Source organism: Bradyrhizobium sp. HKCCYLS2038 (assembly GCF_051167655.1).
Taxonomy (GTDB): Bacteria; Pseudomonadota; Alphaproteobacteria; order Rhizobiales; family Xanthobacteraceae; genus Bradyrhizobium.
Window position 1 is genome coordinate 452,546 of the sequence record NZ_JBNPTM010000004.1, and the last position, 115,343, is coordinate 567,888.

The following is a 115,343-nucleotide window of genomic DNA, read 5'->3' on the forward strand; positions in this document are numbered from 1 at the left end:
CAGCGCGCCTTCCTGCGCCGCGCCGTTGCGCTGTTTGGCGAGGCCCCGCCCGTACAATGATGACGTCAGCCGCGGATTGATCTTCAGCGCCGCATCGAAATCGGCGATCGCGTTCTTGGCCGCGCCGCTCTTCAGGTTCACCAGGCCGCGGCTGTCCAGCGCATCGACGAAATTCGGTCGCAGCCGCAGCGCCTCGTTGCAATCGCGCAACGCCGACTGCAGATCGCCGACCACGGTCCGCGCCCAGCAGCGGTTGTTGAGCGCCTCGACGTCCTTTGGATTGATCCGGATGGTCTCGTCGAAATCGCGGATCGCAGACGCATAGGCGCCCTTGCTGGCATAGACTTGGCCGCGCCGATACAGCGAGCCGGCGTCCTCCGGATTCTTGGCGAGCTTCTCGGTCAGGCCCTTGATCACCGGATCGTCGGCAAACGGATCAGAAGGCGCGACCGGAGCAGGAGGCGTCGGGGCAGGAGGCGGTGGCGCGGGCGGCGTCGGAGCGGGAGGCGCGAGGTTCGCGACCGGCGGCACCGGCGTGGGTTCAGACGTCGGCGCCGGCGGTGCAGGCAACACGGGCGGAGCCGGCGGTTCGATCTTCTGCACTGGCGGCGGCGGTGCTGGCGGCGGCGGTGCCGGCACGGGCACAGGCGGCGCCGCCGCGACCTTCGGCGTGGGAACCGGCGTCGGGACCGGCGCGGGAGCCGGCGCGGTGCTGATCTCGGCCGGAGGATTCGGCCGTGCGCCGCCCACGCCCGGAACGAAGGAGAAATCCTCCGCCAGCGAGGACGAGATCCACGGCACCTGCTCGCTGCGCGAGGCCCGCGTCACACCGACGCGGGTGCGGTTCAGCGTCTCCTCGGCGGTCAGGTCGGGCACCCGGATCTCCTTGAGGAGCTCCTGCACGAACAGGCTGCGGTCGCGGCCGGTATCGGACACCACCGAGGACAGCGCGGCGGAATACATCACCAACGTACCGCTCGGCGCGATCACCGGGGCCAGTCCGGACGACGCGGTCCGGAACCTTCGCTCATAGGGATTGCGGCGGGAGGCATCGAGCAGAGCGATCTTCACGCCGGCCCCGCGGCTGTTGATCTCCTGCAGCACCTGCTCGAGGCTGATGCCGTCACGCCGCACGTCGGCCTCCTGCCAGATCTGCGCGTCGACCGGGACCATGTAGCTGGTGCGGCTCGACTGGATGCCGAAGCCGGAGAAGAACAGCAGCGCCACCGAGCCGGGTTTGATCTTGCCATACAGCCGCTCGAGGCCGCGGCGCATCGCATCGCCGGTGGCGTTCTCGAGGGTGTCGACGCTGAAGCCGTCGCGCTTCAATTCGTCGGTCAGATCGCGCGCGTCGTTGATCGGCTCCTTGAGCGGCGCTTCGGCATCCGGATACTTGGCGTTGCCGATCACGAGGGCGAAGCGGTCACCGGCCGCTCGGGCGGGACCAGAGAACGCCACGGCGAACATCAAACCGAGCAGCAACAGCAGGCGAATCGTCATCACGATGGCGGTCCAGCGGTCCAGCAACAGGCGCCGTCCAGCTTGCGCCGCGGCGACCTTATCCCACGCGTCAGGCATTATCAAATCGCCGTGACGATCCGTCAACCGCTTGGGACGGTTGAAGAATCGTCACGACCGGCAGACTTTTCGTCGTCCTTCGATCGCCGCGAGAGGAACAATACGGTGACCCCGAGGCGAACGACGGTGAGCCGCCTCACACTGTGTCGATCCGTCAAGCGATCCGGTTCGCTTCGCCGTGATTGACCGCGGCGCGCGGCGATGGCTCGATGCCGGCCCCAACGGCATCAGCAACGAGAAAGACCACCATGGGGAACGCCACCGAGATCTACGCGCTGCGCTATGCGACGATGTCGCCGCGCACGCCGAGCATGAACTTCCTGCAGCCGGACCCGCACGACACGGTGGCGCAGGACCTCGACTATTTCGTCTGGCTGATCCGCTGCGACGGGCGCGACATCCTCGTCGACACCGGCTTCAACGCCGCCGAAGCCGAGATCCGCCATCGCAAGCTGACGCGCAATCCGGTCGATTCGCTCGCCGCCTTCGGCGTCGACGCCGCCGGCATCCGCGACGTCATCGTGACGCACCTGCATTACGACCATGCCGGCAATCTCGACCGCTTCCCGGGAGCGCGGTTCCATCTGCAGGAGCGCGAGATGGCCTATGCGACGGGACGCTGCATGTGCACCGGCATGCTGCGCTACCCGTTCTCGGTCGAGCACGTCACCACGATGGTGCGCCACGTCTATGGCGAGCGCGTCACCTTCCATTCCGGCGACGGCGAGGTGGTCCCCGGCGTGACCGTGCACCGCGTCGGCGGCCATTCCGACGGGCTGCAGGTGGTGCGGGTCGAGACCGCCCGCGGCCCCGTCGTGCTCGCCTCCGACGCCGCACATTACTACGCCAATTTGCAGCGCAAGAGCCCGTTTCCGATCGTCTACAACATCGGCGACATGGCGCAGGGCTGGGAGATCATCGAGCGCCTCGCCGGCCATCCGGATCGGTTCATTCCGGGGCACGATCCGCTGGTGACGGAGCTCTATCCACGCGTCAGCGAGGCGGCGGACGCCTACGCGCTGCACGTGGCGCCGAAGCGCTCGTTTGCGACGTGACGGCGCCTTGAGTCAGCAGGCCAGATGAGTCCGCCCGCTTGGCCACGCCCACCATCCCGTAGGGTGGGCAAAGGCGCGTGGCGCGGTGTTGCGGCGCGTAAAGTCATCGACGCGCCGTGCCCACCACCGGCACCACGGATGTGAATGGTGGGCACGGCGCGCGATAGATCGGGGCTAGAACTAACAACATCGGGCGCGCCTTTGCCTACCCTAAGGCACCGTCAGTGCCGCAATTCACCCGCCGCCGTCGTCCCGGGCAAGCTACGACGCGCGGCAGCGCGGCGTGGCGCCGACCCGGGACCCATACTCCGCGGCGGTCGTGGCGAGCGAGCTGAGGACTACTAGTCTGCCTCAAACTGCGTCCTGTGGTTATGGGTCCCGGCTCAAGGCCGGGACGACAGCGGTGGTTGCCGATACCGCTTGGCGACATCAACGTTCGGCGGCCATCGCGAAAGCGAAGCTGAGTGCTCACCGCAGCTCCACCACCGCCTTCTTCGACAGGTGCTCGCCGAGAAACTTGGCGTCCCAGTTGGTCAGGCGGACGCAGCCGTGGGATTCCGATTTGCCGACCTTGGAGGGTTCGGCGGTGCCGTGAATGCCGTAGCCGTTGCCGACCGACAGGCCAATCCAATACGCACCGACGGGATTGTTGGGGCCGGGCTTGATGTCGAACGGCTTGCGCGCCTTGACGCCCTTGAACTTGTAGTCCGGGTTGTAGCGGTAGTTCGGATCGGCATCGATCGAATCCACCTTGAAGCTGCCGACCGGCGTCGGCTTGTCGTCGCTGCCGACGGTGGCCGGAAACACCGCGACCGGCTTGCCGTCCTTGGCGAAGGCCTGCACCGTCTCGCTCGCCTTGTCGATGTCGAGCCTGGTGATCTCGGGCACCTTCTCGTCGGGCTTCATGACATTGGCGACGGCGATCTGCTCGCCGTCCTTGTCGAACTTGCTGTTGGGATTGAGCGCGGCGAGCAGCGCCTCGCTCATGTGGAACTTCTCCGCCAGCCCCTCGCGCGGCGAGGTGTAGCCGAGCCGCGGCAGGTCCTTCATGTCCTCCATGCGCCGCGGCAGCTTGTCGAGGAACGGGCCCTTCACATCGTCCTTCGTGATCTTGTAGCTGACGATCGCCGGCGCCTGGTCCTGGCGGAGCGCGTCCCACAGTTCCGGCGTCAGCTTCGATCCGCTGGCGAGGCCCTTGGCGGTCGCGAACGCGGCCAGCGCCTTGCGCGCATTGTCGCCGAAGCGGCCGTCGATCTCGCCGGGCGAGACATGGGCGCGATCGAGCAGCACCTGGGCGCGGATCGCCACTGGGTCCATCTTCTCCTCGGACGGTGGGCGCTTGCGCATTTCAGCGTTGTTGACGGCATCCGCCGTGAGCTCCGCCGCAGTGACCGGCGTTGCGAGCGCCGCGGCGAGCAGAAGCGGTATCGAGAGCCTGATCATGATGGGTGATTCCGGGTCGCGAAGGTCAGATTCGCCGCAGACAACGTGGCAGTGGGGCAGAAGTTCGGCCGGGCCCCTATCGCCGGTGAACGTCGCGAAGGCCTGGCGCGACTACGGAGGGAGACGATGGGTCTGCTGGCCCGGTGGCTGCGCGTCTGCTATTTCCGGACGACGCCATGACAACGACGATTAGCAACGCGAGGATCGGTTTCGCATGGGACATTCCGGACTGGCCCCGACGGCGCGGCGGCTGGCGCTGCTCGCCGCAAGCCTCACGGTGCTGGCGCAGGCCGCATCCGCGGCCGACACGCCCGATGCCCCCAAGGGCGCCGCCGTCAATGTGCTGAAGGCCACCAAGGCCTGCTTCGACAACACGGTCGAAGTGTCCGGCATGGTGCTGGCGCGCGACGAGACTTCGGTGCGGCCCGACCGGCCCGGCCTGAAGGTCGCCGAGATCATGGTCGATGCCGGCGACACCGTCACGGCCGGCCAGAATCTGGCGCGGCTGACGGCGCCGGAAGGCGGCTCGATCATGATCCAGGCGCCGGCCGCCGGCACCATCCTGACATCCACCGCCACCATCGGCGCCTTCGCCTCCGGCCGCGGCGAGGCGTTGTTCTCGATCATCGCCCGCAACGAATATGATCTGGTCGGCCTGGTGCCATCAGCGCAGCTGAACAAGCTCGCGGTCAACCAGGCCGCGCGCATCCGCATCGTCGGCGCCGGCGAGGTCGACGGCAAGATCCGCCGGATCGCGCCGACGGTGGAGCCGAACAGCCAGCTCGGCCAGGCCTTCATCGCCATCACCGGCACCGGCCGCCTGCTGGTCAATGCGTTCGGCCGCGCCGCGATCAAGATCGGCCAGAGCTGCGGCGTCGCGGTGCCGCTGACCGCGATCCTCTACGATGCCGACGGCACCGTGGTGCAGGTGGTCAAGGCGCAGCGGGTCGAGACCAAGCGGGTCGAGATCGGCCTGATGGCCGGCGGCCAGGTCGAGGTCCGCGAGGGCCTCGCCGAAGGCGACGTCGTGGTCAGCCGCGCCGGCGCGCTGCTGCGCGAGGGCGATCCGGTGCGGCCGGTCATGGCGAGCAACGACCCGGCGGCAAAGTAAGTAGATAGAGCGTCGCTCGCGGCGGCCTGGCCTGGGACACGGCCGCGCCCGACCTGCAACGGCCGTGGCGCGGCGACGCGGTCCTCAGGCGGCGCGCACCGTGCCAAGGAAGCGGACTACCTCCTGCTTCAGCCGGTGGCTGTCGCGCGACAGCGACCTCGCCGCGGCGAGCACCTCCGACGACGCCGTGCCGGTGCGCGACGCATCCTTCTGCACGTCGGTGATGTTGGACGAGACCTGGTGGGTGCCCTGGGCGGCCTGCTGCACGTTGCGGGAGATTTCCTGGGTCGCGGCGCCCTGCTCCTCGACTGCGGCGGCGATCGTGGACGAAATCTCCGACAGCCGCTCGATGGTGCCGGTGATGGTACGGATCGCGCCGACCGAGTCCTGGGTCGCCGCCTGGATGCCTGCGATCTGCTGGCCGATCTCGCCGGTCGCCTTCGAGGTCTGCTCGGCGAGCGCCTTCACCTCGGTGGCTACGACGGCAAAACCGCGCCCCGCCTCGCCGGCGCGCGCCGCCTCGATGGTGGCGTTGAGCGCCAGCAGATTGGTCTGGCCGGCGATGCTGCTGATGAGCTCGACGACGTCGCCGATCCGCGCGGCCGCATGCGACAATTCGCTGACGCGGTCATTGGTGCTGCGCGCCTGATGGACGGCCTCGTTGGACATGCGCGCCGATTCCTGCACCTGGCGGCTGATCTCGTTGACCGAGGATGACAGCTGCTCGCTCGCCGACGCCACCGACTGCACGTTGGCGGTGGCCTGCTCTGACGAGGCCGCAACCGAGACCGTCAATTGCTGGGAGCGGCTCGCGGTATCGTTGAGCGTGCTGGCCGACGCCTCGAGCTGCGATGACGCCGCCGACACCGTGTCGACGATCTCGCCGACAGCAGCCTCGAACTCGCCCGCCAGCCGCTGCATGTCGGCGCGGCGCTGGGCGGCCACGCGGCGATCGTTCTCAGCGGCAGCATCGCGGTCCTCGGCGAGCTTGGCCTGCATCGCCTGCACACCGCGCGTGAGCTGGCCGAGCTCGTCGTCGCGGATCACGGCAATCGCATTGTCGAACGTGCCGCGGCCGATCCTCTCCATGACCTGATTGAGCATGTTGATCGGACCGGTGACGGCACGGATCGCCGAGCGCCCCATCACCGCGCCGGTCAACAGCCCGGCAGCGATCAAGAGCAGCGCGAGCGCGAGCACGATGTTGTAGCGATGCTCAGCCGTGTCGTGCAGGCTCTTCGCCTCGGTCAGCTGGATGTTGATGAGCGTGTCGAGATGCGTTTTGGCCGCGGCGATGATCGGCCCGCCGGTCGTGATGACCAGCGATGCCGCCGCCTCGGACTTGCCGTCTGCGACCAGCGCGAGCGCCGGCCGGATGACCTTTCCGACCAGCTCCCTGCGCGCCTGCTGATATTTGTCGGCGGCGATCTTCTCCTCGGGCGTGAGATAGGTCGCGATGTAGTCGGACCAGATCTTGTCGATCGTGGTGATGTTCGCCTCGATGCGGCTGCCGATGCCGGCGGTGCTTTGGCCGGCACGGGCAAGATGCCCGGCCTCGAGCAGCGCCGCGATGTTGTCGCGCAAGCGTTCGTTGATCTCCGACAGCTGACCGAGGCAGACCACGCGATCGTCGTACATCGATCCCATCGCCGCGTTGCTGTCACGCGTCGCGAGGATGCCGGCGGCGCCGATCACCAGCATGGCGATGAGCAGCGCGATCACCAGCGTCATCAGCCGGGCGCGGATCGTACCGTTGACGAGCGAGAAGGCGGAGGAGGTCGCGGGACGAGAGCTGGCCGCATCATTGCGGCGCTCGGTAGGGAGTGCGGGCATGTAAATCTGACTCTGCAATTGCTGTGGAGCAGGTGTTCGACCAAGCGACATCGGCTGGCCTGCGCTCACGACAGCGGCGGGAAGATGAGTTCGATCAGGTGTGCCGTGCTGCGCCCGTGCAAATTTGCGCGGAACTCGAAATGACTCGTTAATCGGGAGCGCAGCTGGACCTCGACGCGACGCCACACATCGCGTGTAGCCGGCCCTGCAGCAATCACCGCATGTATACAATAATGTGCTTTTAGAACGGCTTAAGCCCGGTACAATGCTTTGGACGGAGGTGCTGGGCGCACTGAGCCCGTAAGATACCGGATGCGTCGACAAAAATGTCGAACGTGCCGCCCGACTGTAGCGCGATACGGTCGAAGGGAATCAATCAGCTGCCCGCGTTGGCCACGTCGGTGCCGAGGCGGATGTCCTCGACCAGCGAGGATGACACCGTCGGCACCTGACCGCCGTCGGAATTGCGCGCGATCGCGTTGCGGGTCTTGTTGAAGACGGCCTCGGCGCTCGGCGTCTTGCCGAGCTGGCCGAGCAGCTCTGTCACCAGCACGCTGTTGGGCTGCGCGGCCGGATCGTCCACCACCTTGCCGGGGGTCGCCGAGGACAGGATCAGCGCATTGGCCGGCGCGCTGATCGGCGCCAGACCATGCGAGTAGGAGCGGAAACGGCGCTCATAGGGATTGCGGCGGGAGGCGTCGATCACGACGAGCTTGGCGCGAGCGCCCTTCTCGCTGACGGCGTCGAGCACCTTCTCGATGCTGGTGCCCTCGCGGCGCACATCGGACTCGCGCCAGATCTTGGCATCGACCGGAATCATGTAGCTGTCGCGGCCGGCCTGAATCGCATAGCCGCCGAAGAACAGCATGACCACCGAGTCCGGCTTGATCCTGGATTTCAGCCGCTCGAGCGCACGGCTCATGTCGTCGCGGCTCGCATCCTCGACGACGTCGACGTCGAAGCCATCACGGCGCAGCGCGCCGGTGAGCGCACGGGCGTCGTTGATCGGCTGGGCGAGCGGCGCGTTGGCGTCGGGATAGTGGCCGTTGCCGATGACCAGCGCGAGGCGCGTGCCATTGCCGGTCGACACGACATTCTGCTCGGCCGCCGCGGTCTGCGGCGCTTCGATGAAACGCTTGTTCAAGGCAGCATGCGCGCCGATCGCGAGCGACACCGTGCCCATCAGCACGGCGGCGATCACGGCCGAACGGCGGGAGAGAGAAGGCTGCCCTGCGGTCATCACGTCAATCCTGGTCCGAGCCGATCCGTCGTGGCCAAGGCTGTGAACCCGTGGGGGTCCGCACCCTTTGGTCGCGCCGACGCCTCTGAGGTTTGAGGGGTTGCGAGACGATGTGTCGTCACATTGCGCGGAATTTGCGGCACCGCAACGAAGAAAGGCTTAACCCGAACGCGCCGGCGGAGCAACATCCAAACACCATTGACATTTCAAGCACTTGGAATTTAAGGCGAATTTAACCATGATCCGGACCTCCAAAGCGTCGCGGCAGGACCGCGGGGCCGCCACATTGCAGCCAAATCCACAGAAGCCGCCGTGATCCGGGTCACGTTGTCTTTGGCCACGCCCCATGTCAGTTTGCCTCATGCCTGCGCGTGACGAGCCGTTTGCGGGGCATTTCGAGCAGCAGTCGCCCCGCCAACCCGCGAGTCCCACGTTGAATTTGCAGTATTTCGCCGGCGCCGCCTGTCGCGCGTTGACGGCCCGGAAGGACGGTCCCTCGCTCTACGAGGTCTGTGATCCCATCCTGCGCCAGCCCGGCAGCGGCGATCCGCATCTCGCCAAGTTCTACCGGACCGCGCTCGGCAATCCGGCGCTGCGCACCCTGCTGCGCCGCGCCGGCCTGCCCGAGCTGAACGATCCGGCTCGCCTCAATGCGCTGCGTCAGGCGCTGGTTCTCGCCCGCGACAATCCGACGCCGGACTGGGACGCGGTCGGCGGACCGATCGCGGAGCTGGTCGACAGCGTCACCCTGCATCACCCGGCCCCGCCGCGGCGGACCGGGACGGTGGCGATGCCGGCCAACGGCGAGATCGACCGCGTGATCCGCGCTTGCGGCGCCGACCTGCTCGGCTCCTATGCGCGCAACGGCTTCATTCCGACCTATGCGGCATTCAACCTGATCGGTGACCCCGACATGGGCGGCCGCGAGGTGCTCATGGCCCTGCGGGGCCTCGACGCGCGCGGCTACAAGAACTCGACGCTGCTGTTCAATCTCGCCCGCGTCTTCATCGCCCGCTCGCCCGCCGCCGCGGTGATCAATCCGCCATGGCTGGGGATCGCCGAGCCGATGTGGGAGCCGGTGCAGATCCGCCACCGCTCGGCCTATTACGACGCGTTCTTCACCGAGGCGCTGCTGAGCTACATGGAGACCGGCCTCGCCTCGTCCGGGCAGACGGCGGATGCGCGCACGGCCATCGCCGCGATGGTGGAGTTCTGTCTCAAGACCAGCCGCGAGGAGGTGCGTGGCGCCGACGGCAAGAGCTACAATGTCGTCACCGCGCTGGCGCCGCCGCCGCATCCGCGCTTCTCGCGCTTCTTCACCCAGATCAAGCAGGACCTTGGCTTCGGCGTCTACGTGCCCGATTGCGACACCACCGCCTGCTCGTTCTCGGCGGCGACGCAGGCCGGCTCCGACGATCCGATCCTGAGCCAGCCGCTGGTCGACTTCTATGCCGGCTATCAGGTGCGCGCCGGGAGCAACGAGCCGCGGGTGACCGTGCCGATCAACGAAAACATCGACTACGAAGGCGGTGTCGCCACCTGGATCGACAGCATGGCGGGCGAGCGGCCCTACGGCAACGATCTCGATCCGACCTTGAACCTCGACGTGCTCGAAGTCTCGTTCCGCAATCTCGCGCGCTGGCAGATCCTGGAGACCGCGGACCGGCTCGCCTTCATCCGCCGCATCATCGGCTTCCAGCTGAAGCTTGTCAGCAGCGGCGCCTTCGCCGATCCGCGCGCGCACATCTACTATCTGCCGGAGCTGTATTGCGCCTATTTCGGGCGCTGCTATCACGCCTTCATGGCGCTGCCGCCGGCCGCACGCCAGGCGATCGATCCGGACGGCGCGTTCGAGACGATCCGGTTGCGCGTGCTCGCCTATGTCGAGGACGAACTGATCGGGCGCGAGATGAACCCGTTCGACGCCGCTCTGGCGCTGATCGCGCTCGGCCATCTCGGCGGCAATGATGCGAGTTTCGCACCTGCGGTGCATTGCATCATCGCCAGCTTCGGCGAAGGCGGCCGGCGCCATCCGTACCGCGCCTATGAGTGGAACAAGATGAAGACCCCGACCCGCATCCTCGTCGGCGGCCCCGAGGTGACCTCCGCCTTCGTGCTGATGGGTCTCGCGCTGGCCCGGCGAGTTGCGACGAGGTGAGGGAAAAAGCCGTCACCGCAACGACGGTCGACTCCCCTCCCCTCTTGCGGGAGGGGATTTCACTGCCGTCGCGGCAATAGCTTGCGCCTTACTGTCAGCAGCCCATCGCGCGAAGTTGAGCGGCCCGGGCCATCCCGGCGCTGGCACAGCCAGCCGATCCGCCGCACAATTACGGGCATTGCCCATCCCAAGGATGACCCACGCCGTTCATGTCGATGAAACCCGCCCTGCTCGCCCTTCTTCTGCTGCTGCCAACCGTCGCTTCCGCTGCCGAAATCACCGGAATCGCCAAGGTCCGCGAGGCCGACAACGTCGTGATCGGCACGACGCGGGTGCGGCTCGGCGGCGTCGATGCGCCGTCCGTCGACCAGTTATGCCTGAACAAGAACGGCGAGCGCTGGACCTGCGGGGTGGCTGCACGCGACGAACTGATCAAGCATGCCGACGGCAAGAGCTGGGTCTGTCATCCGCGCTCGATCGATCGCCGCGGACGCCAGGTGGCGCGCTGCGACGTCGATGGCGAGGACATCCAGAAATGGCTGGTGCGCAGCGGCTGGGCGCTGGCCTACCGCACAGTGTCGCATGACTACGAGCCGGACGAGGCCGAGGCGCGCGCCGCCAAGGCCGGCATGTGGCAGGGCGCGTTCATCGCGCCATGGGACTGGCGCGTGCGCAACAAGAAGACCACGATCCTCGGCGCCACCAAGCCGCCGGACGGCGCGCGCGCCATCCTGCTCGCCTCCGCCTCCGGCCCGGTCGCGCCGTCGCCGGACTGCACCATCAAGGGCAACGTCAACGGCGCCGGCGAGTGCATCTATCACACCCCCAAGAGCCGCTGGTACGCACAGATCAAGATGCACGTCGCCAAGGGGACGCGCTGGTTCTGCTCTGTCGAGGATGCCGAAGCCGCGGGCTGTCGGGAAACACGGCGCTAGCTGCCGCCCGGCATGCCAGCCCCCCGGGATCTCCGGCTTTTCTTAAGCCGCCGAGCCACGTAAAACCGCTTCAGGCTCGCGGCGTGCCCGGGCCTGCCACCATCCATCGCTAGACCACATCGCCTGAGGATACCGACAATGACCGTTCGCGCGGGCCGGGAGTTTCTGGCCATCCCCGGACCCACCACGATGCCCGACGAGGTGCTGCAGGCGATGCACCGCCCGGCGCTCGACATCTACTCCAAGCAGATGGTGGAGCTGACCGACGGCATCCTGGCCGATCTCGGCCGGCTGTTCGCGACCAAGGGCAAGACCTACATCTACATCGCCAACGGTCACGGCGCCTGGGAGGCCGTGCTCTCCAACGTGCTGTCGCGCGGCGACAAGGTGCTGGTGCTGGAGAGCGGCCGCTTCGCGATCGGCTGGGGCCATGCGGCGAAGGCCATGGGTGCCGAGGTCGAGGTGCTCCGTGGCGACTGGCGCCGCGCGGTGCGCCCGGCCGAGGTCGAGGCGCGGCTGCGCGCCGACAAGGAGCATACGATCAAGGCGATCGTGGTGGCGCAGATCGATACGGCCTCGGGCGTGGTCAACGACGTCGAGGCGATCGGCCGCGCCGTCAAGGCCTCGGGCCACCCTGCCCTCTACATGGTCGACACCGTCGCCTCGCTCGGCTGCATGCCATTCGAGATGGATGCGTGGCACATCGACGTCGCGATGTCCGGCTCGCAGAAGGGCCTGATGACGCCGCCCGGCCTCGGCTTCGTCGCGGCGAACGACCGCGCGCTGAAGGCGCATGAGCGCGCCAACATGCGTACGCCCTATTGGGACTGGAGCGAGCGCGAAGGCACCGAGCACTATCGCAAATATGGCGGCACCGCGCCGGTGCACCTGTTGTTCGCGCTGCGCCAGGCGATGGACATGCTGTTCGCCGAAGGATCGCCGCATGCGTTCCGCCGCCACCAGTTGCTCGGCGAAGCCGTGCGCCGTGCGGTCGCGAAGTGGAGCGAGGGCCAGGTGATCGGCTTCAACATCGAGGAGCCGATGGAGCGCTCCAACACGGTGACGACGGTGCTGGTCGGCGGCGGCTATGATCCGGCGGTGCTGCAGACCTACTGCAAGGAGCAGTGCGGCGTGGTGCTCGGCACCGGCATCGGCGATCTCCAGGGCAAGGCGTTCCGCATCGCCCATATGGGCCATGTCAACGCACCGATGGTGCTGGGCACGCTCGGCGTGATCGAAATGGCGCTGGTGGCGTTGAAGATCCCGCACGGCCGCGGCGGCCTTGATGCCGCGATCCAATGGCTCGGCGAGAGCGTGACCCCGTAAAGGACGACATGACCGATAGCAGCACCAAGACGCCGGTGGCGCCACGCCGCCCGTATTCGTTCACGCGCCACGGCATCACCGTCCAGGACGACTACGCCTGGCTCAAGGATGCGCGCTGGCAGGAGGTGCTGCACGATCCCTCGCTGCTCGACGCTGATATCCGCGCCTATCTCGAGGCGGAGAACGGCTATGCGGAGAGCGTGCTCGGTCACACCGCGCCGCTGCAGAAAAAGATCGTTGCGGAGATGCGCGGCCGCATCAAGGAGGATGATTCCTCGGTGCCGTCGCCTGATGGTCCCTACGCCTATTTCCGCAAGTACCGCGAGGGCGGCCAGCACGAGCTGTTCTGCCGCACGCCGCGCAACGGCGGCGCCGAGACGATCGGCCTCGACGGCGATGCGCTGGCGCGCGGCCATGAGTACTTCAAGTTCGGCGGCAGCCGGCACTCGCACGATCACAAGCTCGTGGCGTGGAGTGCCGACACCAAGGGCTCGGAATACTTCACCATCCGCGTCCGCGACTGGGATGGCGGCGATGATCTCGCCGATATCGTCGAGGAGACCGACGGCGGCGTGGTGTGGTCGCGCGACTGCAAGAGCTTCTTCTACGTCAAGCTGGACGACAACCACCGCCCGATGCAGGTGTGGCGCCACAAGCTCGGGACGAAGCAGGCCGACGACGTGCTGGTGTATGAGGAAAAGGACACCGGCTGGTTCACGCATGTCCACGAATCGACCTCGGGCCGGTTCTGCGTCATCGCCGGCGGCGATCATGAGACGTCCGAGCAGCGGCTGATCGATCTCGACGCGCCCGAGGCTCCGCCGCGGCTGGTCGCCGCGCGCGAAAACGGCGTGCAATATTCGATCGCCGATCGCGGTGACGAACTCTACATCCTCACCAATGCCGATGGCGCGATCGACTTCAAGATCGTGACGGCACCGCTGGCCTCGCCGGAGCGCGCCAATTGGCGCGATCTCATTGCGCATCGCGCCGGCATCTATGTGCTCGACCACGATCTCTATTCAGGTCACCTGGTGCGGCTGGAGCGCGCCAACGCCCTGCCGTCGATCGTCATCCGCGATCTCAAGTCGGGCGAGGAGCATGCGATCGCCTTCGCCGAGGGCGCCTACTCGCTCGACGCGATGGGCTCCTACGAGTTCGACACGACCAACCTGCGCTTCGCCTATTCGTCGATGACGACGCCGTCGGAGGTGTGGGACTACGACATGGTGACGCGCGCGAAGACCTTGCGCAAGCGCCAGGAGATTCCGAGCGGCCACAACCCGGCCGACTACGTCACCACGCGGATCATGGCCAAGGCCGACGACGGCGCCGAGGTGCCGGTGTCGCTGCTGCACCGGCGCGATTTCGAGGCCGACGGCGCGGCGCCGCTGCTGCTCTACGGCTACGGTTCCTATGGCCACGCGATGCCGGCGTCGTTCTCGGCCAACCGGCTGTCGCTGGTCGACCGCGGCTTCGTCTACGCCATCGCGCACATCCGCGGCGGCACCGACAAGGGCTGGGGCTGGTACCTTGACGGCAAGCGCGAGAAGAAGACCAACAGCTTTGACGATTTCGCGGCCTGCGCGCGGGCGCTGATCGCCGCCAACTACACCAGCGCCAAGCGCATCGTCGGCCATGGCGGCAGCGCCGGCGGCATGCTGATGGGCGCGGTCGCCAACCGCTCCGGCGAACTGTTCGCCGGCATCGTCGCCGAGGTGCCGTTCGTCGACGTGCTCAACACCATGCTCGACGACACCCTGCCGCTGACGCCGCCGGAATGGCCCGAATGGGGCAACCCGATCGAGAGCGAAAAGGACTTTCGTACCATCCTGTCCTACTCGCCCTACGACAACGTCGCCGCCAAGGACTATCCCGCGATCCTCGCGATGGCCGGCCTTACCGATCCGCGCGTTACCTATTGGGAGCCGGCGAAGTGGGTCGCGCGGCTGCGCGCGACGATGACCGGTGGCGGCCCGGTGGTGCTGCGCACCAACATGGGCGCCGGCCACGGCGGCGCCTCCGGCCGCTTCAACAGATTGGACGAGATCGCGATCGTGTATGCGTTTGCGCTGTGGGCGGTGGGGCTGGCGGATCGGAACGCTTAGTCGCGACCGGTTGCGCCCGGAGTGGGCCCGGCCATCGCAACACACTCCGCTGTCATCCCGGGCAAGTCACGGCAACGCGCCAGCGTTGTCGGGACGCAGACCCGGGATCCATAACCACCGTCTTCCGTTGTCGAAGCACGCTGGAGCGGCGTTCTTTGTAGCCACAGCGTCCTGTGGCTATGGGTCCCGGGTCGGCGCTTTGGCATCGCGATGCGACGCCAAAGCTTGCCCGGGACGACAGCGGTGTGTGTAGTCACTACCTGTTGTTCTTCGCCCGCCATGCGGCAAAGTCGGCCGGGGTCTGCGGGTCGGTCGCCGGATAGAGGCCGAGGATGGAGCGGCCCTGCGCGACCTGCTCGGCAACGAAATCTTCGAACGCGGTCATCTCATAAGTCTCGTCCGCGATCTCGTCGGCGATCCCGGCGGGGATGACGATGACGCCGTCGGAATCGCCGAGGATGACGTCGCCCGGAAACACCGGCGCGTCGCCGCAGGCGATCGGGCCGTTGATCTCGATGGCATGATGCAGGGTGAGATTAGTGGGCGCGCTCGGGCGCTGGTGGAAGGCAGGAATGCCGAGCTTGGCAATGTCGGCCGCATCACGGAAGCCGCCATCGGTGACGACGCCGGCAACGCCGCGCTGCTGCAGGCGGCTGACGAGAATCGCGCCGGCCGAGGCGGCACGCGCGTCCTTGCGACTGTCCATCACCAGCACCGCGCCGGGCGGACAGTCTTCCACCGCCTTGCGCTGCGGATGGCCACGATCGCGAAACACCTCGATGGTGTTGAGGTCCTCGCGCGCCGGGATGTAGCGCAGGGTGAAGGCCTCGCCGACCATGGTCGGCTGCTCCGGGCTCAAGGGATGGACGTTCTGGATGCACTGAATGCGTAGGCCGCGCTTGAACAGCGCGGTGGCGACGGTCGCCGTGGAGACGGTCTTGAGCTTGTTGCGGGTGGCGGTGCTGAGTCTGGTCATGTCTCTGATCTTGCTCGCTGCGCTCCCCTCCCCCTTGCGGGGAGGGGTTGGGGGTGGGGGTCCACATCGGCGGTATCGCTTGGGGCTACCCCCTCCCCGACCCTCCCCCGCAAGGGGGGAGGGAGCGCACCGCGGTCGGGGCGAGAACTCTGCCTCTCGCCGCCACGAACTAATAGATCGCCGGCTCCTTGACCGGCGCGCCGAAATCGGTCTCGAGGAAGTCGAAGTCGCAGCCGTCATTCGCCTGCTTGATGTGGCGGGCGAACATCCAGCCATAGCCGCGCTCGAAGCGCGGCGCCGGCGGCGTCCAGGCGGCGCGGCGGCGGGCCAGCTCGTCGTCGGGCACATCGAGATTGATAGTCCGCGCGGCGACGTTGAGGGTGATGAGATCGCCCGTGCGCACCAGCGCCAGCGGTCCGCCGATATACGACTCCGGCGAGACGTGCAGAATGCAGGCGCCGTATGAGGTGCCGCTCATGCGCGCATCGGACAGTCGCACCATGTCGCGGACGCCCTGCTTCACGAGCTTGGTCGGGATCGGCAGCATGCCCCATTCCGGCATGCCCGGCCCGCCCTGCGGTCCGGCATTGCGGAGGATCAGCACGTGGTCGGCGGTCACGTCGAGATCGGGATCGTCGACCGCCTTCTTCATCGACGGATAGTCGTCGAACACCAGCGCCGGTCCGGTGTGCTTCAGGAAGCGCGGTTCGCACGCGGAGGGCTTGATGACGCAGCCGTCGGGCGCGAGGTTGCCCTTGAGCACGGCGAGCGCGCCTTCGCGGTAGATCGGGTTCGACTGCGGCCGGATCACGTCGTCATTGTAAACGCCGGCACCCTTGATGTTGTCGCCGAGCGTGCGACCATTGACGGTGACGCAGTCGAGGTGGAGATGCTCCGTCATCCGGCTCATCAGCCCAGGCAGGCCGCCGGCGTAGTAGAAGTCCTCCATCAGATAGACGTCGCCGCTCGGCCGGACGTTGGCGAGCACCGGCACCTTGCGGCTGGCGGTCTCGAAATCGTCGAGGCCGATGTCGGCGCCGGCGCGGCGCGCCTGGGCGATCACGTGGATGATGGCGTTGGTCGAGCACCCCATCGCCATGGCGACCGCGATCGCATTTTCGAATGCAGGCCGAGTCTGGATCTTCGACGGCGTCAGGTCCTCCCACACCATCTCGACGATGCGGCGGCCGCATTCCGAGCTCATGCGGATGTGCTCGGCATCAGCCGCCGGGATCGACGACGCGCCCGGCAAGGTCATGCCGATCGCTTCCGCAATCGCCGTCATCGTCGACGCCGTGCCCATGGTCATGCAGGTGCCGTGGCTGCGGGCGATGCCCGCCTCCATCGCATTCCAGTCAGCGTCCGACAGCTTGCCGGCCCGGCGCTCGTCCCAGTATTTCCAGGCATCGGAGCCCGAGCCGAGCGTCTTGCCCTTCCAGTTGCCGCGCAGCATCGGGCCTGCCGGGAGATAGATCGCCGGCAGGTTCATGCTGGTGGCGCCGAGCAGCAAAGCCGGCGTGGTCTTGTCGCAGCCGCCCATCAGCACCACGCCGTCGACAGGATGGCCGCGCAAGAGCTCCTCGACGTCCATCGCCAGCATGTTGCGATAGAGCATCGTGGTCGGCTTCAACAGCGACTCCGACAGCGACAGCGCCGGCAGCTCGATCGGGAAGCCGCCGGCCATCAGCACGCCGCGCTTGACGTCATCGACGCGCTGCTTGAAGTGCATGTGGCAGGGCTGCGCATCCGACCAGGTGTTGACGATGGCGATGACCGGGCGGCCTTTCCATTCCTCCTGGGCATAGCCCATCTGCATCACGCGCGAGCGATGGCCGAACGAGCGGAGATCGTCGGGCGCGAACCAGCGCGCGCTACGCAGCTGATTGGGTTGCTTGCGTTCGCTCATGATTGGGTTCCCCAGGTCAGCACGGTCTTGCGCTCGATGGTCCGGAAGATCAGGTTCTCGACCACGAGACCGATCAGAATCACGGTCAGAAGGCCGGCGAACACCGCGGGGATCTCGAGCAGGTTGCGGTTCTCGAAGATGAACCAGCCGAGGCCGCCTTGGCCAGAGGACACGCCGAATACCAGCTCCGCGGCGATCAGGGTGCGCCAGGCGAAGGCCCAGCCGATCTTGAGCCCGGTGAGGATGGCGCCGAACGCCGCGGGAATCAGGATGCGGATCACGTAGGAGAAGCCGGTGAGGCCATAGTTGCGGCCGACCATGCGCAGCGTGTTGGAGACGCTCTTGAAGCCCGAGTGGGTGTTGAGCGCGACCGGCCACAGCACCGAATGGATCAGCACGAAGACGAGGCTGCCGCTGCCCAGCCCGAACCAGATCAAGGCGAGCGGCAACAGCGCGATCGCCGGCAGCGGGTTGAACATCGCCGTGATGGTCTCGAGGAAGTCGGTGCCGATCCGGGTCGAGATCGCCAGCACGGTCAGGATGGCGGCCAGCGTAATGCCCGCGGCGTAGCCCATGAACAGCACCTTCAGCGAGGTCCAGGCGCGCATCGGGATGGTGCCGTCGCGCACCTTCTCCCACAACGCTGCGATCGTGTCGGAGAAGGTCGGGAACAGCAAGGGATTGTCGAGATAGCTGCCATAGGCCTGCCAGATCGCCGCGAGCACGACGATGATCAGGCTCTTGCGCACGAAGCCGTCGTTCCACAGCAGCTCGGGCACACTCAGTTTGCGCTCGACATCGGCCGGCGTTGCGCTGGCCGTCGACGTATCGCGCAGGATGATCTTGGCGTCAGCCATGGTGGCGGCCCTCAATGTGCCGTTACAGGATCAGAAAACAGCAGATCATGGATCTGCTTCTCCAGGCGCGCCGCGCTGCCGTCCTCGGCCGAGACCTTGTCGACGTCGATCACCTCGGCCTTGACCCGGCCGGGATGCGGCGACAGCAGCAGGATGCGGTTGCCGATCTTGATCGCTTCCGCAATCGAATGCGTCACGAACAACACGGTGAACTTGGTCTCGCTCCAGAGCTGCAAGAGTTCGTCCTGGCAGGTCCGCCGCGTCAGCGCATCCAATGCCGCGAACGGCTCGTCCATCAGCAGGATGTCCGGCTCCATCGCCATGCCCCTGGCGATCGCCACGCGCTGCTTCATGCCGCCGGACAGCGTGTGGGGAAAGGCATCGACGACGCGGGTCAGCCCGACCTTCTCGATGTAGGCGCGCGCCCTGCTCTCGGCCTCCTTGCGCGGCATGCGCCGTGCCGTCAGCAACGGGAACATGACGTTGGCGAGCACGGTCTTCCACGGCAGCAGCTGATCGAACTCCTGGAAGATCATCATCCGGTCGGCGCCCGGACCAGTGATCTCGCGGCCGTTGATCTGCATCCGCCCTTCGCTCGGTTTGATGTAGCCGCCGACCGCCTTCAGCAGGGTCGACTTGCCGCAGCCGGAGGGGCCCAGCAGTACGAAGCGATCGGAGCGGTCGACGGAGAAGCCGACGCGCTCGGTCGCGGTGACGACGGCGCTGGAAGTCTTGTAGCGCAGGGTCACGCCGTCGACGTCGAGGAGCGCGGACATCAGTTGCCCTTCAGGTCGTGCGCGACGGGCAGATAGTAGTCGGTCCAGGCTTTCGGCTGGGTCTTGATGGTGCCGATCTTGGCGAGATGCGCCGCGAACTTCATGGTGCCCTGCGGCTCCAGATTCCATTCCATCATGCCGGGCTCCTTGAGCCAGGCGAGCAGGTCCTCGACCGAGGTCTTGTCGCCGGTGATCTCCTTGTAGATCTCAACCGCCGTCTTGGTGTCGCTGCGGATCAGGTCCTGCGCCTCCTTGGTGGCGTCGCGCACCGCCTGGATGATCTTCGGATTCGCGTCCGCGAACTTCGTGGTGGTGAAGAACTGCGCCTGACTGAGCGGCCCGCCCATCACGTCCGGCGAGTTCATCACGACATGCGCGCCGGGAACGTTCTTCAGTTCGAGGAACGTATAGGGCGGGATCGAGAAGTGGGTGTGTACCTCGTGCTGCGGATTGCTCAGCGCGGTGTAGGCGTCGGGATGGCCGAGTTGCACGGTATTGGCGTCGAGCTTGTTCCACTGATCGGCGCCGAACGCCTCGGCCGCCGCGATCTGCAGCACGATCGCCTGGGTCGAGACCTTCACGGTCGGCACCGCGATCTTGTCGGTCGGACCAAAATCCTTGATCGACTTGATGTTGGGATCGCGGCTGATCAGCGTCATCGGCTGCGCCGAGGTCGCGACGATGCCCTTCACGCCGCCGCGGGTGCGGTCCCACAGAAGGAGAAGGTTGCCGGTTCCGGTGTTGAGGATGTCGACGCTGCCTGCCAGCAGCGCATCGGTCTGCGCACCACCGCCGGAGAAGGTCAGCCATTTCGTGGTGACGCCGGGCACGCCGAGCGCCGCAGCATGCTTCTCGATCAGCTTCTGCTTCTCGATGATGTGGCTCGGCATGTAGAAGATGCCGGGCTGGCGGGACAGCGAGATCTCGGTCTTCTGCTGCGCCTGCGCAGCACTCCAGGGCGCCGCGATCAGCATCGTGGCCAGCAGGCCGGCGGCCCGTACGGCCGAGCGCCCGAACTTCTCGAACATGGGACATCCTCCTCGCGCCGGCTCCTTCTTGACGGCCGGCGACCAGATGCACTAATGCATTAGTGCATCTCTGACAAGCGCAGATCTTGCGCCTGCGACATTCGAGCCGGACGTCCGACCTCCATGGCCCTGCCCGCGACGCCTCCTGCGCTTTCCGCTGCCGAGCGGCTCGATCCGAGCCGGCGCGCGGCGCCGCAGGTGTTCGAGCGGCTGCGCGATCAGATCATCGCGCTGGCCCTGCCGCCGGGCGCGCCGCTGTCGCGCGTCGCCCTGCAGGCCGAGTTCGGCCTGAGCTCGACGCCGATCCGGGATGCGCTGATGCGGCTCGCCGAGGAGGGTCTGGTCGAGATCTTTCCGCAGCATGCGACGCTGGTCAGCCGCATCGACGTCGGCAGGGCACAGCAGGCCCAGTTCCTGCGCCAGGCGCTGGAGCTGGAGATCGTGCGCCTGCTGGCCGCCGAGCCTGCGCAGTCCCTTGCCGATGAACTCAACGGGCTGGTCGCTCAGCAGCGACGTTTCGCCAGGGAGGGCGACCTTGCCGCCTTCATGCTGGCCGACAACGCTTTCCACGAGCGCCTCTACACCGCCGCGGACAAGCACGAGCTGTGGACATTGGTGCGCAGCCGCAGCGGCCACATCGACCGGCTGCGCCGGCTGCACCTGCCGTCACCCGGCAAGGCGCAGACCATCCTGCGCCACCACAAGCAGATCGTGGAAGCGATCGCCGCGGGCCGGCCCGACGAGGCGCAGGCGCATCTGCGCGAGCACCTCACGGGAACGCTGAGCGACCTCGCCACCATCCGCGACCGCTGGCCGGACTATCTCAGCGGCTAGAGTCGGGCACAAAGCGACGTCAGGCCGCCCGGCGCCGCCCCGCGCTGCGGTTGGCGCGGCGTTCCGGACCCCGGTAGTTCGGATCGTCCACCACACGACGATCGAGCGCGCCGCTGCGCAGCCTGACGAAGAACTCCTGAACCTCCGCGGCAAGGCTCTCGGCCACGCGCGAGACGTTGTTGGATGCGCCGCGAACGCTGTCGGCCGACTGGCTGGTCTCCTCGATTGCCGCGCTGACGGTGGAGATGTTGGAGGCCAGCGTCTTGCTCCCCGACGCCGCCATCTGGACGTTGTGCGAGATCTCGCGTGTCGCGGCGCCCTGCTCCTCCACCGCGCTGGCGATGGCGGTGGTCACGTCGGCCATCTGGCGCATCGCCGTCGAGACCTCCTTGACCGAGGAGACCGCATTGCTGGTCGAGCTCTGGATGCCCTGCACGTGCTGGCTGATCTCCTGCGTCGCCTTGGCGGTCTGCTCGGCCAGCGACTTCACCTCCTGTGCGACGACGGCAAAGCCGCGGCCGGCCTCGCCCGCGCGCGCCGCCTCGATGGTCGCATTGAGCGCCAGCAGGTTGGTCTGCGCGGCGATGGCCTGGATCAGGTCGACGACGGTGGAGATGCTCTGCGCCGCCTGTGCCAGTCCCTCGATCTCGGTCTCGGATCGTGCCGTGGTGGCGTTGGCGTTGCGCACCGTCACGTTTGACAGCTCGATCTGCCGACCAATCTCGACGATCGAGCTCGTCAGCTGCTCCGCGGCCGCGGCCACCGTTTGCACGTTGACGGCCGTCTTCTCGGATGCGCCCGCCGCGGAAGCGGCCTGCTCGGTCGCATGGCCGGCGATGCCGGTGAGGGATTCGGCCGTGTTGCGCATCACGCCGACATTGTCGTCAACTTCCGACAACAGCTCGGTCGACTTGATGCGGAAGGCTTCGACCGCCTCTTCCATGTTGCGGTTCGTGGCCTCGCGCGCTTCCGCCTCGCGGACATAATTTGCCGATGCCTGCTGCTGCGCGATCACGTTGTCGCGGAAACCCGCCACCGCCCTGGAGACGTCGCCGATCTCATCGCCACGCGATGCGGTCTTGAACGCCACCGTGGTGTCGCCGTCCGACAAGCGGGCGGAATCGGCCACCAGCTCCCGAATCGGCTTGGTGATCGAGCGGGCCACCAGGATCGCGATACTGAGCGACAGCGCGAGGCCGATCGCCAGCAGCGACCATTCGGTGATCATCAGGCCGTCCATGAGCGCAGTCACGGCCGCAGAATCCTTCACGAGCGTGTCCAGCTGGTTGGTCTTGAGTCCGTCCCCCACCGTGCCGTCCGCCCGCCGCTTGCCGTCCAGCAGATCGAGCAGCTTGTTGGCGCGCGGCGCGGCTTCGGTCGCCAACAGGAACGTCGCGGTATTCCACTGCGGTGACTGGCGGAGCGCGAAGATGCGGTCGGGAAGCCGGGCAAACGCCTCGCTCGCCTGTGCGACCTTGTCGAAGGCGGCCTTCTGCGACGGGGTCAGCAGACTGGCCTGGGAGGTCAGGCTCGCCACGGCATTCTTGTAGTTGGTGTAGGGGCCGGTGAACTTGTCGCGGTCCGACGGATCACCGGACGCGACATAGAGCCTGAGCTGCGACCCGGCCGCGGCGAGGTTGCCGCGCACATCGGCCATCGTCTTCAACAGGCGCTTGCGCTCGGGCGTTGCCTCCAGGCCGCTTTCCTCCTCGATCATCTTGGTGACCTCGGCGAACATGGTCGCGATCAGCGGCGATGCCTCGGCGCCGAGCAGCTTCGTCGCGGGATACGCATCCGGCGTGAAGGCCGCACTCTCGGCCTTGTCCTGGGCCGCCCTGAACTCGCCGAGCAGCGGCTTGGCCTCCGCCCACAACGCCCGGTTCGCCGGAACGCCGAAGCCTGCGGCAAGCTTGTCGAACTCAGCGATCGCCTTGTCGAAATCCGCCCACAGCGCCGCACGGCGCTCCTTCATCTCGGGATCTCCTGTGAGCAGGTAGCCGCGCAAGGCCGCGAGCGTGGCATGGAGGTTGGCGACCAGCTGCGTGCTGCTGATCGCGACCGGCGATCTCAACCCCACGATCTTGCGAAAGTGCTGCGAAGCATCCGACACCGCATAGGCCGAATAGCCCACGGCACAAGCGAGCAGCAGGCAAACCAGGCCAAATCCGGCAAGCAGCCGGCTCTGGATCTTCGCGTTCGACATGAAACCAAACATTGCTTTCCCCACCACGTCCCGAGATCCGCCTCATCGATCTTTCGAGACACGGGGCCGATCTGCGATAGTCCCGCCCCCCGCTCGCATGCTCCATGCGGTGCGCTCTATGAAATCGAACGCATGCCCCTCATGCAACCAGTCCGGGAACAATGATGACTTTTCCCTCGGTCGCATTAATCGAATGTGAAGCGTTGTCGCCGTACAACTACGGCGCGAGTGCCTTAAATCCAGGCAGCGGCGCAGTTTGAGCAGGGCATCCACGTCCATCCCGAGATCAATGGCCAGATCCCGCTGATATGTCTGCTGCGCCCCGACGTCCCCAGCCGCACATGTGACTTGTTCTGCGAGGCGCTTGCGGAGCGCCACAAATTCGGCAAAACCTCTACAACTGACCGTTGGTCTTGCTGCCAGCCATTCGGGAGATGCAGCGTGGCGAAGATTCTGGTCGTGGACGACGATCCAGTCATGCAGATGACGATCCAGCGCCTGCTCGAGCAGGGAAGCCATGCCGTGTCGGTGGCCAGTGACGGCCAGAAGGCGCTCGCCCGGTTTGCCGAAGAGAAGTTCGACCTGGTCGTCATGGACATTTTCATGCCGGGCATGGATGGCCTGGAGACGATGCGCCTGATGCTGAAGCAGGCGCCGGACACGCCGATCCTGATGACGTCGGGCCGTTCGCACACCCCCAATGCGATGGCCGAGCCCGACTATCTTACCATGGCGACGAAGCTGGGGGCGGTGTCGGCCTTGCCGAAGCCGTTCAAACCGGCAAGTCTGCTGGCGATGGTTTCCGATTGCCTGGAGCGCGCAGGCAAGACCGCTGCTCCGTCCCGGCCAGGCCCCGATGCTATTTCGAACCCCTGACAGCAAGATCGGCCAGGAGCCTGCGCTGAGCGGTTCCACCGGCGCAAGCGAGGCGCGGGGTCTCGGCCGGCGCGTCACGCTGACGACACGCCTGGCGATTGCGATGATCCTGCTGGTCGCGGTCGCCGTGTTCGCCGTCGGCTGGCTCGGCTATCACAGCCTGGAGCGCGCGCTGCTGCCGCGCGCGCTCGACCGCATCGAGTCGCACTCGCGCCTGATGGCGACGGAACTCGAGAACTATGTCGGCGGCGCCCGCAACGATCTCAACGGCTATCGCGCCGAGCCCAATCTCGCGACCCTCATTCGCACATCGCAGTCGGGCGGGCTGGACCCGCGTGAAGGCCTGTCGGCACAGTCCTGGCGCGAGCGGGTCGCGACGCGCTATTTCGCCGAGCTGCAGGCCAAGCAGACCTATGCCATGGTCCGCCTGGTCGGGATCGAGAACGATTATCGCGAGCTCATCCGTGTCGACCGGCTCGGCCCGGGCGGCAGCGTTCGCATTGTTCCCGAAAGCGAGCTGATCACACGCGGCGAACGCCCCTACATCAAGGAGACGCTGCGCCTCGCACCCGGCGAGATCCGGATCTCGCCGGTCGTTCTCGACGGCAACACCACGGATCCGAAAACGGGCGTCCCGATGCTCTGCGTCGGCACCCCGGTGCTCGCGGCGGACGGCAAGCCGTTCGCCATCCTGATGATCGATCTCGACATGCGGCCGATCTTCGCGCATCTGCGCAACGCGGCCCGGCCGGGCGCGCATCTGTATGTCGTGAATGCCCGCGGCGACTATCTCTTCCATCCTGAATCCGATCGCGAGTTCGCCTCCAAGCGCGGCGGATCGACACGGTGGCAGGACGATTTCCCGACGCTGGCCAGCGCGACCGGTTCCACGGAGGGGTTCGCGCGGATCATGCACGACGAGGCGGAAGGTCCCGGGGGGGTCGCCTTCGCGCCGACGATGCTCGCCGGGCAGGAATGGGTGGCGGTGATCGAGACCATCCCGAACACGGCCTTCATGGCCCCGGCCCTCGCCATCCGCAAGACGGCGATCGAGGTCGGCCTGATCGCCATGCTGTGCGCGGCCGCGCTCGCTTTCGTGGTCGCGCGATCCCTGACCCGCCCGATCAATCAGCTGACGCAGGCCGTCGAAGGCGTCGGACGCGGCGAGCCGGTGAAGATTCCCCTCGAGGCGATCGGCGAGACCGGAGTGCTGGCGCGGGCCTTCGCGCGCGTGATCGAGGAGGTGCGCACCAAGACGGCCGAGCTCGAGCGCGAGGTCCAGGAGCATTACCTGACCGAGGCGGCGCGCGATCATTTCGCTGCGCGCGAGCGGCTCTACAGCGCCGCGGTCGAATCCTCCAGCGACGCGATCGTGACGCTGTCGCTGGATGGAACCGTCACCGCCTGGAATCCGGCCGCCGAAACCATGCTGGGCTACTCCGCCGAAGAGGCCGTCGGCCGCCCGAGCGATTTCGTGGTTCCGCCCGACCGGATGTCCGAGGCACAGGACATCCTGGTCCGCGTCGCGCGCGGCGAGCGGATCCAGCATTTCGAGACAGTGCGCATCCGCAAGGACGGCGAGCCCATCCTGGTTTCGCTCAGCGTGTCGCCGATCAAATCACCGACCGGCCAGATCATCGGCGCGTCCAAGATCGCACGCGACATCACCGAGAGCCGCAGGACCGAGCAGGCGCTGCGGCAGCAGACCGAAGAGCGCCGGCGCATCTTCGAGAGCTCTCAGGATCTCATCCTGATCACCGACCGTACCGGAGTCCTGGTGCAGGTGTCGCCGAGCGTGGAGGCCATTCTCGGCTACGCGCCGGCCGAAATGATCGGCCGCAGCTGCGCCGACTTCATTCATCCCGACGATCTGGCCAAGTCGCGCGAAGAGCTGCGAGCCTCGCGCCAGGGGCTCCGCGCGCTCTACTCCGACAGCCGCTACATCCACAAGGACGGCCGCGTGGTGACGCTGGCCTGGACGTCGAGCTGGTCCGAGCCGGTGCAGCGCCACTTCTTCATCGGGCGCGACATGACGGAGAGCCGGCTGGCGCAGGAAACCCTGCGCGAGAGCGAGCAGCTGGCCCGCAACATCATCGAGACCGCGCTCGATGCCTTCATCCAGATCGACGACAAGGGCCGCATCCTCAACTGGAATTCCCAATCAGAAAAGATCTTCGGCTGGCCGCGCGCGGAGATCCTCGACAAGGACGTCTTCGACCTGATCACCGTCGGCGAAGAGGGCGAGGAGCTGCGCGCCGCGCTCGGCCGCATTCTGCTGACCGGCCAGGCCAGCGCGTTGGGCGGACGACGGCGCGAGGTCATGGTGAGACGCCGGGACGGCCGCGAGTTCAAGGCCGAGGTGAGCGTCACCGCGCTGAAGACCCGCAACGGGTTCGTCTTCAACGGCTTCTTCCGCGACCTGACCGACAAGGTGGCCGCAGAAGAGCGCATCAGGCAATCCGAGAAGATGGAGGCGATCGGCCAGCTCACCGGCGGCATCGCTCACGACTTCAACAATATCCTGACCGTGATCACCGGCACGATCGAGATCCTCGCCGCCGCCGTCGCCAAGGAGCCGCAGCTCGCCGCGATCACCAGGATGATCGACGAGGCCGCCGGGCGCGGCGCCGACCTCACCCAGCATTTGCTGGCGTTCGCGCGCCGGCAGCCGCTGCAGCCGCGCGAGGTCGACGTCAACACGCTGGTCATCGATACGGCGAAACTGCTGCGTCCGACGCTGGGCGAGCAGGTCGAGATCGAATCGGTGTTCCGCGAGGAGACCTGCGCAGCCCATGTCGATCCCAACCAGCTTGCCACCGCCATCATCAACCTGGCACTGAACGCCCGCGACGCGATGCCGAACGGCGGCAAGCTCATCCTGGAGACCGGCTGGGCCGATCTCGATGAGAACTACGCGAGCCTGTACGACGACGTCCGCCCGGGGCGCTACGCGATGATCGCGGTCAGCGACAGCGGCAGCGGCATTCCGGCGGCCATCATCGACAAGGTGTTCAATCCGTTCTTCACCTCGAAAGGGCCGGGCAAGGGAACGGGCCTCGGACTATCGATGGTCTACGGCTTCGTGAAGCAGTCGGCCGGGCACATTCGAATCTACAGCGAGGAGGGACACGGCACCACCATACGCATGTATCTGCCGCCCGGAAGCGAGGGCGCGATCGCGCCGTCGTCAGGCGCTGCGCCAGCGGTCAAGGGCGGTCATGAGACGATCCTGGTGGTGGAGGACGACCGGCTGGTCCGGGGCTATGTTCTCGCCCAGCTGCACGCGCTGGGCTATGCGACCCTCGAGGCGGCGAACGCCGCTGAAGCGCTGTCGATCGTCAATGAGGGCCAGCCGTTCGATCTCCTGTTCACCGACATCATCATGCCGGGCACGATGAACGGACGTCAGCTTGCTTCGGAGATTCAGCGCCTCCGCCCGGGACAGCGCGTGCTGTTCACCTCCGGATACACCGAGAACGCCATCGTCCATCACGGCCGGCTCGACGAGGGACTGCTGCTGCTGGCAAAGCCATATCGCAAATCCGAACTCGCCAAGATGATCCGCACGGCGCTCGCCGCGGATTGAGGCCGTTTCCAGAACCGCTTCAAGACTGCGGGTCGCCCCGCACCGACCGTCGGCGCAGCCGTCAGTTGGTGCGCGAGGCCGTCATGACGATGCGAATCAGATCGGCGGCGTTGCGTGCGCCGAGCTTCTTCATGATGTTGGCGCGGTGATCCTCGATCGTGCGCGGGCTGATGCCGAGCGTGCGCCCGGCCTCCTTGTTCGACGCTCCGGCCGTGAACTGTTCCAGCACCTCGCGCTCGCGCCGCGTGAGCGGCTCCCGTCCGGGAAAATGCAGCGAGCCGATCTTCGGCGAGGCGTTTTCCTTCTGTCGCCGCGCGAACGCGCCGATGGCCTCGTTCAGGCGCGCTACGATCTCGCTGCCGCGGAAGGGCTTCTCGATGAAGTCGAGGGCGCCGTACTTGATGGCATTCACGGCCATCGGAATATCGCCCTGGCCCGAGATCATGAAAATAGGCGCCGGGTAGTCCTCACCATGCAATTCCCTGAGAATGTCGAGGCCGGATTTTCCGGGAATGTGAACATCGAGCAGGATACAGGCCGGTGTCCGGCTGCGCGCGACGGCCAGCAACGCGGCGCCATCGGCAAAACAGATCACCTCGTAGCCACCCGACGACAGGACCATCGAAAGTGTGTCACGCACGGCCGGATCGTCATCGACGACGAAAATCTCACCGCGGGAATTTGTTTGTTCGGCCATGGGCGATTGCTCTTGCAAAGGAGAAGAAACAATGAAGCACGCGTCTTATGATACCATATTCGGCGGGCGTTTTGAGCACCCGTATTTGTACGGCTTATGACCTTAGCCCACAAGTAGTAGCGGCAGCAGATCAGCGAACCGCCATGACGAGAACACGAACTCGACACGATCTCAAGGCGTTCCTTCCGGCGTTTTGCTGCCTTGCAAAACACATCGGTACGAATTGGTCATGATCGGAGTCAAATTCGCGGCCAGGGCGGCCGTTCGCCATCGAAGCGCATCAGAGCTGCGCGTCACATTTCGATCAATCACCACAATCTCTGCACGACATTCAACACAAAGAAGCCGGCGCAGCGCCGCCTCTAGCCCTTGTTCAGCTCGACGAATGGCGCCGCAGCTGTGTAACCCGGCGGGAAGGGCTCTAGTCCCAGCGCCGACCGTACGGCAAGTTCAAGACCGATGCTTCGCAGCAACACCGTCGGCGGCGACTCCGCCCCAGGTGTGTACAACGGGAAGCCCCAACGCGGTCTTGCCCAGGTTCGCCAGGAAGATCCGGAGTGCGGCCAGGTCGACCGGCTTCGGCAGACTCTGCAGGTCGATCCCCAGGGAACGCGCATAAAGCCGGGCGGCGATTCGCTTAGCCGCATCCATGCCGCTGATGACGATCACCGAGCCTGCAAAGCGGCTGTCGGCGATGGCCTTGAGGACCTCGGTCCCGTCTCCATCCTCGAGCAGGAGATCGAGGGTCACGCAATCGAAACGCTTCTTGCCGATTTCGCGGATTGCGTCGCTGCAGCTGGCGGCGATCGTGACGACGTGACCGGCCTGCTTCGCCGCCAACGAGATCAGGGTCCTTTGCGCAGCGTCGTCATCGACGACGAGCAGCTGAAGTGCCCGCCGCTCTTGCTCCGCGGCCTCCGGCCGGCTGCCTGCAAGTTCTGAACTCATGACCGACATGGGTCGTTCCCGGCAAAATTGACTGACATCGTTGTCATACACGTCCGTTCCTGCGCTCACGTAAAGCGGTGCCGCGAAAAGCGGTGGCCGACCTTAGGATTTGCGCAGGAACCTGGATGCCGCTCGCCCGAACGACCGGGTCGCCGCAATCCGCCGAACGCAAACGAACTGCCGCAGCCAAGCATTAGCCTACCGTCGCTTCCTGACCGGAAGACACGCTTCCACGCTTCTTCTTGTTCTTGCCCTTGATGAACTGAATATCCATCTCCGCCCCGTTGACGCGGACCAGCTCACAACGCCGATACGCGAGCCCCGTGGACGACAACAGCAGGAAGAATTCCTTCAAGTTCAGGCCCTGGATCGATCCCTCGACAGTCAGGACCGCGTCATTGTCCGAGATGGCATTGAGCTGGCAGTCGCGCCGCCAGGTTCCGTCGATGCCCATGATGCAGACATCGTAGCCCCTGCTGAAGGTGACGCGCTCGGTGCCCTTGTTCTCTTCAGACATCTTCGTGTCCCGCTGTTCTGTGACGTCGGCGGCTCAATGTCCCGCCGCCGCGACCTTGCTCATGCCGGGGACTGGAGGCTTGGCCGTGGACGCGATACCGCTCGGACGATAGAGCCCTCGCCGGTCCGCGAGCGGCTTGAACGCGTCGGTGAGGCCGACCACGGTTTCCGCTGCACCGAGAACGAGGAATCCATCCGGCTCCATCAATTTGGCGATCCGTCCGAAGATGTTGATCTTCGTATCCTGATCGAAATAGATCAGAACGTTGCGGCAGAAGACCACGTCGAATGTTCCGAGCTGCGAGAAGTCGTGCAGCAGATTGAGCTGCCGATGCTGGACCATGCCGCGAACGTCGGAGTTGAGCTGCCAGAGCTCGCCGGCCTGCTTGAAGTTTTTGACCAGAAGCTGGATCGGCAGTCCGCGCTGCACCTCGAACTGGCTGTAGAGACCCGCCTTGGACTTCTCCAGCACTTCCTGGGACAGATCGGTAGCAACGATCTCGACCCGCCATCCGCTGAGCGCAGCGCTCATCTCCTTGAGCGACATGGCCAGCGAGTACGGCTCCTGGCCGGTCGAACACGCGGCGCACCAGATGCGTATCGACTTGCGACTGGCGCGCGCCTTCAACAGCTCCGGCATGATCACGTCGCGGAAATGATCGAACGGCACCTTGTCGCGGAAGAAGAACGTCTCGTTGGTCGTCATCGCCTCGACGACCTGACTGACCAGCGTGCTCGAGCCGTCCTTCAGCTTCTGGACGAGATCGCTGATGCTGGCGAGGCCGGCTTTGCGCGCGAGCGGCAGCAGGCGGCTTTCGATCAGGTATTGCTTGTCGGCAGACAGATCGAGACCTGACTTGTCTCGAAGCATCTTGCGCAGAAATTCATAATCTGGCTGGTTCACGGGCGGCCTCTTCTGGGCAATCGAGGGATCAGGCGGATTCGGCTGACAGAGCCTGGATCAGGCCGACTTCCTGGAACTTCGCAGCGACAATTTCTTTGTCGAACGGCTTCATGATGTACTCGTTGGCGCCGGCGTTCAGCGCGCGCGAGATGTGGTCGATGTCGTTTTCCGTCGTACAGAACACCACCTTCGGACCTTCGCCGCCTGGCAGCCGGCGCAATCGTCCGAGGAAGTCGTAGCCGTCCATCACCGGCATGTTCCAGTCGAGCAGAATAGCTTCGGGCAGGCTCTTGGTGCACAGCTCGAGCGCCTTCTCACCATCTTCAGCCTCGACGACCGAAAAACCCAACTCCTCCAGGATACGGCGTGCGATCTTTCGCACCACGCTGGAATCATCCACGACCAGACAGCTGCTCATTTTCATCTCCCTTATGGGACTGTTGAAGGGCTAGGCGGCGATTGCGGCTTTGGGCAGGATCTCGAGCACGCGATCGACGTCGAGGACGACCATCAGCTGGCCATCGAGGCGATGCACGCCGCCTGCGAATTTCGCCATGCGCGGATCGAGATTGACGGGATTGTCCTCCCGGCCCGCCTCGGGCAACCGCAGCACTTCGCCGATCTGGTCGATCAAGAGGCCATAGGACTCGCCGCGCAGGTCGACGCCGACGGCCATCGGCGGCTTGCCGTCGTCGGCCCGGGCAAGCCCGAGCCGTGCGCGCATGTCGACGACGGTGACGATGCGGCCGCGCAAGTTCAAGACGCCCGCGATCTCGGCCGATGACAGCGGCACCCGCGTCACCCGCTCCGGCATGAACACGTCCTGCACCCGCGAGATCGGCAGCCCGAACAGCTGGCCGCCGATCATGGCGGTGACGAACTCGGAGGCCGCACCCTCGGTGGTTTCGATCTTGCTGCTCATCGCGCGCTACTCCTGCCGCTGCTATTAAGCAGCCCGTCGGTTGGCTTCAGCACGGGCCCGCTCCTCGATCTGCTCCTTCATCGCCGCGATCAGACCGGGACGGTCGAACTTGGCGATATAGTCGTAGAGCCCCGCCTGGCGGCCGCGCTCGATCGCCGCCGGCGACACCAGCGACGACACCGCGATGACCGGCAGCTGATTCAGGTTCTGGTCGGAGCGGATCGCCTCGGCGAACTCGAAGCCGTTCATCTCCGGCATCTCGATGTCGGTGACGACGATGTCGAAGGTGTGCCCCGAGCGCAGCGTCGCGAGGCCCTCGAGCGCCGAGGCCGCAGTGCGTACCTTGTAGCCGGCCGACTTCAGCACCGGCGCCAGCATGTTGCGGAAGAACGGCGAGTCGTCGACCAGGAGCACCGATTGCGTCTGCGCCTCGGTCGCCATCTCCTTGCGGATGAACCAGTCGGCGAACGCCATCGGCAGGAAGTGGCCGACATCGATGACTTCTGTCGCCTGGCCCTTGATCACGGCCGAGCCGAGGATACCGTCCTTGGCGCCGGAGACCTGGATGTGGAGACGCTCCTCGACGATGTCGATGATCTCGTCGACCACGAGGCCCATCGCGCGGGTCTCGTCGGCGAACACCAGGATCGGCTGCGATCCCGTGGTCTGCACCGACACGCCCTGCATCTGCACCAGCGGCATCAGCTGATCGCGATACTGCACCATGTAACGGTCGTTGGAGATCTCGATCTTGTCGGCCGCGATCTCTTCGAGACGTGTGACCAGCGCCAGCGGCACCGCCTTGGGCTGCGCCGTGCCGGCGCGGAACACCAGCAGCGAGGTGAGCTGCTCGCCGCCGACGATGTGATGCGATGCATGCTCGTCGGCCACCGCCTGAGAGGCCGAGCCGGCGGCGCCAAGCGCCTTGGCGATCCCGTTCGGATCGATGATCATGATGACGGCGCCGTCGCCCAGGATGGTGTTGCCCGAAAACATGTCGATGTGCCGCAGCTTGGTCGACATCGGCTTGACCACGATTTCCTCGGTGTGGAACACGCAGTCCACCACGATGCCGAAGGTCTGGTTGCCGACCTGGGTCACGACGATGAAGCCGTTCTCCGGATCGGTCGACGAGCCGTCGTCGATCTTCAAGAGCTTCTTCAGGTGCATCAGCGGCAGCAGCTTGTTGCGCAGACGCAGGACAGCGGTGTCCTTGATGCGCTCGATGCGATGCTCGGAGTTGGCGCGCGCGCGCACCAGCTCGACGACCGCCAATTGCGGGATCGCGAAGCGGTCGCCGCCGGCCTCGACGATCAGCGCCGAGACGATCGCCAGCGTCAGCGGGATCTTGATGGTGACCGAGGTGCCCTCGCCGGCGACCGACTTGATGTCGATGGTGCCGCCGATCTGGTCGATGTTGGTGCGCACCACGTCCATACCGACGCCGCGGCCCGACACCGAGGTAATCGCCGCGGCGGTCGAGAAGCCCGGCGCGAAGATGAACTTGTGGATCTGCGCTTCCGTCATCTTCTCGAGCTCGGCCTCGGTGACGAGACCGTTCGAGATGGCCTTGGCCTTGATGCGCTCGGTGTTGAGGCCGCGACCGTTGTCGGCGATGCAGATGATGATGTGACCGCCTTCATGATAGGCGGAGAGGCGGATCGTGCCCTGGTCCGGCTTGTTGGCGGCGGCGCGCTCGGCCATCGTCTCGAGACCATGGTCGGCGGAGTTGCGCACCATGTGGGTGAGCGGATCCTTGATCAGGTCGAGCACCTGGCGGTCGAGCTCGGTGTCGGCGCCGTGCATCTCGAGCTCGATCTGCTTGCCGAGTTCGGTCGCGAGATCGCGGACGATGCGCGGCAGCTTCTGCCAGGCATTGCCGATCGGCTGCATGCGCGTCTTCATGACGCCCTCCTGCAGCTCGGCGGTGACGTTGGAGAGCCGCTGCAGCGGCACCTTGAACTCGGTGTCCTCGTTGCGGCGGGCGATCTCGAGCAGCTGGTTGCGCGTCAGCACGAGCTCCGAGACCATTGTCATCAGATGTTCGAGCGTGTCGACGTTGACGCGGATCGACTGGTTGGCGACCTTGTCGTTCTCGTGCACCTCGCCGTCGGCATTGGCCTTCGGCCGCGCGGCCTTCTTCGGCGCCTCGGCCTTGGCTTCTGCCTTGGGCGGCTCGGCCTTCGCAGGCGCTGCAGCCTTCGGCTCGGGCGCCTTCTCGTGCGCGGGCGGCGTTTCGATCGCGGTCTCGCGGAAGGCGCGCTCCAGCTCGTCCAGCGAGACTTCGCCTGGACGCAGCGGACGCTCCAAGGTCTGATCGATCAGGCTGCCCTGCGTCACCGGCGCGGGCGCCGGCGGTGCGGCGGGCGCGGTCGCTCCGGCGGCCATCGCGGCCATGCCGCGCTCGACCATCGCCTCGAGCTCGCTGATGAGATCGCGGTCCTCGCCCTCGGGCTCGGCCTCGTTGGCTTCGAGCTGTCCGAGCAGGTCCTTGATGCGGTCGATGGTGGTCAGGATCAGCGTCACGGCCTCGCCGGTCACCGGCATGCCGTCGCGGAATTTGCCCATCAGTGTCTCGGCGGCGTGCGCCAGCGCTTCGAGCCGCGGCAGGCCGAGGAAGCCGCAGGTCCCCTTGATGGTGTGCACCAGGCGGAAGATGTTATCGAGGATCTTGGCGTTGTTCGGCTCCTGCTCGAACCGCACCAACTGATTGTCGACGGTATCCAGGCTCTCGCTGGTCTCCGTCAGGAACTCACGCAACAGATCATCCATGAAACCGGCCTTCCAAGAATTGGCGCTGCGATCGCAGTACGACCGCTGATCCTGTCATAGCGACGGTCGATCCGGTGCCGTCGTCAAGCAACCCGGACTCAATCCCGCCGTCGCTTGGTTCGGCTCAACGGACTTTCCTCAGTGCCATCGTTAGGCGGTGCTTTTCTCCGTCCCGTTAATTTTAATGTCCGTGCAAATACGGAACCGGAACGACTGCCGCTTCAACGAGATGTAGCTGGGCCGGTGCGGCCGGGTCTCAAGGCACGGCCTCGGCGGGAGCGATCGCGGGGCTTTCGCACGCGATCAATCCCCGGATCTCCTTCAGCGCCTTGTACAGAGCGCCAGCCGCGACGTGACGGTCGACAGCTTCGGTCAGACGCGCACCATCTGGCGTGGCACTGCGCAATTCATCGATGCACGCGAGATAGGACGCGCGATAACGACTCGCGTCGCTCTTGAGATACATGGTCTGGACGCAGAGATAGAGGCGCTTCGCCGGCGTATCCGCCGTCTCGGGGCTCACCGTATCGCGCTCACGAAGGATCGGCACATCGCCCTCGACGATGAAGCGCGCACGCGTATTCGAATTGATGATGACGCTGTCGCCGATCACGATGCGTTCGAACGGCTTCAATTCGACGCGCAGGGGCATGACCCATGTCTCCTCTCAGGACCCTCCGCGCGGGAGCTTCCTCTTGGGAGCGGCATCGCAGGGGACTGCGCTCTCGTCGACCCGACGTCGCTCTTGCGCCTGCTTCACGCCTCGTTCGCGCGATCCATCGATATCGAACGAGCCCGGCGCGTATCCCGGATAGTCGAGGCGGAAGCGGCGGGGCCAGCCCCGCCGCCTCCGATGTTTGAGAGACTGCCGCGTCTTAGCGCAGCAGCTGCAGCACGCTCGCCTGCGACTGGTTGGCCAGCGACAGGGCGGACACCGCGATCGACTGGCGGGTCGACAGCGCCTGGCTGTTGGCCGCTTCCTCGTTGGTATCGGCCAGCGTCAGGTTCGACGAACCGGTCTGCAGCACGTTGATCAGGTTCTTGTTGAAGTCCTGACGGACCTGCACGACCGACAGGTTCGAACCGAGCGTCGATGCCTCGTTCCGCAGCGTGGAGCTCGATGCGTTGAGGACGCCGATCACCTTGTTCGCCGAGTTGTTGTCGAGGAAGTCGGTGCCCGAGGTCAACGTCGAGAGGCCGAGACCTGCCGAGTTGAACGTGACACCGGTGATCGACAGCGTCGACTTGCCGGTTTCGTTGAAGGTCAGCTTCAGCGTGTCACCGTTCAGCAGGTTGATGCCGTTGAACGATGCGTCAGCCGCAGTCGTGTTGATCTGCGCCAGCACGTTGTTGTACTGCGAGACCAGGCTCGCGCGCTGCGTCTGCGCGGTCGAGTCAGCCACCGGAGCCGCCGCAGTCAGGCCGTTGAAGGACTGGCTGGACGCCGCCGCCGTACCACCGATCGCACCGATCGTGGCCGAAGCCGCGTCGTTCGTCGTGGTGATGTTGATCTTGCCGGTGGACGAGTCGATCGTCGCCTGCAAGTTGTTGGCTGCGAGCTTCGTGTTGAGGTCGGTCAGCGACTTGACCTGCCCTGTCCCCAGACCGAAGGTGATACTCGTGGCCGTGCCACCTCCTGTGGCACCGATCGTGAGTGTCTGCCCCGACAAGCCGTCGCCGACAGCACTCAGCCCGAGCTTGGCCAAGGTGCCGCTGCTGCCCGAGAGCGTCAATCCTGCCGCCGGAGGCGTCAAGGTGATCTGGCCGCTGCTGACGGTCGCGGTGACGCCGGCCTGCGTCTGGATCGCCGACAACAGGTTCGACACGGTGTCACCGATGCCGATGCTGGTGCCGGTCGAGGACGTGCCGGTGACGAAGGTGAAGGTGGTGCCGTTGACGACGAGCGTTTCACCCGACGTGATGCCGGTGGCGAGGTTGTTCGACGAAGTCGCCGACGTACCGGACAGCTTGGTCGAGCCGGTGATGTTGCCCGCGCCGGAGGACGCGTCGTTCTGCACGGCCGTGCCGGTCACCGCGGTCGAGCTGGAGCCCAGCAGGTCGCTCGCAGTCGCGCCGGTCAGAGCCGCCGACGTCACGTTCGACTTGGTGGAGTAGCCGACCGCGCTCTGCAGCACCTGGTTGGCGATCGACTTGGCGCTGTCGACGAGCTTCTGCAGCGAGGTGATGCCGGTGTTGGCGGCCTGCAGCACCTGCACGCCGTTGCCGATACCATCGAGCAGATTGGAGATGTCGGAAGCGCGGTTGTCGAGCCCCTGGGCGGTGAAGAAGTTGGTCGGATTGTCGAGAGCCGAGTTGACCTTCTTGCCGGTGGAGAGGTTGTTCTGCGTGGTGGCGAGGAGCTGAGCCGTCGACTGCAGCGAGAGGAGGTTCTGGCGAACCGACGCAGAGAGTACGATACCTGACATTGTCATTCCCTTCTGGATGAACACGAGTAAACATCGCCGCACCGTTCTGTCGGCGATGGGCCAGACTGGTCCGCGGAATCCTACCCGTTCGTTAAATTGCAGCCGCAGCTGCCCTGCGCGCCGGGCGCGGCCGCCATTAATCCTAATTGGCCGCTAATCTGTTCGATTAAATACAGATGAATTCGCCTGATCGGCGCCGCTCGGCGGTCAAAACCGCGCTCGGCCGCGCAGCAACGGTGCCTCTGTTAAAGCGGCACTAACCAAGACTTGCACCGGAGATGCGCCGGCGGTCAGTCACGCTCCGCGCGAGGAAGGACGATCTCGACGCTCGCAGCCCCGCCGTGCGACGGCTCCAGCGCAAGGCGACCGTTGGATCGCGTGACGAAGTCCTGGACCATCCGGATGTCTGGAAACATCTGCGCCACCGACAGCGAAGGGGCGCCATTTGCAGTGGCCGTCACGACGATCCGCACATCGCAGGATCCATCGACGAGATCGTCGCCTGACGTTGCGGCGCAGTCGCTCGTGGCCCTGATGTCGATCCGTCCCCCTTGGTCCATCGCATTGCGCGCAGTGATCGCGAGGCAGAGCAGCGCGGCCATCAACTGACCGGGATCCGCGAATGCGGAGGGAACGCCGGCTGCCACCGATGTGGTGACCTCGATCTCGGTGCCGAGCGTCGGCCGAAGCAGCCGACCGACGTCGGTCAGCAGTTCGTTCAGCTCGACTGTGCTCGGCCGCGGTGGCCGTCCGCGCGCAAACGACAGCAGCTGCGACGTCAGCCGCGCCCCGCGTGTCGCCGCTTCGTCGATCAGGCGCGCGACAGCGGCGAGCTCGGGCCGGTCCTCCACGGCCTCGGCGAGAATGTCGATGGTGCCGGTGATCACGGTAAGGATGTTGTTGAAGTCATGCAGCAGCCCGCCGGCGACCTGTCCGACGATGGCGAGGCCAGGGTTGGCCTCCGCCTGGTCCGGCGCCGCGTCCTTCACAACCTCATTCTGCGTCGATAATTGGGGCCGCTGATGAATCGGGAGCGCCATGAGTGGTCAATTACCTTGTTAGCAGACGAGCGATGACGCAGACGAGCAAGGCGGACGATCGGCGGCGATGACACGACGCCGGCGCGACGTGCGTCGGCACGCTGCCCGGCCTCGTTGCTGATCATCCGGACGCGCTCCGTTCGGACGCTGCTCAGCTGGGAGGACCTGCCTGGCGACCACGATCATCCTTCGTCATCAAGCCTTCGCAGCGAGCCCGCTGGCCACCGCATTCAGTTCTTAAGGTACGCATCCGGCGGAAAACGATCCGTCAACGAATCAACGCGCTTCCGATTGATTTTGGCTTCAGGATGACCGCTGTCAATTGCGCCGCCGGGCGGCTGGTCTCGCCGTTGCGCGACTTCGCGAGAGGCGACACCTTCCGGGGCCTATCGCCTTCGCAGCGTACAACGGCTCCTCCGAAACCGGCTTCCGCAAGGCAAAAGCATCGAGATGGGTGAAACACCTCATCTGTATACAGCCTGCGCTCAATCCTTTGCGGACGCGAGAGCGGCGACAATTCGTTTTGCGTCTGCACATCAACGAGCACAGCAGAGGGTTGCACGTTAGGAGCAAAGATGTCCTGGTTGTTTTTTCTTGTCAGCGGATATGACGCGGTTCTATGGAACCATGAGTGCATTGAGATCCGCGAGGCAGGTTACTGCGATGCAGGAGATGGCTTTGGACCCCAGCTTGCGTTCTCCCAACGGCTTCCTGTCGTCGATGGCCGACGATGATTTCGAGCTGCTCCGACCTTACCTGCGGACAGTGGATCTGGTTCAGGACTCGGTTCTCGCCGAGGTGGGTGAAAAGCTGTCCCGGGTCTACTTCCCTCATCGCGGTGTGATCTCCCTGGTCGTGAACCTGGCGCGCGGCGAGCGCGTGCAGGTCGCGATGATCGGACGGGACAGTTTCTTCGACAGCATGTCGCTGCTCGGGGGCGATCCACTGGCGCTGAACAGCGCCGCTGTGATCGTACCGGGCGCGGCGTCGGTGATCGATATCGACCGGGTGCGTTCAGCCGCCGAGCAGAGCGCGACGTTTCGCGCATTGGTGTTGAAACATGCGCTGGCGATCTATCTGCAGAGCCAGCAAACCGCCGGTTGTAACGCCGCCCATACCGTCGAGTCCCGGCTGGCGCGCTGCCTGCTACAGACGCATGATCTTTCGGGCGGCAACAAGCTCTACATCACCCAAGAGTCCCTGGCTCAGATGATCGGCGCCCGCCGCAACAGCGTGTCCCTCGTGGCGAGCACGTTGCAGCAGGCGGACTTCATTCATTACAGCCGCGGGCACATCGAGATCATCGATCTCGATGGGCTGAAGAAGACGGCCTGCGAATGCTACGGGACCGTCAAGGCGCAATACGACCGCCTGGTCAAGCCGCGTGGCGTATCCTGACGGAGCGCGTGCGCGGCGGCCTGCCGAGCAGCCGGATCGAGTTCCGTACAACTACGGTCAAGGACACCAAGCAGCCCATCGGCCCGGACCGAATTAACGCGCTGTTCAACGGGCACTGATAATTGTCGCAGTGCTGACGAGCGCGAGTTGCAAAAAAGCGTCGAATAATCTTCGTGCTGAAATATCTCGCCCGTGTTCGGCTTTTGACGAAACGCGCGGAGTAATGACATGGCCTTCGATCTGTCGATGCCGATTCTGGTGGTCGACGACTACGCCACTATGATCCGGATCATCCGCAACCTGCTGAAGCAGCTCGGGTTCGAGAACGTCGACGATGCCAGCGACGGATCCGCCGCGCTCGCCAAGATGCAGGCGAAGAAGTACGGCCTCGTGATCTCGGACTGGAACATGGAACCGATGACGGGTTACGACCTGCTGCGCGAGGTGCGCGCGAGCCCGGAGCTGTCCAAGACCCCCTTCATCATGATCACGGCCGAGTCCAAGACAGAGAACGTGATCGCTGCAAAGAAGGCCGGCGTGAGCAATTACATCGTCAAGCCGTTCAACGCCGCGACCCTCAAGACCAAAATGGAAGCCGTGTTCGGCCCGGCCGAATAGAATTCTCGCCCTTCGTCGCATCGTGCGGCCGGACCGAGTTCCGGCCGCCTTTTTGCCGTCCGACGCCGCCGCGCATCAGGCCACGGCCGCCTCCGTTCCGCAGATCGACCGGGTCACTCCGTAGTTGTACGGAAACGAAAATTTACGAGGGGGTCAGAGCCGGCCCGCTAGACAAGTGCCTGTTGCCGATAACCGCGCCCACAGTGGCAAGGGACAGCAGATTGATGCGCAACGAGCTCCTCGTAGTCGAAGATGCCGACGTGCATCAGTCGATCCTCAGAATGATCGCGGCCCAGGCCGGCTTCAACACGACAGGCGCGAGCTCGGTGGATGCCGCTGCCGCGATCCTGCGGGAGAGGCAATTCGATTGCGTCACGCTGGACCTTTCTCTCGGCGAGCGGTCCGGCACCGAGGTGCTGCAACTGCTGGCGGCGAACAAGTACCGCGGCCCGCTGCTCATCATCAGCGCCTCGGAAGACCAGGCGCTCGACGCGTCGGCACGCATCGGCAGCTTCCTCGATCTGAACGTGTATCCCCCGTTTCACAAGCCGATCAATCTGCCTCTGCTGCGGCAGACGCTGAAGCAGATCGCGGGTGATACCGAGCGCCGAAAACAGATACAGGCGGCGAGCTGGTAACGGATGATGACCAAGAACAAGCGTTTCCTGGGTGCGCCTGCCGCGATCGCTCTCATCCTGATCTGCATCATCGCCGGGAGCAATCTGTTCTTCCTCACCAATCTGCGCGAGAACGCGCTGGTGCACGCGGAGGAGGATCTGAGCCGGCACAGCCTCACTTTGGCCGAGAATGCCGATCGGTCGGTGAAATCAGTCGACCTGGTGCTGTCGAGCGTGCGCGACTTTCTCGCTCGCGGCGGCGCCATCGACGCGCCCACCTATCGCCGGATCGCATCGGATCATCAGACGCACCTGCTGCTCAAGGAGAAGATCGCCGGGCTGCCGCAGATCGATGCGGTGACGCTGATCGACGCGCAGGGCAAGCTCCTGAACTTCTCCCGCTACTGGCCGATTCCCGACGTCAACATTTCCGACCGGGACTACTTCAAGGCGCTGAAGGGGGATCCGGCGCTGCAGACCTACGTCAGCGCGCCGGTGCAGAACCGCGGCGACGGCACCTGGAACATCTACTTCGCCCGGCGGCTGGACGACTCCGCGGGCGAGTTCATGGGCATGATGCTCGGCGCCATGTCGGTCCCCTATCTCGAGAATTTCTTCGGATCGACGTCCCTCGGTCTCGAGGCCGCGGTGTCGCTGATCCGTGAGGACGGCACGCTTCTCGCGCATTTCCCGCCGACCAGCGACATCGGCAAGCCGACCTCCGGCTTCGGCCAGCGCGCGCTCGCTGCCGGAGGGGTGCTGCGTGAAATGTCTGGCCGGACCGGTGACATGCGCATCCGCGCGGCAAAGATGCTGCCGAACTATCCCGCGATGCTGGTCGTGTCCGTGCCCGAGCAGCACGTCCTGAAGGCCTGGCGCGCCATGGCGACGCTGCTGGTCATCGTTTCGCTGGTCAGCGCCATGGCGGTGGTCGCGGCCGCGGTCCTGATCTCCCGCTGGTGGCAGCGCCACGAGCACCTGATCGAGGCGGCCAACGCGGCGAACGCAGCCAAATCGACCTTCGTCGCGATGATGAGCCACGAGATCCGCACGCCGATGAACGCGGTTCTCGGCCTCGCCACGACGCTGCTGGAGACCAATCTCGACCCCGACCAGCGCCGCTCGGTGGTCGCCATCCACAACGCCGGCGACAACCTGCTCGAGATCCTCAACGACATTCTGGACTTCTCCAAGCTCGAATCCGGTCAACTGTCGCTCGAGGACATCGCGTTCTCCGCCGAGGCGCTGGTGCACAACACGCTCAGCATCATCGGTCCACGGGCCTCCGCCAAGGATCTCAAGCTGCGGAATATGAGCGATCCGACCGTGCCCCCGGCACTGATCGGCGACGCCGGACGCATTCGCCAGATCCTGCTCAATCTGGTCTCCAACGCCGTCAAGTTCACCGCCTCGGGCGAGGTCGTGATCACGACCCGCTGCATCGCCAAGGACGACGAGAAGGCAACCGTCGAATGGACGGTGACCGATACCGGCATCGGCATCGCGGCCGACAAGATCGGGGCGCTGTTCGCCAATTTCGTCCAGGCCGACAATTCGATCAGCCGCCGCTTCGGCGGCTCGGGACTGGGGCTTGCAATCTGCAAGCGGCTGACCGAGCAGATGGGCGGCGAGATCAACGTCACCTCGACCCTGGGACGCGGCTCGACCTTCTCGTTCCGCCTGACGCTGCCGATTGCCGAAACCGTCGCCGCCCCTGAGCAGAACGACGACAGCATCTATGCGGCGCTGCAGAACCGGATCGCCGCCTTCGGCCGTCCTCTGCGTGTCCTCGTCGTCGACGATAATCCGACCAACCGGCTGGTCGCCACCAAGATGCTCAAGGATTTCGAGATCCAGACGGACACCGCCTGCGATGGCGCCGAGGCGGTCACCGCCGCCAGCCGCTTCAACTACGATCTGATCCTGATGGACGTTCGCATGCCGGAGATGGACGGCTTCCAGGCGACCCGAACGATTCGCGCCCGTGGCGAGCGCCGCTCCAACGTTCCGATCATCGCGTTCACGGCGAATGCGTTCATGGAGGACATTCGCGCGTGCCGGGAGGCAGGCATGAACGACTTCGTCGTCAAGCCCGCACGCAAGAAGGCGCTGGTCGAAGCGATCCTGCGCGTGCTGCCGCTGCCGACGGTGGAAGCGATCGCGTCCGACATCGCTCCGTTGGCGCCGGCCGAACAGGACGCCAAACCCGTCGAGCTCTCCGCTGACACCGAGGTTGATCCCGAACCCGCACTCGACCGCGAGGCCTATTCGGAACTGGCGGGAGAGATCGGCGATGCCGCCGCCCGGGAGATCCGCGAGGTCTTCATCAGCGAAACCGACGCAAGATTGAAGCTGTTCCGGAAATTGTCGCTCGACGGCGAGCGCATCAAGATCGGCCGCGAGGCGCATTCGCTGAAGAGCGCCGCCGGCACGTTCGGCTACAGGCGACTTGCGAGCTACGCGCTCGCACTGGAGAAGAGCGCGCCGCGCTTGTCCCCGAGGGACTACTTCGAGCTGCTCGACAATATCGATGCGGCCTATGCGGCAGCGCGCGCCCAAGAGCTGCAAGACTCGCACTGAGAGCAGCGCGCCGGCTGAGATTCGGCGCGGGCACGAACGAAGACATTGCTCCTGAACGCCGTCAGAACGAAGCGCGTTGTACAGCGCTCGCCTCTCCGCTCATTCGCATCGTCGCAAGCGAGCAGCCGTATTTTACCAAGGCCGAGACGGAAAAAATCGTAATCCCTTACAATAGGTTGACGCCGTACTTCTACGGCTCAAAATTTTCACAATCAACTAATCATGAGCTGCGAGACTGCGGATACATAGGAGATGTGTCCCATGTTTACGTTTGAAACCGCCGACCAGAAGGAAGTCAGGCGTTTCCGAATTGCGCAGTTCAACGGCCGGACCGCGACCGTGAAGTCCGGAGGAGCGACCATCACCGGCCACGTCCGCTCGGTCATGGAGAAGGAATCGAGCGTTCCGCCGCGTTGGACCATCACCATCGTACCGACTCCGCCCAAGGCACAGGCCCCGCTTCGCCCGACCTCGCGCGTACGTCCTTTCGCCGAGGACTATTTCTGATCTCTGCGACGGTCGCTGTCGAGCTCCCCCCGATCTCCAAGCGCTCTCTCCGCCCCCGCGTCGCCGGTCGATGGCTTCATCGACTGCGTCGCGGTTCGGCGTTGTGACCGGACCATGCCGCGAGTCAGCCGTCTGGAACGCCTCACGTCACCCGGACGAAGGCGGCCCACGCAATACAGCGGCGTCAGGCGATCTGATTGAGGAGCGCCGCTCGAACGAGTTCAGCGGTGTTGCGCGCGCCGAGCTTGCGCATCGCTTCGGCACGATGGCTCTCGAAGGTGCGCGGGCTTATGCCCATGCGCAACGCCCCTTCCTTGTTCGAGTGGCCGTCACTGATCAGCTTGAGCACCTCGCGCTCTCGCGGCGTCAGCGCCTTGTTGGCCCGACCTGACAGCGCTGAGGAGGCGCCGCGCGCCACGGCGTCGTCAGGCGACGCAGACACCCGCGAAACCGCGCCGAGTTGCGCCTGCGCCCCCGAAATCTGGCTGACCAGGGCACAGACGCGCTCGGTCTGCAGGAGCGCATTGTCGACGATCATCTGCACGTGGCGACGTTCGCCGGGCGTCCTCGCAATCTCGTCGCTGCGCTGCTTGATCTCGCCCATGTAGAGCATGAGCGCGGTGAGCGAGCCGTTGAGCTGGCGCGTCAGCGTGCCGACAGCATCGGATCCCTCGGCTGGATCCTTGGTGAGCGGCAGAACCGGGCCGGATCGCGACGACATCAGGGGACCGTCATTAACCTTCTGATCGCCGGAATAGGGAGCGGCGCGATCGTTTGAAAGGCTGTTGCTGAGGTGTGCCATGCCGCATGGTGCCGTATCACAGACTCGAACATGGTTAACACGAGGACCCGTAACAATACGGACCCGAGTGCAACTCGCGCATTCGTCGATATTTTCTCTCATAAGTTGCAGTTTGATGTCTTAACGCGTCGCAGATTGGAGCGGTCCGGTCAGGCGCTGCGGGACGAGGCTCCTGGCTCAAAGCACCCTCTGGTGCTTTTATTTACCGAAATTAATCGGGCACCAACTGTTTCATGGTTCCATACGCCTTGTTCTCGTCCGTATGGAGACGAGCCGTTTCGGATTGAGCTCACCCGCAGGCATCATGGGACCGGTCGACCGGATCTGGGAATTCCTGCAGCGGCTCTCGCCGCTGACGCGAAGTTGTTTGCTCAGCGAGCTCGAACGGCTCGAGCTGAGTGGCATCGACATGCCTGGATCGGCCGACCTCCAGGCGCGGCTGCGCGCAGAGATCCGCAACACTGCTGCCGGCAACCATCGCGTGGCCAATCCATCGCGCTACTTCTTCATGCCGGTCGAAAACCTGCTGATCGACGGATCGCCGGAGCACGCCAATGAAGGCCGGATCGCCCGCGGTTCGCTGACGCCGATCTGGGAATGGATTTCGCGCGACCTGCTGCCGACCATGGCACGTGACTACAACGCGCAAATGCGCGACCTGATCGCCTCGGACAAGCAGCGCGAGATCCGGCAGACCGCAAGCGCATTTCAGACCAAGGTGACCAAGTCGCTCGAAGGCACGCTGGCGCGGGCTGATGGCATCGAGCAGGTCCGGAGCAAGCTGAAGGCGTATACGGCATCGCCGTCCGTGTTCGACGACGTCGTCAAGCTGATGAAGGTGCTTCGCGCCCGCGACGAGCTCGCGAAGTTTGCCGACTCGCTGCCGGACCGCATCGTTGAGTTCGACGACCCGCAGGTCAAGAAGATGGCGCTGCTGCTCGACGGCCTCCGCAAGAAGCAGCCGGACGCCGTGCCGTTCGCGCTGACTCTCGTCTCCAAGCGGCTGAAGGAGCCGTGGCAGGTGATGCGGCTGGCGACGAAGGCGGCACGCAGCAAAAACGTCGCCGACGTCATCGCCGCGCCCTATGCGGTGACCGTGCCGATGGTGCTCGACCAGTTGGAAGACAAGCGACTCGCGCTCCGGCTGGCCTTGAAGAACAATCGCGTGACGACGGCCAAGGAAATCCTGACCAGCATCTACGACATCGAATACGCCATCCAGGTCCGTATCGACCGGATCGAGGAATCGGAGTGGGGCACCCGGCTGAGCGCGATCCTGGCCAATACCGACAAGATGGTGCAGGCCGAGGTCAAGCGTTTCCCCGACGAGGTCGGCCACGTCCTCGGCTCGAACCGGCTGCGCGGCCATCGTTCGCTCGGCGATCGCTTGAGCTACTTTGCCTACAAGGGGCGCGACGCGATCAAGACCGCGCTGCGCTCGGCCACCGGCTGACGCCAGCACGACTTAGGACGCAACAGCCTCCGGCTTTCGCACGACACTCGTCCTTTGAACTCTGGCGCGCGGCTGATGCCAGGTGCTTCGTCCGTGCAGCAAGGTGGCGTCGACTCGCGCCGTTTCATTCGTCCGCTCAGATTGACATGGCTTGGCACCGCGCCATGATGCGCCGGGGATAACACGAGCGATGAAATCGCGGAGGCCGATGTGAGAGCGAGCAGGATCTTGCTGGTTGTGCTGGCGGCGATTTGCGCCGCGCTGACGAGCTCAGGCGGCATGGCACAGAGCGCGCCGGATCCCGCGGCGACGCCGACCGCCGACAACGCCATGCTGTTGACCGTCTTCCTCAAGCATGACCAATCCCGACCGCTCAGCGAGCTGAACGCGCAGCTCGAACGTCAGGGCTTCTACAAGGCGTTTCCGCCGGCGGGAGTCGAGGTGGTGAGCTGGTACGTCATGATGGGAATAGGCCAGGTCGTGACGCTGCGCCTCCCCGCCTCGCGCCTGCGCGAGGTCAACCGCATTTTCGAGACCTCGGCATGGGGAGCCTATCGCACCGAGTTCTATCCGACCTATGACTACAAGGCGGTCGGGTTGGGCAATCACGACAAGGCCATGCAATAGACGCGCGCGTCTCGATGCAAGCGCTCGCCCGCAACTATCCCGCAACTATCCCTTGGCCATGCGCTCGCGGGCCGATTTGAAGCCTGCGACGAAGCGGGCCAGCGTGTCCGACGTCTTGCCGCGCGGCAGCATCACTTCGACCAGCGAGAACTGCCCGCGACGCAGCACCGCGCGCTCCAGCGCCGCGATCAGTTCGGCCCGCGTCGTGACGCGCTCGCCGACGCCGCCGATCGAATTCGCGATCGCCGCGTAGTGCCAATCATCGAGATTGTTGAAGCGCGATTCCGGCTGGAACACGCGCAGCATCTCCCAGCTGCAATTGTTGAACAGCACCACGATCGGATCGAGGCCATAGCGCCGGCAGTTGCCGAGCTCCCAGCCGGTCATCTGGAACGCACCATCGCCGACGAGGATCAGCGGACGAAGTCCGGTCGCGGCCACGCCGATTCCCGCGGGGACGCCGAACCCCATTCCGGCATAGTAGCCCGGCGCCGCTAGAGCCGTGTTGTCGATCTCCATCGCGGTGAACAGGCAGTCGCCGATGTCGGCCGTCATCGGCATCCGCCCGTGACGATCGAACATGTCGTTGATCGCGGTCGCGATGTCGGAAGGAGCAATCGGCTCGCCGTCCGCGAGCAAACCGCGCGGATAGGTCGAGCGCTGCCGCACGACGTCGGATGAGGCGGCCCGCGGCGTGGCGCGGTCGTCGAGCGCGTCGATGAGATCACCGAGCGGCATGTCGCGATAGACATGATGGCCGATCTGCACCTCGCGGCTGGCGGCGAGGATCATGCGCCGCGGATCAGGCGCCCGGTTCGACAGGGCGAAATTGGTGTCCGACAGGATGACGCCGAGCATCAGCACGAGGTCGGCCTCTTCGACCAGCTGCGTAATCGCCGGATTCCCTGCGGCGCCGAGATAGGTTCCGGCGACGACGTCATCGGCCTTGTCGAGCAGTCCGCGCCCCATGAACGTCGTGACCAGCGGCAGCCCCAGCTTGCGTGCCAGCGCCGCAATCCTGTCCTCGACCCCGTAGCGTCGGATCTCGACGTCGACCACGATCACCGGCCGGCTGGCGCGTTCGATGCGGCCGAGAATCTCCTCGACACACTCGCTCAGCGCCTCCTGATTGGCCTGCCTGGGCGGCAGCTTCACCACCGGCTCGACCTCCACGTCCACCATGTCGCGCGGGAATTCGAGATAGACCGGCAGCGACATCTCCTTGGCGCTGCGCAGGACGCGCGCAATCTGCGCCGGCGCCGTGGCCGGATCGCTGAGAACCGCCTGGTCGCAGGTGATCTCCTTGAACACCGCCAACTGCGTATCGACGGTGCGGGCCTGATGATGCAGCAGGAAGCCAGAGACGCGCTCGCGGGCGCCCGGCGCGCCGGCGATGACCACCACCGGCGACCGCTCGGCATAGGCGCCCGCGACGGAGTTCACCAAATTGAACGCGCCGGCTCCATAGGTCACCACGGCGACGCCGAGGCCGCCATGGTAGCGTGCCGCAGCGTCGGCCGCGAAGCCGACTGCCGGCTCGTGACTCAGCGTGACGCTTGGCAGAATGTTGCTTTCCTCGATCACCTTGAACAGCGGCAGGACGAAGTCGCCGGGAATGCCGAAGATTTCACGGGCGCCATGGTCTTTCAGCGCGGCAAGCAGCACTTGGGCGAGAGCGGGCATCCGGAGTCCTCGTGCGCGTGGCATTCACGCTGGTGCTACACGAGGACGGGCACGCTGCCAATGTCGGGCGCGCGAGGGGCCTCGGGCGCCGGCGATCAGCGGGCGAGATGTGTCGACGGCGCCTGGGTGCTGCTCACCATGAACCCCGACGGCTGGCCCGTCGGAGCAACGCCGCGAGGGATGCTCAGGGACATTGAGACTGTGACCGCCAGACCGACGATCATTGCCAGTTTCATCCTGACCGTCCTGCGGTCGGTGATCGGCAGGAACACGAAGAACAGCAGCGCGGCCAACAGGACGCCATCGACAACATAGATCATTTCCACCTCCATCATGCCGCGGAGGATGGCGCAGATGAGACATCTCGACTGTGGTTCGTGTCACATAAGCTCGACCAGGCACCACCGCCGGCACCAGCGACGAACCGCAGCAGACGAGCCGATGGCATTGCCGCTCAGGGCTTCTGGCACTCGGAGTAGAAGGTGCCGTTGACGGCCACCAGACGCTCGAGGCATTGCCGCTTGTCGGTCACCTGGCCGCCGACAGAGAAATCGAACGCGCGCCCCTTCACGACGAGCGCGTAGCGGCCCGCGGGGAACTGCAGATCCGGATCGCGCGGCGTGATCTCGAACATCTGCGGATCGCTCTTCAGCGGAGCCGCGCGGCAGGGAATCGAGATGTTGCGAATGACCCACGCCTCGTCCTCGTTCGACACGACCGGCTTGCCTGAGGGATCAAAGCTGGTCGCCTGCCGGACCCTGGCGACGATCCGGACTTCGACCGTCTCGAACAGGTCGGCCGCCGACTCACGCTGGAACACAATGAACTTCACGCGTCCGTCCGGCAGACGCGTGTCACTGGGTTTGGTGATCGCCGCGGAGATCGCAACGCGCGCGTCCGGCACCCGCCCTGCCAGCTGCTGCAGTTCGAACAGCTGCGCCGAGCTTTCGGCGTACACGCCATAGGCGGTCGGCAGTCGTGGATCTCTCGCCGGAACAGCCGGTGTCGCGGCTGGCGCCGGCGGCTCCGGGAGCGGCGAAGGCGAGGCGATCACTGGCGCCGGAGGCGGAGCCAATGTTCGTGAATCGAACAATCTCGCGCGCAAGCCCGCGACGTCGATGTCGGCGCGCCGGATCGACACGATTCCGAACACGATGAGGGCCATGAGCAGCGCCACGGCCGCAAAGCGGGCCGGTATCGACGACGACAGGCGACGGACCGCAGCGGAGAATAGCGCCGCGCGATGTCCGTTCGTCCCGGTCGACGGCGACGCATTGGACGCTCGTGCGTCGAGCGCATGTTCGATCACAGCCACCGGGAAACGTGATTCGGCTGGTAGCCGCGGCACGGGCACCGCGGGCGGCGGCGGCAGGCTGTGTTGCACCGCCGCGGTCATGTGCGCCTCGACCCCGGAGATGGCGACCTCGAGGGCCTGCATCAATCGCGCTTTTTCCCCCGGATCATCCTCCGACAATTGCTGCAGCTTGTGCCGCGCGAGCTCATAGACGGCGCTGCGCAATTGCTCGGGATCGCCCTTCACCGCGTCGATCGTACGCGCCAGCACAAGCGCGAACTCGACCTCAGGATGAGTCCTTGCCGTATTATTAACCTGAGAGGGTAACCGGTCCGACGTCATGAGGCTGAATGCCGAATTGTGAGCTTCACATTGAATGTTATTCGACGCGATGTTCAGGAAGCATCTGATTGATTACCGAGCTTGACGAGGACTGTTTCCGAGCGGTTTCGCTGAGGATAGCCCAGGAACGTAACACTTTCCCGCGTTAACATTTCAAGCGCCGCGCTGCACGAGACGTTTGCAGCAGTTGCTGAACAATCTGGCTACACAATTCTGCCGCGCCGTGGCATAGTCACGTGCATTGACCGAGCGCTTCTCGTGTCGCGCGTACCGACCCTCAACCGTCACGCCGGTGTCTGAAGTGTTCGATAAAATTGATTTTGCATGACGTCATCTATCATTGGACTTCAAATGCGGGATAACAACATGCCACGTACTGAACTACACCATTTCGACGACACTCCCGAAGATTGTGGAACCACCAATGCCGACTTCTACCTCAGGGAGCGAATTGCTCTCTTGATCGACGAGAACGAGAGGCTCAGGCGCATTGCTGCCGAGCTTGCCCACCAGACCGGCCGTGTGCGCTGGCCGAGCCTCGGTCCCAGCTGACGGATCCCATTCGGTTCACTCTGCGTACAGAGCCAGGTGCTGGCGGAACTCGTTCCGTGGCATCGACTTGATCAGCGTAGCAGAGCCAGGCGATCAGGCGCGATGTCGGCGACCACGCCGACCAGCAGGGCACGACCAGCCGGCGAGCCGCTCCGATAGGCGTCGGAGATATTCGATGGGAGCGCTGCCGGCTGCGTCTTGGACGACCGCAGCAGCGCGGTCGTCGCATCTGCGCGGATCAGATCGACGAGTTCGCGGTCATCCAGCCTTCTCAGTTGCGCCGCCTGCCGCAGGCGTTCGGCCGTGAGACTCCCTGAGGCAGACGACGTGAAATAGACCATCTTCATCGCCTGCGTGCTTCGCGAGGCGTCCGCACCCGCTCGCTCCAGAAGCGCGGTGCGCGCCAGCCACAGCCTCGGCTGCAAAGGTTGCTGGGCGAGCGTGCGGGCTATGAGTTGCTGGGCATGCTCGATGCGAAAGATCGATCCGGCAGGATTGTCGTTGTCGGCCGGAGGACCCTGTAACGCGGCGTCCACCGCGTTCAGCGCCAGCGCGGCACCGGGCACCGTATCGAGCGCCGTCAATATCTCGTATGGCAGCAAACCCCGCCGCGGCAGCGCGACGACCTCGCGGCTCGCGAGGCCGAGCCAGATTTCTCCGATCGCAACGCAGGACACGGCTGCCATGGCGACGACCGGTCCGATGCGCAGCATCCGGCCGCGGACCGTCCGCCACATGAAGCGCTTCGCATGGTGGGCGACGACCGGCATGACGAGCTAACTCGATCGGCCGACGTAGCGGATGTCGACATCATGACCGTGAATGACGAGCACGGCCAGCCGTCCGGTCGCATAGGCACCGAGGTCGATGTTGATCCGATGCTCCCTGATATCCGGCTCTCGCACCGGTGTGTGACCGTGCACGATGACCTTGCCGAAATCCTCGGTGCTGCTGAGAAACGGCTCGCGGATCCACATCATGTCCTCTTCGCTCTGCTCCGAGAGCGCGACACTCGGGCGGACACCGGCGTGGACGAAGAAGAAATCGCCGCAGGTGAAGGACGGTCTCAGTGAGGCTAGGAAGTTGACATGCGCTGATGGCAGCGCCTGTGCCAGCGACCTGCGCAAGAGATCCGCATCGACATTCGATCGGGTTACCATGATGTCGTAGGACATCAGCGTCGTCGTGCCACCGAGCCGCAGCCAGTCGTGAATCAGATCGTCGCGACGGAGAACGTCAGAGAGGATCGCCTCGTGATTGCCGCGGACGAACGCGCTCGGGTGACGGCGCGCGCGTGAGATCAGCAGATCGAGCGTGCGGCGCGAATCCGGACCGCGATCGATGTAGTCGCCGAGGAAAACGTGGATGACACGCTCGGGACGTGAGCGCGCGATATCCTCGTCGATCAGGTCGAACGTGTCGGCCAGCAGATCGGCGCAGCCATGGACGTCGCCGATCGCGTAGAGGGCGACGCCATCCGGGATCCGCGCACGCTGATCGACGCGCGACAACAGCCTGCTAAACATGCGAGCCCACCGCCGGGCCGGTCATCTCGACGCGCCGCGACCGCCGATCAGCGGTACCATCCCGTATAGGCACCCCAGTAGCCAACGCCGCCATAGGGGCCGTAGGCGCCGTAGAGCGCCATGCAGGAATAGCGGTCCGGACATCCCCAGCGACGGTGGCGGATGCGCTGCGGGTAGACATCGACTTCGGTGACGGTCTTCACGTAGCGGTGCTCGCGCGGCGGGATCGTGGCGTCGGCCGCAGAGACCGCCGTGATTCCGCTCGTGCCGAGCAGCAAGCCGACGACGAGACCGGCTGCACCGCGAGCGAGCGTCCGGCGAATGGCGGCACCTGATGGCATCGACGTCTCCTTGATGGGCAGGCCTGCTGGCCGCCGATTCATAACACGAGGAATAACGGAAATCTAACTTTGGGGGATGCGGCGTGTTGGACCGTCACCTTTCGAAGCAGATTGCGAGGATCGCCCGCGACCGGACTTGACCCGCTTGGCGGCCATCTTGCCTCCGGACCCAAGCTTGGTGTTCTCGGAGGGAGCCTTTTCCGACCGCTCGGCCGCGGGCGACGCATTGCTGGCCACCGCCTTGTTGCGCCGTTCCCAGGACGGCAGCACACGCCCGGGCCAGAACCGGCGCGACGGCGGCCGCGGCGGCTCGGCCGCCAGCAGGCTGCGCATCTTCGGCACGCAGATCCGCTCGGCGTCATAGTTCTCGATCACATGGCGCCTCGCCGCCTCGCGCATCGGCTGCATCCGATCGCGATCCTTCAGCACCGCGGACACCCGGTCGGCGATCTCGTCGACGGCATGGAACGGGACCAGCATGCCGTTCTCGCCCGGCTGCACCACCTCGCGCAGCGGCGCGGTGTCGGAGCCGATGACGACACAGCCAGCACTCATGGCTTCCAGCAGCGACCACGACAGCACGAACGGATAGGTCAGATAGACATGCGCAGAGGAAACCTGCAGCGCCGACAAGAACGTGTCGTAGGGCACGCGGCCGAGAAAATGGACACGCGAGAGATCGATCTGATTCCTGACCTCGTTCAGAAAGATCGTCTTCCAGCTGGTACCCACGGCCGGCGGCATACCATACGACACGCTGTCGCCGCCGATGATGACGACCTGCGCCTTCGGCCGGCGGAACAGGATCTTCGGCAAGGCCCGCATGAAGATGTGATAGCCGCGCAACGGTTCCAGGTTACGTGCAACGAAGGTGACGACCTCGTTGCCGCGATTGAGCTCGCGCCCGTCGGGCAGTCGCAGCCGCGCCAGCGGATTGGGCTTCACGAAGGCCGTATCGATGCCCTCGTGCACGATCTCGATCTTGTTCTGATACTGCGCCGGAAAGGTCGAGTGCTGCCACGACATCGGCGATACGCCGATATCGCAATCCTCCAGCGCCAGCAGGGTGGTCGCGTTCTTCAGATGCAGTCCGATGTGACCGTCGAGGCCAGGCACCGGAAACTCGGGATCGAAGCCGATGTCGCGACCCTGCGCGCCATAGAAGAACTCGCAATACAGGATGATGCGCGCCTTCGGGAACATCGTCCGCAATGGCAGCGTCTCGCCCCACCCCGGATGCGCGAGAATGACGTCGGGCGTGAAACCCGAGGCCGAAAGGCTCGACAGGCTGTACAGCACCTGCTCGGCGCGCCGGCATTCCAGATCGAATCGCCTGGCGAACGGATGAGTCGCAGTCACATCCGCATCGGACAGCGCGTATTTGAGAAGCCGGACTGACGGAATCTGCTGCGCATTCGCGGCTCCAATCGCCACCAGCTCGTTGCCCGGCTCCTTGGCCAGCGCCGCTGCGAGATTGCGATACTGCGCAGGAAAATTGTTATGGACGAACAACACTTTCATCGGGTCATCGCCGCGCTGGCTGGCCCGATCCGAACGCGAATTCCTCGTGGTCCTGCAATCACCTGGAAAAACGAACGCCCAAATATTTTCGCCCCGAGCTTCACTATATCGAACATTTCGGGGCGCGAAGTGTGAAGTATGTGATATTGTCCATCACACTAGAGCAGCATGATGGATTTGTCATGCCTGTTCGGATGCTGGGTCAACCGAGGCGCGCACAGCAGGCGGGAGCTAAAAAATGAATCGCGGCACAGACCTTGATCAGCATAAAGTCGTACAGCTCGACCGTGGCCTGTTCTTCGTCAGCTATAAGAGCGCTGAGGACGCGACCTCTCCCCCCCGGGTGATGGTGTCGCCGGCCCCCGGACACGAGCGCCGAGTCGAGCTGGTGCTGCATCCGGACGCCGACGAGCCCGTGCTCTGGCAACCCAATTCCTCCATGGTCGTACGGGTCGAGGCCCCGGCCACGCTTCTGGTCCAGGTGCTGCCGATGCGCCATGGCGGCTCGCGCGCCGCAGCCGTCCGGATCGAGCCGATCACGCCGGGCAGCCCACCGACCTTGACTCGCACCGCGATGGCCTATGCGTCCCCAGCCGTCTCCTCCCCGGCTCCGGCACTCACCCAGGATGTCGGTCCTGGCCTGCACGTGCTGGCCCATGTGGCCGGCATCGGCGACGTCATGGTCGGCCAGAATGCGTGGATCGCGGGTCCCACGGCCCCGTCGCGCGTGGAGGGGATCATGCTCGACTGGCCGGACATGCCGCCCGGTGTCGACATTCGCTACGCCGTCCAGTTCGCCAATGCTTCGGCCGGCAACAGCAAGATGGTCCCACTCGGAACCTTTGCCGGAACCCGCGGCCGCGCGCTGCCGATCACGGGCATCGTCCTCGAGATGACCGGCACGAGCGATCTGCAGTTCGTTGCCGAAGCCGTATTCCTGAGCGCGCCGACCCTGCGGGCGACCGGCCGTCGCGTCGTTCTCTCCGGTCCCACCGGACGCGAGCCGCTGGTCGGGCTCCGCATCAACGTTGAAGGCCCGCAGCAGGCAGAGGTGGCGATGTCGGTCCAAGCCGAGCCCGCCAAGCCGAGCCGCAAGGAGGCATCGTCGGGGCGCGTCCGCGTGTTCCGCAGCAGACCGCGGCAGGACGCCGCCGCCGGCACGGGATCGGCCCGTTCGTCTCATCCGTGATAGGCTGGGCTTCGGCCTGACGGCCAGAGGTTTTCGTCATGGACGGGGCCATATCCGAGCTGGCCAGGCCGGCTCGTCATCATCTGCGTCTGGAACGCCTGGCTGCGAAGGCGCTCGCGGCGGAGGATTTCGTCGCGTCGTTCAAATTTGCCGACCGCCGTTGCCGGATCGATCCGCCGCCACAGGCGCATTGCTTCGTGCTGCGCGCTGAGGCCGCTTGGCGCCTTGGCCAGCGCGATTCTGCCCTTGCCGACCTGGCAAGGGCGCTTCAGATCGCGCCGCACGACATCGGCGCCAATCGGCGGCTGCTGGCCTGGGCCGATGACGACGGCAGGCGCCAGGCCGCGAGCGAGATCCTGCTCTCCGACACCGGCAATGCCAGCCTGCGGACGGCCATGGCCATCCTGCGCGATGCCGGCGAAACCTGCTGGGCAGCGGTGTCGATCTATGACGCTGACATCGTCGGCTGGGTGGCTTGGGCCGGCGACGCCGAGATCGAGGCCCGCCTCGAGACCGCAGACGGCTCGCTGACCAGCCTGCTGGACGCCGACCCGTTCCATCCGCTCGCGACCGGCAAGATTCAGGCGACCGCATTGAAACTGCGTCGCCCTTTGTCCGAGACCGCGCAAACGCTGACGCTTCGGCACAACGGGCGCATCTTTCGCACCTATCGCCTGTCACCGGCCGCGACCCGACCGCTGCGGGCGCCCTCTCCCGCTTCCCCCACCGAGCGCGGGGACGGCGGCATGACGACGGTGATCGTGCCGGTCTTTGGCGACACGGATGCCACCATCGCCTGTCTCGACAGTCTCTGCCGTGCGCGCGCGGCGGCCGCTCAGGGCGGCAGCGGCGCGTCGTTCCAGATCCTGGCTGTCGACGACGGCAGCCCCGAGCCAGCGCTGAAAGCTCACCTCCAGGCCCTGGCGGCGCTCCAGCAGATCTCGCTGCTCGTCAACCCGACCAACCAGGGCTTCATCGGCGCCGTCAATCGCGCCCTGAGCAAGGTCCAGGACGGCGACGTGGTGCTGCTGAATGCCGATACCGTGGTGCCGCCGGGCTTCGTCGAACGGTTGGCTGCTGCCGCTCATTCCGCCGCCGACATCGGCACGGTGACGCCGCTCTCAAACAACGGCGAATTCTTCTCGTTTCCTAATCCAGATGTTTCCAATCCAATGCCCGGCGAGGCCGAGATCGTCGCCCGGGACACAGCCGCGGCGCAGGTGAACACGGGCGAGATCGTCGACATGCCGAGCGGCATCGGCTTCTGCCTCTACATCAAGCGCGCCGTCCTCGATCGCATCGGCTCGTTGTCGGAGAGCTTTCGCCGCGGCTATCTCGAGGACGTTGATTTCTGCCTGCGCGCCCGCGCCGCCGGCTTCCGCAACGTGTGCGCTCCATCGGTATATGTCGCGCATCACGGCTCGCTCTCGTTTCAGATGAGCAAGCGTGCGCTCGTGCTGCATAATTTCGACATTCTCGATCGCCGCTTTCCGGACTATCGCAACGAATGTCGCGCCATCGAAACTGCCGATCCGCTGCGCCCCTGCCGCGCCGCGCTGGAGTCGGAGCTTGCCGTGAAGGAACGTAGCCCGGCGCTGATCGTCGCCGGGCGCGGCGCATTGCGATCGATCGCCGAGGCGCGGGCGCGTCAGCTCATCAACAGCGGAGAGCATGCCATCCTTCTTCTTCCTCAACGCGCGAAGCTCACCTTTTGTCTCGCGGCGGCCGACGGTGACGTGCCGCAATCGCTGCTGCTGCGTTTCGATTCGCCCAGCGCGATTGCCGAAGCCGAAGGCGAGATCGCACGCTTGCGTCCTTCCCGCATCGAAGCGATCGACCCGGCATTGCCCCCGGCATTGACCGACATAGCGCGCCGTCTTGGCGTCGCCTTGCACCGCTGGATCACGACGGCCGATGTGCCGCTCATGGAAGGGCGCGCCAACGAGCGCTGTCTGGCACCGACCGCGGCTGCGCTGCATTATGCCAATCGTCGCGCAACGCAGCGCCCAACAACAAGTTTGCTGGAGGGCCGCATCACTCAGCAACTCGGCTGGCCCATGCATCCGCTGGCGCTGGCCGACGCCGAGCCGGAGCGTCCGCGCTCGCTGGTCGTGATCCCGACCGGACCGTCGAGTCAGGCCTGGCAGGCGATCCGCGCTGTCGCGCATCAGATCCGGATGTCGGGCAAGCCGGTGCCGATCGTGGTCGCGGGCGAGACGCTCGACGATCGCCGGCTGATGTCATTCCCAAACATTTTTGTCACAGGTCCCGTCGCGATTGAGGAGTTGCCGGACCTGCTCGCCCCGCATAATCCTGGCTGGATCCTGACGGACTTCGAAGCGCCCTTGTTCGGCCACCCGCTGATCGAGGCGGCCAGACTGGCACCCCGCCCGGTGGCGTATCGGAGCTGGACCGGCGAAACGCTCGTCGCGCGCGCAGGAGACCTTGCCCTTCCCGGCACGGCGGACGACGAAGCTCTAGCTGCAGCGGTCACCCGCTGGATCGCGACATCATGACGACCATGCGCAGGCAAAACACTTCCGCGCGGCCACCGGCCGCGACCAAGGGCGAGGAGTTGACAGAAACCAGCCGTCTTGCACTGCTCGAGGACGGAACATTGGCCGGGTTCATCGTCGATCCGAGGGATCTCGAGCGCCGCTTCACGGTCGAAATCCTGCTCGACGGCGTCGTGACGGCCACCGCCTATGCCGACAATTTCGTCCCGGAGCTCGCCGGACGCGGGCTCCACGATGGCGCCTTCGGCTTCGCGGTCGACATTCCCGCCGCCAAGCTCGCGGCAGCCAGCCGCCTCGAAGCGAGAGTTGCGAATCTCGGCACCGCCGTCGGTCACGCCATCGACCTCTCCTCGGTCGAGGACGGCTTCGGCGACCCTCGTCCGAATGCGCGGCTGCGCTGGCATGGCGGCTTGCGCGTCGCAGGATGGATCGACAGCCAGACCGAAAGCAGCCTCGAGATCCTGGTCGATGGCGAGGCCGTGGCACAGGTTCGCGCGGCGATCTGGTCGCGCATCGACGATCCGGCTGAGCCCACGCGCGGACGCAACGTCCGCGCCTTCGATCTGCATCTGCCGGAACGCTTCGCCGACGGCCGCGTCCATCAGCTCACGATGCGCAAGGACTCGCGCGAGCCGCTTGCCGCCAGCACGATGTTCGTGGCCTTTCCCGACGGCCTCGCCGGCATGATGGCGCGCATCGGCGAGCTGCCGTCGGAGCGCCTGCGCGGCGAGCTGTATGATCAGATCATACCGTCGTCATTGCCGCTCGCGAGCTACGTGTCATGGCGTGACCGATTTCCGATGCCTGAGCCCGCGGCGAGCCAGCTCCAATTGTCCGTGATCATCGTCGGCCAATCCGGTGCCGAGCGCACCATCGATTCGCTGGAGGCACAGAGCTACCCGAGCTGGACCGCAGGCATTCTCGAGGCGCCGCCGCCGGCGCTCGACGCCGACGCATTCGAGGAGTTCCTCGACGAGGTCGCAGCCGATTCGGACGCCATCGTCGTGCTGGCGGGAGGAGCCTTGCTCGCTCCCGACGCGCTCGCGCGCATCGCCGCCGCCTTCGACCAGCATCCGGAGTCCGTCGCGCTCTATGGCGACGTCGACCTCGTGGCCGGCGACGGCGGGCTGTGGCCGATGGCTTTTCCGGCCTTCGACTACGAGCGCATGCTGGAGCAGGGCTATTGTGCGCACCTGTTTGCCTTGCGCACCAACACCGCGCGGGTCGCGCTCGTGGTCCGGCCGGAGAATCTCTACCGCCTCTTCAACGCCGCGTTCGACGTGCCCGGCCCCGCAGCGGCCCTCGTGCTGCATCTGCCGGGCTCGCTCGGCACGGTCGAGCGCTTCGATGTCGCGACCGCCAGCCAATATCTTGCTGCCGCGACCCGGCTGCACCTCGAAACACGCGGCCTGCCGGCGACGGTAGCTGTGAGCGACGGCGATCTGTTTCCGGCCGTACGGGTCCGGCGCGAGATCGAGCGGCAGCGCACGACCATCGTGATCCCAACCCGCGACAGATTGCCGCTGCTGCGCGCCTGCCTCGACAGCATCGCGCCAGCGGTGGCGCGGTCGAAGGCGGAGATTCTGGTCATCGACAACGACAGCTCCGATCCGGAGACGCTGGCGTTTCTCGCCGCGTTGCCCGGGCGCGGCATTGCCACAGTGAAGGTCGCTGGCCCCTTCAATTTCGCCCGGCTCAACAATCGTGCTGCTGCGGCGGTCGACAGCGACGTCCTGTGCCTGCTCAACAACGACGTCGAAGCCGCCGACGATGGCTGGCTCGAGGAAATGCTGACGCGCCTCGCCGAGCCGGATGTCGGCGCTGTCGGAGCCGTCCTGACCTGGCCCGGTGGTGTGATCCAGCACGGCGGCATCGTGCTCGGCCCGAATTTCAGCGCCGCTCACGCGTTCACCGACCGCATGGCTGAGGATGCTGGATACCTCGATCTGATGCGGGTGACTCACGAATGCAGCGCCGTCACCGCTGCGTGCCTGGTCACGCGGCGCACCGACTACCTCGCGGTCGGCGGCATGGACGAGGTTCGCTTTCCGGTGACCTACAACGACGTCGACTATTGCCTGCGGCTGCGCGAAGCCGGAAAGCGGATCGTGCTGACGCCGCATGCCCGGCTGGTGCACGCCGAATCGGCCAGCCGCGGCAAGGACCGGCGTGCCGACCGGCGCGGCCGCTACGAGCGCGAGCTCGACATGCTGCGGGCGCGCTGGGGCGAACATCTCATCGCCGATCCGTTCTACAGCCCGCTGATGTCACGCAACGGCGTGCCTTATGGCGCGCTCGCCTGGCCGCCCGGCGATCGCGAGCCGCGCCTGAACGAACCGCCAATCGCACGTGATCTGCCGGCCGGCATCTGAGCTGCGGGTCGATGCAGCTGAACGTTCAACAGGCCATCCAAACGAAACAGGCGACGCTCGAGAGCGCCGCCTGTTTGCATTCGTTCAGGGCCGAAGCCGAAGCAGCTTACGCCGCGGCGGTATCGTCCGCGGCGCCGGGCACCAGCACCTGGGCACGCGCAGCCAGCATCACGCGGGTGGCAACCGGCACCTGCCGGTGCGACTTGGCCCGCGGATAGGGCAGTTCGTTGATCGGCTTGCCGTTGGGATAGAGTGCTTCGTGCTCGGCCCAATTGTCGAAATGCAGCCGGTCGATGTTGTCGACGAACGTCTCCGCCGGCGTGTTCTCGGCCAGGATCAGCGAGTGATCCTCGACCTCGACGTGATAATAGGTGAAGGTCGTCGGCACGACAGTCTCGCGCACGATCGAGGTCCCATTGACGAGCGCGCCGGCGTGAATCAACGCACCTTCGACCAGGATTGCGTGGTCAGGCGACACCAGGAGATCGCGCACCGGCACGTTGTCGCCGAGCGCGCCGGCCTTGATGCGGATCGGCAACACGCGCAACTTGTCAGCAAACCGCAGCGACACGGTCTGTACGCCCAGCCAGTCGACTGTGGCGACGTGACCATCATGCGTGAGCACCTGATCTCCGCGCTTAAGCGTCTCGACGGCGACCTCGCCGTCGGGAGTCCCGATCAACGTACCGGCCATGAAGCAGAGCGAAGTCGTGGTACCCGTGACGGTCAGCGTGCCATGGTTGCCGTTGAGATTGCCGCCATACGATTTATCCGTCAGGAAGAAGAGATTGCCGGCCTTATCTTCAATGATAATGCCGGTTTTGCCGGCAAGGGTCGCGGTACCGACGAAGTCATACTTCGCAGATGTACCGAGCGAGCCGCTGTCGATGCTCGGGATGCGAAGGGTCTCATTCGCGCTGACAGTCCCCCCATCGGGATCGCGAACCTTGACGCCAGCAGCAACGGGATTCACGCCCGGCGAACCCGGATCGGCATCGATCAACTTGTAGGTGACGCCATCGAAGCTGACTGAATAGGCGTAATTGAAAGTCTCGGTCGTCGCAGCCATCAAACGCTCCCTACTGAAATCAATTGCTACGATTTGTTATCAATGTGATAAAAGCCTAGCAATTAACACACGTGCGCCATAAACGATCTGGTAATACTTTGAGACAAACTGCAAAATCAGCGGCCACCAATTACCTTGTATGGACCTGACTTATTGCACCGACAGCCCAGAACCGTCGATCGCCGGCACACTCGGCGCACGACGCTGGCGTGACGTGCTGCATCCGATCTTCGACGTCGCCGAGGACGACGCCGCGGGGCCTGGCGATGAGTTCAGGATCTGGTCAACACCACGCGGCGCGCTCAGCGTGTGCCAATGCGGACCCGCAGAGTTGCTGCGCATTCCGCGCCTGATCGGCGGGCGAGGGTTTGATCACATCGCACTCTGTCTGGTGCGCGCGGGCACGCTGGGCTTCGAAACGCGGGGCGATCTGCAACTGTGCCGGCCCGGAAGCATCGTGGTATACAGTCTCCATCATCCGTTTCGTCTGACCTGGCAGGACAGAGAAACGGCGCCGTCGCACATCACGTTATGGCTGGCACAGACGAGACTCGGCAGCACGTCCCATGATCGCGTTCATGGCCGCGTGCTCGCTGCAAGCGCGGGGGTGGCCGTGTTCTGCGCCGCACTGCAGACGGTCGCGGAGCAAGTGCAGCGTACCGGCCGGCAAGCGCTCGACGACGTGATCGACGGAGTAGTCCCGCTGGCGCTCAATCTCCTTGGAGCCGACGGCCCGGGGGCCGACGCTGCGCCGTCCGAGCTGGCATCGTTCGTAACCATTCGAAACTACATCGACGCCAATCTCAACGCGCGCGACCTGAATGCAACGACGCTCGCCCGCGCCTTCGGCCTGTCGCGCGCCTCGCTCTATCGTCTGTTCGAACCTGTCGGCGGCGTCGCGAGCTACGTCCGCGCCCGCCGTCTCGAGCGCGTTCGCGAGACCATCAAGGAGCCCGGCCTGCTCAACAAGAGGATCGCCCCCGTGGCCTACGGCACCGGCTTCAAGAGCATCGCCTCCTTCAACCGCGCCTACCGCCAAGCCTTCGGCGAAAGCCCGCGGCAATCCCGCAAGGGGGCCCGGCGGGGAGCCGTGGCGAATGGCTCGGCGGAACAGTTGGGATTGCTGGCGCGTGGGCTGATAGAGCTGGACTAGCATTCCCTTCAATGGGGGAGGTCCATTCGGCGCTGCCAGCTCGGGTCCGCATCGAAATCTCCGCCGGCCTCACCAGGAATTAGCAGGCGCAATTCGCGGAGCTGAAGTCGACTGAATGCAGAAGAGCGACCCTAAAACATTCGCCGAGCATGTTGCAAATGGCCACGAGCTGCGCCAACGAGGCGACCACGCCGGTTCGCTCGCGGCGTTCTCGTCAGCTCGCGAAGTCCTTCCAAATCATCTCGGAATCTTGCTGGAAATCACCAAGACGCTCTGCAACATGCAGCGCTTCGAGGAGGCAGAAAAAATTGCGTGCGAAGCCACTGCGCTACATCCGAAAGCGGCTTCACCGCACATCGAACTCGCGCTGATCTACAGGAGGTCGAAGAAGCACGTCGCCGCCGTCGCCGCCCTCAAGGCAGCGACAGAAGCCGACCCCAGTCATTTGGGCGCCCAGCTTGAGCTGGCAAGGGAGCTTGAGCTCTCAGGCGAAATCATCGAATCTGAACGGTTACTAGAATCGGCGTGCAGCCGGTATTCGAGCAAACCAGAGCCGTACCTCGCTCTAGGCGGCCTCAAGCGTCGAAACGGCCCTCACTCAGCCGCACTCGCAGCGTTCGAAAATGCCTTTGCCGCGGATCCCAAACATCTCGGCGCAAACATAGAGCTGGCGACTGAGCTCCGCGATCTCGGAAGGTTCGAAGAAGCCGAGAAATTGCTCAGAGACTTCCTTGTTGGTCACCCGCACTCCGCGACGGCGTGGGTCTCTCTCGGACTGCTTGCCCGGCGTCGCGAAGCCTTCGATGTCGCCCTAGATGCATTCTCCGTTGCCGCATCCATTACGCCATTGAATGTGGCGACGCAGATAGAACGCGCCTCGGAACTGATGCGGTCTGGCCGGGGGATCGAAGCCCGTGATCTGCTCATCGCCGTCAGCACCTTTCACAGGACGAGCGCGGCTCCGCTCAAGGCCCTTGCAGACATCAGGCGACGTGAAGGCAACATTGTCGGCGCCATAGAGACTCTCAGACTTGCGGCTGCGCTCGAACCCAACGACATTCAGTTGAATATCTCCATGGCGAATTGCCTGAGTGAGCTGAGACGTCATTCGGAAGCGGATGCTATCCTCACGAACCTCCTGCAGAAAAACCCGGAAGACTGTTCAGTTCTAGCCGCCATCGGGCATCTCAGGCGCCGACAGGGCAGGCGGGACGAATCGCTGCAGCTCTTTCAAAAGTCGGCAGAACTTGAACAAAACAATCTTTACCTGAAGATCGAATACTCCAACGAACTGCGCGACTTCGGCCGCCTTTCCGAAGCAGCCAGTATACTGACCGATATCTCCCAGAAGCATCCCAGCGAAGCCCCCCCGTTGGTCGCGCTTGCTCAACTTGAGCGTCGACGAGGGAATGGGCAGCTGGCCTTGACGCTGCTCAAGACCGCAAGTGACCTCGCGCCGAAGAACAGGCAGATCAGGCTTGAGATCGTCGCGGAGAATCGTGAAATCGGAAATTTCTCCGAAGCTCAAGAATTGTTATCGCAGCTCCTAGGCGAGTTCCCGCTGCAAACGGACGTCGTGATGCAGCAGGTTCAGTTGCTGCGTCGCCAAGATCGGCGGAAGGAGTCGCTTGAACTGCTTCAACGCCTTCAGGAGGCGCGTCCGTCCGCCATCATTTTCCATGAGATGGCTATGGACAATATGGCGTTGGGAAACGCCGAACACGCACTTGCGCTGATCGATAAGGCAAAGGCTCTCGACCCTGAGCATCTGCCGACTCTGATTCAAGAAACGCAAATGGCCATGCAATCGGACGATTGGACCCGCGCTGAAGAGATCTGCCGGAAGTCGACCAGCTCATATCCTGGCGCTTCCGCCCCCCGGCTGCAAATGGCTCGAATCCAGTTCGAGCTCGGGTTTCGGGAGCACGCTTTTGCACTCCTCGATCTCGCTCGACGACAACTGGGACATCTTCCTGAGATCAACATTCGCGAGATAGAGCTGCTGCGCCTTTTGCGCGATTGGAACGGAATCAGACGCGTGGTCGAGCGAGAGAAATTGGCCGGGCGCGCAAATCTGCAACTCGTAATACAAAAAATCCAAGCCGATATCTCGACCGGTTACATTGATGAAGCCCGAGCAGCCATCCTTGCAGCCTCTCCAGAGCTTCTGACGGAGCAAGCAAAGCTGCTTCACTTTTTGGGGCTGACCTATGAAGTTGAGAAATCGTACGATGCAGCCAAACAACACTATTGTAACTGCATAGAGCTGAACAAAAGCGATCCATCGGTCAGATTTGATCTCGCGCGACTGAGCTTGCTTATGCTTGACGTTGCCACGTGTCAGGAACAGCTCACGGCCTTCACGGAGCTGACACGGTCGACGCGACTCCTTCGAGGCGAATCGAGCAAGAACTCGCAGAACTTCATCGGACAACTGCTCGACGAGTACCGACTCGACGAGATGGCATTGAACAAGCTGATCCGATACAAAGATCAAGCCCATGCTGGACACTTCGGCTGCTTGAAACGTGTCGTCGCCGACCACCCAGACTACACGCCGGCAGCGCTGGCTGCTCTTTGCGCTCTGACCGGCTCTGGCGTACTGGATGGTTCGTGTGATCCGGCTTTTGACGATCGCGAAAGCCGTCGAATTCCCAGGCGAATTGTCCAATATTGGGATGAAGATCCTCCCGAAGACGTCGTTGAACTGATGCAGACCTGGAGAAGCGTCAATCCCGACTATGCATGGCTGAGCTTCAGCGACGAAAGCGCGATGCGCTTTCTCGAGGAGAGCTACCCGGAGGAGGTGGCGCGGGCTTATGTTCTGGCGCACGAGCCGGCGCGGAAGGCTGACGTGTTCCGGCTTGCCTGGCTCGCCAAGGAGGGAGGGGTCTATGTCGATGCGGATGATGGCTGCAATACCGGGCTGGACGAAATGATCCCAAATGGGGCTGGCTTCGTTGGTTATCAGGAAGACTATGGATCTCTTGGAAACAACTTCATTGCAGCGGCTCCGGATCATCCCGTCATTCGTCGCGCCTTGAAATTGGCTGTTGATGCACTCAATCGGGGCGATCGCGACCTGGTCTGGCTCTCCACTGGGCCTGGGCTGTTATCGCGCGCGTTCGCGCAACATTGGGCGGACTCCGATGACGATTCCTGGCTGCGCGCCTGTCGCATCATGTCGCTGGGTGAAATGCAGCGTCACGTTCGGCTCCATTGTCACGTCCGCTATAAGTCGACGGAGAAGCACTGGAGCAAGACATCGTTTGCGCGGACACGGAAGACTGGCGCCCGGAAGCTTGCGGATCTCCAAGAGGGCACCAAGGCCTAGGAACGCCTGGCATCAGCGAGCATCGGCTCCTCTGATCCAGTCGCCGAGCTCCGTCTCGAGCGCGCTCTGCCAGGGCGGAGGCACGATGCCATAGGCCAGGGCCAGCCGTGACAGATTGAGCTGCGAATTCGCCGGACGCCGCGCCTTGGTCGGGAAATCCGCCGTGGTGATGGTCTCGACCGCTCTCGCCTTCACCGGCACGTCGCGCTGGCGCAGACCGTCCACGATGGCAGTCGCGAAGCCGTGCCAACTGGTGGCGCCCGAATTGGTGAGATGGACCAGGCCGTCCGCCTTCGCGAACGTGCCCGGGAGGTCGGCGGCACCTTGCGCCAGGATCGCCGCGATCACCTCGGCAATGCTGCGCGCCGAGGTCGGCGTGCCCTGCTGGTCGGCGACGACACGCAAGCTCTCGCGCTCGCGCGCCAGGCGGATCATGGTGCGCATGAAATTTGCACCTTCGGACGCGAACACCCAGGCCGTGCGCACCACGAGATGCGGCCCGCCGGCGCTGCGCACCGCCTCCTCGCCGGCAAGCTTGCTGCGGCCATAGGCCGACAGCGGGCCGACCGGATCGTCCTCGCGCCAGGGGCGCTCGCCGGAGCCGTCGAAAACATAATCGGTCGAAACGTGCAGCAGCGGCACGCGCCGCGCCGCCGCCCATTGCGCGATCACGCCCGGGGTGCGGCCGTTCACGGTCATCGCCAGCTCGACCTCGTCCTCGGCGCGGTCGACCGCGGTATAGGCGGCCGGGTTGAGAATGAGATCCGGGCCGATCGCATCGAGCGCGCCGGGCAGGCTGTCCGGCTGCGCCAGGTCGAACGCGGCGCGCGGCGGGCAGATCAGCTCATCGCCGCCGCCGGCCGAGAGCACCTCGCGCAACGCGCGACCGACCTGTCCGCTGGTTCCGGTGATCAGGATCCGCATCAGACCTGTCCGTACACGGGAAGATTCCGGGCATCCGCCAGCAGCGGCGCATCGGCGTCCTTTGGCGCCAATTTGGGATCGGCCACGCCCCAATCGATGCCGATGGCCGGATCGTTCCAGCGCACCGACATCTCGTCCTTGGGGCTGTAATAATCGTCGCATTTGTAAAAGAAGTCGGCGCTCTCCGAGAGCACGACGAAACCGTGGGCGAAGCCGCGGGGAACCCAGAGTTGGCGGCGGTTCTCCTCGGACAGCTCCACGGCGACGTGCTTGCCGAAATTCGGGCTGCCGACGCGAACGTCCACCGCCACGTCCAGCACCCGGCCGCGCATCGCGCTGACCAGCTTGCCCTGCGTGTTCGGGTTCTGCAGATGCAGCCCGCGCAGCACGCCGTGGGACGAGCGGGACATGTTGTCCTGCACGAAAGGCCCGGCAATGCCCTGTTCACGGTAACGGGCGGCCTGGAACGTCTCCAGGAAGAAGCCTCTGTGATCACCGAACAGTTTTGGTTCGAGAATGATAACTTCCGGCAGGTCGGTCTTGATGACGTTCATTGGCAACGCTTTGAAAAATAAGGGCCACACCAGTTTACCCTATTCCTATATCCAACTTGTGCATCGCAGACCATCTGTTAACCTAACATTTATTGTTCATTGTGAGGTCCCATGAAGGGCATCATTCTCGCCGGCGGCACGGGATCGCGCCTGTACCCGGTGACAACGGTTGTTTCCAAGCAATTGCTGCCGGTGTTCGACAAGCCGATGATCTATTATCCGCTGTCGACGCTGATGCTGGCCGGCATCCGCGACATCCTGATCATCTCGACCCCCCTGGACAAGCCGCTGTTCCAGCGCCTGCTCGGCGACGGCAGCGAGATCGGCCTGCGCTTCCAATATGCCACCCAAGAGACCCCGCGCGGGCTCGCCGACGCCTTCATCGTCGGCCGCCAGTTCATCGGCAACGATTCCGTCGCCCTGATTCTCGGCGACAACATCTTCTACGGCCACGGCCTGCCGAGCATGCTGTCGAGCGCCTCGTTCCGCAAGAAGGGCGCGACCGTGTTCGGCTATGTCGTCAACGAGCCGCAGGCCTATGGCGTGGTCGAGCTCGACGGCAGCGGCAAGGCGCTCTCGATCGAGGAGAAGCCGAAGCAGCCGAAGTCCAACGTCGCGGTCACCGGCCTGTATTTCTACGACAACGACGTCGTCAGCATCGCCGCCGACGTCAGGCCGTCGGCGCGCGGCGAGATCGAGATCACCGACGTCAACAACGCCTATCTGAGGCGCGGCGACCTCTATGTCGAGGTGCTCGGCCGCGGCTTCGCCTGGCTCGACACCGGCACCCATGCCTCGCTCGTCGAGGCCAGCCATTTCGTGCAGATCCTCGAGCAGCGCCAGGGCCTACGCATCGCCTGCCCCGAGGAGATCGCGCTGCGCCAGGGCTACATCTCGCTGGAGCAGTTCGACACAGTCGCCGCCCGCACGGCCAAGAGCAGCTACGGCGAATATCTGCAGTCCGTCTCCCGCTCCTTCCACCGCTGACGCCTGGAGGCATCGATGCGTTTCAAGGGCTCGACCATCTTCGTCACCGGCGGCGCCGGCTTCATCGGCTCGGCCGTGGTGCGGCACCTGCTGCGCGACACCCATGCCCGCGTGGTCAATCTCGACAAGCTGACCTACGCCGCCAATCTCGACTCGCTGCCCGGCGCAGTCGGCAACCCGCATTACGCCTTCGAGCAGGTCGACATCTGCGACGCCACGGCGTTGCGCCGGCTGTTCGAGCGATACCAGCCCGACGCGGTGATGAACCTCGCCGCCGAGAGCCATGTCGACCGCTCGATCGACGGCCCCGGCGAGTTCATCCAGACCAACATCGTCGGCACCTTCACGCTGCTGCAGGAGACGCTGCGCCATTTCCGCACGCTGTCGCCGGAGCAGCGCGCCGGCTTCCGCTTCCTGCACATTTCCACCGACGAGGTGTTCGGCACGCTCGGCGACACCGGCCTGTTCACGGAGACCACGGCCTACGCCCCCAACTCGCCCTATTCGGCCAGCAAGGCCTCGTCCGACCACCTGGTGCGGGCCTGGCGCGAGACCTACGAGCTGCCGACCATGATCACCAACTGCTCGAACAATTACGGGCCGTATCACTTCCCCGAGAAGCTGATCCCGCACATGATCATCAAGGGCCTCGGCTTCAAGAAGCTGCCGGTCTATGGCGACGGCCAGAACATCCGCGACTGGCTGTTCGTCGAGGACCACGCCAAGGCATTGACCCTGGTGCTGGAGCGCGGCGCGGTCGGCGAGACCTACAATGTCGGCGGCCGCAACGAGCGCACCAATCTGCACGTCGTCGAGACCATCTGCGACCTGCTCGACGAGGTCGCCCCGGCGCCGCAAGGCGCGCGCCGCCAGCTGATCAGCTTCGTCACCGACCGCCCCGGCCACGACCGCCGCTACGCGATCGACGCCGCCAAGCTGGAGCGCGAGCTCGGCTGGCATGCGCAGGAGACTTTCGAGACCGGCATCGCCAAGACCGTGCGCTGGTATGTCGAGGAGACGCCGTGGTGGCAGGCGATCATGAACGAAAGGTACCGAGCAGATCGGCTCGGCCTGCGCAATTACGAAAACCCGCATTCAGGAAAGAGGGCTGCGATTTGACTTCGGAACGCGACGAATATCGAGCCTAAGAGAAGGCAGACATTACGGTCAATGTAGCGATTATTGAATCAAGCACTCTCTTCTGAATCAAGGCAATCTTGCAATGGATAGTAAACACAGGTCGCATGGACTGCCTCTACACCTGCGCCGTCTCGAATCCGAATCGATTGAGATCATGCGGGATGTCGTTGCCGAATTCAAAAAGCCCGTGATGCTGTATTCGATCGGCAAAGACTCCAGCGTCATGCTTCACTTGGCGATAAAGGCATTCTACCCGGCCAAGCTTCCTTTTCCGCTACTTCACGTCGATACGACCTGGAAGTTTCGGGAGATGATTGCCTTTCGCGATCAGACCGCCCGACGTCTTGGGCTTGATTTGATGGTGCACATCAACAAAGAGGGGCTCGAACGAGGGATCAACCCGATTGATTCAGGGTCCGCCCTGCACACCCAGGTGATGAAGACTGACGCCTTGAAGCAGGCACTCGATCTTCACGGCTTTGATGCCGCGTTCGGCGGTGCACGTCGCGACGAGGAAAAGAGCCGTGCTAAGGAGCGAATATTTTCATTTCGTTCGCCTGGACATGTTTGGGATCCGAGGAACCAACGCCCCGAACTGTGGAACCTGTTCAACACGCGCATCCGACAGGGCGAAACGATGCGGGTATTTGCCATGTCGAACTGGACCGAGCTCGACGTCTGGGAATACATCATGATCGAGCGCATTCCGGTCGTTCCGCTTTATTTTGCAAAGCCTCGGCCCGTCGTGCGGAGGAACGGCACCTTCATCATGGTCGATGATGAGAGGCTTCCCTTGATGCAGGACGAGACACCCGAAATGCGTACAATCCGATTCCGGACGCTCGGATGCTATCCGCTGAGCGGAGCCATCGAGTCGGACGCCACGACTATTGCGGACATCGTCACGGAGATGCGGATAGCCAAGGTGTCCGAGCGCCAGGGACGGCTCATCGACAGTGATGAGGCGGCGTCGATGGAGAAGAAGAAGCGTGAAGGGTATTTCTGATGAACAGGCTTTCCGTGTTTGACGCTCAGCGGCTGGAGCCGGCAACGGAGCCCTCCGCCGCAGAGGCCGTGGCCGGGGGAGACGCGGCCGCCATGAAGGATCAGCTCCGGTTCATCACCTGCGGATCGGTGGACGACGGCAAGTCGACGCTGATCGGCCGGCTGCTGCACGACAGCCGGATGATCTACGAGGACCAGCTGCAGGCCCTGGCGCGAGACAGCGCCAAGCATGGCACCACCGGCAGCGACATCGACTTCGCGCTGCTGGTCGACGGCCTGGAGGCCGAGCGCGAACAGGGCATCACGATCGACGTCGCCTATCGCTTCTTCACCACCCCAAGGCGATCGTTCATGGTCGCCGATACGCCGGGTCACGAACAATATACCCGCAACATGGCGACCGGCGCCTCGAATGCGCAGCTTGCGATCATCCTGATCGACGCCCGCAAGGGCGTGCTGGTCCAGACCCGACGTCATTCGTTCATCTGTTCGTTGCTTGGCATCCGGGATGTGGTGCTGGCGGTCAACAAGATCGACCTCGTCGACTACAAAAAGGAGGTCTTCGACCGCATCGTCGGCGACTATGCCGCGTTCGCGGCCGGGCTGGGCTTCGCCTCCATGACGCCGATCCCGATATCCGCCCGGTTCGGCGACAATGTCATCGAACGCTCGGGCAACACGCCCTGGTATCACGGCCCCTGCCTGATCGACCACCTGGAGACGGTCGAGGTCGCCGGCCACGGCGCGAGCACGGCCTTCCGCTTTCCGGTGCAATGGGTCAACCGCCCCGATCTGGATTTCCGCGGCTATGCCGGCACGATCGCCTCGGGCGAGGTTTCGCCGGGTGACGCGGTGCTGGTGGCGGCGTCGGGCCGCACGTCCCGGGTCAGCCGCATCGTCACCTACGATGGCGACCTGCCGCGCGCCAGCGCCGGCGATGCCGTGACGCTGACGCTGACCGACGAGATCGACATCGGCCGCGGCGACATGCTGGTCAGCCCGGCCGAGCGGCCGGAGGTGGCCGACCAGTTCGCCGCGCATCTGATCTGGATGGACCAGGACGCGCTGGTGCCCGGCCGCGGCTATGTGCTGCGGATCGGCACCCAGTCGGTGAGCGGCAGCGTCACCGCGATCAAGCACCGGATCGACGTCAACACCCGGGACCACATGGCGGCCGCCACGCTGAACCTCAACGAGATCGGCTTCTGCAACATCTCGACGGCGCTGCCGATTGCCTTCGACGCCTACGACGCCAACCGGCGGACCGGCGCCTTCATCGTCATCGATCGCTATACCAATCGCACGGTCGGCGCCGGCATGATCGACTTCGCGCTCCGCCGCGCCACCAACATCGCCTGGCAGCCGCTGACGATCGGGCGGAGCGGACGCGCGGCGCTCAAGCATCAGCAGCCGTGCATCGTCTGGTTCACCGGCCTGTCCGGCGCCGGCAAATCGACGATCGCCAACATCGTCGACCAGAAGCTGTTCGCGCTGAGCCGCCACACCATGCTGCTCGACGGCGACAACGTCCGCCATGGCCTCAATCGCGACCTCGGCTTCACCGAGGCCGACCGCGTCGAGAACATCCGCCGCGCCGGCGAGGTCGCCCGGCTGATGCTGGATGCCGGGCTGATCGTGATCTGCTCCTTCATCTCGCCCTACAAGTCCGAACGCGACATGGTGCGCAGCCTGGTCGGCCCCGACGAGTTCATCGAGGTGTTCGTCGACACGCCGATTGCCGAATGCGAGCGGCGCGATCCGAAGGGCCTGTATTCCAAGGCCAAGGCCGGCAAGATCAGGAACTTCACCGGCATCGATGCGCCCTACGAGGCGCCGGCCGCGCCCGAGGTGCATCTGCGCACCATGGGCGAGCCGCCGGAGCGTCTCGCCGACGCTGTCATCGCGGCGCTGATCGACCGCGGCATCATCGCGCGGAGCTGATCAGCGGCGCGCTCGGATCAGCCGCTCTCTGCCCGCGCATCCGCGTCGACACGTGCGGCCGCGCGCTCGCGGCGCAGATCGCGTCCGAGGCATGAGGCTCGTCCGCCCTCCGCTATCGGAGGGCGCAGGGAAGACCGGGCGCTGGCCGCGCCCATGGCCCCCGTGCGAACAAGAATGCACGGGGCAGGAACCACAGGTTTGGCCGAACACACCCGGCCTTCCCTGCACGATGGTTTACGGCTTGCTCCGTGCTCTCCTTGGTGCACCGGGCTTGTTGGCCACCATGTCACGCACGACGCACAGGGCATCGGCGCAAGGACACCAGCGTCGGGGTGTCGGGACCACACGGCTTCGCCGTCCGCGCCACGACCGATCGTCCATCGGCCGCAGCGGCGTCCACCGCATCCCGCGCTCAACGTCCGTGACGACGCGTCCGCCCCTCCCGAGGAGCGCAAGACCGGCACAGGACAACACGGATTCCGATAACACGAAAGCGAAATATTTTTCGCAGCAGATCTGGACAGCGATCATGCGCTTGATCGCGCGGACGAAATTCGCCGCCTCGCGCATCGCCCCGGCGGCGCCCCCGCGCGGGGTCGACGTCCTGCGCTCGCCCGCCGAGCGCCCGACGGGCAAATCAGGCACACGCCGCAGCCGGCCCAGTCTAAGCAGTCACCGCCCGCTACTTCGCCGCGATCCGTCGCAGCCAAATGGAGCTGCCCGGATTTGGAAAGAATTGCGGGCATGTATCATGAACTACAGATCGAAACACACGCGCAAACAGACTGTTGTAGAAAACAATCTTGAAAAAGGGATTGAACATCAGAAAGGCTCGCAAGGCGTACGCTTCGTTCCAGGAATAGTTTCTCTCGAAAATGAACGGCTTGGGATACTCAAATGGATACCTGCAATCATGAAAGTGGATCAAGACACCAGGCTTGATGGCAGGCAATATCTCGAAAAGCTCGTAGTGAACGTCGCTTCCTGTTTTGAGCACGTGTGTCGAGTCAATGAAGAGGATGTCATTTTCTTCCAAAGCTTGGAACACCGAGACAGGCACGTCCTGCACGATCTTCTCGATCAAATTGACCCTTCGCATGTCGCCCCCCAAAGCACTTTCAAGGGCCTTGGGATATGGCTCGATGCAGGTAAACTCTGTCGCGACTCCGAATTGATCGATTGCGTCGAGCGCGCAAGCCGTAGAGCCTCCAGATCCAACCTCAATGATCCGCTTAGGTCTGAACGCGCCTATCATCGCACGGAGAGTTCGACCGTCGCTACCTGGATAAGCCAACGGTGATGCGAAGTAGCGTTCGCCGCTACTTGGCTCATATCGGAATGATGACAGGTTCTGGTTCCAGAACCGATACATCTCGTCCAAAGGAAACTCGATCCCGGCAATTTCCGATGGATCGATGTTGTCGTACCTAGCGACGTAGTCCTTTACTGTTTCAGGATCTACAACCGGAGAAAAGAAATGGCCGGGCGGGAACGTCATCTTTAGAGTCATAACAAATCCCCTTGCGCATTTCTGATCTGACCACCTAGCTCCAGCAGCTTGGCACCAAAAGCTTCTTGCGCGCTCAATAATTATCGCACGGTTTGAGGGCGATCCGCCTCTTAGCCGAGCACTGTAATAACGCACATACCATTCATTTATGTTACAAAATCTGAAAGGCGAGGACAAGTCTCCTCCGAGTCGAACTACACTTCAGACTTGTCCCCGCTGGCGAATGAGTAGACACGCTGCCCAAGGACGCCCGATCAAATCATCAGCCGGACACCGACCACGACGAGAATCACGGCGAGCGCCGTTCGCACCGCTGCGTCGGGCACCCGCCCGACCAACGTGCTGCCGAGCGCGATGCCGGGCAGCGATCCCATCAGCAGCGGGCTGAGCAGGCCCCAATCCACCGACCCGAGATACCAATGGCCGGCGCCGGCGATCAACGTCAGCGGCACCGCATGGGCGATGTCCGAGCCCACGATGCGCGACGCCGGCAACGCCGGATAGAGAAAGATCAGCACGGTGACGCCGATGGCGCCGGCGCCGACCGAGGTGGTGGTGACCAGCACGCCCATGGCGAACCCGAGCAGCACCGTCAGTCCTTCCACCTTGGCCGGTCCGAGCGCCGCGATCCGCTTGGCATAGCTCGCGCGCAGGCTGCGGGCGAACAGCAGGAACGAGGCGGTCAGCAGCAGCACCACGCCGAGCGCGATCGTCACCAGCTCACGCGCCGCGCCGCCGGAAAGGTCCAGATGCGCCAGCAGCACCAGCGTCGCCGCCGTCGCGGGAACGCTGCCGGCCGCCAGCAGCCCGACGATGCGCCAATCGATGTTGCGGGACAGGCCATGCAGCAGCGTCCCGACCGTCTTGGTCGACGCCGCGAACAGCAGATCGGTTCCCACCGCGGTAGCCGGATGCACACCAAACAGCAGCACCAGCAGCGGCGTCATCAACGACCCGCCGCCGACCCCGGTCAGGCCGACGAGAACGCCGACGAAGAAGCCGGAGAGGATGTAGAGACTCGTCGTCATCAATGCCGCAAAAGCTCGTGCGCTCTAAGCGCTGTACATCTTGCTAAAAGCATCTCATATCATCACAAAATTAACACTCAAGCAATTCGCGGAGACGGGCAGCCTGCCAAGATCAGCCATACGGACAGAGCAAGGTCATTCTTACTTCGCTCGTCCAGAGCACAAGCAAATCAACCTACCTTCAAAATGGAAAGTCATATACATGCCTCCTATTGGACGAGTGGAAGTGTTGTCGCAAGAATTCGCACTCGGCTGGGCCGAAGATGACAACAATGCCCCGGCGCACATCAGGGCCTTCCTAAATGGCCAGATCGTCGGCTCCACGACCTCAACGATACGGCGGAAGGATCTGGAGGACATCGCGGCGAAAGGTGGCGCCAGGGCGCGAAGCTTCACGCTACTTTACGACCGCCCGCTCGACGACAGGGACGTCGCAAGCGTAGAAATCTATCATGGGTCCAGTCAAACCCCCATGGCAAAGATACAAAAGTTAAGGATCGACCGCCACCCACGCCTTCGTATCTTTATTTTGGGTTCTCCTCGATCAGGCACATCCGAGCTCGGCGACACCCTTGCGAGACAGCTCGAACTGCCATGGCTCGGCGAAGGCCATGCCGCCCCGCTGTTCGCGGCGGCTGCAAATTCATTCACAGGCGATATCGACTCTCCGAACGGATTGGTACGATTCCTGGCCCAGCAGAATTTCCGCCAAATAGCCATCGATGCAGCTCGCACTGCCTATTACTCGGTTCACGCATCTGCGTCTTTCCTCGACAAGACGCCCGGCCACCCCATGATCAGCGCTACCCCGTTCCTTCTCGAATGTTTTCCGGATGCCAAGTTCATATTCTTGTATCGGAATGGGATCTCCAACGTTCTCTCGCGGATGGCCAAGTTTGGCGGGAATTTTGAGACCCATTGCACCGATTGGGCTACCGCCATGACCGAATGGCTGCGAGTGAAGCAACTACTGCCGCATTACCTTGAACTTCGCCAAGAGGATATGCTTTTGGAGCCACACGATGTCGCCATGCGAGCAGCGCAGTATTTGGGTTACGCAGACAAAGCAGACGGCATTGCAAGATCGCTGGGTGCCGGAAGCCGCGAGCGCACTGGCGCTGGCATTGGTAGAGACACTCTATCGCAAACAGAATGGTCTGCCGCTCAGGTGAGTTTCTTCAAGCGTGTCTGCGGACCAATGATGGAACACTTTTCCTATCAGCTAAGCTAGCGCCGATCAGCGATGAAGCAGGTAGCTACGGACAATTCCCGTCATTGATGATGGATTATCCTCAGGCAATGCGTACTCGGGATAATTTAGCCAGCTCTGGAAAATCACTTCATCAGGCCTGACGCCAAGTTCGATCTCAACCTCCGCTTCGTGCTTGGCGAGACCGGCGGCGACCGCTTCGGAGGATGATGCCAGGGGATCCCCGTGGTAAATCACTCCAACTCTAACCCCGAAGCGCCGGGCGTCGCGAACTAAGTCGAGCAAGGGCTCTTTCCAATTTAGAGCCCACCTCACATCGAGATGAATAAAAGAGATCGGAACTCCCGCCTGACGCTTGAATGCTTCCAGCCAGACCGGGAGCTCCCCCCAGTTCGGATACTCTGGATGTTTTGCGAGTGGCTCAATATCTCCAACTATGACATTGGGGTAGAACTTACGTATCTCTGTGATTGTAGCCGCCGCGTCAGCGGCAACATCTTCGACCGGCCTGTTGCAGTAGAACTTCTTCTTGTACACATGGCCATCAACGAGCGGCCCAACCATGGCGATATAGTTCAGATCGCCACCCAGCCTCTTCAGGCGCGCGATAAGCGGCACCATCCAACGTTTACGCTTCGTTCCCGGCTCGCACCAAGCGGTGTCCGCGAGGACTGGCATTTCGATTGAGAGGGATATCCCCTTAGATCTAAGATAGGAGATAAGGCTTCTAATTTCATCATCCGATCCACGCCGAAGCAAGTCGAGATAAATCTGAAATACCGAAATCTTTGATGCAACCGATTGCCAGGGAGCCGAGTCTGAGAAGAGATCGAAGTAGTCGGGAACACCTTTCCCGGCTGGCCTATCGTTAGGGTGGATCGGCGCAAACCAAACATCTACACGACGAACTTCCGCAACAGCAACGCGGGTAGAGCATCCTATTGCGAAGAACAACGCACAGACAAGAGCGACACCAATGGAGCAATTTTTGGCTAAATCTAATAGGCGCAAGAAGGCACGCCACGGCGCCGTTACACGAATGAGCTTCTCGCGTTTATTCATTGCCCGATCACTTCGCTCGTACTTACGTAGACACGGCTGTTAAAAATAGGCAGCAAACGCCTCTTTAGCCATCTCTGGCGAGATCTTTACGTGCTGCAAATACCTCTGCCCTTCCACGGGATAGATGAACTTTTCGGGATTGATCTGGCTGGTGAAAAACGGATTCTCGTACCGACGACCCATGATACCAAACATCATCTGGAGGATTCCGCCGACATATATTGCCTTGCGCCCCATCTGTTCCGCGATGAAATCGCCTAGTGGCATGGCATACGAGCCGCAGCACAGCAGAGCGATATCGAACCGGATGTCGCGGATTTCGCTCTTCATGGCCTCAACGGTCTCAAACCAATTCTTATGCGGGTAAAATTCCTTCGGAAGCCCAGAATACGTAATTGGCGTATTGTACAGTTTCAGTTCGAAAGAGGGGTAGGCGTAGTTCCGAAAGAACTCCGACCGATTATGGAAATTCTGGGCAATACTTTCGGAAAATGGAGAGACTACAAGGACACTTTTGGACTCGAGCACTCCGGCGAACACGTGCATTAGTGTATGATCATGCAAGGTTAGCTTCTCTACAAATGGAAATGGATAACAGCGGAAGTCTGGACTTACGTCATTGATCTCCTCCACCAGAGCCTCAAACCCGGCCTTGCCCTCGACGTTCTCTACGTAGGCATCGGGATTGATGTTTGAACGAAAATACATCGAAAGCAACTGATGATTGCAGAAGAAAGCGTGCTTCAGTTTGCGATAAGACTCGAGCAGAGAATTTATGTAGTTCCAGAATGTCTCCCCTCGATTATCTAGATCGTAATAGCCGTTATATCGCTCAACGATGAGACGATGCCTGTAAATCTTACCCCACAAATCCCCCTGCCCTGCTCGCTTTGCCTCGAGAAGCGCAGCGACCGCATTGGTATCACTCCCTCCGACTCTTCCCAGAAAGAGTGGCTGATCATCTTGAAGAATGCTCTCGATCGAGAGAGCACACTCTTTCCAATCGGTGACAACTCGCATCAGGCGCCTCTTGCGAATTCTTCTTTGCGATCTAGATCTCGTAGCCAAACTCTAGCATCATCGAGCCACACATCGATTTGAATTTCTCTTGGTCTGCTGCAGACCAGGAGGTATCGGCGAGCCGCAGCTTGGAAGAGCCATCGTAAGTCGATGATCGTTCAACACGGTGAGTAAGAAAGTATTGAGAGAGACGATCTGCCCGGCTCTCGAAACCCAAGTGCGACGCAACCTTGTTGGCAACCTCTACGGAGTTGTTAAGCAAATCGAATTGATCAACCTCGAGCAGATTCTGGCAGCCCTGGCGCGCATGAAGTAAGCCCTGCATAGCGCTAAGCCAGCTCTGGCATGCTTCCTCGAAAGTGGATTTGAACTTCTTCTGGTGCGACACGATCACCTCGATGCCGTTTCGCTTCGTCGCAATCAATCGAGAGCCGGGGAAGATGCTCTCGATCAAGGGAAGCCCGAATACCGCCTCCCCAGTCGGCGTTTTGTCTACCCATCGTCCCTGCGGAAATTGGGCTGCGTAGAAATGGCGTATGTAGGCGAATACGTGCTGCTCCAGCTCGATACGATCGAGCCGTTTGAGCATGATGGGGTCTGGCGATCCTTCGAGTGAATTTACATAGGCTCGGAGGTGATGAACCATGCGCTGAAAGGCTGGCATCACGTGACTTTCTCCGAAACCAGGCAATCCGAAAACGTCTTTCAGTGCAAAAAGCAAGATCGACGTTCCAGACCTTGGTGCTCCCACTATGAAGACTTTTGGTCCTTGTCTTAAGCGCCAATTTTCGTCTGTCATCCTACTCTCGTGAAAGACAAGTTTTCCGAAGCACCATGCACAGCGCCGGCAGATTGATCCTGCGACAACGATCTATCTCGCGATCTCTCCTGCGGACGTCCTCGACTTCGACGAGAATACTTTGGTGACGGTCTTCGGCTTCGGCGTCACAGATGGCGCAGCCGCCAGCCTCTTCGCCCCGAACTCCTCCCACACACTGACATGCGCATCCAGCATTTCGAGCTCGGTCCAGGGCAGCTCGATGCTGCCGTTGACCTGCTTCCACTGCCGCTCGTCGCCGACCAGCTTGGCCATCAGGTCGGCCAGTGCGCGGGCGTCGCGCGCCGGGAAGGTGAAGCCGTTGATGCCGGGAATGACGCGCTCCTTCAGCCCCGCGATCGCCGAGGCGATGACGGGACGGCCGAACATCCAGGCTTCCGACACTACCAGGCCGAAGATCTCCCACCAGGTGGAGGGCACGATCACCCAGTCGACCGAGGTCATGCGCTGCGGCAGCTGGTCGCGTCCATAGGCGCCGTTCTCCCGCACGGTGACCGGCGCCTGCAGCTTGCGCAGCTCCTCGGCCTGCTGCGCGATCTTCTCCATGTACGGGCCGGTGGCGTAGTGCTTGTTGCCGCCATTGATCTCGACGACGATGCCGGACTGCGGAACGCGCTGCTCGCGCGACAGGATCAGCAGCGCCTCGAAGATGACGTCGATGCCCTTGTTGTCGATGAACTGGCCGAAGAAACCGAAACGGTTGACCTGGCGGGAATGCTGGGTGCGGTCGGCGTCGCGGCCGAGATGCGCCTGGCCGTTGGGGATCACGACGCAGCGCTCCTGCGGCAGGCCCCAATCGACGTAGCGCTCGGCGATGAACTCGGACGGGAAGATGAAGACGTCGCATTCGTCGAGCGCGGCCTGCAGACGCGAGCGGCGCAGCGTGATGAACTCCGGCCGCAGGTCGGGGAAGCACTTGTTGCAGGCGATCGGCGAGGCGGCGTGGCAGAGATCGCGCGAGCCCTTCTTCACCATCTGGCCGTCGGCGAGGCAGATGCCCATCATCTCGTGGAAGGTGAAGCAGATCAGCGCGTCCGGCGCGGCCAGCCGCGCGGCGCGGATCGATTCGACGCCGACGCGATGATAGTGATGGAAATGCACGACATCGGGCTTCAGCCGCTCGACTAGCTCGCGGAAGAACTGGATCGAGCGCCAGTCGCCGACCGACAGATGCACGAAGTCGTAGAACTGCGGGAAATAGAAATATTGCCGCTCCTCGCCCTGCACCGGGACGATCGGCGCACCGGGCTTGCCGTAGGTCTGGTCGTGATCGGCTTCGAGCGCGGCAATGAAATAGGCGTCGTGCCCCTGCTTCAGGCTGGCCTGAAACATCTCGTAGGCGACCTGCTGGGCGCCGCCCGGCGCGACCGAGGGATGCAGATAGCTGACATAGACAATTCTCATCGCAACAGCCCCGCGCCCGCAATCACGCCGATGCCGCCAGCGGCGCGGACGCCGGCTGGCCGCCGAGATAGGCGCCATGCGCCGCTGTGAAGAAGTACCGGTTCGACATCGACGCGCCGCGATACTCCTCGCCGCGCGCCCGCGAGCCCTGGCCTTCGAGATGGACGAGGCGGATCCGGGGATGGATGCAGACCTGTCCGACATTGGCGGTCCAGCGCAGTGACAGATCGGCGTCCTCGTAATGGCCGTAGATGTAGCGGGTCGAGAACCCGCCCAGCTTCTCGAAGCCGGCGCGCTCGAACACCATGACGGCGCCGGTGATCGCCGGCACGACCCGCGGCTTCTGCCAATCCGCCTCGACGAACGGAACGCCCTTGTCGAAATGCTCGACCCGCACCAGCTGGCCGTAGGGCGCGATGAGCGCGTTGTCGTTGCGATTGAGCGAGTTGCGCCGCACGAAGGCGTCGTTTTCCATGTACATGCCGGAATGCATGAGATTGTGGTCGTCGTAGAACAGCAGGCCGCCCCACATCGTGGAGCCGAGGTCATCGGCCGCGATCACCTCCTGCATCTGCCGGGCATAGGCCGTGATCGGATAGACGTCCGGGTTCATGATGAAGATGCGGTCGCTCGCGGCATGCTCGATCGCGACGTTGTTGGCGGCGCCGAAGCCGGCGTTGTCGCCGAGCACGACGACGGTGATCATCACGTCGTAGAGGTCCGACATCAGCCGCGCATAGCGCAGCACCTCGTCGGCATCTTCAGGCGAATTGCAGACATAGATCCATTCGCCGAAGTCGATCCCGGCGGCCCGGAACAGCATCGGCTGCAGCTTGATCGGCTCGGTGGAGCCGAACAGCACAGTGATGAAGCTGCAGGTCACCGGCCGCGGCCGGAAGCGCTGGATGTAGGGCGCCGAGATCGCCGCGGCGACATGGGTGCGGAACAGGTGAATCAGGGTGCGGCCGGAGGCGCCGCAGAGAAAGTCGTAGATCGAGGCCTGCTTGCCGGCATGCGCCTCGCAGGTCGCGATCATCTGCAGCATCGTGTCCATGACGCGCTTGTCGGACACGATCTCGGGCGTGATCTTGGCCTGGAACGTGCCCGCGAGCGAGGCGGCCTGAAACAGCACCGACTGCTTCAGCAGCGACTTCGACGGCACCTGACCGAACGCCACGAAGCCGAAATCATAGGCGCCGCCGCGCACGTGCTCCTCGACGTCCTTGCGGGCGTGGCGGAACACTGCCGTCGACGGCAGCTCGATGTTGAACTCGCCGCCGATCAGCTTCATGCGCGGCCGGTCGCAGCCTTCGTCGGCGAGCCAGCCGAGGATCATGAAGAAGCCGGTGTCGGAGACGAGAAAGCGCTCGACCGCGCAGGCGAGGTTGACGCTTTCCCGGCGGATCAGGGTGTACTTGTTTTCATCGATGCCGACGCGCAGGAAGTGATCGAAGGCGGTGTCCGCCTCGCCGGCCCGCAGCGCGGCCTCGGCCTGCGGACTGAGCTCGAGATAGCGCCGCTCATCGAAGCGAGGAACGGCGACTGACAACAGGGGCGCATCGGCCATCGGCAATCCTACTCGTTAGCGCGGAGGAGCCGGGAAGGCCAGCTGGCGGTAGCCGATCTTGACGAAGTTCTCGACCACCTTGCGGGCGTCGATGTCATGCGCGGCGCCATTGGCCGAGCCGTTGGCGGCGCCGTTCATGTAGCGGCCCGCATACCATTTGGGATCGACGCCGGGATCCGACGGCAGACGGCCCTCGGCATAGCCGAAATTCTCGAAGTGCTCCGCCGCACTGCGGATCTTGCCTTCGAGGATGGCCTGCGCGATGTCGGGATATGTTTCGAGATACCATTCACTGTCGACGACGGGCCGGTAGCCGAGCCGGCCTTCGAAATACCCGACCGCGCGGAAATGCGCCCAGCCCGACGCCAGCGCGCCCTGCGCCACCGCAGCCTGCACGTCCGGATACGTCGCGAGATACCATTCCTCGTCGAAATCCCAGAACGAGATGTAGAGATCGAGAAGCCGGTTGAGCACCGCGCGGGGAATCGTGACCTCGTCCTCGTTCGACTTCAGTCGCTCGGCGAGATCGCCAAACGCAATCTTTGGATGCGGAATCGTCACCATCTCAGTCCAACCTCTTCTTCAAATCAACAATGGCCTCGAAACAGACGACCACGCCGCTCACCTCAGCAGTCCCTAACGAAGCAACTCTCGGACCACTGTTATGTTATCGGTCGCGGGCCAAACTTCGAAACACTTTGATCGTTTTATTCCATCAAATTGACTTTTAAATCTACCAACCGGCAACACTCATAACAAATCAGCACAATCGCATTTCGACAAGGTCCTTGACGAGCCGATCCGAGCTAGTCGGACGCAGCAGCAGCGACGGGATCGAGGAAGATCTGCTCAGCCGTCGGTCCAGGACCGCAACCGCTCGCGGGCGCGCTCGGAACCTGCTTCGGCGGCGATTTCGCACCAGCGTTTCGCCAGCGCGGGATCACGGGTGACGCCCTGGCCGGTGCGATAGATCTCGGACAACGCCAGTTGCGCCTCCGGCATGCCGCGCTCCGCTGCGGCCGCGAACCAAGTCATCGCCTTCTCGGGATCGCGCGTGCAGCCCTGCCCCTTCGACGTCATCACCGCCAGATTGTATTGCGCGAAGCTATGGCCGCCCTGCGCGGCCGCCTCGTACCAGGCGACGCCCTTTTCGAGGTTCTGCGGCACGCCATTGCCGGTGCAGTAGAGCACGGCGAGATCGAACTGCGCGCCGGAATGGCCGGCCTGCGCCGCCTTCTCGAGCCAGCCCACGCCGACAACTGGATTGGGGATGGCAATCTTGGAATCGAGATAGAGGCGCGCGAGCACGAACATCGCATCCGCCAACCCCGCTTCGGCGGCGCGGGTGTACCAGATGATCGCATCAGTCACCCACGGCACGCCGCCGAACCGTCCCTCGCGGAGATAGCCGAGTTGCAACGCCGCCGGCGCGTGGCCGCCATTGGCGGCCTCTTCCAGCAGCCGGGTCGCGCGCGCGACCGTCAGGCTCGCTCTGTCCGACTGCAGCAGGAACAGCGCCAGCGCCACCTTGGCGTCGGGATCGCCGCTGTCGGCGGCCTTGACCAGCCAGCGTTCCGCACGCGCCTGATCGCGGTCGACGCCGGCACCGGACGCGTAGAGACGGCCGAGCTGGATCTCGGCGGCCCGCAGGCCGGCTTCCGAGGCCTTTTCGAACCAGCCGATCGCCTTGTCGACGTCGCGATCGACGCCGGTGCCGTTGAGATGGAAGATGCCGATGTTGAAGGCCGCGGTGCCGTGGCCGCCCTCGGCCGCCTTGAGAAACCATCGCGCAGCCGCGCGCTGGCTGGGCGGCACGCCGGTGCCCGACGCATAGAAGCGCCCGACCAGGAACTGCGCCTGGACGTCGCCACGCTCGGCCGCCAGCTCGTACCAGCGCACGGCCTCGCGCATGTCGGGCTCACCACCGAGGCCTTTGGAATAGAACTCGGCCAGCGCCTGGATCGCCGGCAGATAGTCCTTGCGCGCGGCCTTGCGCAGCGCCGTCTCGGCGCGATCGACCGATTTCGCGACGCCTTGGCCATTCAGATACAGCAGGCCGATGTTGTAGTTCGCCAGCACGTCGTCGTGCTGGGCCGCTTCGGCGAACAGCCGGGCGGCCTCGGCCTTGTCTTCGGCGACCCCGGTGCCCTTGAGATAGCTGAACGCGAGCGCGACCTTGGCACGGACGTGACCGCTGTCGGCGGCCTTGCGGTACCATGCCGCCGCGGTCTCGTAGTCGACATCGACGCCGAGGCCTTGAAAGTAGATGTCGCCAATCGCAAAGGCACCAGCGGGGGAGCCTTGCTCTGCCGCTTTGGCGTACCATTCGCGCGCCATGTCGAGACTGATCGAACAACCACACCAGCCATAGCGGTAGATGTCGCCCATCCGAACCTGTGCCGCAGCGTGCCCTCCCTCCGCGGCACACATGGACCACCGGAGAGACTCATCCGCGTTCTTGGGGACAGAAAATCCAGTTGGGAAGAGCAGCGCGTCTGTATTGAAACCCTGACCTAGTCTGGCAGAGGCTTTGCGACGCCAATTTTCCGGCCCGTCGTGCCAAAGCGGAGCAGCGACCCCATCCTGCAACAATTGCGCTAGTTGCAACTGAGCTTCCAAATGACCGCTCTCTGCGGCCCGCCGGTACCAAAACGCAGCATCAGCATAGGATTTCCTGACGCCTTCGTCTTTGACATAGGCCTGAGCAACTCTGAACGCCGCCTCTGCAGAGCCGGCTTCTGCGACCTTTCTCCAGATCCGCACTGCGCCGACATAATCTCCCTCCGTGTGGCGGGCGATTCCGGCCTCCAGGGATGACGGTTGCGGAATCAGATTCGTCAGCGCACGTCTGATACGAGCCATGGATCTCAACTTGTCCTTACGGCTCCCGCATCGCCTGGCCGAGACCATGCAGCATGCCACCAACGACATACATTGCCACCGAACGTGTGCCGACATGAACATCGCCGGTCAGCGTCATGCCCGGGATCAAGCGGAAGTTGGCCGGCACATCGTGGAATTTGGCCGCGTCCACCGAGCAGCGCGCCTTGTAGAACGCGTCGACCGGCTTGCCGTCGTCATCGAGCGTGAACGCGCCTTCGCTGACCCAGCGGATCTTGCCCTGCGCCGTGCCATGCTCCGCATAGTTGAAGGCATCGACCTTCAGGGTGCAAGGATCGCCGGGGCGGATGAAGCCGATGTCGCGCGAGGCGATCTTGATCTCGGCCTCGAGCCGGGCGCTGACCGGCATCAGGGTGATGAACGGATCGCCGGGCTTCAGCACCGAGCCGACCGACAGTTTTGCCAGCGTCAGCACCACCGACGGCTCCGCCGCGGTCAGCCGCACCAGGTCCTGGTGCCGCATCGCCTTGTCATACGCCGCCTTGGCGGTGTCGAGCGCGTTCTGCGTCGTCACCAGGTCCTGGCTCAGCTGCGCATTCCACTGCTCGATGAACGCCTTGCGGTCGGCCCTCAGCGATTCGAGCTGATGCCTGGCCTCGACCAGGCTGTTGTGCGTGTTGTCCATCTGGCGCAGGATTTCAAGCCGGGAGTCCTGCGAGATGTACAGATTGAGCTTGGAGCCGCTGCCGCTATCGGCGAGCGTCGAGCGCATGGTCTCGATCTTCTGCAGCACGTCATCGCGCTGCGCGTAGCGCTCGTCGTCCTTCTGCAGCTTGGCGATGGTCGCCGCGGTCTGCCCGATCTTGGAATCGAAGCTCGCGATCTGCGCCTCGTACTGCGCGCGGCGCTGCTGATACAGCGCCTTCTGCAGGGCGGCGTAGCTGGCGAATTCGGCGTCGTTGTCCTGCGGGAACACCAGCGCGGTGTTGCCGAGCTCTGCCTTGTCGCGCAGCACCTGCGCGGTCAGGCTCGCCACCTGCGCCCGGTATTGCGCGACGTCGGCCTGCGTGAAGGTCGGATCCAGCGTCGCGAGCAGCTGCCCGCTCGCGACCTGCTCGCCCTCGCGCACGTCGATGCTCTTGATGATGGAGGCGTCGAGCGCCTGCAGCACGTTGATCGCATCCAGCGGCACGATCTTGCCGCCGACGCTGGACACGACGCGGTCGAGCCGCATCAGGCACATGATTGCGATCAGCGTCAGGATGAAGGCGACGAGCACGTACAGCGTGGCCCGCGCCGCCAGCGGCTCGGGCGCCTCGCGGATGGCGTCGGTTTCGGACTGGAACTGGCGGACTGTCGCGACGGCGGCGGGACTACGAGACAAGAGTCGGCCCTCCATAGCCCGGACGGCCGCGCCGCGGCGCCGCGAGCGCGTGGCTGTTCTGCTGATGCCACAGGCTGGAGTAAATCTCGTTGCGCTCCAGCAACTCGTCATGGCGGCCGATGTCGTCGATCGCGCCGCGATTCAGCACCAGAATCGCGTCGCAATCGACCAGCGACGACAGCCGGTGCGAGATGATGATCATCGTCCGGCCATGACCGATCCGGGCGATGTTGGCGTTGACGATCGCCTCGCTGTCGGCGTCGAGCGCCGAGGTCGCCTCGTCCAGGATCAGGATCGGCGGATCGACCAGCAACGCCCGCGCGATCGCCAGCCGCTGCCGCTGGCCGCCGGACAGGTTCGGCGAGCCTTCGAAGATGTAGGTCTCGTAGCCGCGCGGCAGCTTGTCGATGAACTCCTCCGCGCCGGCGAGCCGGGCCGCGCGCACGATCTCGTCGAACGTCGCATCGGGCTTGGCCGCCGAGATGTTCTCGCGGATGGTGCCGGAGAACAGGAAGTTCTCCTGCAGCACGACGCCGACATTGCGCCGGAGATGGTCGACGTCGTACTCGCGCACGTCGACGCCGTCGATCTTGATCAGCCCGCCATATTCGGAATGCAGCCGCTGCAGCAGCCGGGTGATCGTCGTCTTGCCGGAGCCGCTCTTGCCCATGACGCCGAGCGTGCCGCCGACCGGAATCTCGAACGACAGATCGTTGAGCGCCGGCGACACGGCGCCCTTGTACTTGAACGTGACGCCGGAGAATTCGATGTGCCCCTTCAACGGCGCGCGCACGCCGTGGCCCGAGCGCCCCTCCTCGGCCGGCTGGTTGACCAGGTTGCCGACGATGCCGACCGCCGAGCGCGCTTCGTCATACTGGTTGATCAGTTGCGCCATCTGCATCAGCGGGGCCGAGACGCGCTGCGCCAGCAGCAGGAATGCGAACAGCGCGCCGACGAAAACCGGATCGTCGGTCGTGATCGCGAGATAGACCCCGAGAGCGTAAGGCGCCGTGACCGCGAGCCGTTCCAGCGGACGAACCACGGCCTGGATGATCGTACCGGCCATGCCCTCCGCCACGCGCGCCTTCGCCACGCGCGCGACGTGGACATCCCACATGTGCTTCTGGCGCGCATCGAGCGCCAGCGACTTGACGGTCCGGATGCCGTTGAGCGTCTGCACCATGAAGGCACCGAGCACGCCTTCCGCGGCCAGCACCGCATGCGAGTGCTTGCGATACACCGGCAGCATCGCCACCAGCCAGACCGCGATCAGCGCCACGAACGCCAGCACGGCAAAGGTCATGATCGGACTGAAGAAGAACATGACCGGCAGGAAGAAGATCAGCGTCGTCGAATCCAGGATCGTGCCGAACAGCTGCCCCATCAGAAAAGTCCTGATCCGGAAGATCTCGCGCATGTCGCGCGCGACCATGCCGACCTGGTTGCGCTCGAAAAAGTCGATCGGAAGGTTGAGGACCTTATCGAACATGTAGGTCGACAGCTTGACGTCCAATCGCGCGGTCAACTGATGCACCAGGAACTGACGCAGGAACGCGAACGCCGACTCGAACGCGATCAGCACGAACATCGCGACGCAAAGCACGGTGAATGTGCTGAAGGCCTTGTAGTAGAGCACCTTTTCCGACAGCAGCCGATAGAACATGATCGGCGCGAGGCCCATCATGCCCAGCACGAGCGCGGCGATCGCGACGTCACGGACGATCCGCCGCTCCCGGAAGATCAGCGCCGTGATCAAGCCCAGGCTGAACGGCTGGGTCTCGTCCGAGATCTCGTAGTCGCGCTTCACCAGGACGACGTCGCCGGTCCAGACGTCCTCGAGGCGGAGGCGGTCGATCACCAGGAGCGTGTCGTCGTCGACATTGGGATCGCGCAGCACGACGCGGGGGTTGTTCTCGTCGCCATCCAGGCGGAGCAGCACCATGCTGCTACCGTCCTTGAGGCGGACGATCGCCGGCAGCGCCTTCTTGAGGTGGCTGAGGCCGTCCCAGTCCAGCTTCACGGCCTTCGCCGTCATGCCGGAGTTGTTGGCAGACTTGAGGATCTCCGCAGTCGTGACCTCCGCACCCGACAGCACGTTGTCGTGGATCAGCTGCGACACCGTGAGATGCAGGCCATGCTGGCGCGCCACGATGACGAGCGCGGCGAGTCCGGTCGGCGCCGCGCCGTCCAGGCCCGCATCGAAGTTCGAAGGAGAGAACGGCGCCGGCTGCGGCATGGTGGCGGAAGACGAGGACATCGCTGCGATGCTCCTGAGCAATATGCCGTTCGCAGCATGAGGTCCGCTGCGCCAAACGATCTATAACATACCATTACCATATCGCATAACAACGGAGAAAGCCAACGTCGCACCGCCGCCGATCAGCCCGGCGGAGCGTAAGGTTCGATCATGTGATTAACATAGGCAGCGCCGGTCGCCGGCGGCGCAAGCACCGCCCGTCAGGCGGCGGTCTCGCGCATGTCGAAACCGATTCTCGCCAGCGAGGTCTCGATGTCGGCGACGTCCGCCTCCGGCATGAACGCCAGCGCGCAGATCTCGAAATTCTCGCGCCGGACATTGATCGTCGGGAATCCCGCGGTCATCAGCAGGTTGCCGAGGCGGTCGGCGGTGAAACCGGTGCGGTGCGCCATGTAATGATGGCCGTCCTCGATGGCGCGCGAGTGGCCGTACAGCATGTCGAGCGGACGAATTGGCCCCGCCGATGACTGATAGGCGACGGCCGCGATGCCGTGATCGAGGATGAATTGCGCGACCGCCTCGATGTCCGGACTCATCACCAGCGCGAAGCCGTCGGGGCGCAGCACGCGGTGGATCTGGCGCAGCGCAGGATAGACCTCGTGCGCATAGAGGTGCTCCAGCACGTGAGACGACCACACCGCGTCGAACGACTGCGCGTCGAACGACGCATCGAGCGCGGTGATCGAGCCGACGACGTCCGGCCTGACCTCCGGGTCGATGTCGAGCCGCACCTCCTCCCAATGCTTCTCGGCGATGAGACGGGCGATGCGTTGCGCCGGCCGCGGTCCGGATCCGGCATTCAGCATGCGCTTGAGCGAAGATGTCAAAGACCTGATCCACTCGCTGGGTGACGGATTGGCTCGAAACGGAGCCCCGCCGTGGTGAAACTAATACTTCTACAAAGACGCGATCAGATTCGGGTCCGGATGTCACGCGAGAGCGTCAACCGGTAGACATCGGCCAAAAAGAAAAACCCCGCCGAAGCGGGGTTTGTCCGTCATGATTTGGGATAAATTTAGGTGAGCTTGACCACCTGATCGGTGAAATAGAGTTCCGACACGCCCGAGAGATGGATCTGCTGACCGTTGTTGAAGACGAGATCGTAGCTGCTGCTGCTGCTGTTGAAGGTGAGCGACTGGACATCCGAGAACGCCCGATCCTTGAACCCGGCAATATCGGTGCCGCCACCGCCGATGATCGTATCGTTGCCGATCTTGGTCTCGATATGGAAGGTGTCGTCGCCTGCACCACCCTGCAGGGTCGAACTCGCTCCGGTACCACCATAGACCCAGAACTCGTTGTGCGATCCGGCGCCGCCCGTATCCTGGAAAAGGTCGCCCTGCTGGCCGGTGATCGTATCGTTGCCGGAACCGCCGATGAGCGTGTCGGTGCCGGGGCCACCGCTCGAGCCTGGGTCGTACAGGTAGGCGCCACCGGTGCCGGCCTGAAGCAACTGATGCGAGCCGGTACCAGCCACCAGGAAATTGTTGCCAGAGCCGCCATACAGAGAGTCGTTGCCGCCACCGCCGAACAGGCTGTCGGCCCCTGCGCTGCCCTGCAGGACGTTGGCCTCGCCGGAATGCGTGCTGCCGGATCCGAGCACGTTCCAACCGCCGACGCCGCTACCGGAAATGAGCAGCGAATTGATGCCACCGTGGAGTTCGGAATGACCCGCGCCGCCGTTCAGCGTATCGGCGCCATAGCCCCACAACGTGTCGTTGCCAGTGCCCGCCGTCAGGGTGCTGGTGCCAGACGAAACGTCACGAAGCGTGTTGTTGCCCGAACCGCCCGACTGCAGCAGCTGATGCGCGCCAGTACCGGCCTGGAGGTAGTTGTCGCCGGCGCCGCCCACCAGCGTGTCGGAACCGCTGCCGCCAAAGATGCTGTCGTTGCCGTCGCCGCCGAACAGGAAGCTGTTGCCCGCGCCGCCGCCGATCACATCCGCGCCTGAGCCACCAAAGACGGTGTCGTTGCCGCTATCGAACAGATTGACGCTGTCATTGCCCGTGCCCATTGCAACGAAGACGTTGTTGTGGGCATTCGGCAGATCCGTCACGTAGAGCTGGTTTCCGCCGGGATCATTCATGATGATCGCTTTCAGCGTCGAATCAGTCTGGACCGTAGTCGAGTTCGTGACCTCGAGAATCTGAACGATCGGCGACACCGGGCCACCCGGATATGGTCCGCTCTGGAACCACGCCTTCTTGCCGTCCTCGGGGCCAGAGTCGTAGACGCCCGAATTCTCGAGCGATGCAATCAGTGCGGCCTGGACGCTCGGATCAAAATGGTTGGACCCCGTGAGGTCAGCGTTCAGCTCCGTCTTAGTCAAATAGGAAACGGTCATGCCACGACCCCAATGTTAAGTTCCACGCAAAAAACACTGATGCACACCACTCGGCCGCACAGATTCTTCAAACGAATTCGCATCGACAGCATCAGCACCGGAGAACGCGCACAACAAAGCGGCGCGAACTCCCACGTTTTGTTAAGTGAACGTTAAACGAGCAGACTGGGGAGTCAAGCGAGATCATTCATGAAATGGCAACTAAAACGACGAAATTCGCTGATCGCGTCATATTCCGGTTAAGTGGATTTTCACAATTCGCCGTCTCGCAGGCAGTACTTCTGCCCGGAACTGGGAGGAAGACATATGATGACTCTGTATGCATCCACCGAATTGACGTGATGTTTTCAAGTTATCGGCGTTAATACTTTAGGCAAGCCGCACGTTCGCCAATGTATAGCTGAACAATTCTTGGGTTGCTGCGCCGCAATGTACTTCAAAATACCTCGATGCGACTGATCAAACATATCCGATAACGTGTAGTCTTGAAGAACATGCCAACGATAATCACGGTAGCGCAGCGTAAAGGCGGGGTCGGGAAAACGACCATGGCCATCTGTGTCGCCGCCGAACTCGGCCGGCGCGGCCACAACGTCGCGCTCGTCGACGTCGACCCGCAGCGGTCCGCCTGTCATTGGGCCGAGCTCGGCAATCTCGAAATACCCGTCTACGAGATGGGGCTGGAGGAAATGCCGGTCGCGGCCTGGGCGCGCGAGATTCGGCAGATCAAGGCCAACCTGCTGGTGCTCGACACCGCGCCGACCGAGCGCGAAATGGGCGCGACCATCGCGCTCGCCGACGTGATCCTCGTGCCGTGCACCGCGTCCGGCCTCGACATTGAAGCCACAGCGCACACCATGACGATCATCAACGCCGTGCGCCGCCGCCGCTCGAAGCCCGTCAAGGTTCTGCTGGTGCCGAATCGAATCGATCGGCGCACGCTCGAGGGCCGCCAACTCGTCGACGAGCTGCGGCAGTTCAAGGAGCCGCTGGCGCCATCGGTGGCCAGCCGCTCGGCCTTCGTCCGGGCGTTTTCGGTCGGCCAGTCGGTCGCGAGCTACGCGCCCGGACAATCTGCGGATCTCGACATCCGCACGCTGACGGATGCGGTCGAAAAGGCCATGCCGAAGCGCAAATAGCGCGGTACGGCGCGCTAGAATTTCTCGACGAACTGGAAACGGAAATCCTTCTGCGAAGGCATCGTGCCGAGCACGGCCTCCTTGCGTCCATAGCCCGGAACGTCCATCGCGACGCAGCCGCTGGACTGCAGGTAGCACACCTGGATCGTGATCGCCTTCGGGCAGCCATTCTCCGCGTTGATCACGTGATCGAACAGTTTTGGATTGGTGACGAAGGGCCGCGACATGCCGCTCACCGCCACGCATGGCCTGCCGGAGAAATCCTTGTGGCGCTGGACCTCGCCGGCGGTGCCGGTCACGGCGATCTCCGGAGCCACGCGCGGCTGATACGTTCCGCCGACCTGCGGACGCCCGGCGAAGCCGCTGCCGGCCGTGCCGGGCGCCGTTTGCGCCACCGCAGCAGGAGCCGACGGCGCGAGACCGGCCAGCGCCAGCAGAGCCACCACCTTCATGATTCGCGTCGACATGCTCATCCGATCATTTCTCTCACTCCGGTCAGCCGGGCTCTTACGCCTGAAATTGTGCCGGGGGTATCGTTCTCCGGGTTGTCTATGGTCAACAACACGTTAATATGGTCAATGTTAAATGACCGACTCATTTGTTAAGAACGGAACCGAGCGGCGTGCTGCATTGGCGAGGACATGCACGATGGAATCCGCAGGTCGCGGCGCTGGGATCGGCGCCTGAGCGGGCCGCCCCGACGTCACCCCAGGGGCGCGGAGGCGGCCAGCCGGCCGGAGGTCCGGGCCGCGGCCAGCTGTCGCGCAGCGCCACGTCGGCGGGCAAGTTCATCGCGCTCGAGTTCGGCACGGTCTCGACCGTCGCCTATCTGACGAGCCTGCTCTATCACCGCGTCGTCGTGCCCGGGCTGCCGGTCGCCGCCGAGTATGCCAGCGCCGCCGTGCTGCTGGCCGCGCTGTATTGTGGAGCGGCGCTGGGCCTGCGCGATTTCGTGCACCTGCAGAAGTTCCGTCATCAGCGGCTGCTGTGGAATGCGATCAGGGCGACCAGCCTGGCCTTCGCGTTCCTGGTCTCGGGCATGTTTCTGCTCAAGGTCTCGGACGAATACTCGCGCGGCGCGTTCCTGGTGCAGTTCATCACCGTCTGCCTGGCCACGCTGGCGCTGCGCGGCTTCCTGATCTCGCAGCAGCAGCGGGCGCTGCAGCGTGGCGAGCTGGCGCTGCGCCGCGCCTTCATCGTCGGCGATCTCAGGCAATCGCGGGGGCTGTCGCAGCGGCTGCGCGACAACGGCATCATCACCGTCGCCCAGTTCACGCTGGCCGAGCTCGAGCAGACCGCCGGCGCCCGCGCGCTGATCGAGGCCTGCCGGACCGCCGGCGCAGACGACATCTTCGTGCTGCCGACCGCCGACCAGATGAGCCGGATGCCAACGTTCATCGATCACCTGTCGCAGCTGCCGGTCGCCGTCCATGTCATGGTTCCCGGACTCGATGGGCTGTTGTCCGCCTCGGAGGTCGTCGAGTTCGGCAACGTCGCCGCCGTCCAGATCCAGGGCCGGCCGCTCTCCGCCATGGACGAAGCGCTCAAGCGCGGTTTCGACATCGTGCTGGCGGCGGTGCTGCTCGTGATCCTCGCGCCGCTGCTGCTGCTGGTCGCCGCGCTGGTCAAGCTGACCGACCGCGGCCCGATCCTGTTCCGGCAGGTGCGGCACGGCTTCAACAATGAGGCGATCACGGTACTCAAATTCCGCACCATGCGCGCCAGCCCGGTGCCGGAGGATTTCCAGCAGGCGACCCGCGGCGATCCCCGGATCACCTGGATCGGCGGCTGGCTGCGGGCCACCAGCATCGACGAGCTGCCGCAGCTGTTCAACGTGCTGCGCGGCGAGATGTCGATCGTTGGTCCGCGTCCTCACGCCCTGGCGCACAACAGGATGTTCGAGGAGCGCATTCCGCCGCTGTCGCGCCGTCACAACATGAAGCCGGGCATCACCGGCTGGGCCCAGGTCAACCTGCTGCGCGGCGAGACCGACACGCTGGAGAAGATGCAGAAGCGGATCGACTACGACCTGTTCTACATTGATCACTGGTCGTTTCTGTTCGACCTGAAGATCATCCTGCTCACCGCCGTGCTGCTGCTCTCGGTCAGCAATTATCGCCAGAGCTACTGACACCAGGCGACGGCTGCCGAAGTGGTCGGTGGCGCGTCTCAGGCCGCCTTCACGGCAACCGCGATCAGATTCTGGCTGTAGATTCCGTCCGCAGTATCGCCAGTCTCCACCGCGATGACGAAGCGCAGCGCTGACCGAATCAGCTTCCACAGCACCAGCCGCACCGCGCTCTTCAGCCCATGCGGCACCGGCGCGTCCTCCGCGCAGCGGACGTCAGCAAAGCCGGCGGCCCGCAGCACGGCGCCGAGCGACTGCCGCGTGAATGCGAGCTCGTGGGTGAAATCGCCGTAGCGGATGCGGCCGAAGAAGGGGGATTCGGCATTCGGCGCATGAATGATCCAGCGGCCGGCCGGCTTGAGGACGCGCAGCGCTTCCTGCGCCAGCTGCAGCAGTTGCGGCTTGGTCAGATGCTCGATGACGTCGTAGGTCACCAGCGCGTCGATCGCGCCGTCGCCCGTTCGCGCCAGCTCTTCGAACAGATCACCCTGCCGCACCCCGGTCATCCCGAGCCGGTGAGCGATCGCGACCTGTTCCGCCGATCCGTCGACGCCCTGCAGCCGCTGATAGCCCGCGTCCTGCGCAGCCAGCAGCAGCACGCCGTTGCCGCAACCGAGATCGAGGATGTCGGCATCGCGGTCGGCTGGGAAGAACCGCCGCACGAGATCGCGCATGATCGGCATGCGCGGCGCTAGATCGGCCTTGTCAGCCGGCGCAGCACCGAACCCGCCTGACGAGACGTAACGCTGATACATGAACTGATTGGCGTCCTGGTCCGATGCGGGCGGTGGCATCTTCGCTTCCATGCGCGTCATCCTTCGACCTTCCTCGCTTCCCGGGGCACGGCTGCGGCGTTCATTCCGCCAAACAGCGAGCGCAGCACCGGGCTGCGGCCGATCGCACCAGCCAGCCGCGCGGCGTTGTCGTCGCCCTGTGACTGCTCGTCGCGAAAACTCTGCTCGATACGTGAGGCGGCGCCGTTGTCGCCGACATGGAGCATGCAGGCTTGAGCCATCATGTCACCTTCGACCGAGCACGGTCGCCGCTTGCCGGCGCAGCCGCATCAGGGATCCGCCGAAGTCGGTGGCCTCGATCATCACTTGCCGGAGCGGCAGCGCCAGCCAGCTCTGCAGCGCGCGCCACAGCAGGATGGACATCGCCAGTTCGCCGGCGATGCCGCCGATCAGCACGGCGACGAGGCCAACGGCCGGGACCAGCGCCGCCCCGAACGCGACGGCGGCGGTTGCGGCCAGCAAGGCGGCAATTGCAATCCTGCGCATCGCGTTCACGCTGATCAACGCCTGGGCGGCGATCCGCCCAGGCAGGCCGGCGCCCGACATGACGAGGTAGACCACCATCAATTGGTGATGAAACACGATCTGATGCCCGGTCCACCAGTCGAAGATCAGCGGGCCCAGCGTCATCAACGTCAGGAAAACACCGGCGAACACCAGCAGCGACAGCTGGATGACGAAGCCGATGAGCCGCACGAGCCGCGTAACGTCCTGGCGCCCGGCGGCGTGGCTGATCTCGACGCCCGCCGGCGCCATGACGATCTGGAACAGCTGGTCGACGAGCCGCATGGCCGTGGCATAGACGGCATAGATCGCGACGGCGGGCCCACCGAGCAGCGTGCCGAGCACAAGCCGCGGCCCCTGGACCATCACGCCCTGCGTCGCGAGATTATAGCCGCTGAATCCGAGCCCCGGCCGGAATTGCTCACGCAGCCAACCGGGATCGAGCACGCGGAAATCGACGCGCGCCCAGGGCGCCAGCCGGCGCGCGAACAGGGTCACCACGACGAGGTCGATCAAGGCGGCCACGGCCGTCAGGCCCGCAACGTGCACCGGCTGCGCCCCGCGCAAGGCGATCGCGCTGACCACCGCCAGCAACTCGATCAGCTTGATCGCCGTCGCGATGGTATAGGCGAAGCCATAGCGTCCCGTGGCGTAGAGCACGGCCGCCATGAGTCCCCGCGTCGTCTCGAAGCATATCTGGGCGGAGGCGAAGGCAAAGATGACGGCCAGCGCGCCGTCACCGATTCCTTCCAGATTGAACCAGCGCGCCAACGGCAAGGCGGTGAGGGCGATGACGGCCACCGCGAGGATGGCGGGCAGAACGATCAGCGCCAGATTGCAGGACATCTGGAAGCTGCGCCGCGCGCGGGCGCTGTCGTTCGCCGCGACTGCCATGATCAGGTCGCTGGTGGCCGTCGCGACCAGCCCCAGATTGACGTAGTACAGGTAGGACGCGAGCGCGGTCACCGTGATCCACTGCCCGAACAGATCGATGCCCCAATGCGACAGCTGCACGGGCACCAGCAGAATCGGATTCAGCGCCACGGCGAGCCGCCACAGCCCCTGCCCGACTAGGCCAGCCGCCAGACGCCGTGCTAGGCCGGTCATGACGACCTGCAGGTCGAATGGTCAGCGTTTCGGCCGCGCTGTGCCTGGGAAAAGGGGGGCATTTGTTTCGTCATGACGGAGCTCGGCTGCACGGCCGACCTTCTAGCGCAAAACCGGCGCGACCGGTCGCGCTTTCGTGTCGTTTTACCTTAATCGGCACTTGCACACAGCGGGCGAGTGCAGCCTCGCCGCGCAACGCGCTTTTCCGCTACAACAGCCAGCATTCGTCCAAGGGATCGGACCGTCGCCAGCATGCCTCAGACCAAGCGCATCCTTCTGATCGGCAACTACGCGGCCGACCGGCAGTATTCGATGCTGCGCTACGCGGATTGGCTGGCCGGCGCGCTGACCGCGGCGGGTTGGCAGGCCGACCTGATCGCGCCGGAAACGCGGCTGGCGCGCCCGGGTGTGCGTAGCCACGCGGTCCGCAAATGGCTCGGCCTCGTCGACAAGTTCATACTGTTTCCGCTCCGGCTGCGAAGGCTGGCCGCGCGCTACGACCTGATCCATATCTGTGATCACTCCAACGCGCCCTACGCCTTCGTGCTGCCCGGCCATCGCATCAGCCTGACCTGCCACGATCTCATCCCGATCAAGGTGCTCGCGGGCGAGGTGGCCGGCCAGGCTCTCGGCGGAACCAATGCCTGGCTGCAGCGGCTGATCCGTCTCAGCCTGCGCCGCATCGACAATCTGGCGTTCGTCTCCGCGGCGACGCGGGCCGATTTCGTCCGGCTGATCGGGCCAGTCAGGGGCGCTGCGGACGTCATCTTCAACCCGGTGATCGGCTTCGGAACGATGTCGCCGAATCGGGCCCGCGAATTGATCACGGCCGCCGGCATTCCAGCCGACCGGCCCTTTCTGCTCCATATCGGCAGCAATCTCTGGTACAAGAACCGCGGCGGGGCGTTGCGGCTGTTCGACCTGCTGCATCGAACGGAAGCGCCGGAGCTGAAGGATGCCCTGATGGTCTCGGTGGGGCCGCCGCTCGCGCGTTCGAAGCCTGAGGCACACGACCGCCTGATCGTCATCAGCGAGCCGGACAACGCGTTGATCGAAGCACTCTACACCCAGGCCGAGGCGCTGCTGTTTCCGTCGCTGGACGAGGGTTTCGGCTGGCCGATCATCGAGGCCCAGGCATGCGGCTGTCCCGTCGTCACGTCCGATCGTGAGCCCATGCGCAGCATCGCAGGCCCGGCCGCGCTGCTGATCGATCCCGATCGGCCGGAGCAGGCCGCGCAACTGATCGCCGAGCGCTGGAGCTGGCTGACGACGCAGCGCCAGGCCGCACGCGATCACGCGCGGCTGTTCTCGGCCGAGGCTGCGGCCGCGAGGTATTCCGCGTATCTCGCCAGCGTGGCCGCCTGCGCCGCTCGGGAGGAGCGCTGCCGATGATGCCGGCCGTCATTCTCAGCAGGCTCGGTGCCGCCATCCTCATGGCCGCGTTCGCGCTGTTGCTCTGGCCGAGCCAGGTCACCTTTGCCTCGGCTTCGTTCATCGGCGCCGCGATTGGCCTGGTGGTGCTGTATGTCAGCATCGACGGGCGCGACCAGATGCGGATGTCATGGCTGCTGGCGACCGCCCTGCTGCTCGGCTATGACGGCGGATCGGTTTCGACCTACCTGAACGCCTCCTCGGCGCAGGAATTTGCGATCCTGACCAAGGATCGTCCGATCGAGCTGATCTGTTCGGCGCTGGCGCTGGTGCACGTCGTCTGCGGCCTGCTGCTGCTCGTCGGGCGCTGGGAAAGATCCGCCAGCGGCGCGGTCGCGAGCACGCCCGCCGATGGCTGGTTTCCCATGCTGCTGGCGTGCGGCAGCCTCATCCTGATCCTGCTCGGCTACCTGTTCGGCGACCTCGGCTACATGGGAATCCAGACCGACGGAACTGGCCGCGTCTCGGTCCTCGGTGCCGCCGCCAGCCTGGTCGAAGGCCCCCTCGCCGGCGTCGCCGGCTATCTGACGGCACGCGTGCGTCGGCCGACGTCGCGGCTGTTCTATGCCGTCGTGGTCATGCTCGTCACCCTCGCAGTGGTGCCGACGGGCCGCCGCGCGATCCTGCTGGTGCTGCTGCTCGCGACCATCGGATTTGCGCTGGGCGGCGGACTCCGGCGGCTGTCGCTCGGCCAGAAGACGGCAGCGGTCGCGATCGGCGCCGTGTTCGCGTATGTGTTCGGCTCCTACTTCTTCGCGCTACGGCTGGCGACATGGGAACTCGGAACCACGGCGCCGCTGTCCGACCAGCTCTGGCTTGCGGTCGAATTCATGCTGTCCCCGAGCCTGAACGAGCGGTTCAGCACGCTGCTCTACGACAATGTCCGCGAGCGGACCTTCGTGATCGGCTACCTCGCCGACCTGATCGAGGCGGTCGGCAAGTCGGGTCCGCTTCATGGCGAAGCGCTCCAGTACTATCTGCGCCTCTGCATCCCCTCGGTGCTCGATCCGAACAAGGACGAGATCATCGCCTATCAGATGGTCGAGACGCTGGCGCATCCCAAGCTCGGCCTGCCGGTGAACGACGAGGCCAACACCATTTTGACCGACGGCGTGACCGATTTCGGCATCGCCGGCGCGTTTCTCTATGCCGGCGGGCTGGTGGCGCTGATGCGCGCCGCGATCTGGGCCATTCAACGCATCAGGTCGCCGATCACGATGATGTTCGGAACATTCACCGTCGTCAGCCTGATGCTGAAACCGGAGCTGACATTGGACGAATATCTCGTCACGCTGCGCAACCTCGCCGCGCTCATCCCGCTGATGTGGATCGCGGAGGCTCTGCCGTCGTCGTCACGTGGCACCTCGGTCTCGCCCGCGGCGCCGCGCCGGCTGCCGGTGCAATGGCCGCTGCGTGGCGGACGCTGACCCCGGTGCCGGCAGGCATCCCGACGATGATCCGAGCTGCCGAACGGTGTTGCTACGACGGTGCGTGCGGCAGCTGCGGCCGCCGCCCGGAACGGAAGCCATTCGCCAGGTAATAGCGGATGGCATCGCGCAGATGGCTGCGCTGCGGCCGGCTGGTCAGCAGCGCGCGAAACGCCCCGGCGCTGGCCCGCTTGCCATCGGCCCTGACCTGCACCGAGGACGTCAGGCACACCCGCATGCCGGCATCCCAGGTCGCGCGTCCGAGCTCGACATCGGACATGAACAGGAAATAGCGCTGATCGAGGCCACCGAGCCGGTCCCACAGCGAGCGCCGAATCAGCACGCAGGACGATTGCAGCCAATCGACGTCGATGAGATTTGTCCTGCCCTGCGCGAGCGGATCGATCAGGTGAATTTCGTTGCCGCGCTCCGGCCAGAGCCGCCGCTTGAGCTGGTGCAGCAGCGTCGGAAATCGGCGCGCGGTCTCGACGAGCTCGCCATCGTCGCTCAGCTGCATGGGGGCGAGCACCCCGATGGATGGATCCGACGCGGCGATCGCGATCAGCCGGTCGATGCTGCCGGGCTCGTCCCAGACGATGTCCGGATTGCACAACACGACGAAGTCGGTGGGAGCCAGGCTACGGACACCCAGATTGCAGCCCTTCGTGTAGCCGAGATTGTGCTTCGGATCGACCAGCACGAACGCCTGCTCGGCCGCAGCCGGTGCGAGCCGGCGATGCTGGTCGGCGTCAGCGGAATTCTCGACCACGGCAACCGTCAGCTTCTGCGGACCCGTCTGGCGAGCGAGGCTACGCACGCATTGCAAGAGCCGCTCGGCCTTGAAGTAGTTCACGATGACGACGGCGACCGTGGTCGCCTCGGGAAACGCTTCGACGACCGGGCTAGCGATACGGACGCCGCGGTCGGCAACCGAACTCCTGGGCAAAGGCTGCGGCGATGCCACGCCCCGATAGGCGCGCGCTGGGGCGAGATCGCCATCCACTCGCTGCGGTAACATACCCATCCCGGCCCCTCATTCCCCGCCTCAGCCCGTTCAGGATTTCGGACGGGCTCCCAGTCGCCAAGCTTAACACACAATTCGCATCTGATATAAACTCTAACACTCCTGCGCTATGGGTAACCATAACAGGGGTGCCATGCCATAACGCTTCCAGCGGGGTGAGGCCGAACGACTCGAACCGGGTCGGGCACACGAAGAAGTCGATCTCGTCATAGAAGCGGTCGCGGGCGGCGCCCCGCAGCGGCCCGCGCCAGATGACGCGCCCTTGCTGCGTTTCGGGCTCACAGGCCCGGCGGATGCGCTCGACATACCGCTCGGAGGCCGGACGCGGCTTGCCGGCAATGTGAAGCTCTGCATCGGGTCGATCCTGCCGCTGCCATGTCGAGAATGCCTCGACGAGTTCCGCCAGGCCCTTTCGCGGCGCGATCTCAGCCATGAAGCCGAAGCGCACGGGTCCCGCGGAGGGTGGTCGTGCGCCGGACAGTTCGGGCCCAAGGAAGGGCTCCGGAATGACGGTCGACTTGGCGGCGAACAGCGACGACAGCATCGAGTGCTGCCGTTCGAGATTGGACGAATAGATGATCCGGTCGGCGAGCGCCATCAGCGCCATCTCGGCCGTCGCCAGGTAAGGAAACTTCTTGAGATCACGCGGCTGCTTGAATTCGGCCCGCGCCAGATTGCCCTTCGGACTGTAGACGATGCGCAGGCCGCGCCGGCGTGCCCGCGCCGCCATCAGCAGCGCCGCCGGATTCCAGGCTCCAGCCACGAACAACGTGCGATAGCGCGATAGATCGAGTGGTTTGGGCGAGGGCCGACCCGCGCCAATCGGCAGCGCCGACAGGCTGCCAGCGCCCTCGACGAAACCATCCCGGCTCAGCACATCCAGCCGAATTCCTTCGGCGCGCAGCACGCGCGCCAACAGCAGGATGCTTTCCGGAACGCCCCCGAAGCCGAGCGCGAACTGATGCGCCAGCACCAGAACCGCACAGCAGGGCTCGTCGGCTAGCGCTTCCATGGCTGATCGTCGTTCCGGTCGACGCCGGGAATGGGCACGCCGGGCAGCACCGCATCCATCGCCCGCGACAGCCGCTCGCGATGGACTTGCGCAACCTCGATCAGCCGCACCAGCAAGGCGATCCGCGCCTCGGCACCGACCGCGGCATAGATCGACGCCGCTTCGTCATAGAGCCCGTTCTGGACCAGCTCGGCGTACTCGTTCACGGCCAGGCGAGCGAGGCCTGGGTCCAGCGCCGTGAAGCTGCCGAGCGCCACCGGATTGCGTTTGAGCGCGATCCAGCCCTCATGCGGCGCAACCACATAGGACATCCTGAGATCTTCCAGATGAGCCAGCGCCACATCAGTGCCGCGGCTGTCCATCGAGAACAGCAGCAGCCACAGATAGCCATCGGTCGGAATGCAGCGAAGCGCCGCGCGCAGATCGCTGCGGAGCGTCGTGAGCAGTTGCTCCGCCTCGTCGTTGCGCTGCGCCGAGGCGGCGTCCTCGAACAGATAGAGGCGCAGGATGGCCTTGGCGCGGAGCGCGGCCGGCTGGCACAGACCGAGCGGGCCGCCATCGCCGATCCCGGCCAGCGCCCGGCTTGCGGGTTCGAGCTGGAAGCTGCGCCCGCCGACGATCTGGGCCGCGATCCGCTCCGCATCGGCCGACCGCCAGAAGGCCGGCAAAATGAGGGCGACCCAGGCCAGAACGACGATGGCCAGACCGATCGGACCGGCGCGATCGAGGCCGGAGACCTTCATTTAGTCTGAGTATCCATAGCGGCGATAATAATCGTTGCGGTAATAGCCGCCATACCCGTAGCGCGACATCAGCTTGAGCTCGGCCTTGTTCAGTACCACGCCCAGCAGTTGCTCGCGCAGCTGCCGTGCGGAGTTCAGCGCGTGCTGCACGACATCGATCTTGGTGCGTCCCCATTCGACGACGAACACGTAGGAATCGATCAGGTCGCTGGTGGTGCGGACGTCGACGACGGGCGCGAGCGGCGAAAGATCGACGACGACATAGTCGTAGCGCTTGCGCAGATCGTCGATGAGGTTGCGCATCACCGCGGATGCTAGCACCTCGCTGGTCTGGGCGTGGCGCGACGGGATCACAGCCGGCAGCAGATCGAGCCCGGTCGCCGGCTCGCGCCACAGCACCTGCGACATGTCGCGCTTGCCGGAGAGCACCTCGAGCACGCCGAACTCTGCTGCGGGCATCAGCCCGCGCGTGAGCGACGGGTTGCGCAGATCGCCATCGATCAGGATGGTCCGCGCACCGCTCTGCGCCAGCAGCTCGGCGAAACCGGCTGCGACCGTCGACTTGCCCTCGTTCGGAAGCGACGAGGTGAAGCCGATCACGCGGCCGCCGCCGCTGCGCGCAGCGATGTCCGCCGCGACCTTGATCGCCCGAACCGATTCCGTGAAGCCCGAGAACGGATTGTGCAGCACGTGCCAGTACAGGCCGCCGTCCGGCACCACCTGCCGTGGCCCGCGCTGCCCGGGCGGCGGCCCCGGCAGGCTCAGCTGCGGCTCGATCTTCGGCAGGATGGCGAGGCAATGCGCCTGCAGCTGCGTCTCGACCTCGTCCGTGGTGCGGAACACGCGGTCGGACATGTCACGCAGACGCCCCAGTCCGAAGCCGAACAACAGGCCTGCGGCGCCGGCGATCGACAACACGATGCCGAGCCGCGGCGCGCTCGGCTTCAGCGGCCGCGCCGCCTGGGTGATGACGCGCGCCTCGGTGATCGGGAACGATTGCTGCTGCACCGACTCCATGTAGCGCTGCAGGAAGTTGTCGTGCAGCGCGCGATAGCTCTGGGACTTGCTTTCGAGGTCACGCAGCGAGACCTGCGCCTCGTTGGTGACCCGCGACGCCGAGACCGCCTGGTCGACCTGCTTCTCGATGCTGGCGGCGCGCTGCGTCGCGATCTCGAGGTCGCTCTTGTAGGATTCGCCGAGCCGCCGCAGCTCGTCCATGATCGAGCTGCGGATGCCCTGCATCTGGTTGCGCAGATTGACGGCGGCGAGATGGTTGCGGCCATAGCGTGCCGACCAGTCCGCTTCGCGGGTGGCCAGATCGAGATATTGCGACCGCAGCTTGGACACGACCTGGCTGTTCAGCGTATCCGCGACGGTGCCGTCCACGGTCGATTCCGGATTGTCGGCCAGCAGCACGGCTTCGATGCGGTCGAGCCGCGCCTTGGCCTCCGACACCTGCGTCTTGGCGACCACCTGCTGGCTGTTGAGCTCCGCCAGCTGCTGCTCGTTCATCAGGCGGCCGCCGGATTCGACGATGTTGTTCTGCGCCTTGAAAGTGACCACCGCCCGCTCGGCGGCCGACGCCTGCTCGCGCAGTTCCTTGATGCGATCCTGCAGCCACGACGTCGCGCGCTTGGTCGCCTTGTACTTGGCATCGAGCTGATCGACGACATAGGCATCGGCAACGGTATTGGCGATCTGCGCGGCGCGGTCCGGCGACAACGAGCGAAAGCCGATCTCGATGATGTAGGTGAGGCCGACGCGGCGCACCGTCAGGCTGTTGGCGAAGTTCTCCGTCGTGCGCCGCAGCTTGTCGAATTCCGATCGGCTCCGATCGCTCCCGAACAGGTCACCGATCCATCCGGCGACCAGAGTGATCAGGCCCGGCGATCCCGCAAACTCTGGATCGTCGGTCAGACGCAGGTCCTTGATGACTGCGAGCGCGATGGTCTCCGACTTGATGATCTGCACCTGGCTCTCGACCGAGGCGCTGTCGATCGGGATGTCGCCGAGCACCGACTGCTGCTGAAACAGCTGGTTCTTGCGGCTGTCGATGATCAGGCTCGCGGTTGCCGTATAGATCGATGGCGTCGCCACGAAGTAGCCGGCGCCGAGACAGAGGCAGATCGCGAAGACGACGAGAATGAACTGGTATTGGCGACGCAGGAATCCGCTCAGGTTCGTCAGCATTTCTGCCGACGACACGACCTGCTCCGCAGCCGCTCGCGCGACGGTCGGGACGATGCGATCGAGATCAGGAAGAACGTTCATCACGCACTCGCAATTCGTCGCCCGCGGACTGCCCGTCCAGTTCGGCATCCTGCCGCATGGGTTGCTCCGGCTCCGCGCCCTGCTTGCATCATGTCGCCCCGCTGGCGGACGGGCGCGCAGCGGAAATTGATCCGAGGTTCAGAGCCGTCGCACGCAGCTGCAGGCGCAGCGCCGCCTACGGAGACGTCGTCGTCGAAATCGTGAACGTAGTCGTCGTGCTGGTGCCGGTCGTGGAGCCGGTGCCGGTCGTCGACGGGTTGTAGGTGAAATTGCCGGTCGGCGTGCTACCCCCGCCGATCGCCTGCGCCGAACCGGTGCTGGTCGGCGTGCCGCCCAGGGTGTTGGTCTGGCCGCCGACGGCGCCACCGGCGCCCGCGCCGCCGCCACCGGTCGCAGCGGTGCCCTGATCGTTGGCGCCCCCAGAATAGGCCACGAATACATCCTGGTCCTTGGTCTCGGCGATCGCCTGCAGGATCTGGTTGGCATAGGCCTGATTGGTCTTCACGACCACCTTGGCGGCCTGACCGAGCGCGTTGCCGATCGCGGTCTTCTGCGCCTTGCTGGCGTTCGGCACCAGACCGAGGATCGCATTCAGGCTGCCCGGATCTGCGATCGCGACCTCACGCAGAAGCGAGACCATCGCCGTGCCGCCCTCTGGATATTGCGACAGGACCTGTCCCGGATTGGCCAGGAAACGCTGCGAAATCGTCTGCTGCTGGGCTGCAGCGGGCGCGGGCAGCACGGCAGCGGTGAGCGCGGCCGAGACGAGCGCCAGGGACGCGGCCGCAACGATCGAGGACTTCAGGCTTTGCACGCTCGCCTCCTTCACAGAAACCTAACATTTGCATAACTTACCACGTCATAACATGCCTCACCCGTGCAGGCAAAGGCGCACCGCTGGGGCGCACGGTCCTCACATTCGGACTAAAGAATTAACCTTGATGTCCCGCGTTCCGCGGGCGCCCCTCGCCACGATGGCGCTGCGCCAGTCCAACGCCGACCAGACTCAGCACCGGGATGGCAAGTCCCGGAATCTGCAACGAATAGTCGATGAGCGAATGCGCGACCGCCATGGCGCCGCAGACCAGGCCGGTGATCGGAAAGATCGCCCCGGAGCGGCGCTGGAGCGAGGCGGCTGCCAGAACCGCGAAGACCGCGATCCAGGCCAGGCAGACGACCACGGCGAGCGGCAAGCCGAGCTCCGCGGCCAATTCGAGCGGCGTGCTGTGGGCACGGTCCCAGACGCCCCAGATCGAGGGCTCCGGACCGCGATAGAGCGGAAACACGTAGCGGAAGGACCCCAGGCCGGATCCGAGCCAGGGGTGATCGCCAATCATCCGCCAAGTCGAGACATAAGTCTCCCACCGTCCGCCGCCGCCCAGGCCGTGAGCCCCGATCCGCTCCGTGACCTGGCCGCCGAGCACGGCGAGCGCAATGATGATCAGCACCAGCGCCGGCACGAGGCCCCATAGAAGGCTGCGCCAGGTTGGCAACTGCCGGCGCAGCATGAGAACGGCGGCGCCGACGCCTCCCGCCAGGGAGATGGCGAGGCCCGCCCGCGATCCGGTCAGGAGGACGCAGATCATGCAGACCGCCGCGCCCGCCGCAGTGACGCCGAGCTTGCGGTCCCAGGTCACGCTGCGAAGGGATGACCAGCCCGCCGCGAAGGCGCCTCGCGCGATCAGACGGCGCAGCAACAGCAATCCCCAGACCACGGCACAGCAGCCGAAATACAGCGCAGCGGTGTTGCGGTTCGGAAAGGTGGCATTGAGGACGTTGCGGTCCTGCACCTTGTCGCGCAGCAGCACCACGGAGGGATCGATGAGATAAGCGGCGAGGCCGTAGACGGCATAGGCGACGCCAGACCACGCGACGGTCTTGAGCAGCAGCTCGGCTTGTGCCGGCGAGCCGGCCACGAAGAAGGAACAGGCCAAGACGGTCAAGCAGGCCAGCGGCGCGCCCAGTGCGAACAGCGGCTGATCTCGGACCAGGGCCAGCGGGGCGGCAGGATCGCCGCCGACGAGCCGCGACATCTGGGCCCAGACCGGGTCGGGCCGGCCACCGAACCAGGGCTGCAGGCTGATCTGCTCGTGCAGAACGAGTGCGTAGAAGGCGACGATGAGGACCGCGAGCGCAATCAGAAGCCGATCGCCTGGCCGCGACGCCTGCCGCCGCGACAGCAGCACCGCAAATCCGAGCAGCGCGAGCAGAACGGCGAGCGCGCTCGGGTCGGTGCCGGCATAGGGCAGAGGCGCGAGCGCAACGGTCGCGGCGAGCAGCCAGCACGCGACGCGGTTGGTCTCGTCCGCGTCGAGCACGGGCTTGCCGGACGAACTCACGCGAGGAGATGCGCCCGCGGCGGACATGGCGCCGACCGCGACCGGATCAGGGCGCCGTCTTGATCGCCGCCCGCAGGGTCGTCGCGTTGGCGGCAGCCACGATCGGATCGTTCACCGTTGCCGTCACCAGCCGGATGTACTGCATGATCTTGGCGGATTCGACCGACTGCGCGTTCGAGATGTAGACGACGTCCTTGTTGCGGACCTGAAACTTGGTGGCCATGAAGTAGCCGCTGGGGTCGCGGAAGTTCACGTTGTAGATCACGGGCACGACCGGACCGGGGAAACGGCGCGTGTCGATACCGAGCTGCTCGGCGACCTCGCGGCTTTCACCGCGATAGAGGAAGACGGCGGCCGGATCGGCAGCCGAGTCGTTCAGACCGCCCGCCTTGGCGACGCCCTCGGCCAGCGAAATGCGCCAGGCATCGAAGTTGAACTGGCCCTGCGCACCCGACGCACCAAACGCGACGAAGGTCTGCGGCTCGCGGTAGACGTAAATGGTGTCGTTGGGCTGGATGTAGATGTTGTTGGTCGGCTCGTAGACGAGCTGCCCGAACGGGATCGTCGTGCGCCGTCCGCCGCGTTCCAGCATGACCCAGGTGTCGAAGCCCTGGCCCTTCGGACCGCCGGCGCGGGTGATGGCGTCCAGCATGCGCTCGCCGGCCGCATTGGCCGGGAAGCGCGACGGCGCGTTGACCTCACCGAGCACGCTGATCAGCGACGTCCGCTGCTCGACCAGCGTCACCACGGCCTGCGGTTCGATCGCGCGGTTCTTCAGCGACTCGACGATGGCCTGCTGGACTTCCGCCGGCGTCCGGCCCTTGGCGCGGATCGCACCCGCGTAAGGCACCGAGATGAAGCCGTTGTTGTCGACGTTCTGGTTCGGAATCGTGACGTAGTTGCCGGGCCGCACGCCGGCCTCGATCGGAATGAACAGGCCGCCGGCCGCGGCCTCGAAGATCGTGACGCTCACGACGTCGCCGATGCCGAAGCGGATTTCGGTGGGCGCCCGCTTGAATGCCTGCGTGGCGGAATCGGTCAGCCGCGGTGCATAGGAGGCAAGCACACGCTCGACCTCCGGATTGACCTTGATCAGGGCGTAAGGGAGGCTCTCTTCACTACCGGCTTCCGACGACCGGACGGCGTCCTGGTTGGGACCGCTGGCCGGCATGAGGGTGCAGGCCGCGGACAACGCGGCCACGGTTGCGACGACCCCCCAACGCATCAGCCCCAAAATGGACATCAAACCCCCAAAAACATGCTAGCGGTAACATGCCCTGCGGCAACTGAATAGATATCGCGGCCGCGAGGCGCCGCCCGAGTGTTATTAACAGACCAATCGTTGCAGAATCACCACAGCAGCCTTAACAGCTTGTTAGTGAAGACGAAATTCTTTCGGCGCGCGCATCGTCCGGGCTCAGCTCCCCGGTGGGGCGCGGCGGTTTGTGAAGCTCCCGCCGGGACGCCGCGAGCCTCCGCTGCGCCACCACCTCCGCGAGATTGTGGCAAAGCGCTCCCTTGGGTCGACCGGTTGCTGAAAATCGGTCCGATGAGAAGATGAACTGACGTGATCCTCACCCAAAGAGCGCTCCTTGTGCTCGCCTGCCTCGCGCCAGCGCTGCTGCTCGACCGCCTGGCCGGCTGGGGCTTCGTCGCGGCGGCCGCCGCGCTCGGCCTCGTCGCGCTGCTCAGCGCCAGCCGCTCGGCCCTGGGACGGGCATGGACCAGCTGCCGGCCGGCGCTTCCCGGCGCCGTCGTGCTGCTCGCCATTCCAGTGTTGCAGCTGCTGCCGTGGGCGCCATCGAGCCTGACCTCGCCGATCTGGGATCTGACCGCACAGGCGCTGCAGATCGACATCGGCCGCTCGATCAGTCTCGATCCGGCGGCGACCTTGGCAAGCCTGACGAAGATCGCCGCCCTGCTCGCCTTCACCGCGACGACTGCGCTTGTCGCTGCCGACAGGACCCAGGCCTCTCAGCTCTATCGGGCGGTCTGCCTCTCGGCCGCGCTGACGGTCGCACTGCTGATCGCGGGCGGCTGGCTTGGCCTGATCGCGGCCGACATCGGCTCCGCCTCGGAGTTCTCGGGCAGCCTCTGCATCATCATGGCCGCCGCGCTCGGAGCCGCCGCTCAGGGACGGGCCCAGGCGCGCTCCTCCGCTCCATCCATGCGGATCGATCTCCTCGTTGCGGGCGCGACGGCTTTGGCTGGCGTCGCAGCGCTGGCAATCCGTCCCAGCCCGGCGGGGCTGGTCACGACCATTGCCGGCGTCGCTATCTGCGTGGCGGCGACACGCCTGAGGCTGCCGCGGTTCGGCACCCGGACAGCGGCCGCGATCAGCCTGCTCATCACCGTGCTGGCGGGCACTGCGATCTTGGCGCCCGGCCGCGGCGCAGGCGCGGTTCTGGCTTCGGCCCCGCGGCCGGAGCGCACCATGCAGGCCGCGGACATGCCGCGGATGCTGGCCGACACGCTGCTGCTGGGAGCGGGAGACGGCAGCTTCGAGCGGCTTGCGGAGCTCTATGGGGGTGGTGGGGAGACGTCGAACGTGCCGACCGCGGCGCTCAGGATCTATGTGGAGGACGGGCCGGTCGGATGGCTTGCCTTGCTCGGAGGCGCAACGTTTCTCGCCCTGAAGCTGCTGGCCGGTGCGGCACGGCGCGGCCGCGATCGCCATTACGCGGCATCAGCCGCAGCCAGTGTACTGGTCGCGATCGTAGCAAGCGCCTGGACTGCCGGGCCGGCGCTCGCGGCCCCGCAGGTCGTAATGGCCATGGTGATCGGCATCGGTCTCGCGCAACGCCGGTCGGCAGAGGCTTGACCTCGCGCCGCCTTCAGGCGGCCGATCCCGCGACGCTCGACCAATAGCGCGGGTTGGACGGGGACTGCACCCGGACCCACCTGTAATTGGCCTTCGCCCACGGACGGACGTTGGCATTGAGATTGTCGACCACCAGATCGCCCGAGCGGGTGCGCACCACCAGCACCAGATGATGCTCGCCCCAGCTGGTCACGACCTCTGCCAGAAGCAGAGCCCTGGCCGGCCAGCCGCGCTGCAGCAGGGCGTGCCGCTTGGTGACCGCGTAGTCGTTGCAGTCACCGCGCGACGGGCCCACCAGCCACTCCTCGGCCACGACGCCGCGGGTGTTGCGGGTCGGGACGATGGAGCGGTTGACCTCGGCATTGACCTTCACGAGCTCGGCGTAGCGATCGGCCGTCAGCTCGACGCCGCCGCCGCGAAACACCATGCCGGTCGAGCGGCAATCCTGCGGATAGGTCATGCAGAACTTGATATGCGCCATCGGCGGCAGCGCCGGCGCGTCGAGTTTGATGCGCTCAAACTGATATTTCAGGTTCATCGGCAGGCCGACGATTGCGGCTTGCGCGGCCTGGCTGACGCCGAGCATAACGGCAAGCAGCACAACCGAGTAGAACTTGAACCTGGGTCCCATCGCACAACTCCACGCACTCATGCAGTAGAGTTAGCCGATACGAATTAGGACGCAGTTGGGCGCCACTGTGCAATTTGGCTCAAAACGCCAGCAGGGGCTTTACGCCGCATTAAATGCAAAGCAAGGCGCATCGAGACAGGGCGTATCCAGACACGCCGGACCGAGCCACGCGGACCTCACTGGTCCCGGGCCAAGGCCACCCGCCCGTCAGTGGCTCTGGTGCTCGAGGCTCACCACGCGCGGCGAGGACTGCTCCTCGATGCGGGCCTTCTCCAGCAAGAGATCGGTGACGATCTTGCGGAGCCGGCGGTTCTCGGCGGTCAGCTCGTCCAGCGTCCGGCGCATGTCGGCGACCGTCGCCGGGACCGATGGCATCGGCGGCTCGAGCGGAGCCTCGATCGCTGGCACCTGCCGCAGCTCGGGGGTGCGCGACCGCAGCTTGCGCCAGCGGTGCAGCGTCATGACGCTGACCCCGAGCACGTCGCAGATTTCCACCTGTGACTTGCCAGCCCTGACCATCTCGTCGGCCTGGGCGAGCTTTTGCATGATTTCCTGGTAGGAGTGCTTTTTCATTGACCCTGTCGTCGGCGGACGCCCATCATCTACAACCCATCAGGCCGACAGTTGACGCGTCACCGCCATAAGTTGCAAACGGTAATCTATCACACTCCAGCCTAAATAACCATTCCGTTAAGTTTTTGAACCGACCAATCCACGAGTACCGCGCACACTTCGCGTATTGGATAGTGCGACGTTGTGAACTCCGGACACCATTAACAACATAATGACCAACACCATCAGCAACCCGCTGATCCCGTTCGATCACCAGCGCTAACGAATGCGGCATCACGTCGCGATCGCCTAGAACTTGACCCTGCGCTTCTCGCCACCTGATTTTGCGTTGCACCAAGATCACTGGCTCCGTCCTTCAGCCGAACAGCTCACGGGGGGGCCCATGCTCGGACGCGATCCAATGCCGCCGCTCCTGCATGGTTGCTCGCCGACCCGCCCGTGCGGGGGAAATGACGCCTTGCCGAGAGTCTGATGGTCGACGTCCGGCGCGGTTTCGACGCCAGGGGCGACGAAATGACAGGCGGCCGGCAACCAATCGAAACTGCCGGCCGCCGCGTGGAGCGTACCGGCTGCGGAAGCATGGACTTTCCCAGCCGGGCGGTATCGGCCAGCAACATTTGCAAACAACATAACCATTCGTAACAACGTTCAATATCTCTGAAGGACACGCATCTGTGATCATCGGTAGCAATGAGGCATTCATAAGTCCGAAGAGTGCCACATTCGGGCGAAGCTCCTACGCGAATGAGCGCTACTTCACAGTGCGCAACATCACGGCGGGGCCGCCAGGAAACGCTATTCACAAACCCAGCCGATGCCGCGGACTTCCAGCCGGGCGACATCGTCGCCGCTCGATCGTCACACCGGGCGATGTACGGCGCGCCGTTGCGGCCGCGGCCGATCGCATCGTGCGGGAGGATGCGATCGATGACGGATGGCGCGGTCGGATGGTTAAGGCAACCCGAAGTTGACCGCTGCAATTCGCCGCCCGATGTCAGCGTGATCTCAAATCCCTTCGTCTAGCGTACATGGCGGAGGGTTTTCCGATGCTGAAACATTTGCTCACGACCATGGCCGCCGCAGGGCTCATCGCCGGCCTGTCGCCGGCTCATGCCGGCCTGCTCACCTCGCCGATCGGCCTGAAGCTCGCCATGGAAGCGTCCGGCGCGCTGACCAAGGCCGATCTCGCCGATCCTCAGGACGCGTGCATGCTGCGCGGTGGCAGCGGATTCTCCGGCCCGATCACGCTGGATCGGCTCGACGCCGAATAGAGCTATCGCGGTGGCGGCACCGGCTGCAGGATCAGCCGGCCATCGTCCAGGCGGCCGCGAAGCAGGAACAATCCCCGATCCGTCGCGACGACGTCCCCGGCCTGCAGCGTCTCATCGTTCAGGACGCGCTCGGTTGCGAGTTGCTCGGGAGGCGGTGCCGGAAGCGGTGGGTCCCGCGGCTGGCCGGCGGCTTCCCGCCGCGCCTGCTCGGCGCGCTCGCGCGCCTGCAGCACCTTCTGCTTCCAGGCCTCCCGCGAGAGATCGCTGTCCGGCGACAGCCGGTCCGGCGGCTCGGTCGTGTCGAGATCCTCAGCAGCGGCGGCGATCGGACATGCAAGCGAGAGCGCCAGCCACGCGGCCGGCAGCAGACCGCGCTTGCCGCCGCAGCAGCTCAGCCATCGAACAGCGCCGCCTCGGTGAAGGCGAGATCGCCGAGACCTGGCGGATTTGGTCCCTTCACATATTTTCGGCCGCGCTTGTCCGAGTACCATCCGATGAGCCCTTCCATCGGCGCGTTCGCGTCCAGCCGCATCAGCAAGCCGCCGCGCCGCACCAGGAACCCTCCGATGTTGCCAGCCATCCGCACCACATCATCGAGATCGCGGCAGTATAACAGACGATAGACCGGCAGCACGTTCTTCACGTGATGCTTCTGGAACACGAACGGATAAGCATTGTCCGCCTCGCGCGCGACGACGCTGAGGCAGCCCCAGCCCGCATGCTGCCGCAGCAGGTCGGCCTCGTAGCCGCTGAGCCCCGCGGCTTCACGTTCGGAGTACTCGCGGATCTTCACGCCGGCGCGCCGACGCGACAGCACGGGGGCGGCGTAGATCTGGCCCTTGCAGTAGACCCTGAAGCCCTGCGCCTCGACCTGTGGCCAGGTGTGCGGCGCAGGCGTGATGTTGAAGTAGGTCACCGTCTTGTCGCGCGTCGCCGCCCGGACGAGCATCGAGCTGAAGGCGCGAAATGCGGGCTCGACGTACCAGCTCGAGACGTTGGCCCTGATGATCGGCATGCCGCCGCGCTCGATCGCGGAGAACAGCAGCAGGATCACCCCGACCGGCGCGCCGCCATGGTCGAGACAATAGCCGAAGGCTGGGAAGCCTTCGGGCCTCGGCCGCGCCGCATGACGTGCGAGGCCGCGCAACCAATACGCTTCGCTGCGGAAGGCGAAGCCGCGCGTCAGCAGCGCCGCGACCGCCGACAGGTCCGCTGCGCCGATCTCGCGAATGCGCACGCCTGGGACCGCCTGCGTCGGCGTCCGCCCGTCGTTCGCGACCTCAGCCTTCCTGATCGGCTGCATTCCAGCGTCACCCGATGATTGGCCGGCGCGCGACGCCGGCTGGATCTGTTATGCTGCAATTATCGTAAAAAGGGTCGCTCCGCAGTGAGCCACGTCGCGCTGGCATTACCATCGGGTTAACGGAATGCGCGAGACGCGCTGGTGATGCTAACGCTTACCAATGAGCCGCTCGCACGCAGCCGCAACGCTCATGGCCTCGGCACGCGAAACATGTAGGTCTCATTGGCATTGAGCCCGTCGACGAAGAACCGCCCGGGCTTGGCGTCGATCCGGCGTTGCAATCCGTCCCAGCCCCAGACCTCGATGCTGCGGCCCCACGGCGGCAGTTCGATCTCGACGGCACGGCCGGGCCGGTCGGTCCAGCCGGCGATGTTCTGCCAGACGATCAAATCGGCGTCCGCGCCGCTTAGCGTATAGAGCGCGAGCTTCCGATCGATCGATGCGATCTTCATGTGCCCGGCGAGTTGCAGCACCGTCTTGAGCACGAGGCTGCGCGCCTCCGGCACCCACGGATCCTTGCCGCTGGCCATCGCGTAGGCCAGGCCGTCGACCTCAGGCGTATCGCCGAGATTCCATGGAAACGCGATCACGGACACCGGTGACCGTCCATCCTTGCCGACCACGGCGAGCTGATCCCAGATCGCGTTCAGGAACAATCTGGCGGCGACCTGCTCGTTCTCCCACGCGCCGGCGCGCGCGACGTTGAACTCGGTGGTGTAGAAGTTGACGTCGCGGCTCAGGCGCATCGCCTGCTTGATGCGATCGAAGCAGGTTTGCACCGAGAACTCGCGCCCCCTGGTCATCGGATACCATCGATCATTGTAGTACGTATGCAGATCGATGCCGTCGAGGCGGCCGTCCTCGAGCAGATCGGCGATCGCCGGCCCGTAGCCGCGCAGCGTCGCATCGCCGTGAGAATTGCAGGTGGCGAAGCCGCCCGGCACGACGCGCAGCGTCGCATCGACGCTGTGGACGCCGTCTGCGAGCCCTGCCAGCGCATCGTGATAGTCCTTGCGCGGGATCGACGCCTGCACGTCTGGCTCGTTGATCGCGGTGAAGATCGTCGCGCCCCAATCGGGCACGCCGTTTTCCTGGCCCCACTCGCCGCCCGGGCGGAACCGCTTCGCCATCGCCTGCCCCGCAGCGAACCAGTCCTGATAGGAGCCGATCGGCTGCGGCGGATTCAGGCTCTGATAGCTGCCTTCATATTCGAGCAGGATCAATGGCGTGATGCCGTTCCGGTGCGCCTCCAGCATGGCCGCGTCGAAATCATGCGGCGTCGGCACCCGCGCCAGCGTGCGCCAGCCGTAGGAATCCATCCGGCCCATCCGGGCCCCGACGCCATGAAGCGCCTGGTAGAGCTGACCGCTCTTGCCAGCCAGATGCGTGACCAGATTACCGCCGCCGATGCGATCGCGCAGCGCCGAACGAGCTCCTGTCACATCATCGGCAACGCCAGGCGTTGCAGAGCCAAACATTAACAACGCTATGCTAATGACCAGCAGATTGGAACGAAGTCGCAATGTCTGATCCGTAGATTTTCGTGATGAGTTTTGAGATCGTTCAGGTCGTTCAAGAATTAAGCAATGCTGGCGGCGTTGAAACCGTCGCCATCGAGCTGGCGCGCGTTTTCGGTCGGAATGGTTTATCGAACGTCGTCCTGGCGAGCGCGGTCGCCGACAATCTCGAACAGTCAATCAGGGTGGAGCGGGTCGCGCCTTGGCTCGCGCGGATTCCGACCCGCGGCGTGCTCCGTCATCTCGGCCGCGCCATCGTCGTGCCGCTGTTCACGCTCGCTGCGACGCGCGCGCTCGCGCGCCATCCCGGCGCCGTCGTCATCAGCCATGGCGACAGCCTGCAAGGTGACATGCTGATCGTCCATGCGGTCAACGCGCAGAGCCTTGCCGAGAAGCGGGCCGCCGGAACCTGGCGCTGGCTGTTCAATCCCATGCATCTGTGGGTCAGCCTGCGCGACCGCTTCATGATCGGCGGCCTGCGCTATCGCGCTTTCGTCGCCGTGTCGGAGCGCGTGACGGCGGAGCTGCAGCGCATCTATCACGTGCCGCCGTCGCGCATCCACGTCATCTCGAACGGCATCGACCTGCATCGGTTCTGCCGCGACGAGAGTGCCGGCAAGGCGGTGCGCGACGAGTTCGGCATTCCGCAGCACGCGCGCGTGCTGCTGTTCGTCGGCCACGAGTTCAGCCGCAAGGGATTGGCGCACGCCATCGGCGCGCTCGATCGGCTCGGCGATGACGTCT

General features: G+C 64.6%; 96 protein-coding genes (2 of these 96 running past the window's edge). 34 read left to right on the forward strand and 62 right to left on the reverse strand.

Annotated features, from left to right (window positions below; genetic code table 11):
* Positions 1 to 1,500, reverse strand: the 5' portion of a protein-coding gene (locus tag ACQR1I_RS20045; RefSeq protein WP_434866638.1) for a caspase family protein. It extends 69 nt beyond the left edge of the window; 1,500 of the gene's 1,569 nt are visible here — the first part of the coding sequence; the start codon lies at positions 1,498 to 1,500; its stop codon lies off the left edge, out of view.
* Positions 1,501 to 1,826: 326 nt separating this feature from the next.
* Here ACQR1I_RS20045 and ACQR1I_RS20050 point away from each other — a divergent pair, with 326 nt between their 5' ends.
* On the forward strand, positions 1,827 to 2,633 hold the full coding sequence (locus ACQR1I_RS20050) for an N-acyl homoserine lactonase family protein (protein ID WP_434866274.1): 807 nt from the start codon (positions 1,827 to 1,829) through the stop codon (positions 2,631 to 2,633).
* Positions 2,634 to 3,101: 468 nt separating this feature from the next.
* On the opposite strand, the gene ACQR1I_RS20055 is transcribed toward ACQR1I_RS20050, so the two are convergent.
* Positions 3,102 to 4,076 carry a L,D-transpeptidase family protein gene (locus ACQR1I_RS20055; RefSeq protein WP_434866275.1) on the reverse strand — a complete coding sequence of 325 codons (975 nt, stop codon included), beginning with the start codon at positions 4,074 to 4,076 and terminating at the stop codon, positions 3,102 to 3,104.
* 214 nt (positions 4,077 to 4,290) lie between these two features.
* Here ACQR1I_RS20055 and ACQR1I_RS20060 point away from each other — a divergent pair, with 214 nt between their 5' ends.
* Positions 4,291 to 5,187 (forward strand): efflux RND transporter periplasmic adaptor subunit, encoded by an 897-nt coding sequence (locus ACQR1I_RS20060; RefSeq protein WP_434866276.1) that lies wholly within the window; start codon positions 4,291 to 4,293, stop codon positions 5,185 to 5,187.
* Between the two features lie 84 nt (positions 5,188 to 5,271).
* On the opposite strand, the gene ACQR1I_RS20065 is transcribed toward ACQR1I_RS20060, so the two are convergent.
* Both ACQR1I_RS20065 and ACQR1I_RS20070 read right to left on the reverse strand, forming a co-directional pair.
* A complete protein-coding gene (locus tag ACQR1I_RS20065) occupies positions 5,272 to 7,020 on the reverse strand; it encodes a methyl-accepting chemotaxis protein (RefSeq protein ID WP_434866277.1) in 1,749 nt (582 codons plus the stop codon).
* Between the two features lie 376 nt (positions 7,021 to 7,396).
* A complete protein-coding gene (locus ACQR1I_RS20070; protein ID WP_434866278.1) occupies positions 7,397 to 8,260 on the reverse strand; it encodes a caspase family protein in 864 nt (287 codons plus the stop codon).
* 433 nt (positions 8,261 to 8,693) lie between these two features.
* Here ACQR1I_RS20070 and ACQR1I_RS20075 point away from each other — a divergent pair, with 433 nt between their 5' ends.
* The 4 genes from ACQR1I_RS20075 to ACQR1I_RS20090 all read left to right on the forward strand — a co-directional run bounded on the left by ACQR1I_RS20075 (position 8,694) and on the right by ACQR1I_RS20090 (position 14,787).
* Positions 8,694 to 10,418 carry a hypothetical protein gene (locus ACQR1I_RS20075; RefSeq protein WP_434866279.1) on the forward strand — a complete coding sequence of 575 codons (1,725 nt, stop codon included), beginning with the start codon at positions 8,694 to 8,696 and terminating at the stop codon, positions 10,416 to 10,418.
* 209 nt (positions 10,419 to 10,627) lie between these two features.
* Positions 10,628 to 11,353: a thermonuclease family protein gene (locus tag ACQR1I_RS20080; RefSeq protein WP_434866280.1), complete on the forward strand. Its 726-nt coding sequence runs from the start codon at positions 10,628 to 10,630 to the stop codon at positions 11,351 to 11,353.
* 138 nt (positions 11,354 to 11,491) lie between these two features.
* Entirely contained in the window at positions 11,492 to 12,679 is a 1,188-nt protein-coding gene (locus ACQR1I_RS20085; RefSeq protein WP_434866281.1) for a pyridoxal-phosphate-dependent aminotransferase family protein, read from the forward strand.
* A gap of 8 nt (positions 12,680 to 12,687) precedes the next feature.
* Entirely contained in the window at positions 12,688 to 14,787 is a 2,100-nt protein-coding gene (locus ACQR1I_RS20090) for a S9 family peptidase (RefSeq protein ID WP_434866282.1), read from the forward strand.
* A gap of 256 nt (positions 14,788 to 15,043) precedes the next feature.
* On the opposite strand, the gene ACQR1I_RS20095 is transcribed toward ACQR1I_RS20090, so the two are convergent.
* From ACQR1I_RS20095 to ACQR1I_RS20115, 5 genes are all read right to left on the reverse strand, one after another.
* On the reverse strand, positions 15,044 to 15,763 hold the full coding sequence (locus tag ACQR1I_RS20095; RefSeq protein WP_434866283.1) for a ribonuclease activity regulator RraA: 720 nt from the start codon (positions 15,761 to 15,763) through the stop codon (positions 15,044 to 15,046).
* Between the two features lie 169 nt (positions 15,764 to 15,932).
* Positions 15,933 to 17,669 (reverse strand): L-arabinonate dehydratase, encoded by a 1,737-nt coding sequence (gene araD / locus ACQR1I_RS20100; protein WP_434866284.1) that lies wholly within the window; start codon positions 17,667 to 17,669, stop codon positions 15,933 to 15,935.
* Entirely contained in the window at positions 17,666 to 18,526 is an 861-nt protein-coding gene (locus ACQR1I_RS20105; protein WP_434866285.1) for an ABC transporter permease, read from the reverse strand. Before ACQR1I_RS20105 ends, araD begins: the two co-directional genes overlap by 4 nt.
* Positions 18,527 to 18,537: 11 nt before the next feature.
* Positions 18,538 to 19,302, reverse strand: a complete 765-nt coding sequence (locus ACQR1I_RS20110) for an ABC transporter ATP-binding protein (RefSeq protein WP_434866286.1) — start codon at positions 19,300 to 19,302, stop codon at positions 18,538 to 18,540.
* Complete coding sequence (locus tag ACQR1I_RS20115) at positions 19,302 to 20,330, reverse strand: ABC transporter substrate-binding protein (RefSeq protein ID WP_434866287.1); 1,029 nt, start codon at positions 20,328 to 20,330, stop codon at positions 19,302 to 19,304. The genes ACQR1I_RS20110 and ACQR1I_RS20115 overlap by 1 nt, the downstream gene beginning before the upstream one ends.
* Positions 20,331 to 20,453: 123 nt before the next feature.
* On the opposite strand from ACQR1I_RS20115, the gene ACQR1I_RS20120 reads away from it, so the two are divergent.
* On the forward strand, positions 20,454 to 21,164 hold the full coding sequence (locus tag ACQR1I_RS20120) for a GntR family transcriptional regulator (protein WP_434866288.1): 711 nt from the start codon (positions 20,454 to 20,456) through the stop codon (positions 21,162 to 21,164).
* Between the two features lie 19 nt (positions 21,165 to 21,183).
* On the opposite strand, the gene ACQR1I_RS20125 is transcribed toward ACQR1I_RS20120, so the two are convergent.
* A complete protein-coding gene (locus ACQR1I_RS20125; RefSeq protein WP_434888837.1) occupies positions 21,184 to 23,379 on the reverse strand; it encodes a HAMP domain-containing methyl-accepting chemotaxis protein in 2,196 nt (731 codons plus the stop codon).
* Positions 23,380 to 23,808: 429 nt separating this feature from the next.
* Here ACQR1I_RS20125 and ACQR1I_RS20130 point away from each other — a divergent pair, with 429 nt between their 5' ends.
* Positions 23,809 to 24,243 (forward strand): response regulator, encoded by a 435-nt coding sequence (locus ACQR1I_RS20130; protein ID WP_434866290.1) that lies wholly within the window; start codon positions 23,809 to 23,811, stop codon positions 24,241 to 24,243.
* Complete coding sequence (locus ACQR1I_RS20135) at positions 24,224 to 27,829, forward strand: PAS domain S-box protein (RefSeq protein WP_434866291.1); 3,606 nt, start codon at positions 24,224 to 24,226, stop codon at positions 27,827 to 27,829. Before ACQR1I_RS20130 ends, ACQR1I_RS20135 begins: the two co-directional genes overlap by 20 nt.
* 61 nt (positions 27,830 to 27,890) lie before the next feature.
* Here ACQR1I_RS20135 and ACQR1I_RS20140 read toward each other — a convergent pair whose 3' ends face one another.
* The 10 genes from ACQR1I_RS20140 to ACQR1I_RS20185 all read right to left on the reverse strand — a co-directional run bounded on the left by ACQR1I_RS20140 (position 27,891) and on the right by ACQR1I_RS20185 (position 38,054).
* Positions 27,891 to 28,526, reverse strand: a complete 636-nt coding sequence (locus ACQR1I_RS20140; protein WP_434866292.1) for a response regulator transcription factor — start codon at positions 28,524 to 28,526, stop codon at positions 27,891 to 27,893.
* A gap of 450 nt (positions 28,527 to 28,976) precedes the next feature.
* The gene (locus ACQR1I_RS20145) at positions 28,977 to 29,483 is read right to left on the reverse strand and encodes a response regulator (protein WP_434866293.1); all 507 of its coding nucleotides are present in this window, start codon (positions 29,481 to 29,483) and stop codon (positions 28,977 to 28,979) included.
* 184 nt (positions 29,484 to 29,667) lie between these two features.
* Positions 29,668 to 29,991, reverse strand: coding sequence for a PilZ domain-containing protein (locus tag ACQR1I_RS20150; RefSeq protein WP_434866294.1), 324 nt, complete (start codon positions 29,989 to 29,991; stop codon positions 29,668 to 29,670).
* Between the two features lie 33 nt (positions 29,992 to 30,024).
* The gene (locus tag ACQR1I_RS20155; protein ID WP_434866295.1) at positions 30,025 to 30,894 is read right to left on the reverse strand and encodes a CheR family methyltransferase; all 870 of its coding nucleotides are present in this window, start codon (positions 30,892 to 30,894) and stop codon (positions 30,025 to 30,027) included.
* Between the two features lie 28 nt (positions 30,895 to 30,922).
* On the reverse strand, positions 30,923 to 31,312 hold the full coding sequence (locus tag ACQR1I_RS20160; RefSeq protein WP_434866296.1) for a response regulator: 390 nt from the start codon (positions 31,310 to 31,312) through the stop codon (positions 30,923 to 30,925).
* Positions 31,313 to 31,342: 30 nt separating this feature from the next.
* Positions 31,343 to 31,816, reverse strand: coding sequence for a chemotaxis protein CheW (locus ACQR1I_RS20165; RefSeq protein ID WP_434866297.1), 474 nt, complete (start codon positions 31,814 to 31,816; stop codon positions 31,343 to 31,345).
* Between the two features lie 24 nt (positions 31,817 to 31,840).
* A complete protein-coding gene (locus ACQR1I_RS20170) occupies positions 31,841 to 34,588 on the reverse strand; it encodes a hybrid sensor histidine kinase/response regulator (protein ID WP_434866298.1) in 2,748 nt (915 codons plus the stop codon).
* 256 nt (positions 34,589 to 34,844) lie between these two features.
* Positions 34,845 to 35,240: a flagellar biosynthesis repressor FlbT gene (flbT, locus tag ACQR1I_RS20175; protein WP_434866299.1), complete on the reverse strand. Its 396-nt coding sequence runs from the start codon at positions 35,238 to 35,240 to the stop codon at positions 34,845 to 34,847.
* Positions 35,241 to 35,463: 223 nt separating this feature from the next.
* The gene (locus ACQR1I_RS20180) at positions 35,464 to 37,014 is read right to left on the reverse strand and encodes a flagellin (RefSeq protein ID WP_434866300.1); all 1,551 of its coding nucleotides are present in this window, start codon (positions 37,012 to 37,014) and stop codon (positions 35,464 to 35,466) included.
* 290 nt (positions 37,015 to 37,304) lie between these two features.
* Positions 37,305 to 38,054: a histidine kinase dimerization/phospho-acceptor domain-containing protein gene (locus ACQR1I_RS20185; protein ID WP_434866301.1), complete on the reverse strand. Its 750-nt coding sequence runs from the start codon at positions 38,052 to 38,054 to the stop codon at positions 37,305 to 37,307.
* Positions 38,055 to 38,732: 678 nt separating this feature from the next.
* Here ACQR1I_RS20185 and ACQR1I_RS20190 point away from each other — a divergent pair.
* The 5 genes from ACQR1I_RS20190 (at position 38,733) to ACQR1I_RS20210 (ending at position 43,774) form a co-directional block, all read left to right on the forward strand.
* Positions 38,733 to 39,452: a Crp/Fnr family transcriptional regulator gene (locus ACQR1I_RS20190; protein WP_434866639.1), complete on the forward strand. Its 720-nt coding sequence runs from the start codon at positions 38,733 to 38,735 to the stop codon at positions 39,450 to 39,452.
* A gap of 228 nt (positions 39,453 to 39,680) precedes the next feature.
* Positions 39,681 to 40,070 carry a response regulator gene (locus ACQR1I_RS20195; protein ID WP_006614400.1) on the forward strand — a complete coding sequence of 130 codons (390 nt, stop codon included), beginning with the start codon at positions 39,681 to 39,683 and terminating at the stop codon, positions 40,068 to 40,070.
* Positions 40,071 to 40,294: 224 nt separating this feature from the next.
* Positions 40,295 to 40,708 carry a response regulator gene (locus ACQR1I_RS20200; RefSeq protein ID WP_434866302.1) on the forward strand — a complete coding sequence of 138 codons (414 nt, stop codon included), beginning with the start codon at positions 40,295 to 40,297 and terminating at the stop codon, positions 40,706 to 40,708.
* 6 nt (positions 40,709 to 40,714) lie between these two features.
* The gene (locus ACQR1I_RS20205; RefSeq protein WP_434866303.1) at positions 40,715 to 43,267 is read left to right on the forward strand and encodes an ATP-binding protein; all 2,553 of its coding nucleotides are present in this window, start codon (positions 40,715 to 40,717) and stop codon (positions 43,265 to 43,267) included.
* A 261-nt stretch (positions 43,268 to 43,528) separates the two neighbouring features.
* Positions 43,529 to 43,774, forward strand: a complete 246-nt coding sequence (locus ACQR1I_RS20210) for a hypothetical protein (RefSeq protein WP_434866304.1) — start codon at positions 43,529 to 43,531, stop codon at positions 43,772 to 43,774.
* A gap of 184 nt (positions 43,775 to 43,958) precedes the next feature.
* Here ACQR1I_RS20210 and ACQR1I_RS20215 read toward each other — a convergent pair whose 3' ends face one another.
* Positions 43,959 to 44,576, reverse strand: a complete 618-nt coding sequence (locus tag ACQR1I_RS20215) for a response regulator transcription factor (RefSeq protein WP_434866640.1) — start codon at positions 44,574 to 44,576, stop codon at positions 43,959 to 43,961.
* A 304-nt stretch (positions 44,577 to 44,880) separates the two neighbouring features.
* Here ACQR1I_RS20215 and ACQR1I_RS20220 point away from each other — a divergent pair, with 304 nt between their 5' ends.
* Both ACQR1I_RS20220 and ACQR1I_RS20225 read left to right on the forward strand, forming a co-directional pair.
* A complete protein-coding gene (locus tag ACQR1I_RS20220; RefSeq protein ID WP_434866641.1) occupies positions 44,881 to 46,029 on the forward strand; it encodes a hypothetical protein in 1,149 nt (382 codons plus the stop codon).
* A gap of 279 nt (positions 46,030 to 46,308) precedes the next feature.
* Entirely contained in the window at positions 46,309 to 46,656 is a 348-nt protein-coding gene (locus tag ACQR1I_RS20225) for a hypothetical protein (protein WP_434866642.1), read from the forward strand.
* Positions 46,657 to 46,701: 45 nt separating this feature from the next.
* On the opposite strand, the gene ipdC is transcribed toward ACQR1I_RS20225, so the two are convergent.
* The 3 genes from ipdC to ACQR1I_RS20240 form a co-directional block, all read right to left on the reverse strand.
* The gene (gene ipdC / locus ACQR1I_RS20230) at positions 46,702 to 48,339 is read right to left on the reverse strand and encodes an indolepyruvate/phenylpyruvate decarboxylase (RefSeq protein ID WP_434866305.1); all 1,638 of its coding nucleotides are present in this window, start codon (positions 48,337 to 48,339) and stop codon (positions 46,702 to 46,704) included.
* Positions 48,340 to 48,434: 95 nt separating this feature from the next.
* A complete protein-coding gene (locus tag ACQR1I_RS20235; RefSeq protein ID WP_434866306.1) occupies positions 48,435 to 48,659 on the reverse strand; it encodes a hypothetical protein in 225 nt (74 codons plus the stop codon).
* Between the two features lie 134 nt (positions 48,660 to 48,793).
* A complete protein-coding gene (locus ACQR1I_RS20240) occupies positions 48,794 to 49,735 on the reverse strand; it encodes a hypothetical protein (protein WP_434888825.1) in 942 nt (313 codons plus the stop codon).
* Positions 49,736 to 50,341: 606 nt separating this feature from the next.
* Here ACQR1I_RS20240 and ACQR1I_RS20245 point away from each other — a divergent pair.
* Entirely contained in the window at positions 50,342 to 50,527 is a 186-nt protein-coding gene (locus ACQR1I_RS20245; protein ID WP_434866308.1) for a hypothetical protein, read from the forward strand.
* Between the two features lie 71 nt (positions 50,528 to 50,598).
* Here the strand turns inward: ACQR1I_RS20245 and ACQR1I_RS20250 are convergent, their stop codons facing one another.
* From ACQR1I_RS20250 to ACQR1I_RS20265, 4 genes are all read right to left on the reverse strand, one after another.
* Positions 50,599 to 51,297 carry a hypothetical protein gene (locus ACQR1I_RS20250; RefSeq protein ID WP_434866309.1) on the reverse strand — a complete coding sequence of 233 codons (699 nt, stop codon included), beginning with the start codon at positions 51,295 to 51,297 and terminating at the stop codon, positions 50,599 to 50,601.
* A 6-nt stretch (positions 51,298 to 51,303) separates the two neighbouring features.
* Positions 51,304 to 52,053 carry a metallophosphoesterase family protein gene (locus tag ACQR1I_RS20255; RefSeq protein WP_434866310.1) on the reverse strand — a complete coding sequence of 250 codons (750 nt, stop codon included), beginning with the start codon at positions 52,051 to 52,053 and terminating at the stop codon, positions 51,304 to 51,306.
* Positions 52,054 to 52,100: 47 nt separating this feature from the next.
* Positions 52,101 to 52,394, reverse strand: coding sequence for a hypothetical protein (locus ACQR1I_RS20260; RefSeq protein ID WP_434866311.1), 294 nt, complete (start codon positions 52,392 to 52,394; stop codon positions 52,101 to 52,103).
* Positions 52,395 to 52,457: 63 nt separating this feature from the next.
* A complete protein-coding gene (locus tag ACQR1I_RS20265; protein WP_434866312.1) occupies positions 52,458 to 53,915 on the reverse strand; it encodes a glycosyltransferase family 4 protein in 1,458 nt (485 codons plus the stop codon).
* A 238-nt stretch (positions 53,916 to 54,153) separates the two neighbouring features.
* Here ACQR1I_RS20265 and ACQR1I_RS20270 point away from each other — a divergent pair, with 238 nt between their 5' ends.
* Complete coding sequence (locus tag ACQR1I_RS20270) at positions 54,154 to 55,104, forward strand: hypothetical protein (protein WP_434866313.1); 951 nt, start codon at positions 54,154 to 54,156, stop codon at positions 55,102 to 55,104.
* Here ACQR1I_RS20270 and ACQR1I_RS20275 read toward each other — a convergent pair.
* Entirely contained in the window at positions 55,095 to 55,388 is a 294-nt protein-coding gene (locus ACQR1I_RS20275) for a hypothetical protein (RefSeq protein ID WP_434866314.1), read from the reverse strand. The two genes, ACQR1I_RS20270 and ACQR1I_RS20275, sit on opposite strands and share 10 nt — an antisense overlap.
* On the reverse strand, positions 55,373 to 55,501 hold the full coding sequence (locus ACQR1I_RS20280; RefSeq protein ID WP_434866315.1) for a hypothetical protein: 129 nt from the start codon (positions 55,499 to 55,501) through the stop codon (positions 55,373 to 55,375). Before ACQR1I_RS20280 ends, ACQR1I_RS20275 begins: the two co-directional genes overlap by 16 nt.
* Between ACQR1I_RS20280 and ACQR1I_RS20285 the strand changes: the two genes are divergently transcribed.
* Together ACQR1I_RS20285 and ACQR1I_RS20290 are read left to right on the forward strand one after the other, a co-directional pair.
* The gene (locus ACQR1I_RS20285; protein ID WP_434866316.1) at positions 55,500 to 57,620 is read left to right on the forward strand and encodes a glycosyltransferase family 2 protein; all 2,121 of its coding nucleotides are present in this window, start codon (positions 55,500 to 55,502) and stop codon (positions 57,618 to 57,620) included. The genes ACQR1I_RS20280 and ACQR1I_RS20285 overlap by 2 nt on opposite strands.
* Positions 57,617 to 59,992 (forward strand): glycosyltransferase, encoded by a 2,376-nt coding sequence (locus tag ACQR1I_RS20290; protein ID WP_434866317.1) that lies wholly within the window; start codon positions 57,617 to 57,619, stop codon positions 59,990 to 59,992. Before ACQR1I_RS20285 ends, ACQR1I_RS20290 begins: the two co-directional genes overlap by 4 nt.
* Positions 59,993 to 60,098: 106 nt before the next feature.
* On the opposite strand, the gene ACQR1I_RS20295 is transcribed toward ACQR1I_RS20290, so the two are convergent.
* Complete coding sequence (locus ACQR1I_RS20295) at positions 60,099 to 61,061, reverse strand: Hint domain-containing protein (RefSeq protein ID WP_434866318.1); 963 nt, start codon at positions 61,059 to 61,061, stop codon at positions 60,099 to 60,101.
* 139 nt (positions 61,062 to 61,200) lie between these two features.
* On the opposite strand from ACQR1I_RS20295, the gene ACQR1I_RS20300 reads away from it, so the two are divergent.
* Together ACQR1I_RS20300 and ACQR1I_RS20305 are read left to right on the forward strand one after the other, a co-directional pair.
* Entirely contained in the window at positions 61,201 to 62,214 is a 1,014-nt protein-coding gene (locus ACQR1I_RS20300; protein ID WP_434866319.1) for a helix-turn-helix domain-containing protein, read from the forward strand.
* Positions 62,215 to 62,329: 115 nt separating this feature from the next.
* Positions 62,330 to 65,548 (forward strand): tetratricopeptide repeat protein, encoded by a 3,219-nt coding sequence (locus tag ACQR1I_RS20305; protein ID WP_434866320.1) that lies wholly within the window; start codon positions 62,330 to 62,332, stop codon positions 65,546 to 65,548.
* 12 nt (positions 65,549 to 65,560) lie between these two features.
* Here the strand turns inward: ACQR1I_RS20305 and rfbD are convergent, their stop codons facing one another.
* Together rfbD and rfbC are read right to left on the reverse strand one after the other, a co-directional pair.
* On the reverse strand, positions 65,561 to 66,472 hold the full coding sequence (rfbD, locus tag ACQR1I_RS20310; protein ID WP_434866321.1) for a dTDP-4-dehydrorhamnose reductase: 912 nt from the start codon (positions 66,470 to 66,472) through the stop codon (positions 65,561 to 65,563).
* On the reverse strand, positions 66,472 to 67,026 hold the full coding sequence (rfbC, locus tag ACQR1I_RS20315) for a dTDP-4-dehydrorhamnose 3,5-epimerase (RefSeq protein WP_434866322.1): 555 nt from the start codon (positions 67,024 to 67,026) through the stop codon (positions 66,472 to 66,474). The genes rfbD and rfbC overlap by 1 nt, the downstream gene beginning before the upstream one ends.
* A 111-nt stretch (positions 67,027 to 67,137) precedes the next feature.
* Here rfbC and rfbA point away from each other — a divergent pair, with 111 nt between their 5' ends.
* The 4 genes from rfbA to cysN all read left to right on the forward strand — a co-directional run bounded on the left by rfbA (position 67,138) and on the right by cysN (position 72,099).
* Positions 67,138 to 68,013: a glucose-1-phosphate thymidylyltransferase RfbA gene (rfbA, locus tag ACQR1I_RS20320; protein WP_434866323.1), complete on the forward strand. Its 876-nt coding sequence runs from the start codon at positions 67,138 to 67,140 to the stop codon at positions 68,011 to 68,013.
* Positions 68,014 to 68,028: 15 nt separating this feature from the next.
* Positions 68,029 to 69,132, forward strand: a complete 1,104-nt coding sequence (rfbB, locus tag ACQR1I_RS20325) for a dTDP-glucose 4,6-dehydratase (protein WP_434866324.1) — start codon at positions 68,029 to 68,031, stop codon at positions 69,130 to 69,132.
* Between the two features lie 103 nt (positions 69,133 to 69,235).
* Positions 69,236 to 70,159, forward strand: coding sequence for a sulfate adenylyltransferase subunit CysD (cysD, locus tag ACQR1I_RS20330; RefSeq protein WP_434866325.1), 924 nt, complete (start codon positions 69,236 to 69,238; stop codon positions 70,157 to 70,159).
* Positions 70,160 to 70,251: 92 nt separating this feature from the next.
* A complete protein-coding gene (cysN, locus tag ACQR1I_RS20335; protein ID WP_434866326.1) occupies positions 70,252 to 72,099 on the forward strand; it encodes a sulfate adenylyltransferase subunit CysN in 1,848 nt (615 codons plus the stop codon).
* A 682-nt stretch (positions 72,100 to 72,781) separates the two neighbouring features.
* Here the strand turns inward: cysN and ACQR1I_RS20340 are convergent.
* Positions 72,782 to 73,597, reverse strand: a complete 816-nt coding sequence (locus ACQR1I_RS20340; RefSeq protein ID WP_434866327.1) for a class I SAM-dependent methyltransferase — start codon at positions 73,595 to 73,597, stop codon at positions 72,782 to 72,784.
* Positions 73,598 to 73,863: 266 nt separating this feature from the next.
* On the reverse strand, positions 73,864 to 74,637 hold the full coding sequence (locus tag ACQR1I_RS20345) for a sulfite exporter TauE/SafE family protein (RefSeq protein ID WP_434866328.1): 774 nt from the start codon (positions 74,635 to 74,637) through the stop codon (positions 73,864 to 73,866).
* Between the two features lie 229 nt (positions 74,638 to 74,866).
* Here ACQR1I_RS20345 and ACQR1I_RS20350 point away from each other — a divergent pair, with 229 nt between their 5' ends.
* Positions 74,867 to 75,868, forward strand: a complete 1,002-nt coding sequence (locus ACQR1I_RS20350; protein ID WP_434866329.1) for a sulfotransferase family protein — start codon at positions 74,867 to 74,869, stop codon at positions 75,866 to 75,868.
* 6 nt (positions 75,869 to 75,874) lie between these two features.
* On the opposite strand, the gene ACQR1I_RS20355 is transcribed toward ACQR1I_RS20350, so the two are convergent.
* The 11 genes from ACQR1I_RS20355 to ACQR1I_RS20405 form a co-directional block, all read right to left on the reverse strand.
* A complete protein-coding gene (locus tag ACQR1I_RS20355; protein WP_434866330.1) occupies positions 75,875 to 76,909 on the reverse strand; it encodes a hypothetical protein in 1,035 nt (344 codons plus the stop codon).
* Between the two features lie 39 nt (positions 76,910 to 76,948).
* Positions 76,949 to 77,929, reverse strand: coding sequence for a hypothetical protein (locus ACQR1I_RS20360; protein ID WP_434866331.1), 981 nt, complete (start codon positions 77,927 to 77,929; stop codon positions 76,949 to 76,951).
* Positions 77,930 to 77,960: 31 nt separating this feature from the next.
* Complete coding sequence (locus tag ACQR1I_RS20365; RefSeq protein WP_434866332.1) at positions 77,961 to 78,728, reverse strand: sulfotransferase family protein; 768 nt, start codon at positions 78,726 to 78,728, stop codon at positions 77,961 to 77,963.
* Positions 78,729 to 78,800: 72 nt separating this feature from the next.
* Entirely contained in the window at positions 78,801 to 80,171 is a 1,371-nt protein-coding gene (locus tag ACQR1I_RS20370; RefSeq protein ID WP_434866333.1) for a glycosyltransferase, read from the reverse strand.
* Between the two features lie 22 nt (positions 80,172 to 80,193).
* On the reverse strand, positions 80,194 to 81,738 hold the full coding sequence (locus ACQR1I_RS20375) for a galactosyltransferase-related protein (RefSeq protein WP_434866334.1): 1,545 nt from the start codon (positions 81,736 to 81,738) through the stop codon (positions 80,194 to 80,196).
* Between the two features lie 15 nt (positions 81,739 to 81,753).
* Positions 81,754 to 82,302, reverse strand: coding sequence for a hypothetical protein (locus ACQR1I_RS20380; protein ID WP_434866335.1), 549 nt, complete (start codon positions 82,300 to 82,302; stop codon positions 81,754 to 81,756).
* A gap of 285 nt (positions 82,303 to 82,587) precedes the next feature.
* On the reverse strand, positions 82,588 to 84,702 hold the full coding sequence (locus ACQR1I_RS20385) for an SEL1-like repeat protein (protein WP_434888826.1): 2,115 nt from the start codon (positions 84,700 to 84,702) through the stop codon (positions 82,588 to 82,590).
* Positions 84,617 to 85,963: an HlyD family type I secretion periplasmic adaptor subunit gene (locus ACQR1I_RS20390; protein ID WP_434866336.1), complete on the reverse strand. Its 1,347-nt coding sequence runs from the start codon at positions 85,961 to 85,963 to the stop codon at positions 84,617 to 84,619. The genes ACQR1I_RS20385 and ACQR1I_RS20390 overlap by 86 nt, the downstream gene beginning before the upstream one ends.
* Positions 85,953 to 88,220 carry a peptidase domain-containing ABC transporter gene (locus tag ACQR1I_RS20395; RefSeq protein WP_434866337.1) on the reverse strand — a complete coding sequence of 756 codons (2,268 nt, stop codon included), beginning with the start codon at positions 88,218 to 88,220 and terminating at the stop codon, positions 85,953 to 85,955. The genes ACQR1I_RS20390 and ACQR1I_RS20395 overlap by 11 nt, the downstream gene beginning before the upstream one ends.
* Positions 88,221 to 88,420: 200 nt before the next feature.
* Entirely contained in the window at positions 88,421 to 89,026 is a 606-nt protein-coding gene (locus ACQR1I_RS20400) for a class I SAM-dependent methyltransferase (RefSeq protein WP_434866644.1), read from the reverse strand.
* Positions 89,027 to 89,235: 209 nt separating this feature from the next.
* Entirely contained in the window at positions 89,236 to 90,564 is a 1,329-nt protein-coding gene (locus tag ACQR1I_RS20405) for a calcium-binding protein (RefSeq protein WP_434866338.1), read from the reverse strand.
* Positions 90,565 to 91,058: 494 nt separating this feature from the next.
* Here ACQR1I_RS20405 and ACQR1I_RS20410 point away from each other — a divergent pair, with 494 nt between their 5' ends.
* A complete protein-coding gene (locus ACQR1I_RS20410; protein WP_434866339.1) occupies positions 91,059 to 91,703 on the forward strand; it encodes an AAA family ATPase in 645 nt (214 codons plus the stop codon).
* 14 nt (positions 91,704 to 91,717) lie between these two features.
* Here the strand turns inward: ACQR1I_RS20410 and ACQR1I_RS20415 are convergent, their stop codons facing one another.
* The gene (locus ACQR1I_RS20415; protein ID WP_434866340.1) at positions 91,718 to 92,170 is read right to left on the reverse strand and encodes a hypothetical protein; all 453 of its coding nucleotides are present in this window, start codon (positions 92,168 to 92,170) and stop codon (positions 91,718 to 91,720) included.
* A 155-nt stretch (positions 92,171 to 92,325) separates the two neighbouring features.
* On the opposite strand from ACQR1I_RS20415, the gene ACQR1I_RS20420 reads away from it, so the two are divergent.
* Entirely contained in the window at positions 92,326 to 93,834 is a 1,509-nt protein-coding gene (locus ACQR1I_RS20420) for an exopolysaccharide biosynthesis polyprenyl glycosylphosphotransferase (RefSeq protein WP_434866341.1), read from the forward strand.
* Between the two features lie 38 nt (positions 93,835 to 93,872).
* Here ACQR1I_RS20420 and ACQR1I_RS20425 read toward each other — a convergent pair whose 3' ends face one another.
* Genes ACQR1I_RS20425 through ACQR1I_RS20435 form a run of 3 tightly spaced genes read right to left on the reverse strand, consistent with a single transcriptional unit; the run spans position 93,873 to position 96,236 of the window.
* Positions 93,873 to 94,637 (reverse strand): class I SAM-dependent methyltransferase, encoded by a 765-nt coding sequence (locus tag ACQR1I_RS20425; RefSeq protein WP_434866342.1) that lies wholly within the window; start codon positions 94,635 to 94,637, stop codon positions 93,873 to 93,875.
* Between the two features lie 5 nt (positions 94,638 to 94,642).
* Positions 94,643 to 94,831 carry a hypothetical protein gene (locus ACQR1I_RS20430; RefSeq protein WP_434888827.1) on the reverse strand — a complete coding sequence of 63 codons (189 nt, stop codon included), beginning with the start codon at positions 94,829 to 94,831 and terminating at the stop codon, positions 94,643 to 94,645.
* 19 nt (positions 94,832 to 94,850) lie between these two features.
* The gene (locus ACQR1I_RS20435) at positions 94,851 to 96,236 is read right to left on the reverse strand and encodes a lipopolysaccharide biosynthesis protein (RefSeq protein WP_434866344.1); all 1,386 of its coding nucleotides are present in this window, start codon (positions 96,234 to 96,236) and stop codon (positions 94,851 to 94,853) included.
* 252 nt (positions 96,237 to 96,488) lie between these two features.
* On the opposite strand from ACQR1I_RS20435, the gene ACQR1I_RS20440 reads away from it, so the two are divergent.
* Together ACQR1I_RS20440 and ACQR1I_RS20445 are read left to right on the forward strand one after the other, a co-directional pair.
* Positions 96,489 to 97,628, forward strand: a complete 1,140-nt coding sequence (locus ACQR1I_RS20440; RefSeq protein WP_434866345.1) for a glycosyltransferase — start codon at positions 96,489 to 96,491, stop codon at positions 97,626 to 97,628.
* On the forward strand, positions 97,625 to 99,094 hold the full coding sequence (locus ACQR1I_RS20445) for a hypothetical protein (RefSeq protein WP_434866346.1): 1,470 nt from the start codon (positions 97,625 to 97,627) through the stop codon (positions 99,092 to 99,094). Before ACQR1I_RS20440 ends, ACQR1I_RS20445 begins: the two co-directional genes overlap by 4 nt.
* Positions 99,095 to 99,146: 52 nt before the next feature.
* Here ACQR1I_RS20445 and ACQR1I_RS20450 read toward each other — a convergent pair whose 3' ends face one another.
* The 7 genes from ACQR1I_RS20450 to ACQR1I_RS20480 all read right to left on the reverse strand — a co-directional run bounded on the left by ACQR1I_RS20450 (position 99,147) and on the right by ACQR1I_RS20480 (position 107,726).
* On the reverse strand, positions 99,147 to 100,040 hold the full coding sequence (locus ACQR1I_RS20450; protein ID WP_434866347.1) for a glycosyltransferase: 894 nt from the start codon (positions 100,038 to 100,040) through the stop codon (positions 99,147 to 99,149).
* Positions 99,997 to 101,130 carry a glycosyltransferase family 4 protein gene (locus tag ACQR1I_RS20455; protein ID WP_434866348.1) on the reverse strand — a complete coding sequence of 378 codons (1,134 nt, stop codon included), beginning with the start codon at positions 101,128 to 101,130 and terminating at the stop codon, positions 99,997 to 99,999. The genes ACQR1I_RS20450 and ACQR1I_RS20455 overlap by 44 nt, the downstream gene beginning before the upstream one ends.
* Positions 101,118 to 101,873 carry a hypothetical protein gene (locus tag ACQR1I_RS20460; RefSeq protein ID WP_434866349.1) on the reverse strand — a complete coding sequence of 252 codons (756 nt, stop codon included), beginning with the start codon at positions 101,871 to 101,873 and terminating at the stop codon, positions 101,118 to 101,120. Before ACQR1I_RS20460 ends, ACQR1I_RS20455 begins: the two co-directional genes overlap by 13 nt.
* On the reverse strand, positions 101,874 to 104,144 hold the full coding sequence (locus ACQR1I_RS20465; protein WP_434866350.1) for a polysaccharide biosynthesis tyrosine autokinase: 2,271 nt from the start codon (positions 104,142 to 104,144) through the stop codon (positions 101,874 to 101,876).
* 175 nt (positions 104,145 to 104,319) lie between these two features.
* Positions 104,320 to 104,958 (reverse strand): hypothetical protein, encoded by a 639-nt coding sequence (locus ACQR1I_RS20470; protein WP_434866351.1) that lies wholly within the window; start codon positions 104,956 to 104,958, stop codon positions 104,320 to 104,322.
* A gap of 118 nt (positions 104,959 to 105,076) precedes the next feature.
* Complete coding sequence (locus ACQR1I_RS20475) at positions 105,077 to 106,483, reverse strand: O-antigen ligase family protein (protein WP_434866352.1); 1,407 nt, start codon at positions 106,481 to 106,483, stop codon at positions 105,077 to 105,079.
* Between the two features lie 46 nt (positions 106,484 to 106,529).
* Positions 106,530 to 107,726: a polysaccharide biosynthesis/export family protein gene (locus ACQR1I_RS20480; protein ID WP_434866353.1), complete on the reverse strand. Its 1,197-nt coding sequence runs from the start codon at positions 107,724 to 107,726 to the stop codon at positions 106,530 to 106,532.
* Between the two features lie 324 nt (positions 107,727 to 108,050).
* Here ACQR1I_RS20480 and ACQR1I_RS20485 point away from each other — a divergent pair, with 324 nt between their 5' ends.
* Positions 108,051 to 109,304, forward strand: a complete 1,254-nt coding sequence (locus tag ACQR1I_RS20485; protein WP_434866354.1) for a hypothetical protein — start codon at positions 108,051 to 108,053, stop codon at positions 109,302 to 109,304.
* Positions 109,305 to 109,317: 13 nt separating this feature from the next.
* Here ACQR1I_RS20485 and ACQR1I_RS20490 read toward each other — a convergent pair whose 3' ends face one another.
* Positions 109,318 to 109,935: a transglutaminase-like cysteine peptidase gene (locus ACQR1I_RS20490; protein ID WP_434866355.1), complete on the reverse strand. Its 618-nt coding sequence runs from the start codon at positions 109,933 to 109,935 to the stop codon at positions 109,318 to 109,320.
* A gap of 207 nt (positions 109,936 to 110,142) precedes the next feature.
* Positions 110,143 to 110,508 carry a helix-turn-helix domain-containing protein gene (locus ACQR1I_RS20495; protein ID WP_434866356.1) on the reverse strand — a complete coding sequence of 122 codons (366 nt, stop codon included), beginning with the start codon at positions 110,506 to 110,508 and terminating at the stop codon, positions 110,143 to 110,145.
* 1,046 nt (positions 110,509 to 111,554) lie between these two features.
* On the opposite strand from ACQR1I_RS20495, the gene ACQR1I_RS20500 reads away from it, so the two are divergent.
* A complete protein-coding gene (locus ACQR1I_RS20500) occupies positions 111,555 to 111,779 on the forward strand; it encodes a hypothetical protein (RefSeq protein ID WP_434866357.1) in 225 nt (74 codons plus the stop codon).
* A 2-nt stretch (positions 111,780 to 111,781) separates the two neighbouring features.
* Here the strand turns inward: ACQR1I_RS20500 and ACQR1I_RS20505 are convergent, their stop codons facing one another.
* The 3 genes from ACQR1I_RS20505 to ACQR1I_RS20515 all read right to left on the reverse strand — a co-directional run bounded on the left by ACQR1I_RS20505 (position 111,782) and on the right by ACQR1I_RS20515 (position 114,560).
* The gene (locus tag ACQR1I_RS20505) at positions 111,782 to 112,012 is read right to left on the reverse strand and encodes a hypothetical protein (protein WP_434866358.1); all 231 of its coding nucleotides are present in this window, start codon (positions 112,010 to 112,012) and stop codon (positions 111,782 to 111,784) included.
* 158 nt (positions 112,013 to 112,170) lie between these two features.
* On the reverse strand, positions 112,171 to 113,082 hold the full coding sequence (locus ACQR1I_RS20510) for an acyl-CoA acyltransferase (RefSeq protein ID WP_434866359.1): 912 nt from the start codon (positions 113,080 to 113,082) through the stop codon (positions 112,171 to 112,173).
* A 188-nt stretch (positions 113,083 to 113,270) separates the two neighbouring features.
* Complete coding sequence (locus tag ACQR1I_RS20515; RefSeq protein WP_434866360.1) at positions 113,271 to 114,560, reverse strand: hypothetical protein; 1,290 nt, start codon at positions 114,558 to 114,560, stop codon at positions 113,271 to 113,273.
* A gap of 68 nt (positions 114,561 to 114,628) precedes the next feature.
* Here ACQR1I_RS20515 and ACQR1I_RS20520 point away from each other — a divergent pair, with 68 nt between their 5' ends.
* A protein-coding gene (locus tag ACQR1I_RS20520; RefSeq protein WP_434866361.1) for a glycosyltransferase family 4 protein crosses the window boundary here: on the forward strand, positions 114,629 to 115,343 show its 5' portion. The gene runs 470 nt beyond the window's last position; 715 of the gene's 1,185 nt are visible here — the first part of the coding sequence; the start codon lies at positions 114,629 to 114,631; its stop codon lies beyond the right edge, outside the window.

Bases quoted from the DNA above. Each gene is read 5' to 3' on its own strand.
- ipdC (WP_434866305.1), bottom strand. From the start codon at position 48,339: ATGCCCGCTCTCGCCCAAGTGCTGCTTGCCGCGCTGAAAGACCATGGC.
- ACQR1I_RS20305 (WP_434866320.1), top strand. From the start codon at position 62,330: ATGCAGAAGAGCGACCCTAAAACATTCGCCGAGCATGTTGCAAATGGC.
- ACQR1I_RS20285 (WP_434866316.1), top strand. From the start codon at position 55,500: ATGGCCATCCTGCGCGATGCCGGCGAAACCTGCTGGGCAGCGGTGTCG.
- ACQR1I_RS20260 (WP_434866311.1), bottom strand. From the start codon at position 52,394: ATGCCATCAGGTGCCGCCATTCGCCGGACGCTCGCTCGCGGTGCAGCC.
- ACQR1I_RS20200 (WP_434866302.1), top strand. From the start codon at position 40,295: ATGCGCAACGAGCTCCTCGTAGTCGAAGATGCCGACGTGCATCAGTCG.
- ACQR1I_RS20250 (WP_434866309.1), bottom strand. From the start codon at position 51,297: ATGCCGGTCGTCGCCCACCATGCGAAGCGCTTCATGTGGCGGACGGTC.
- rfbB (WP_434866324.1), top strand. From the start codon at position 68,029: ATGCGTTTCAAGGGCTCGACCATCTTCGTCACCGGCGGCGCCGGCTTC.
- ACQR1I_RS20270 (WP_434866313.1), top strand. From the start codon at position 54,154: ATGAATCGCGGCACAGACCTTGATCAGCATAAAGTCGTACAGCTCGAC.
- ACQR1I_RS20460 (WP_434866349.1), bottom strand. From the start codon at position 101,873: ATGAAGGTCTCCGGCCTCGATCGCGCCGGTCCGATCGGTCTGGCCATC.
- rfbA (WP_434866323.1), top strand. From the start codon at position 67,138: ATGAAGGGCATCATTCTCGCCGGCGGCACGGGATCGCGCCTGTACCCG.
- ACQR1I_RS20490 (WP_434866355.1), bottom strand. From the start codon at position 109,935: ATGGGACCCAGGTTCAAGTTCTACTCGGTTGTGCTGCTTGCCGTTATG.
- ACQR1I_RS20415 (WP_434866340.1), bottom strand. From the start codon at position 92,170: ATGTCGACGCGAATCATGAAGGTGGTGGCTCTGCTGGCGCTGGCCGGT.
- ACQR1I_RS20405 (WP_434866338.1), bottom strand. From the start codon at position 90,564: ATGACCGTTTCCTATTTGACTAAGACGGAGCTGAACGCTGACCTCACG.
- cysN (WP_434866326.1), top strand. From the start codon at position 70,252: ATGAAGGATCAGCTCCGGTTCATCACCTGCGGATCGGTGGACGACGGC.
- ACQR1I_RS20340 (WP_434866327.1), bottom strand. From the start codon at position 73,597: ATGACGTTCCCGCCCGGCCATTTCTTTTCTCCGGTTGTAGATCCTGAA.
- ACQR1I_RS20070 (WP_434866278.1), bottom strand. From the start codon at position 8,260: ATGACCGCAGGGCAGCCTTCTCTCTCCCGCCGTTCGGCCGTGATCGCC.
- ACQR1I_RS20205 (WP_434866303.1), top strand. From the start codon at position 40,715: ATGACCAAGAACAAGCGTTTCCTGGGTGCGCCTGCCGCGATCGCTCTC.
- ACQR1I_RS20105 (WP_434866285.1), bottom strand. From the start codon at position 18,526: ATGGCTGACGCCAAGATCATCCTGCGCGATACGTCGACGGCCAGCGCA.
- ACQR1I_RS20240 (WP_434888825.1), bottom strand. From the start codon at position 49,735: ATGACCGCGGCGGTGCAACACAGCCTGCCGCCGCCGCCCGCGGTGCCC.
- ACQR1I_RS20385 (WP_434888826.1), bottom strand. From the start codon at position 84,702: ATGTTCATGTCGGCACACGTTCGGTGGCAATGTATGTCGTTGGTGGCA.
- ACQR1I_RS20170 (WP_434866298.1), bottom strand. From the start codon at position 34,588: ATGGATGATCTGTTGCGTGAGTTCCTGACGGAGACCAGCGAGAGCCTG.
- ACQR1I_RS20345 (WP_434866328.1), bottom strand. From the start codon at position 74,637: ATGACGACGAGTCTCTACATCCTCTCCGGCTTCTTCGTCGGCGTTCTC.
- ACQR1I_RS20355 (WP_434866330.1), bottom strand. From the start codon at position 76,909: ATGAATAAACGCGAGAAGCTCATTCGTGTAACGGCGCCGTGGCGTGCC.
- ACQR1I_RS20510 (WP_434866359.1), bottom strand. From the start codon at position 113,082: ATGCAGCCGATCAGGAAGGCTGAGGTCGCGAACGACGGGCGGACGCCG.
- ACQR1I_RS20165 (WP_434866297.1), bottom strand. From the start codon at position 31,816: ATGAGCAGCAAGATCGAAACCACCGAGGGTGCGGCCTCCGAGTTCGTC.
- ACQR1I_RS20145 (WP_434866293.1), bottom strand. From the start codon at position 29,483: ATGTCGGTCATGAGTTCAGAACTTGCAGGCAGCCGGCCGGAGGCCGCG.
- ACQR1I_RS20465 (WP_434866350.1), bottom strand. From the start codon at position 104,144: ATGAACGTTCTTCCTGATCTCGATCGCATCGTCCCGACCGTCGCGCGA.
- ACQR1I_RS20215 (WP_434866640.1), bottom strand. From the start codon at position 44,576: ATGGCACACCTCAGCAACAGCCTTTCAAACGATCGCGCCGCTCCCTAT.
- ACQR1I_RS20480 (WP_434866353.1), bottom strand. From the start codon at position 107,726: ATGTCCATTTTGGGGCTGATGCGTTGGGGGGTCGTCGCAACCGTGGCC.
- ACQR1I_RS20395 (WP_434866337.1), bottom strand. From the start codon at position 88,220: ATGTCCTCGTCTTCCGCCACCATGCCGCAGCCGGCGCCGTTCTCTCCT.
- ACQR1I_RS20065 (WP_434866277.1), bottom strand. From the start codon at position 7,020: ATGCCCGCACTCCCTACCGAGCGCCGCAATGATGCGGCCAGCTCTCGT.
- ACQR1I_RS20055 (WP_434866275.1), bottom strand. From the start codon at position 4,076: ATGATCAGGCTCTCGATACCGCTTCTGCTCGCCGCGGCGCTCGCAACG.
- ACQR1I_RS20515 (WP_434866360.1), bottom strand. From the start codon at position 114,560: ATGTTTGGCTCTGCAACGCCTGGCGTTGCCGATGATGTGACAGGAGCT.
- ACQR1I_RS20430 (WP_434888827.1), bottom strand. From the start codon at position 94,831: ATGCTCCATGTCGGCGACAACGGCGCCGCCTCACGTATCGAGCAGAGT.
- ACQR1I_RS20295 (WP_434866318.1), bottom strand. From the start codon at position 61,061: ATGGCTGCGACGACCGAGACTTTCAATTACGCCTATTCAGTCAGCTTC.
- araD (WP_434866284.1), bottom strand. From the start codon at position 17,669: ATGAGCGAACGCAAGCAACCCAATCAGCTGCGTAGCGCGCGCTGGTTC.
- ACQR1I_RS20110 (WP_434866286.1), bottom strand. From the start codon at position 19,302: ATGTCCGCGCTCCTCGACGTCGACGGCGTGACCCTGCGCTACAAGACT.
- ACQR1I_RS20235 (WP_434866306.1), bottom strand. From the start codon at position 48,659: ATGATCTATGTTGTCGATGGCGTCCTGTTGGCCGCGCTGCTGTTCTTC.
- ACQR1I_RS20135 (WP_434866291.1), top strand. From the start codon at position 24,224: ATGCTATTTCGAACCCCTGACAGCAAGATCGGCCAGGAGCCTGCGCTG.
- rfbD (WP_434866321.1), bottom strand. From the start codon at position 66,472: ATGCGGATCCTGATCACCGGAACCAGCGGACAGGTCGGTCGCGCGTTG.
- ACQR1I_RS20425 (WP_434866342.1), bottom strand. From the start codon at position 94,637: ATGGAAGCGAAGATGCCACCGCCCGCATCGGACCAGGACGCCAATCAG.
- ACQR1I_RS20180 (WP_434866300.1), bottom strand. From the start codon at position 37,014: ATGTCAGGTATCGTACTCTCTGCGTCGGTTCGCCAGAACCTCCTCTCG.
- ACQR1I_RS20455 (WP_434866348.1), bottom strand. From the start codon at position 101,130: ATGGAAGCGCTAGCCGACGAGCCCTGCTGTGCGGTTCTGGTGCTGGCG.
- ACQR1I_RS20495 (WP_434866356.1), bottom strand. From the start codon at position 110,508: ATGAAAAAGCACTCCTACCAGGAAATCATGCAAAAGCTCGCCCAGGCC.
- ACQR1I_RS20445 (WP_434866346.1), top strand. From the start codon at position 97,625: ATGATGCCGGCCGTCATTCTCAGCAGGCTCGGTGCCGCCATCCTCATG.
- ACQR1I_RS20080 (WP_434866280.1), top strand. From the start codon at position 10,628: ATGTCGATGAAACCCGCCCTGCTCGCCCTTCTTCTGCTGCTGCCAACC.
- ACQR1I_RS20195 (WP_006614400.1), top strand. From the start codon at position 39,681: ATGGCCTTCGATCTGTCGATGCCGATTCTGGTGGTCGACGACTACGCC.
- ACQR1I_RS20095 (WP_434866283.1), bottom strand. From the start codon at position 15,763: ATGACCAGACTCAGCACCGCCACCCGCAACAAGCTCAAGACCGTCTCC.
- ACQR1I_RS20125 (WP_434888837.1), bottom strand. From the start codon at position 23,379: ATGTTTGGTTTCATGTCGAACGCGAAGATCCAGAGCCGGCTGCTTGCC.
- ACQR1I_RS20245 (WP_434866308.1), top strand. From the start codon at position 50,342: ATGCCACGTACTGAACTACACCATTTCGACGACACTCCCGAAGATTGT.
- ACQR1I_RS20220 (WP_434866641.1), top strand. From the start codon at position 44,881: ATGGGACCGGTCGACCGGATCTGGGAATTCCTGCAGCGGCTCTCGCCG.
- ACQR1I_RS20500 (WP_434866357.1), top strand. From the start codon at position 111,555: ATGCTGAAACATTTGCTCACGACCATGGCCGCCGCAGGGCTCATCGCC.
- ACQR1I_RS20185 (WP_434866301.1), bottom strand. From the start codon at position 38,054: ATGGCGCTCCCGATTCATCAGCGGCCCCAATTATCGACGCAGAATGAG.
- ACQR1I_RS20380 (WP_434866335.1), bottom strand. From the start codon at position 82,302: ATGGTGACGATTCCGCATCCAAAGATTGCGTTTGGCGATCTCGCCGAG.
- ACQR1I_RS20360 (WP_434866331.1), bottom strand. From the start codon at position 77,929: ATGCGAGTTGTCACCGATTGGAAAGAGTGTGCTCTCTCGATCGAGAGC.
- ACQR1I_RS20150 (WP_434866294.1), bottom strand. From the start codon at position 29,991: ATGTCTGAAGAGAACAAGGGCACCGAGCGCGTCACCTTCAGCAGGGGC.
- ACQR1I_RS20210 (WP_434866304.1), top strand. From the start codon at position 43,529: ATGTTTACGTTTGAAACCGCCGACCAGAAGGAAGTCAGGCGTTTCCGA.
- flbT (WP_434866299.1), bottom strand. From the start codon at position 35,240: ATGCCCCTGCGCGTCGAATTGAAGCCGTTCGAACGCATCGTGATCGGC.
- ACQR1I_RS20060 (WP_434866276.1), top strand. From the start codon at position 4,291: ATGGGACATTCCGGACTGGCCCCGACGGCGCGGCGGCTGGCGCTGCTC.
- ACQR1I_RS20280 (WP_434866315.1), bottom strand. From the start codon at position 55,501: ATGGCCGTCCGCAGGCTGGCATTGCCGGTGTCGGAGAGCAGGATCTCG.
- ACQR1I_RS20290 (WP_434866317.1), top strand. From the start codon at position 57,617: ATGACGACCATGCGCAGGCAAAACACTTCCGCGCGGCCACCGGCCGCG.
- ACQR1I_RS20400 (WP_434866644.1), bottom strand. From the start codon at position 89,026: ATGCTGAATGCCGGATCCGGACCGCGGCCGGCGCAACGCATCGCCCGT.
- ACQR1I_RS20050 (WP_434866274.1), top strand. From the start codon at position 1,827: ATGGGGAACGCCACCGAGATCTACGCGCTGCGCTATGCGACGATGTCG.
- ACQR1I_RS20440 (WP_434866345.1), top strand. From the start codon at position 96,489: ATGCCTCAGACCAAGCGCATCCTTCTGATCGGCAACTACGCGGCCGAC.
- cysD (WP_434866325.1), top strand. From the start codon at position 69,236: ATGGATAGTAAACACAGGTCGCATGGACTGCCTCTACACCTGCGCCGT.
- ACQR1I_RS20090 (WP_434866282.1), top strand. From the start codon at position 12,688: ATGACCGATAGCAGCACCAAGACGCCGGTGGCGCCACGCCGCCCGTAT.
- ACQR1I_RS20115 (WP_434866287.1), bottom strand. From the start codon at position 20,330: ATGTTCGAGAAGTTCGGGCGCTCGGCCGTACGGGCCGCCGGCCTGCTG.
- ACQR1I_RS20255 (WP_434866310.1), bottom strand. From the start codon at position 52,053: ATGTTTAGCAGGCTGTTGTCGCGCGTCGATCAGCGTGCGCGGATCCCG.
- ACQR1I_RS20410 (WP_434866339.1), top strand. From the start codon at position 91,059: ATGCCAACGATAATCACGGTAGCGCAGCGTAAAGGCGGGGTCGGGAAA.
- ACQR1I_RS20365 (WP_434866332.1), bottom strand. From the start codon at position 78,728: ATGACAGACGAAAATTGGCGCTTAAGACAAGGACCAAAAGTCTTCATA.
- ACQR1I_RS20160 (WP_434866296.1), bottom strand. From the start codon at position 31,312: ATGAGCAGCTGTCTGGTCGTGGATGATTCCAGCGTGGTGCGAAAGATC.
- ACQR1I_RS20085 (WP_434866281.1), top strand. From the start codon at position 11,492: ATGACCGTTCGCGCGGGCCGGGAGTTTCTGGCCATCCCCGGACCCACC.
- ACQR1I_RS20370 (WP_434866333.1), bottom strand. From the start codon at position 80,171: ATGAGAATTGTCTATGTCAGCTATCTGCATCCCTCGGTCGCGCCGGGC.
- ACQR1I_RS20300 (WP_434866319.1), top strand. From the start codon at position 61,201: ATGGACCTGACTTATTGCACCGACAGCCCAGAACCGTCGATCGCCGGC.
- ACQR1I_RS20265 (WP_434866312.1), bottom strand. From the start codon at position 53,915: ATGAAAGTGTTGTTCGTCCATAACAATTTTCCTGCGCAGTATCGCAAT.
- ACQR1I_RS20120 (WP_434866288.1), top strand. From the start codon at position 20,454: ATGGCCCTGCCCGCGACGCCTCCTGCGCTTTCCGCTGCCGAGCGGCTC.
- rfbC (WP_434866322.1), bottom strand. From the start codon at position 67,026: ATGAACGTCATCAAGACCGACCTGCCGGAAGTTATCATTCTCGAACCA.
- ACQR1I_RS20375 (WP_434866334.1), bottom strand. From the start codon at position 81,738: ATGGCCGATGCGCCCCTGTTGTCAGTCGCCGTTCCTCGCTTCGATGAG.
- ACQR1I_RS20225 (WP_434866642.1), top strand. From the start codon at position 46,309: ATGGCACAGAGCGCGCCGGATCCCGCGGCGACGCCGACCGCCGACAAC.
- ACQR1I_RS20140 (WP_434866292.1), bottom strand. From the start codon at position 28,526: ATGGCCGAACAAACAAATTCCCGCGGTGAGATTTTCGTCGTCGATGAC.
- ACQR1I_RS20435 (WP_434866344.1), bottom strand. From the start codon at position 96,236: ATGACCGGCCTAGCACGGCGTCTGGCGGCTGGCCTAGTCGGGCAGGGG.